The following is a 115,343-nucleotide window of genomic DNA, read 5'->3' on the forward strand; positions in this document are numbered from 1 at the left end:
AGCGGATCCTTCTTAAACCCGCGCGAAGCCGTAAAAAGCTCCTAAAACCCACCAACAAACCGCACCCACCACACCCCAGCCACCCACACCCACACCCACACCCCCACCTCAAGCAAGGCCGCCCAAAAAACCACCCCCGAACATGTATCCAACCCCCGCGCCGCCGCACTGAACCCATGCAGGAAGACGGACCGCGGGCGGACTCATCCGTCCGGCTCGGCCGTAGCAACAGGGGGGTGTGGCCTCATGCCGGGGCATTTCACGCACGTCTACACAGCGCGCAGGCTCGCTGACTGGCTGGAGGGCCAGGAGAGCTTCAACCCGAACGACCAGGCCGGAGTGACCGACGGGCCCGGCGGGGGCATCGCGGCTCTGACGGGCGCCGACGGACTGACGCCGAAGCACTGCGGCGAGCTCATGAAGAAGTGGCCGAAGTACACGAACGTCGGCGCGATCGGGCCCGACCTGTTCTTCTTCTGCCAGGACTACTCCAGTGGGCCCCTGGCCGAGTTCCCGTTCCAGGACGACCTGATCATGCTCGCGATGTCGGTCTACTACTGGATCGACCACGCCAAGGACGAGGATTGGGAGCCGCTGGTCGTCATCTTGGCCGAGGTGGACCAGACCTTCGCGAAGGTCGTCAGGTTCCTGATCAAGCTCCGGAAGATCTGGGCCGACTTCATCGCGGTCTGGGACGCCACGGTGGGCCCGATCGTCGACACCGCCGCGAATCTGCTCGACGACCTGTCCGGCGGCGTCATCAGCGCGGCGGCGACGGCGTGCAGCGAGCTCGTGACCGCCCTGGTGAAGGTCGCCGAGGAGGAACTGGTCACGTTCACGGACGTGTTCTCCTGGTTCTCCCTGAAGATGCGCGTGGGCTGGGACGAGCAGGCGTTCGTGTGGAGCGACATGCTCCACTACCGCAAGACCAATCAGATGGCGCAGAACCTGCTGGCCGAGGCCAAGCGGCAGTTCGCCCAGGACGGCGACCAGGACAAGCTGGAGCAGTTCCAGGCGTTCGCCCTGGGCTGGATCGCCCACATCGGCACCGACGTCATCGGCCACTCCTTCGTCAACGAGCAGGCCGGCGGCCCCTTCCGCACGCACTGGCAGCGCCACCACGTGGTCGAGAACCACATCGACGCCTGGAACTACCGGCAGGCCCGGAGGGACGGCACGGGCACTCTGCCCGCCGACGACCTCGCGGCCGACGACGTGTACCCGGACCTCGGCCGTTCGGCCTTCGTCTACGCCGTCGCGCTGGACGAGGACCACCCCAACGGATGGGAACGCCCTGCGACGCTCCCGGCCGACGCCGCGGCCGCGAAGGCCGCCGTCGACCAGGACGGCTTCATGCCCCAGTGGCTCGCCGACGGCATCGTCCGCGCGCTCATCGCCACCTACCACGACGACGGGTTCCCCGAGCCGGCCAACCTCGGTGGCAGCACGTTCCAGAACGGCATGGGCACGGTCCGGACGAAGCTCGAACAACTCCTCAACGACGCGGGCATCACCCTGAACCAGCCGCTGGACGACGTGCTCGCGGCGGTCGCCCCGACGCCGTCCTTCGACGTCCCGCCCGGCTTCCCGCTGCCGTGGGAGGTGCAGACCTCCTACCGCTTCATGATCTCCTACTACCGCCTCGCGTTCTGGTCCGGCTTCGACCTCGACAAGCCCCGCAAGCCCGACGTCATCGAGTGGCCGCCGGCCTCGGCCTTCACGGACCTGGCCAGCCCGCCGGACTTCTCCGGCGTCGACAGCAGCGACCCGATCGAGGACGTCTGCGCGATCCTGCTCGCCCTGCTGACGTGGCTCTTCAAGGAGGGCGAGGCGATCGTCAACCTCGGCGGCGACCTCGTCAAGACGATCCTGAGCCCCGGCACGTACCCGGTGCGGTGGGCGCTCTACCAGCTGGCCATGTACGCCTGGGACATCGTCAACAACACGCACGAGGTCCTGGCCCACATCGGCTTCGAGATCCCGCACGGCGAGCTGCGGTACCCGGACAACGACGAGCTGCGGCAGCCGAACGAGATCGACGAGAACCTGATCAAGCTGGGCAGCACGGTCGACAACGCGTTCCTGCAGGCCCTCGCCGACGCCACCGATCCGTTCGGCCATCTGGACCGGGACCCGTCGCTGATCGTCGAGCCGACCAACCCGCGCAACGACCGCTACCCGCTGTTCCCGGTGCGCCCCAAGCAGGACAGCGGCGACGCCCCCAACGAGTTCCGCCGCCCCTGGGCGTACCCGGTCATCTCGCGCCGCGACGACAACAGCGTTTACGCGACGCCGACCGAGACCTCGGACGTCGTCGCCGAACTCGACCACGCCGGAGTCAACGCCCGGCTGAGCGCCGAGATCCTGGCGATCCTCGGCAAGCGCGCCGGGACGACGGTCAGCGGTCCGTACCCGGCCGGCGTCACCCCGGACCAGGTGCTGTTCCGCACCGACCGGCCGATCACGCCGGCCCAGCGGACGGCGTATGAGAACGCTGTCACGCCTGCGCACACCGACGCGATCAACGAGTCGGTGATCGGTCGCGACCCCGGCACCGACCACAGCCCGCTCGGCGACCCGATCCCGTTCGCCGCCTACCTCATGGGCCGCATCGTGGACCCCGCCGGCGGACCGGTGGCCGACTTCAACCTCGACGCCGACCGCGGCTACGGCTACCGCTGCTGGGACTGGATCCGCGGCTCGGAGATCGGCCACGACCACCGCGGCGACGCGTTCCAGCAACCGGTCGCGCAGCCGGAAGGCAGCCCGACCTGGCAGGGCGCTCCTCCGGACGCACCAGGGCAGATACCGGTGCAGCTGCACTACTTCGACGGCCTGCCGATCCCGGGAGGACACCTCCCGATTCCGGGGCCGGTCCCGGGCATGGCCGCTCCGCAACCCGCCGGAGCGGCAGCGGGTGGCGCGACGGCTCCTGCGCGGCCCGCGGGGGCGGCACCGGCCGCAGGCGCGGCACCGGCGGCCACGGCTGCTACGGCTGGCCCGAATCCGAACCAGCCGCTGTGGAAGCCGGCTGAGGACACGAACGCACAGACGCTCTTGACGAGGAGGCCGCCGAAGTGACCACGAACGATCTGCCGAAGATCGCCGCGGCCGCGGTCGCGGCCCAGCGCGACACCGGACCCTGCGACACCGAACCCTGTGCCATCGAACCCCGCGCCATTGAACCCTGCGAAGCCGGAGGCGACGTGCGCAGCGACGCGATGAGCCTGGTGCGCCAGGCCTTCGATCTGGCGGCCGACGTCATCGAGGGCACCGCAGGAGGATGTAGCTGCGGATGCGGCCGATCAGTGCCCTGCCGGCCCGCCCGCGCGCACTGCTCTCACTGCAACCGCCGTGGTTGCGCAGGGACCTGCGGCGGAGCCTCGGGCGGCGGTACCCCCGGCGACTGTACCGGTGACGTCCCGGGACGGCCGGGTCGCGTACCGGGAACCGTCAGCGGAGGCCCGTACGGCCACCCGATCACTCCGGGCGACCTCGGCTCGCTCCAACCGGGGAGCCTCAGCCCCCTGCCACCGACGGTCTGGCCGGGGGTGCGCAAGAACCTCTACCTGCCGTACCTGTTCATGCGCGGCAACCCCGGCGACACGGGAACCCGGCCGCTGGACGTGTTCTGGGAGAGCCCTGACGTCTACATCCTCGCCGGAGTCGCCCCGGACCTGGCCCCGCCGATCCCGCCGCAGCTGGGGCAGGTCGCCCTGGCCGGCCAGGACAACACCGTCTACGCGCACGTGTGGAACCTGGGCCGGGCGCCGGCCAACGAGGTGATCGTCGAGTTCTACTGGTGCAACCCGTCGCTGGGCTTCAACCCGGTCGGGGCGCACCTGATCGACACGGCCGTGACCAACCTCGGCGCACGCGGCGCCGGCGACTGCCACAAGGTCGTGAAGTGCCCGACGAGCTGGCGCGCGACCTACGCGAACGGCGGCCACGAGTGCCTGCTGGTCCGGATCTGGGACGTCACGGCCGACCCGATGACCACCCCGGAGTGGGACGCGCGGGTCAACCGCCACCTCGGACAGCGCAACATCCACGTCGTCCCCGCCGTCGGCGGCGACGGCGCGCTGCCGCTGAAACTGTCGGTCGGCCAGCTGTTCGGCCAGAACGCCGACATCGCGGTCGCGCGCCACGCGCCCACGACGATGCCCTGGCTGCAGCTGCACGGCGGGGTCCGTGGAGCCTTCCCGACCCAGGCCATCGGCACCGGCGCGATCACCCTCGCGGCCCCCGGGCAGATCGGCACCGGCGCGGCGGTCCAGGCCGCCGGCGACGACGCGCAGGTCGTCTTCGCCACCGGCGACCAGACGCCGCCGCCGGGCCACGCCCAGGTCTACCGGGTGACCGCGAGCCAGGGCGGCCAGGTCATCGGCGGCTACACAGTCGTCCACACGGGCTGACGGCCCGGCGCGCCCTGACCGGGGCGCGCCCCAGTAACGGCGCGGCTCGTCCGCTGGTCCCCGTCCGGCAGGCGGGCCGCGCTGCTCGAACCTGTTCCGAACATGCTTCTCACAGAATCGGCATGCCATGGCCATCGACGTCCGCCAGACCACTTACACGACGATCCGCGACGCCCGGTACTTCCAGCTGGTGCCGGACCTCTCGCATCCCGACACGGTCCTCCTCCAGCAGATCAGCGACGCCCTCACCGCAGCCGGCTCGGACTTCGTGGCCCGGCGCTACCAGGACGCGATCGCGGACTACAAGAAGGCGCAGACGCTGATCTGGTCCCAGCTCGACCCGGGTCTCAAGGCGGGATCGAGCTTCGTCGGGCGCGTGCCCTTCGACACCGCCAGGCTGAGCATGCTTCTGGAGACGTCGCTGAACTGGCTCAGTGTCCTGCCAGTCCCCGGCCCCCTGAGCCCCGTCAACCCGCTGGGCCGGGACAGCGCCAAGGAGTTCCCGGCCTTCGACCAGGTCGGCCTGCTCGCCCCGGCGGTCTTAACGCCCGCGAGCGCGGAGGCGGCCAGTGCCGCGCGGCTGTCGGCCATCTTCACCGCGCAGGGCAGCAAGGAAGCCGGCACGAAGTTCGAGCGGCACGCGGTCTCCCTGGACCGGAGCGTGGCGGACGCCGTCCTCGCCCTTCCGGCGGACGGCGGCATCACGCATCGGGTCGCGTCGCTGTTCACCAGGGCCCTGACCCGCACGGCGAGCCAGCCGAGCGCCCTGGCGGCCGAGCAGCTCTCCTCGGGTTCGGCGGCGGCGTCGGCCACCTCGGCAGCGGCCGGCGACGCAGGCCAGAGCGCCGCGGTGGCGCCGATCATCACGACCATGAGCGAGGACGTCACGGTCCTGCCGACGTCCCTCACGCAGCAGCGGCAGATCGGCGTGGCGACGGGCTCGCTCGGCTCGACACAGCAGATGAGCGTCTCGTCGTTCGACTTCGCCGTCGGAACGATCCCCGACTCGGCGTCGATCGAGAAGTACGTCTACGCCTCGCGCGTCGGCCTCAGCATCCTGCCGGACGTCCTCGCGCAGCCGATCAGCGGCAGCGACTTCGTCCTCTCCCTGGCCCACACGTTCTACTTCATCATCCCGATGGGGCTCGGCGACTGCTACACGGCGCTCGGCGACTGGCCGAACGCCGAGACCTGCTACCTGCGGGCGGCGGCCTACCAGTACATCAACACCCAGGTCGAGGCGCCGCAGTTGTGGGCGAAGATCGCGGCCCTGTATGTCGCGTGGGGCGACAGCCTCTACCGGAACGACGACCCGCCCAGCGCGCTGCCGATCTACGAGCGCATCGTCACCCAGGCCGGCGCCGTCCCGAACAGCGTCCTGTACACCACCACCGGGATCGGCGCCGGGGCACAGGTCGCGCGGGCCGTGATCCCGACGCTCGCGCAGCTGATCGGCAACCCGGCAGCCGTCGCGGCGGTCACCAGTCCGGCGATCGTCGGGCCGATCATCGACGCCTTCGTCAAGCTCGGGCAGATCAAGGCCGGCCTGGACTTCCACGGCCACTGGGCGCCGTCGGTGCCGATCTGGACGTTCGAGTACCTCCAGGAGGTGGCCGGCCAGTTCTGCCAGCTCGCCGTGACGGTCGAGCAGAACGTCGTCAACTACTGGGACCGCGCCGACCAGGCGCAGCTCACCCGCCTCCAGCTGACCCAGCACGTCGCCGACTGCCAGGCCGAGGCGGCCGCCGCGACCCTCCAGGTCCAGGCGGCGAGCGCCGAGGCCGCCGCCTACCAGGCCGGCCTCGCCCTGGCCGACCTGCGTGCGCAGGACGCGACGCAGAACGCCGCCGACTATCAGAGCTCGCACAGCCAGTCGATCCTCTACGCGGCTGAGAGCAGCGAGGTCAGCGGCGGCGACGACGGCGACCCCGACTACCTCAACTCCCTGGCGGACCAGTTCCAGAGCGGCCAGACGATCTCCGGCGACAAGGGCGACATCGGCGCGGCGGTGCAGTTGGTCTCCAGTCGGCTGAGCCTGCAGTACGAGGTCGCGTCCATGCAGCGGACCGCGACCGAGATGCAGGGAGCCGCGGCTCAGGCCGCCGCGGAGGTCACCGCGGCCAACGCGAGGGTCGTGGCCGCGCAGGGGCAGGTCGCGCTCGCGCAGCTGCACACCTCCGAGGCCCAGGCCGTCGTCGGCGCGTTCGACGACATGACGTTCACCGCGGGCGTGTGGAAGGCGATGGGCGACCGGATGTACCAGGTCTACCGCCGCTACCTCGACATGGCGCTGCGGGCGGCGAAGATGATGCAGAGCGCGTACAACTTCGAGAACGACACGTCGATGACCGTCATCCGGGCGGACTATTCCACCGACGAGATCCGGGGCCTGCTGGCCGCCGACATGCTGATGGCGGACGTCCAGTCGTTCACGGACACGCTCCTGGGCACCCGGCGCACCAAGGCCCAGCCGGTCACGCACGTCCTGAGCCTGGCCACCCGGCACAGCTACCTCTTCGAGACGCAGTTCCGCAAGACCGGGCAGATCGCCTTCGACACCACGCCGGACGACTTCGACCTGGCGTATCCGGGCACGTACGGCGGCCGGCTCCGGCACGTGGAGGTGACGCTCGTCGGCCTGACCCAGCCCACCGGCATCTTCGCCACGCTGACGTGCGGCGGCCTGTCGTTCTACCGGACGCCGACCGACACCTGGACCGACCAGGACACCGACCACATGCGCCGCCGCGTCCAGACCGCCGAGACCCTGGTCGTCAGCGACTTCGACCGGCGGACCGACCCGGCCGCGGCCCTCGGAGACCCGCACGAGACCGGCATCCTCGCCGGCGCCGGCGTCATCGGCAGCTGGGTGCTCGACGTCCCGATGGAGGTGAACGATCTCGACTACAACCTCGTCACCGACGTGCTCGTCACCTTCACCTACGACACGCGCTACGACCCCCAGCTGGCCACACAGGTGCGCCAGATGCTCGACACCCAGCCGGGCGCCCACACCACGCAGATCGGCCTGCCGCTGCGCTGGCTGTACCCGGACACGTTCTTCAACCTGGTGAACAACCACACCGCGACGCTGACGGTCGCGCCGTCGGACCTGCCGCTCAACCACACCGCGACGCAGCTGACGCAGGTCGGTCTGCTGGTCACCACCTCGGGCGGCCACTCGCCGTCCGCGCTGACGCTCGACCTGACGGCGCCGGGCGCGGGCAGCCCCTCCGCGGCGGTCACCGACACCGGCGGACTGGCGACCAGCACGACCACGGGCAGTCCGCTCACGACCCAGCTGGGAAGGCCGGTGGTCGGCGACTGGACCGTCACCGTGCCGGACACGGGCAATCCCGCGTGGACGACCTCCGGCGCCCTGGACCTCACGTCCCTGGCCAACCTGACGCTGATGCTCGAATACAGCTACACCCCGCGGAGCGCGGCATGACCGCCGCCGACCCGACCAGCGAGGAGATCCTGAAGCTCCCGCCGGGCGGAGGAGCGGTCACGTCATCGGGCACCGACTTCGACATCGACCTCAACACCGGCACGGCCGGCACGTCCCTGCCGCTGCACCTGCCGGCCGGGCCGAACGGCGTCACCCCGGAGCTCTCCCTGCGCTACCACTCCGGCTCCGGCTCCGACTGGCTGGGCCTGGGCTGGTCGCTGAACCTCCCCCGGATCACCCTGCGCCGGGGCAGGTCGGCAGACGGCAGCGCCGCACAGCCGGCACTCGACGGCGTCGGCGCACTGTATCCGCGGATCGACTCCGGCTGGGCCCCCGAGGTCGACAGCCTCGGACAGCGGATCCTCGGCGGCCCGGACGCCGGATGGCAGCTCCTTGATCCGGCCGACACCGTGCACGCACTGGGAAGCACGGCGGCGAGCCGGCTGACCGACGGCGCCGGCACCACCGTCGCGTGGCTGCTCGACTCGGTCACCGACAGCACGGGCAACGCCGTGCGGTACGGCTGGGAGACGTCCGAGGCGACGCAGCCCAGCGGGGGGAACCTGAGGCTGTCCACGGTCACGTGGGGCCGCTACCTGGTCCGGATCGTCTACGAACAGCGCCCCGACATCCTCACCGACGGAACCCTCGGCGTACTGCTGGCCATCGGCGCCCGCGTCGCCGTGATCGAACTGCACCGTCCGGACCTCGGGGCGATGAGCCTGCTCCGCTCCTGGCACGTGGGCTACGACGACGCCGGCGGCACGGGACGCAGCCTGCTGACATCGGTCGCGCAGGCCGCGCACGCCGCGGACGGCACGGTGTTGAACGGCAGCACCGTCACCTTCCGCTACACCGAGCCCGGCAAGGCCTCGCTCCGAGTCCTGCCCCGGCTCCCCGTGTCGGTGCGCCAGCCGGGCACCCAGTTCGTCGACCTCGACGGAGACGGACTCCCCGACCTCCTCGACCTGAGCAGCGCGCGTCCGCAGTGGTGGCAGAACACCGGCGGCGGCGTGTTCTCGGGGCCGCATCGCCCCCGTGCGCTGCCCAGCCCGGTCCGCATGGACCCGGGCAGCGTCACGTTCGCCGACGTCGACGGGGACGGCGCCGCCGACCTGATGGTCATGACCGAGCGCTTCAGCGGCTTCTATCCGCTCGACGCAGTCGGCTTCAACGCCGCCAGCGTGCGCGGCACGGATCCGCTCGCCGCGCCGTTCGGCCGGCCCGTCAGTTGGCGGCGGGCGCCTTCCTACCGCCTCGACGACCACCTGCTCCGGATCCTCGACCTCGACGGCGACGGCCGCAGCGACATCCTCGTCCAGAGCGGCGCGCGATGGCTCGGCTGGCTCCAGGACGCGCACGCCGGCTGGGCGGCGCTTCCGGTCGAGATCGCCGCGAGCGATCGGCCGGCCGTGGACCTCAGCGATCCGCGCGTCAGCTTCGCCGACATCAACGGTGACGGCGGCCTGGACATCGTCCGGGTGGCCGGCGCGACGCTCACCTACTGGCCGTGCCTGGGGCCCCGCCGGTGGGGCGCGCCGATCACCGTGACCATTCCATCGGCGCCGCCCAGGTTCGATCCCCGCCGTCTGCTGCTCGTCGACGTCGACGGGGACGGCTGCGCGGACGTCGTGTACCTGGACAGTGCCAGAGTCCTGCTCTGGCGGTGGTGCGGCACCAGGGCCCTGAGCGGTCCGACCGTCGTGGCGGGCATCCCGCCGACGGGCCCCGGCCACTGCCGCCTGCTGGACCTGGAGGGCACCGGCACGCCGGGCCTGCTGCTCGACCTGCCCGACGGGAAGCAGGGATTCATCGATCTGCTGGGCGGCAAGCCCTACCTGCTCGCCGAGATCAGCGACGTGGGCGCCACCACCGTGATGGAGTGGCGCACGTCCACGCAGTTCGCCGCTGACGACGCCGCGACGGGCCGTCCCTGGAGGATGTTCCATCCCTTCCCCGTGCACTGCGTCGCCGGGGTGTCCACGACGAACGCGGCCACCGGTGTGGCGACGACGACCCGCTACCGCTATCACGAGGCGCGTTACGACCCGGATGCCCGCGCGTTCCTCGGCTTCGCGCGGGTCGACCGTGACGACGTCGGCGACGCGAGCGCACCGACCACGCGCAGCACCACGGCGTTCCACCTCGGCCTGGATCCCACCGATCCGAACCGGGTCCTCACCGACACCGAGCGGCTGCGTCTGGGGGCCCTGCGACGCCGTCCGCTGTCGGTGCTCGTCCACGACCCGGTCGCCGATCCCGGCGCCACGCGTCCGGAAAGCGTCGTGCGCCACACGTACGACCTCGTCGACCGCCTGCTGGCCGACGGCCGCCACTGCTTCCTGCCGTACACCGCGAGCACGGTCGAGCAGCGGTGGGAGGGCAACAGCGCCCCGGTCAGCACGCACACCGTCACCTTCCTGAAGGTCGACGGCACCGGCATGGTGGTCGAGCAGCGGAGCGTGGTCCAGCGTCCGGGGCTCCCCGCGGACCGCGACGTCACCCTCACCCGCCAGATGGCGACCGGCGGGACGAACCTGCGGCTGCCCTGCCGGACCCTGGAGACCGACGCCGACGGCGTCGTGCTCGCCCACAGCCTCACCTTCTACGACGGCCCGCCGGAGGTCGGGCTGCCGCTCGGCTCGGCGACCGAGGGGCTGGTCACGAGAGTCGAAGACCTCGTGCTCACCGACGCGATCGTCGCGGCCGTCTGGGGTTCCAGCCCGCCGGACTTCTCGTTGCACGGCTATCACCGCCTGCCCCGCGAGGACGGCTGGTGGGTGGCGCGCTCCCGGTTGAACCGCGACCCGGCTCAGCCGACCACCCTGAAGTCCGTCAGCCCGATGGGCGCGGTCGGCACGACGGAGCTCGATCCGACGCGCCACGACGTCATCGCCGTGACCGACTCGCTGGGGCATCGCAGGACCGCTCAATACGACCCTCGCACCGGCAACGTCACCACGGTGGTGGAGTTCGACGGGAACGCCCGGCACGAATCCTTCGACGCGCTCGGGCGGGTCACCGGCTACTGGCCTTCCACGAACCCCGACGGCGACCCGATCGCGATCTGGCAGTACGACACGAGTGCCATGCCGGTGCGCGTCACCGCCATCGGCGCGGCCACGGCGGACGATCCGAGCCGGGCCGTCAGCTTCCTGGACGGTTCGGGCGCCACCATCCTTCGGCTGACGCCGACCGGGGACACCGCGCGGCCGTGGCTGGCTGCCGGCGGCAAGACCGTCAACGCTCGCGGCTGGGTCTCCGAGGCGTACCTGCCGTACACCGTCGCCGGCGACACCTACGCCGCCCCGGCGGCATCGCTGCCGCACAGCAGCTTCACGTACGATCTCGCCGGCCGTCTGCTCAGCGAGTCGCGCGCCGACGGGTCGACGGTGACGTGGACGCGGGCGCCGGGATCGGCGACCGTGAGCGTCCGGCCCGACGGCGCCGCGACGGACCGTCCGAAGGAACGGCATCTGGTCGACGCCTGCGGGCAGGTGCTGAGTGTCGGCCGCTGGGACGGGGCCCGCTGGGTCGAGCAGACGTACACCTGGGACCACCGCGGCATGCCAGTGACGATCACGACGCCCGACGGGATCGTGAACACGCTCGTGCACGATCTCCTGGGACGGATGATCAGCCACGCCAGCCCGGACAGCGGCCTGACCCGGCGGCTGATGGACGCGCTCGGGCACGAGGTGCGGACCGAGATCGCGACCGGCGCCGTCGTGACGCGCGAGTTCGACGAGATCGGGCGGCCGACCCGCTTGTGGCGCGGCGGATCCTCCGGGTCTGCCGACGTGACCTGGGAGTACCTGCTGCCGGGGGCGCCGACTCCGTCGGACGGGGAGCGCCACCGGGTCGGGCGGCTGTGGCGGGTGACCGATCCGCTCGGCACGCTGACGTTCGGCTACGACGCGGCCGGCCGGATCGTCAGCAAGGTGCGGAGCGGCTCGCACCTGGCCTGGGACCTGGTGTCCGAGGGCGAGTACGACGTGGACGGCCGCCTCACCGCGGTCACGCTGCCCGCGGCGACGTCGGGCGGGGCGCGGCGGCGGGTCGAGTACACGCACGACGGCCTCGGCCGTCTGGTCGCCGCCACAGGTGTCGTCGATCAGGTCACCTTCGACGTCTACGGTCGCACCACTGACATCCGGCACAGCAACGGGACGGTGACATCGCTTCGGTACGACGCCGTCACGGGGCAGGTCACGGGTCAGAAAGTCACGGGACCGCATGGGGAGACGCTGCGGGATCAGGCCTATGACTACGACGACGAGCACCGGCTCGTCGGGATCGGGATCGGCGGCGCGGGGACGGAGGAGACCGGCTGGTCCTACGGGTTCGACGGCCTCGGCCGACTCGCCTCGGCCACACCTACTGGCGGAGGCGGAGGAGGCGGAGGCGGAGCAGCGGCGCGGGCCTTCACGTTCTCCGACGGCGGGAATGTGCTCACCGGTCCGCTCGGCGACGCGCAGACCTACGTCGCCGGGACCAGTCGCCTGGCCACCGTCGCGGGGAACGCCTATACCTACGACGCGGCCGGCCGGATCACCAGCGCGCCGTGGGGAGACCTGACCTGGGACGCCGACGACAACCTGGTCGAGGCCGTCTCCGGCCAGACCCGCGTCCGGCACATGTACGACCACGCCGGAATGCGGGTCCTGAGCATGAGCGACGACGTCGTCTATCATTTCCAGCCCATCGACGAGCTCGTGGTCAGCAGGGACGCGACCTCGGTCCTCATCCGGTTCGCCGGCGTGGTCATCGCCTCCGCCGACGCCACCGGGCAGCTGACGTGGCACCATCCGGACGTCCTCGGCGACGTCACGCTGCTGACGGACGCGACCGGGGCGGCGTCGGCCCGAGTCCGGCTCGATCCGTGGGGCAACAAGATCGCCGGAACGGCCGCCCCCGGAACGGGATTCCTGGGGCAGCCCGCCGACCCCACCGGCCTGGTCTGCCTCGGCCACCGCTGGTACGACCCCCGGACCGGCCGCTTCATCTCGCCCGACCCGCTCGCCGGAGGGCTCTACACGCTCGGCGCGTGGAACCCGTACAGCTACGGGATGAACAACCCCGTGCTGATGTGCGACCCGAGCGGACTCACGTCGATCTGGGCGATCATCGCGATCGCCGTCGTCGTGGCGATCATCGTCGTGCTCTGCGTCGCCACGTGCGGGGCGGCGCTCGCGGGCGTCACGATCCTCGGCTGCACGATCGCCGCCGACGGCGTGGCCACCGGGACGCTGGTCGCCGTCGGCATCGGCGCGTTCGGCGGCGCCCTGGCCGGGGGGATGAGCGCCGACAAGGCCGGCGGCGACGTAATGCTCGGCGCGCTGCTGGGCGGCATCATCGGCGGCGCCTGCGCGCTGATCGGCGGCGCGATCGGCGGCGCGATCACCGCCGGCCTGAAGGGCACCGCGACCTGGGCCGTGTACGCGATCAGCGGCGGCGTGCAGGGTGCGATCGGCGGCTTCGGCAGCGGGTTCGCGTCCGGCTGGGCAGGCGGCAAGGGCAGCCTCGGCGACATGATGCTCAGCGGGGTCCGCGGCATGATCTGGGGCGCGACGATCGGCATGGTGGTCGGCGGCTTCCTCGGCGGCTCGTTCGCCACCAGCGGAGAGGACCACAGCTACCTGGAGGTCGGGACGTTCCACAAGTACGGCCTGGGCTTCGCGGAGGGAAGCAAGGACCTGACGAGCGACTTCAGCATCTGGGACAACAGCGTCGGCACCGCCTTCGACGCCGGCCAGGCCGGCGCGCACGCCGCCGCCGGCAGCTTCAGCCTGGGCAACGACGTCGCCGCCAACGTCATCGACGTCACGAACATCCGCAACGTCGGCGCCGACCTGGGATTCATCACCACCAAGATCCCCGGCACGCTGTTCGCGGTGGACGTGTCCGTCATCGCCAACGCCGTCGGGCAGAACGGCCTCGGCGCCGGTCTGGCATCGCTCAGCGTCGGCGCCGACGTCGCCGGGTTCAGCTACGCGCAGCAGGTGCTCATGCTGCTCAAGGGCGTGCCCATCCTCGGGAACCTGCTGCCCATCTTCGACGACTACGGGTCCCTCGACGGGATCAAGAAGGGGTTCAACACGTTCTACGGGAGTAGCACCGTCAACAGTTGACGCCTCGCAGGGCCCGGTGCCGAAGTGGGTTCTCGGCACCGGGATCGCATGATCCGGGACCAGCATGCGCAGTTCACCGCCGCCTTCGACACCGCGCAGTCGTTCGGGGTTCGGCTCGGCGCAGGTTGTGCGCGCGGAGTTGCGACAGGCACGATTGACATTGTGTGGGTGCTTGTTTCGATCGCCGATACCGCGGAGGGCAGGGCCTTCGCGCGTCTACGCGAAGGCGAGATCGGTATCGGTCACGAGAGCGCGCTCATCGTGGCCCTGTCGCAATCTGCGATCATCGCGGACCTGCGGGATGTCGTTGGCTTGCTCCAGCAGTATCACGGTCCCGAAGGGGCAGCGTGGTTGTCGCGCGAGCCGACCACCGGTGACGAGGATGTCATCGCCCACTATCACCGTCCCGGGTCGACCAGCGGTGCGGCGTACGGACTCAACTGGGTGGTCCCCGATGGTCCGGCCGAGAAGATCGCGGCCTATTCGTGGTTCGACCAGGATGAACGCAGCATCTACCTCGCCGATGCGATCGCGACCGGGGCACTGCCCGACGTGTCCGCGCAGGAGTATGAGGTTGCCGCGTTGTGGCAGGCGTACGCCGCGGGAACGGTGTCAAGGCGCCCGCCGCTAGGTCTGCGCGAAGATACGGTGCGCACTGCTGAACGCGCCTACGTCGACGAGCTTCGCGCAGAGGTCGCCGTCGTTGGTGAGGACCGGGACCGCTGGCACCGCCTGGGGGAGATCCGGCCACTGCCGGACGGCTCGGCGCTAGTTGTCGAGCGGGAGGAGAGCGACGGCGGTTGGTATGCCGGTTGCTACGTCGTGTCCCGTTATCCATCGGCGGATCGCCGGTCCGACGCCTACCTGATCGAACGAACGTACTTGCGGGGCCCAGGTCCTGACTAGCGCGTGGTCAAGCAACCAGGGGGTATTGGATTGGCCGGGACGTCGAGGTCGAGTTGGAGCAGGGTTTTGCGACCTGGACGATCTGGTCACGTTCGGGCGTGTCGGCGAACGAGGTGCCCGGACCTGGGCTTGGTTGTCCGCTCGGATGTCCATGACTTCCAGCGTAGGCGTGGATCGAGGCAGGGCGGCGGTATGAAGGAGGTACTGCCATTACCCGGAAGAACAGTGACTCCCCCGGCCCGGCCAAGGTGCGTTGACTGGGGGACGTGACCACACCGACCAGCATCACCGCCAGCCGGCCGACGCCGACCGCGCCACCCGCGTCGACCGCTCGCCACACCCGGGCGATCCTGGCGATCGTCCTGGTCAGCTACTTCATGATCCTGCTGGACAACTCGATCATCTTCACCGCTCTGCCGAAGATCCACACGGCGATGCGATACTCGCCGACCGGTCTGGCCTGGGTGCAGGACGCCTACACGCTGGTGTTCGGCGGGCTGCTGCTCCTGGGCGCACGGGCCGGCGACCTGCTGGGACGCCGCCGGGTGTTCGTGGCCGGGCTGGCGGTGTTCGCGACCGCGTCCCTGTTGATCGGCCTCGCCCCGACCGGCTGGTGGCTGGTCGCGGCCCGGGCGCTGCAGGGTGTGGGAGCGGCGATCGTGGCGCCGTCGTCGTTGTCACTGCTGACCGCGAGTTTCCCGGCGGGGAAGCAGCGGGCGAAGGCGGTCGCGCTGTACGGGGCGACCGCGGGCATCGGGTCGCGCCTCGGGCTGGTGCTCGGCGGCGCGCTGGCCGACTGGGTGTCCTGGCGAGCCGGGTTCTTCCTCAACGTGCCGATCGGCGCGGCGATGATCCTGCTCGCACCGCGCTACCTGCCCGAGACCGTGCGCCGCCCCGGCCGCTTCGACCTCGCCGGAGCGATCAGCGCGACCTTCGGCGTCGGCGCCATCGTCTACGCGGTCATCCACTCCGCGCAGGCCGCGGGTGGACATCCCCGGCCACCGTCACGCCGCTGGCGCTCGGAGTGGCTCTGCTGGTCGTGCTGGTGGCCGTCGAACGGCGCGCCGCGCAGCCGATCATGGCGCTGCGGCTGTTCGCCAGCCGGGAGCGCGTCGGGGCGTATCTGGCCCGGTTCTTCTACCTCGGGGCGATGATCGGGTTCTTCTTCTTCACCACCCAGTACCTGCAGGGAGCGCTCGGATTCAGCGCCTTCGCCGCCGGTGTGGCGTTCTTCCCGATGACGGTCGTCAACTTCGCCGTCGCGATGGCGATCCCGCCGATCGTCGCCCGAACGGGGCAGGCGGCGCCGCTGGCCGCGGGCGTCGTGCTGACTCTGGCCGGGATGGCGTGGCTGAGCCGGATCCATCCGGGCAGCTCCTACTGGACGGCGGTCGCCGCGCCGATGCTGCTGATCGGCGCCGGGCAGGGGCTGGCGTTCGCGCCGATGACCTCGGCCGGGATCGCCGGCGTCGCAGGTGAGGACGCCGGGGCGGCCTCCGGCCTGGTGAACACCTTCCACCAGCTGGGCATGGCCCTGGGCCTGGGCGTGTTGGTCACCGCCTCCGCGCACGCGGGCCGCAACCTGGCGTCCCCGGCCGCGGCGATCACCGCGCAGGTGCACTCCGCGCTGATCGCCGGCAGCGTGCTACTGGCGCTGTGCCTGGTCGTCACGCTCGTGCTGATCGTGCCGGCCGAAGTCGCCGCCCGGCGTGCCCCGGGCGATCCTGCAACCACCGGCGTCGGACGCTGACCACTCATAACCGAACACAACGATGAAAGAAGCCACGTCATGCAGAAGCTGACCGCACCGGCCACGGCGAAGGGGCCGTCCGAGATGTTCACCGGCGAGGTCTGGTTCGACCAGATCTACCGCGGCGAAGAACCCTCGCGGGCCCGGGTGAACGCCGTGCGCTTCGCGCCGTGCGCGCGTACGAATTGGCACGTCCACGCCGTCGGGCAGACCCTGCACGTCACCGAGGGCGTCGGCGTCGTCGCGACCGGGGACGGTCAGGTGATCGTGATGCGGCCCGGTGACACCGTCCACACCCCGCCCGGCCAGTGGCACTGGCACGGCGCGGTCGCCGACCGGTTCATGACCCACCTGGCCATCTGGGACGGCACCGGCGACCCGGACGTCGAGGAGACCACGTGGGGCGAGCCGGTCACCGACGACGAGTATCGCAGCGCCCAGACCCAGTGACTGCGCAGATCGCTGCTGAGGCCGGTATGACACGTGGGGCGGTCCAGCACCAGTTCGGCACGCCGGAAGAGCTGTACCTGGCCACTGGTCGAGGCCTACGCCGGTCCCGCAGCCCTGGCCGGCTACGAGATGCTGGTCTACTACCATGGTTCCCGAGACCGGCGCCCACCTGCGCCGCGAAGTCGCCGATGTCCTCCGCGCCTTCCTTCCGGCTCAGGGCTAGACCGTCCAGGTGCGCCGTCCCGGCATCGCGCGGCCGGCACGATCCGCAGGAAGGACCTAGCTGTCGATGTACTGGCGGGCCCAGGCGCTGATGATGTGCGCGGCGCGCTGCGCGTGACCCCGGACCGTCAGCAGGTGGTCAGCGCCCTCCAGCGAGATGAAGCTGCGCGGGTGCTGCGCCTCGCGGAAGATCGCCCCGGCATCGGCGATGTCGACAGTGTCGTCGGTGGGCGAGTGCATGACCAGCAGCGGCCGCTTCAACTCCCTGATGCACTCACGCAGGCGGGCTCGACGGACGTCGTCGACGAACGCACGCTTCAGCACCAGGGTCCGCCCGCCGACGAACCACTCATGCTGCCCCTCACTGAGCACGCGATCCACGACCGCGTCGTACATCCGCTCCACATGGCTGGGATCGGAGGGCGCACCGATCGTGGCGACCGCGCGCACACCCATCGCCCCGGCCGCCGCGATCGCGGCAGCGCCACCCCACGAATGCCCCACCAGCAGATCCGCCGGAGTCCCCCGCTCAGCCATGAACTCCGCCGCACGGACCGTGTCCTGGACCTTGACAGTGAAGGAACCATCACCCCAGTCACCATCGGAGTCCCCGATACCGAGATTGTCGTAGCGGAGCATGCCGATCCCCTCCCGGGCCAGCTGCTTGCTGACGCGCGAGGCAGCCGGCGAGTTCCTACCGAGGGTGAAGCCATGGACGAAGATCCCCCACCCCCGAACCGGGCCCTCGGGCAGGTCGATCGACCCGGCCAGTTCAGGGCCGACGACGCTGGTGAATCTCACTTCTTCGGACAACGGTGCTCACTCCGGCGGGACATTGTGCAGTTCGAGGGCTGGTTACAACCATAGACACCGGCAAGGCCATTCATGATCTCGAAATCCTCGGCCGTGATCAACCCCGGATGCGCGACGCCGCCTGCCGGGTCAACGAGGGGCTACGTCAGAACAGCAGCGTCTCGCAGGCTCCCAGAAGCCCCTGCCCACAGGGGCGTTCGCGCCGGTGCGGTGGTGAAGCGTCAGACGTGGGCGCCCAGCAGATGGCCGATGAGATAGGTCGCCCCCACTGCCAGGGCGCCCAGGAGCAGCTGGCGCAGGCCGCTTTGGATCGGCGAGCGGCCGGTCAGGAGCGCGGCCAGCGCTCCGGCGGCCATGAGGGCGATCGCGCTGACGGCCAGAGCCACGGGCAGAGAGCTCAGGCCGAGCAGATACGGCAACAGAGGCAGGAGCGCCCCCAGAGAGAAGCTGAGGAAGCTGCTGATCGCCGCGGTCCAGGCTCCGGGCAACTTCTGGGCGTCAACACCGAGTTCCTCCTGGACGTGGACATGCAGGGCGTCCTTGGGGGACGCGGCCAGTTCGGTGGCGAAGGCCTTCGCGGTGGCCGGGCTGACGCCTCGGGCGATGTAGGTGTCCGCGAGTTCGGCGATCTCGCCCACCGGGTCCTGTGCGAGGGCGGCTTTCTCGTTGGCGACCTCGGCGTGGATCGCCTCGTTCTGAGTGGTGACGGAGATGTACTCGCCGGTGGCCATGGAGAATGCGCCTGCGACCAGCCCGGCCATACCGGTCAGGACGATGGTGTGGTGGGCTCCGCCACCACCGCCCACACCCGCGATGAGGCTGGAGTTGGTGACCAGTCCATCGGTGGCGCCGAAAACCGCGGCCCGCAGCCAACCACCGGAGACGTCCCGGTGCTCGTGTTCGCCTGCCACCCCCGGTGCGCCTGAAGACAGCGCGGCCGTGTCTGCTTCGGCACCGGAATCCACTTCGGCCTCCTCAGAATCACGACGAGCCCCGTAACGGGACGGTAGTCGCTGTTTCCCAACCCGGCGAATCGAAGGCCTTATAACCGCCCGCCATGGTCGTTCGGCCGGGACGCGGCGGGTCCTTCGGCCCTGTTCGACGTCGGCGGCCAATGGTCGGATGTTGAGAAGCGACCAGTTGCAGAACCAGCCCCGAGCCTGCTGCGGCATGACGATACTGAGATCCGACCCGAGCGCGTTGTCGGGCGCGGGCTCCGAAGGCGCCGACGACCACCGCCACCCGGCCGGCCCACCCGGCTCCCGCAACGCTCGATGAGAGGGCTCACAAGATGACCGTGTCAATTCGGCAGAATCGCGAGGACCATGCCATCACACAGGTCTGCGAAAGGCTCCGGACGGTGTTCGGCGACCGCAGCCGGTCCGAGGTCGACGGCGTCGTCACCCGAGTGACGGCGAGCTTCACGACCGCGCGGATCCGTGACTTCGTCCCCTTGCTCGTCGAGCGGATCTCCCGGGACGAGCTCAGCCACCGCTTCGGTCCGGTCCGGGGTTTGCGCTGCTGAGACCCCCGCCTCGGCCTTCCCGGCCTGTTCACAGGTCGGCCAACTCCTGGTTCGCCACGGCTCTCAGGCCTTGCTCCCTGGCGGTGAACGCCGTTCGCTCAGCCCGCCAGGCGGCGCGGCGCCGCAGCTGCCACGGCCTGGGCCGCCGCGAACGCCAGGCGTCCATCTCAAGCCGCCAGCACAGGTCCTCCACGGCGACGGCCAGCAGTGTCGGCGACTTGGCCGCCAAGCCCACCGGGACTTGGAGGCCGCACGATTCCAGGCCGAGGTTTCCCGACCGGCGGAAGGTCCGCGCTGATGGCCGGCGTCGCCGGACAAGGCGCTTCCGGACGACGGCCGCGCCGCCGTTGAGGATGGTCATGATCCTCTCCCGCCCTTTGAAAGCACTCCCCATGATGTGACGACGCTCATTCCTCGTCCGGCGCGACAGACATCAGTCGAGCGGTACCACTGCGACGGGGCACTCGGCGTGGTGCAGCGCGGTGTGCGCGACCGGCCCGATCCGCATGCCGTGCAGGTTGCCGCCGTGGCGCTGGGCTCCGACCACGAGCAGATCGAAGCCCTTGGAGGCCTCGACGAGCTCGGCACCGGCCGGGCCGGCGCCGATGAGCTCGGTGACGGCCACGTCGGAGTACTTGGACCGCCACGGCTGGACCACGGCTTCCAGGCGGATGGCCCACTCGTCCTTGACCTTCGCGGTGTTCTCGAAGGCGCTGTCGCCTTCGTTGTAGGGCAGAAACCACGGCTCGTCCCAGACATGCGCCACGGTCAGCGCGGCCCCGCGCCGTGCGGCCAGGGTGAAGGCGAAGTCGAAGATCCGGTCGCAGGGCCCGGCGAGGTCGACGGCGGCCAGCACCGCGCTGCGGGCCGGGCGTTCGTCGCCGCGGACCATGATGACCGGACAGACGACCCCGGCCAGCGCCCGCAGCGACACCGAGCCGACCATCAGTCCGTCGAACCCGCCGGTGCCGCGGTTGCCGACGACCAGCAGTTCGGCGTCACGACAGGCCTCGACCAGCGCCGCGGCCGCGTATCCGGCGACGGCGCGGGTCTGGACGTCGATCTCCGGATGGGCGGCGCGGACGCCGTTCGCGGCCGCTTCCAGCAGAACCTCGGCGGCCTCGTGGCACGCCTCTTGGGACATCTCGGGCTGCGAGAACAGCCGGCCCGCGACCGGCCACTGGTAGGCGTGGACGATTCGCAGCACGCTGTCTCGTGTCGCAGCCTCGCGGGTGGCCTCTGCCAGTGCACGCTCGCTGGGCGCGGTGTGGTCGTAGCCGACGACGACGGTGCGGTTCATGGCGGTCTCCTTCATGGGCGGTGCGTGTGCGGACTGCTTCGACGGGCCTACACAGTGAGGCCTTGCTGCATCCTTTCCAGGACAGAGATGCGCTCGGCGATCGGCGGGTGGGTGTCGAACAGACGGTGCACCCGGCCGGTGCGGTGTTGGAGCGGGCCGTCGATGCACATCGCGGCGGTGGCGTGGTTGGTGTGTGCCAGCGGGATGTCGTTGGCTTGGAGTTTGCGCAGGGCGCTGAGCAGTCCGGCGGGGTTGCGGGACAGTTCCACGCCGCTGGCGTCTGCCAGGGACTCCCGGCGCCGGGACAGCGCCAGGCGGATCAGCGGGCCGAGCAGGAATCCGACGACGGACAGCAGCGCACCGGCGGCGAAGACCAGCAGCATCAGCTGGGCACCGTCGCGGCCGCGGGACCGCATGAAGAACGCACTGCGCCAGACGAGCCCGGCGAGCAGCGCCGCCAGGCCGATCAGGGTACCGACAACGAGCAGCAGCCGGGTGTCGTAGTGCTTGATGTGGCTCATCTCGTGGGCCAGGACACCTTCGAGCTCCTCGCGGTCCATAGCTTGCACTCCTTGAGTTGTCCGGCCTGGCGGCGTCTGCCGGCCTGGTCGTCTCTCCGGGCCCGGTGCCCGGCCGAGGCGAGAAGCTGATGCCTCGTGGACGACACCGGGCAGCTGCCCGGGCCGGTCTCCTCCGCCCATGCATGCCCAGTCCGCACAGACCAAACGTACGAATCGGAGCCGGCTACCCTCTGTCTCCGGGATCGGCGGACCGGTCAGGTCTGCCGCGGGCGGATCCCTGCTGATCAGCCCAGCCGATCAGGGGCGTTCGGCCCTGCTGCCGGCAGCGGTGCGGCGGACACGATGGGTTCATGACCCAGGCACAGCCGAAGACGGACAGCGCGCTCATTCGTCCAGAACGAGCGTAGGCTCGACATGTCGCTCTGGTCCCCGGTGGCTGTCCACCCGCCGCCGATGACGTGCCGCCCACGAGACTCGCGGGCTCCGACCGAGCAGATCACCCACCGTCAGCTTTTCGCCGCCTCCTGTCGCGGCTCCCTGTGGTCGGCGTCCGGGCCGTCGACAAACGCTCCACCAAGCAACCCGGCCCATCAGCGCAGCGGTCACCAGGCGACCGCGACACCCCATCACGGAGGTTGCCATGCCAGACCAGACCACAGACCAGACCACAGACCAGACCACAGACCGAGAACACCGCATCGTCGTCGGAGTCGACGGATCGCCGTGCTCGAAGACAGCCCTGCTGCGGGCCATGAACCAGGCACGGCAGACCGGAGCCGAGGTCGTCGAGACCGCCGCAGCGCACATCCCGAACACCGATGACGCCTGGAGCCAGTCCTGATGAACACCGCGACATCGGCAAGCATGCGGATCACCATCGCGGCGGCATCGGGCGACCAGGTGTCGCTGGGTTCGTACCCGACCTACGCGCAGGCGCAGAGCGTGATCGAGCGTCTCGCCGACCAGCAGTTCGAGGTCGAGACGACCGAGATCATCGGCAACGACCTGCGCATGGTGGAACACGTCACCGGCCGGTTGACCTGGCCGCGCGCGCTGATCGGCGGCATCGGCTCCGGGGCGTGGTTCGGGCTGTTCGTCGGGCTGCTCATCGACATCCTGACCACGGTGTCCTTCGGCCGCGCACTGCTCTTCGGTCTGGTCTGGGGCGTGATCTTCGGCGGCTGCTACGCGGCCGTCAGCTACGGCCTGATCGCCGGCCGCCGCGACTTCACCTCCCGCAGCGCCATCGTTCCGAGCCGCTTCGAGGTCCTGGTGGCCGCGACGCACAGCGACCGCGCCCACGCCCTACTGGCCGCCTCGCCGCGATAAGCGCGCGGCCGATGGCTCCGCGAAGTCGGCGGGGCTGAGGAGAGACGACGATGACCGCCACCGACACAGCACCCGTCGAAAGTCCCGGGTCGCCGAACGACGCCGACACCGCCGAAACCGTCGACGAACGTCAACCGCTGGCAGAGCTGTACCGGGATCTGCACACCTCGCCGAAGGGACTGTCGGAACGGGAGACCGCCCGGCGGCGCCTGGTGTACGGCGCGAACGAGCTCACCCGGCGCGGCGGTCGGCGGTGGCCCCGGGAGCTGCTCGATCAGTTCACCCAGCCGTTGGCGATCCTGTTGGCGGTCGCGGCGGTGCTGGCGTGGGCCGGTGGCACGCCGGCGCTGTCCGTCGCCGTCGTGGCCGTGATCCTGCTCAACGCCGGATTCGCGTTCGTTCAGGAGATGCAGGCCGAGCGCGCGGTGGAGGCCCTGGCCGCGTTCCTGCCCGCGACGACGAAAGTCGTGCGCGACGGAGTACGCGGCGAGATCCAGGCCCGGGACCTGGTCCCCGGCGACGTGCTGGTCGTCGCCGAAGGGGACCGGGTCAGCGCGGACGCGCGAATCATCGACGGGGACGTCCTGCTGGACCTGTCGTCGCTGACCGGCGAATCGGAGCCGGTGAGCCGTTCCAGGCAGCCGACGGAAGTGCCCGGTTCTCTGCTGGAGGCACACGACCTGGTCTTCAGCGGCTCCACCTGTACCGGCGGCGAGGCGACCGCCGTGGTGACCCGAACCGGCATGCACACCGAGCTCGGGCGGATCGCCGCCCTGTCCCAGCGCGGGACCACCGAGCGGAGCCCTTTGGAGACCCAGGTGCGCCGTGCGACCTGGATCATCGCGCTCGTCGCGGTCGTGATGGGAGCCGCCTTCCTGCCCGCCGGGCTCGCCGCCGGCCTGGGCTGGAGCGCGGCGATCAGCTTCTCGATCGGGCTGATCGTCGCCAACGTGCCCGAGGGGCTGCTCCCGACCATCACCCTGGCGCTGGCCGCCGGAGTACGCGAACTCGCGCGAAAGGGTGCCGTCGTCAAGCGGCTGTCCTCGGTGGAGACGCTCGGATCGACCACCGTGATCTGCACCGACAAGACCGGAACCCTGACCGAGAACCGGATGCGCGTCACCAAGCTCTGGCTGACCGGTGCCGAACTCGACGCCACGACTCCGGTCGACGATCCGCGGGCCCTGGCACTCACCCGGGCCGCGGCGGCGTGCACAACCGCCGAGGCTCCCAGCGACACCCAGCCGAAAGGCACCGGCGATCCGACCGAACTCGCCCTCCTGAGGCTGGCCGACGAACTCGGCGTCGCCGTCGATCCCGCCGAACGAAAGGCCTCCCGGCGCGCGATATTCCACTTCGACGCACGCTTGAAGCGGATGTCGACCATCGATGGGGACGGTGCGACGGCCGCCGTCCACACGAAAGGTGCGCTGGAGACGATCCTGCCGTGCTGCACGCGACTGCTCGACCCGCAGGGCACAGAGCGTCCGCTGGACGATCCGGCGAGAGCCGAATTGCAGCAGGCCATGGATCGCTACGCGGCCGGCGGCCTCAGAGTCTTGGCGGTCGCCAGTCGCACGGTCGACGCCGGCCGGACCGTCCCGGTCAAGCGCGAGGACGCCGAGTCCGGGCTCACCCTGATCGGACTGGTCGCGATGGCCGACCCGCCGCGCGCCGGGGTCGCCGAAGCGGTGGTCCAGGCCCATGGGGCCGGGATGCGGATCCATGTCATCACCGGCGACTACGGCCCGACGGCGGCTGCGATCGCCCGGCAGGTCGGTATCGGCGGCCGGGACGGCCGGATCGTGGCCGGGCCGGAGCTGGACCGGCTGACCGATGCCGAGCTGGACGCGGTGCTCGCCGAGGCCGGCGAGATCGTGTTCGCGCGCGCGTCCCCGGAGGCCAAGCTCCGGATCTGTGCGGCGCTGCGAGCCCGTGGCGAGGTCGTGGCGATGACCGGCGACGGCGTCAACGACGCCCCGGCGCTGCGGCACGCGGACATCGGCGTGGCGATGGGCAGGTCCGGGACCGACGTCGCCCGGGAGGCCGCGACGATGGTCCTGACCGACGACCACTTCGCCACCATCGTCGTCGCGGTCGACGCCGGGCGGCGGGTGTTCGACAACGTCCGCAAATTCGTGCTCTACATCTTCGCCCACGCGGTCCCGGAAGTGGTGCCGTTCCTGGTGTTCGCTCTGTCCGGCGGCGCGATCCCGCTGCCGTTGAGCGTGCTGCAGATCCTCGCGGTCGACCTGGGCACCGAGACGCTCCCGGCTCTGGCCCTGGGCCGCGAGCCGGCCGAACCCGGACTGATGAGCCGGCCGCCCAGGCCGCGCACCGCGGGCGTCATCGACCGGGTACTGCTCCTGCGCGCCTGGGCCCTGCTCGGATCGATCTCGGCGGCGCTGGTGATGGGGGCGTTCTTCTTCACGCTGTGGCGGGCCGGCTGGCATTCCGGCGACCCGACCGGAGGCGGCACCCCGCTGCACCACGCCTACCTCCAGGCCACGACGATCACCTTCGCGGGCATCGTCTCCTGCCAGATAGGCACCGCCTTCGCCTCCCGGACAGACCGGGCCTCCCTGTTCACCATCGGCCTGTGGTCCAACCCACTGCTGCTGTGGGGCATCGCTTTCGAGCTGGTCTTCACCGCGGCCGTCGTCTACACGCCGCCGCTGCAACACATCTTCGGAACCGCGGCCCTGAGCCCGGCACAGCTGGCCGTCATCGCCCCGTTCCCCTTCATCGTCTGGGGCGTGGACGAACTCGTCCGCCGGGCCCGTCGCGGCAGGAGCGAACCCGCCGCCTCCGCGACTCCCGGTCCGGCGCTTTCCCTCGCGCAGTAAGGAATCCCATCATGGTGTTCGCATGGATCGTCGTCATCATCGTCGTCGTGGCAGTGCTCTACCTCTGGCTGGCCGTCAAGGTCGTCAAGCAGTACGAGCAGGGAGTCATGTTCCGACTCGGCCGGGTCAAAGGCGTCAAGGAGGCCGGGCTGATCCTCATCGTCCCGTTCATCGACATCCTGCACCGGGTGTCGCTGCGGATCGTCACCATGCCGATCCAGTCCCAGGGCATCATCACCCGCGACAACGTCAGCGTCGACGTGTCCGCCGTGGCCTACTTCCGCGTCGTCGACGCTGTGAAGTCGGTCGTGGCGATCGAGAACGTCCACGCCGCGATCGACCAGATCGCCCAGACGACGCTGCGCAAGGTCGTCGGCCAGCACACGCTGGACGAGACCCTGTCCGAGACCGACCGGATCAACGTGAACATCCGCGAGATCCTGGACGTCGCCACCATCGAATGGGGCGTCGTGGTCACCCTCGTCGAACTCAAGGACATCCAACTCCCCGACAGCATGAAGCGGGCGATGGCCAAGCAGGCCGAGGCCGAGCGGGAGAAGAGGGCGAAGATCATCAACGCCGAGGGTGAGGCGCTGGCCGCCGACGCCCTGGGCGCCGCAGCCGACATCATGATGAACCACCCGCTGGCGCTTCAGCTGCGCAACCTGCAGAGTCTCGTGGAGATCGGCGTCGACAAGAACACCACCGTCGTCTTCCCCGCACCTTTGATGAGCACCATCGGCGAACTCGGATCGTTCCTGGCCCACGAGACGGCGGCGGCTCGTGGTGCCCAGGCTCCGCCTGCCACGACAGCGAAGCTAGATCAGTGAGCTGTCACAACCTCGGCGATCGCTTCCGCGCCTGGCCGCGCTCCGCCGCGCGCAACGCACAGACGGGCGTCAGCAGATGACGGCCGCCGCCCTGTCGCAGCCGACCGCTTCCGTCCACGAAGCAGCCTCCGCTGCCGCCATGCCCACGGCGGACGTTCTGCGCGGGCTCGGCGTGACCGCCGAGCAAGGCCTGCCGAGCGAAGAGGCCGGTCGGCGGCAGGCCGAGTACGGCCCCAACGCGGTCACCTCGCACAAGGCCCGCATGCTGTCAGTGCTCTGGCACCAGCTGCGCTCACCGCTGCTCGGGTTGCTGACGGCCGCCGCCGCTGTGTCCTTCCTGGTCGGCGAGCGCAGCGACGCCGTCATCATCGGCGTGATCGTCGCCGTGTCGGTCGGGCTGGGGTTCGTCAACGAATACCGGGCCGAGAAGGCCGCCGAGGCACTGCACTCCCAGATCCACCACGACACCGTGGTCGTGCGCGACGGGAAGCCGACCGCGGTGGACGTCACCACCCTGGTGCCCGGTGACGTCGTCGAGCTGCGGCTCGGCGACGTCGTCCCGGCCGATCTGCGGCTGCTGGCCGTCACCGGCCTGGAGTGCGACGAGTCGGTCCTGACCGGTGAATCGCTGCCCACCGACAAGCACACCGACCCGGTTCCCGCGGGCACCACGTTGGCAGAGCTGTCCGGGTGCGCGTTGATGGGCACCGTGGTCCACGCCGGGAGCGCCACCGGGCTCGTGGTGGCCACCGGGCCGCACACCGAGTTCGGCAAGATCGCCGCAGGCCTGGACACGCATCCCCTGGACACCGAGTTCCAGGTCGGGCTGCGGAAGTTCTCGATGCTGCTGGTGTACGTCGCCGGCGCGCTGACCACGACGATCTTCGTGATGAACGTGGTGCTGCACAAGCCGATCATCGACGCGCTGCTGTTCTCCCTGGCGATCGCGGTCGGCATCACCCCGCAACTGCTGCCCGCGGTCGTATCCACCTCCCTGGCCGCCGGATCGCACCGGATGAGCCGACGCAAGGTCCTGGTCAAGCGCCTGGTGTGCATCGAGGACCTCGGCGACATAGACGTCCTGTTCACCGACAAGACCGGCACCCTCACCGCCGGGAAGATCGATTACGAGCACGCCATTTCCGCCGACCCCGGCGACGACGCGGCAGCAGACCGAGAGGCCGTGCTTCGCTGGGGGCTGCTGTGCACGGAGAACTCGGGGACCGACGGACTCGCCGTCGGCGGGAATCCACTCGACCAGGCCCTTTGGCAGTCTCCGGCCTCGCAGGCCCTGCACCCCGCGCTGGCCGACTACACGCGCCTGGCGATGCTGCCCTTCGACCACGAGCGCCGGATGGCCTCGACCCTGGTCCGGGACGGCGCGGGACAGACGACCATCGTGACCAAGGGAGCCCCGGAAAGCGTCCTGGACCGGTGCGTCGACGTTCCGGAGGCGGCGCGGAAGGCCCTGGACGCGGAGTTCGCCGCCGGCAACCGGGTCGTCGCGGTGGCCACCCGGCCCGTCAGCGGAATGAGCCAGGTGACGCCCGAGGACGAACGCGGGCTGGCCCTCGTCGGGCTCCTCGTTTTCCTGGACCCGCCCAAACAGGACGCGGCCCAGGCCCTGCGCCGTCTGGCCGACCTCGGCATCGCGGTGAAGGTCGTCACCGGCGACAACGCCGCCGTCGCCCTGAAGGTCTGCCGCGACCTGGGGCTGGGCCGCGGCGACGCGCTGACCGGTGCCGACCTCGACAAGCTCGACGACACCGAGCTCGCCGCGGCGATCGCCACCACCACCGTGTTCGCCCGCGTCAGTCCCGAGGACAAGGCCCGCATCGTGCACGTCCGACGGCTGGCCGGCGGCGGTGTCGCGTTCCTCGGCGACGGCGTGAACGACGCGCTGGCGCTGCACGCCGCCGACGTCGGCATCTCGGTCGACTCGGCGACCGACGTCGCCAAGGACGCCGCCGACGTGATCCTGCTGGAGAAGGACCTCGACGTGCTCGCCGACGGCGTGGCCGAAGGCCGGCGGATCTTCGCCAACACCATCAAGTACGTCCTGATGGGCACGTCCAGCAACTTCGGCAACATGGCCTCGGCCGCGGGCGCGTCGCTGTTCCTGTCCTTCCTGCCGATGCTGCCCTCGCAGATCCTGCTCAACAACCTGCTGTACGACACCAGCCAGCTGGCCATCCCCACCGACAACGTCGACGAGGAGCAACTGCGACGCCCTTCTCACTGGGACATCGGCTTCATCCGCCGCTTCATGATCTACTTCGGGCCGCTGAGCTCCGTCTTCGACTTCCTCACCTTCGGCGTCATGCTCTGGGTCTTCCACTCCGGCCCGGCCCAGTTCCGCTCCGGTTGGTTCGTGGAGTCCCTGGCCACCCAGACCCTGGTGATCTTCGCCATCCGCACCCGGCGCATCCCCTTCTTCCGCAGCCACCCCAGCCTGCCGCTGACCCTCGCCGCGCTGGCCGTGGTCGCCGTCGGCGCGGTGCTCCCCGCCACCCCACTGGCCCACACACTCGGCTTCCAGCCGCTGCCGGCTGCGTACTTCGCAGCCCTGGCCGGCATGGTCGTCGGGTACCTGATCCTGATCGAGATCGGCAAGAAGATCTTCTACCGCACCGTGTCCGCCGGCGCACCCAGGACGCGCGCCGACAAGTCGCATCGCAACCTTCGCGACCTTCGCAACCTGCGACGCCGCGCCGCACGCTTCAGCACCGCCGAACGCTGACCTCGCAGACGCGTCAGCGGGGTACCAGCGTTCGGCGGCACAGCGAACCGCCCCGCGCGTGATGAGCGCGGGGCGGTCCGCTGTCCCACGCATCACGAGGATCCGTGAGACAGATGCCCAGTCCTACTTGGCGGACGCGACCTTGATCTTGTGGCTGGCGGCCTTCACCGGCTTGTCCAGGGGAACCCGGACGGTCAGGATGCCGTCGTCGTAGCTCGCGGTGACCTTCTCCGGCTTCGCACTGTCCGGGAGGCGCACGGTGCGGTTGTACGCGCCGTAGCGGAACTCCGAGTGCTGGCGGTCCTGCTGCTGCTCGTTGCGCTCAGCATGCAGAGTGAGCATGCCGTCGGTCACGGCGACGTCGAAGTCCTCGGCCGAGTCGAGGCCGGGCATCTCGCCCCGGACGACGTAGGCGTCGGTCTCGTAGTGGGTCTCGACCCGGATGCCGTACGGCGACTGCGGGCGGATGCCGAACAGCTGCTGCAGCGGATCGGTCAGGTCGCTCAAGTCCGGCATGGCCGGGAACTGCGCACGGCGAGTGGACTCACTCATGGGAACTCCTATCCAGAAGACGTATCCGCCTTCTGCTCACCTTCAACACAACACCCAGAGCAGATATCAGAGCAGTGCCATAGGTCCTGGCATACCCGGGACCTCCGGCGCGGCGTCGACGCCGGCCGATCCGGCACCTCAAGTGATCGCCCATCGGGAGTGCGCTGTGCGGGACGGCTAAGGTCCGTCATGCAGTCGGGGCAACGACCGCCCCCCGCGCGCCGTCGCGGCTTGTAGCGCGCATACAGTGCGCCTAGGATCAAATCAGACGCTCCAAAGAAGGGCAGCCCCGCCAAGTCCCGGTCAGGCCCGGACCCCGTCGGTCCCGGTTCCGCCGCGCTGCCTGCCTCAACGGCAAGGTGGCTCAAACATGACTTTCCGCGTTCCGGCCGAGAAATCGTCGGCGCCCGGTGCGATGGCAGCCGATCGAGATCTGGACGCCGAGCGGGAACGTATCGCCGCCGGCCTGACCGACAAAGTGATCCACTCCATGTTCGCTGCCAGCCTGGACCTGCACGGCGCGCTGGCCCTGGAGGCCAGCGAACAGATCCACGATCGGGTACGGGCCGCGATCGGCGAGCTGGACGAGGCCATCGCCCTTGTCCGAACCACGGTGTTCGACTTGGGGTATCCGGCCGCCGCAGCCCCGGACACGCTCGCCTGAGCCGAAGCGTCACGGCGTACGAGGACGAAAGCTGCGATACGGCCTGGCCACCCGGGCTCGATCATGTGGCTGAAGCTCCTCACTTCAACGACATGATCCGAACCCCGAACAACTCCTCGTGCAGCGGGAATCGGGACTTGCCCGTAGCGGCGCCCTGCGCTCATGGCGGGGCTACCAGCCGGGCGCGTTAGCAGGTCAGTCCGGGTCGACGCTGATAGTGGTGCCCGCAGTGCCGGCCAAAACCGCTGCCGCCTCGGCCAGCGATCCGATGGCCGCCGACCGGCCGGTGGCTTCAACGAAGCCGCGGCAGGCGGCGATCTTGGGGCCCATGGATCCGGCGGGGAACTCCAGCCGGTCCAGGTCCCGAGGACTCAAGTGCCTCAACGGGGCTGCCTGCGGTGTGCCGAAGTTCTTGATCACGGCGGCGACGTCCGTGAGCACGAGCAGCCGGTCGGCCTCGACGGCGATCGCCAGCAGGGCCGAGGTGAGGTCCTTGTCGACCACGGCTTCGACGCCGTGGAGCTGTCCGGAGCCGTCGCCGGACACCGGGGCTCCCCCTCCCCCTCCACAGATGACCACTGCCTGATCCCGGAGAAGCCCGGTGATCGAGTCCTGCTCGACGATCCGCTTCGGCGCCGGCGAGGGCACGACGCGCCGCCACTCGTCCCCGTCGGCGGCGATGGCCCAACCATGCCGATCAGCCAAGTGTTTGGCCTGCTCAAGGGTGTAGACCGGTCCGACGAACTTGGTGGGGTCGGCGAAGGCCGGATCAGCCGGGTCGACGACCGTCTGGGTGACCAGGCTCAGAACGGGCTTGGCCACCCCGGCGTTGCGCAGGCACTGGGCCAGCCAGTACCCGATCATTCCCTGTGTCTGGGCGACCAGGACGTCCAGCGGGTAGGGCCGGGTCAGCGACGAGTCGTTCTCGCTCTCCATGGACAGCATCCCGACCTGCGGGCCGTTGCCATGGCAGATGAGCAACTCGTGCTCCACGGCCAACGGAGCCAGGGCCAGCGCGGCCGCCCGGATGTGGTCGATCTGGACCGCGGCGTCGAGCTTCTCACCACGGCGCAGCAGCGCGTTTCCACCGAGCGCGGCCACGACGCGCATGTCAGTCCCGCCCGAGGGCGGCGACCATGACCGCCTTGATGGTGTGCAGCCGGTTCTCCGCCTGGTCGAAGACCACCGAGCGGGCGGACTCGAAGACCTCGTCGGTGACCTCGGCGCCGTCCAGGCCGTACTGGTCGAACAGGCGCTGACCGAGCCTGGTGGTGGTGTCGTGGACGCAGGGCAGGCAGTGCAGGAACTTCGTGTCCTGTCTGCCCGACGACTGCATGACCTTCTCGGTGACCCGGTAGGGCAGCAGCGTCGGGATCCGGGTGCTCCACTGCTCATAAGGCTCGCCCATGCTGACCCACACGTCGGTGTAGACGAAGTCGACGCCGGCCACACCCTGCTCGACGTCCTCGGTGACCAGGACGCGCGCGCCACTGTCCGCGGCGAGGCGTTGAGCGGTGGCGATGACCTCGCCGGGCGGCCAGAGCGAGCGCGGGGCGGCGATGCGCACGTCCATGCCGAGCAGCGCACCGGTGATCAACAAGGAGCGGGCGACGTTGTTGTGGCCGTCGCCCAGGAAACAGAAGGCGATCTCCTCGATCGGGCCGGGGTGGTGCTCGGTCATGGTGAGGATGTCGGCGAGCATCTGGGTGGGGTGCCAGGAGTCGGTCAGGCCGTTCCACACCGGCACTCCGGCGTGGTCCGCCAGCTGCTCGGCGGTGTCCTGGGCGTAGCCGCGGAACTCGATGCCGTCGAACATCCGGCCCAGCACCCGCGCGGTGTCGGGAATCGACTCGTCGCGGCCGATGTGGGAACCGGTCGGGTCGAGGTAGGTGACGTGGGCGCCCTGCTCGTGGGCGGCGACCTCGAACGCGCAGCGGGTGCGGGTGGAGCTCTTCTCGAAGACCAGCGCGATGGTGCGGCCGGTCAGCCGGGGGTGTTCGGTGCCGGCGGCCCTGGCCTGCTTCAGTTGCGCGGCGTGGGCGATCAGAGCCAGGAACCGCGCCTTGCTCAGGTCGAGTTCCTTGAGCAGGCTGCCGGGGTGGCGGGTCGTCATGGTGATGGTCACGGGAGGGTCCTCTCGGTGTGACGCACGATTGTCAGATGCCGTCGCGTTGGATGGGGCACGTCATGCAGCGCGCGCCGCCTCGGCCTCGTCCCAGTTCGCTGCCGGGGATGCTGAGGACCTCGATGCCGTTGTCCCGCAGCATGTCGTTGGTGACGGTGTTGCGTTCGTAGCCGACGACTGTGCCGGGTGCGACGGTGAGGAAGTTGTTGGCGTCGTCCCACTGTTCGCGCTGGGCGGCGCGGTTGTCGTCGTCGGCGGACAGGACCCTGATCTTCTCGATGCCCAGGGCCTCGGCGATGGCGGCCAGCAGGTCGTCGCGGTGTTCGATGTGCAGGCTGCCGGTGTCGTGCTCGAAGGTCTCCAACGAGTCGGCGGGGACGATCACCCAGCTCTTCATGGCCGGCATGTCGAGGTTGGGATAGCGCACGAAGGTGTCGACGTCGATCATGGTCAGGATGGTGTCCAGGTGCATGAAGGCGTGTGACTTGGGGAGCTGCACGGCGATGACGGTGGTGGCCTGGCGCGTGCCGAACAGCTCTCGGGCCAGGATCTCCACCCCCATCGGGGTGGTGCGCTCGCCCATCCCGATGAGGACGACGCCCCGGCCCAGGACGTGGATGTCGCCGCCTTCCAGCGTGCCGGGCTGGTGGCTCACGTCGTCGTCGCCGTAGTAGGCCGGGAGCGCGCCGGCGTCGGCGAACAGCGGGTGGTGCCGGTAGACGACCCGGCTGTGGAGGGATTCGCGCTGCCGCGCGGCCTTGGCCATCGGGTTGATCGTGACGCCGCCGTAGACCCAGGCCCAGTTGTCGCGCTGGAACAGCGTGTTGGGCAGCGGCGCCAGGACGAAGTCGTCCAGTTCGAGTGTCTGCCAGCGCAGGCTGCGCGCCCGCATCGGCGAGAGGTCGGCCCGGGTCACCCCGCCGATCAACAGCTCGGCCAGGGTGGGGGCGTCGGCTTCCTCGGCCAGCCGGCGCAGCGGTTCCACGAGCGTGGGTCCGACTTGTTCCGGGGTGCAGACGCGGTTGAGGACGAAGTCCCGGGCCTCCGGGATCTCAAGCGTTTCGGCGAGCAAGGTGTCGAAGTGGTGGACTGTGACGCCGTGGCCACGCAACACCTGGACGAACGTGTCGTGCTCCTCGCGTGCCTTGGCGGCCCACAGCACGTCGTCGAACAGCAGGGATTCGCAGTTGTCCGGGGTCAGGCGGCTCAGTTCCAGTCCCGGCCGGTGGACGACGGCCTGGTGCAGCCGGCCGACTTCGGAGTGGACTCCGAGGGTGTGGGGCATGGCGGTCTCCTCAAGATTTGTCAGGTCCGTGCTCTGATACGACGGTCGCGAGCTGCGCCGGTCCTTCGCCCGGGATCGTGAGGTGCGGTGACGCGCCGCTGGACGCCGGCAGCAGCTCGACGGTGCCGACGGGGATGACCGTGCTTTCGCCGTACTCGTCACGTCCGACCTTGAGCCAGATGTAGACCGGCAGCCCGAGCAGCAGGCAGAACAGGCCGTAGTAGACGGCTTGATAGCCGCTGCCGGCCAGGGACCAGAACGTGAAGACCAGCGCGAGCCCGGACACCCCGCAGTCGCGGATCAGATGGGCCCAGTGTGCGTCGCGGCCGCGGGTGAGCAGCCAGTACAGCTGAGCGGCAGCACTGAACAGGTACGGGATGACCGCGGTGAGCACCGACAGGAGCACCAGTGTGGTGAAGACCTTGTCGAACTGGGTGTAGCTGACGACCGTCAGCACCGTGGCCAGGACAGTCGAGCTGATGATGCCGAACGCCGGCACACCGCGGCGGGTCCGGGCGAACGCCGCCGGGAACAGCCGGTCGCGTGCGGCGGCCATCGGCATCTCGGCCACGATCAACGTCCAGCCGATCAGGGCACCGAGGCCGGAGATGATCGCAGCGATCGCGACGGTCTTGCCGGCCCACTGGCCGCCGAAGATGGCGTTCGCCGAGTCGGTGAACGGTGCGGTGGACTTGCGCAGGGCGGCGTTGGACACGGTACCGAAGACGGTCACGGTGCCCAGAATGTAGACCAGCGCGCAGGCGATCGTGCCGAGCACGGTGGCCCGGGCGACGTTGCGCCCCGGGCTGCGTACGCGGCCGGCGGCCACGGACGCGGTCTCGATGCCCAGATAGCTGAACAGGGCGATCGCGGCGGCAGCGGAGATCGCACCGCCGGCCGAGGTCCCGCCGGCGTTGAACGGGCCGAAGTTGTGCGACTTGATGAACAGCAAACCGATGGTGGCCATGAACAGCAGCGGAATGAACTTCAGGACCGTCGTGACCACCTGGAAGACACCCGAGTTCCGAACACCGGACAGGTTGACGACCGCCGGGATCCACAGGCCGAGCATCGCTATCGCGATCGACCATGCTTTGGCGTGTCCGCTGTTCCAGAACACTTCGACGTAGCCGACCCAGGCCACGACGATCGCGGCGTTTCCCGCCCACGCGGTGATCCAGTACGACCAGGCGTTGAGGAAGCCTGCGAAGTCGCCGAAAGCGTCGCGGGCGTAGACGTACGGCCCACCGGAGCCGGGAACGCGCTTGGACAGCGCCCCGAAGGTCAGCGCCAGCGCGAGCGCCCCGATGGTGATCAGCACGAACGCGACCAGGCTGATCGGGCCGTAGGCCGCCAGCGCGCTGGGCAGAGCGAACACGCCTGTGCCGATCACCGTTCCGACGACGAGCGCGGTGGCGGTCGGCAGACCGAACTCACGCTTGTCAGGAGCCTCGCCTCCGGTATCGGGACCGGGCGGCGTTCCGGTTGCGGGGAGATCCGCTGAGCGCGGACTCGGGGAGCCGTTCTGACGATCGTCAACGATGTCGACCAACACACTCACGTTCCTCAAAGTGCGTAGGGTCCGGTGCCTTCGACGCGCGAGCGCCGGCAGACCAGGTTTCGGGCGACCACGAGACCCGCAGCGCCCGCGTCGGAGAATCAGATCATTGACCGAACCGATGGTGCCGTGCCCGCACAGGGCAGCAAGGCACTCGTCGAGGAGATGGACAGGGGAGGCTTCGTCACGATGCCTTCTGATCCGGGACACGGTCACGGCGGCGGGCGGACAGCCACCGGGGTCCCGAGCGACGACCCAACCCTACGCCGTTATCTGACCGCCGAGCATCACGCACGGTGGCGCACCAGCCGGACGCCGCCTGGCTCCCAGTCCTCCGGCACACGGGCCGGGGACTTTCGGCCCTGGTCGATGGAATGACGATTCCGCACTATGAAGAGATGAGCCACGATGAACGCGCGTTGGGCGAACTGTCAGAGCGAGAGTGCCTGGACCGGCTGGGGTCGACATCGGTCGGCCGCATCGCCTTCAGCCAGAATGCCCTCCCCGCCGTGGTTCCCGTGAACTTCGTCCTCGACGGCGGCCACATCATGTTCCGCACCGCGCCGGGATCCAAACTGGACGCCGCCGTCCGCGGCGCGGTCGTGGCCTTCGAGACCGACCACATCGACCCGAGCACCCGCACCGGGTGGTCGGTCCTGGTGGTCGGACGGTGCAGCCACGAAACCGACCCGGCCGTCATCGAGCGCCTCGACCGGTTGCCCCTGGATCCTTGGCTGCCTGATCCCACCAACAACTTCGTGCGCATCTGCTGCGACCAAACCACCGGCCGTATCCTCGGCGCCGACCGCGTCAACCGCGAGTCGGGGCACTCGACCGGTTAAATGCCGCGGTGCCAGCGGGCCTCACACAGCGAGTACCCGCCGAACAGCACGAACCCGACGGCGACCGCTACCAGCAGCCACGGACCGAGCGGTGTGTGGGCGAAGGAGCGCAGCGTGGCGTCGATCCCCTTGGCCTTGCTCGCGTCGTACCTCACCGCGGCGTCCACGAGGAAGACGCCGATCATGCCGAACACCAGTCCTCGGGCGACGTTGCCGACGACCCCGAGCATCTCCACGGTTTCGCGAGTCCGTTTGCCGGCTCCCGAGAGGTTGAGATCCTTGACGAAGCTCCGGGTGGCCCCGGTCTTGATCAGGTACAGCCCAGCCAGGACGATCACGGCCCCGACGACGCCCACCAGCACTCGCCCTCCGGTGTGCGTCATCGCCTGGACGGTGAAATCGTGGGACTGCTGATTGGTCGACGCCGGCAGCTGCCGGTCCCGGACGAACTTCAGCGTCCCGACGAAGAACACCGCGTACAGGACGCCACGGCCGAATGCCAACGCCCGCTCGGTCCCGCTGTGGGCTTTCCGGCCGCGCACGCCGTACAACGCCTGGGCGAAACGCCACAGCGCCATCGCGGCGAACCCGATGACCAGCAGCCACAAGACCAGCCGGCCGTAGGACTCACCGGCGATCGCCTGCAGCGCACCCGTGCGGTCGGCCTCGGGAGCGGCCTTGCCGCGGGCGATCGCGATCGCGAGTACCCCGATGAGGATGTAGACGACGCCACGAGCCGTGAAGCCCAGCCGAGCGAGCATCTCAAGACCATGCGACGACGTCGCCGAGCGGCCCGGACCGCGTTTCGGTCGGCTGACACGGTGATGGCGGACTGCGGTGCGAGTATTCATGGCTTCCACCTCTTCCGGCCCTCACTCGTGCCCTCGCCGCGGATCCCGAAACGGCACGAAGCGCTGCGGACGGACGAAGGGCTGCGCGGCGTGGTCGGCGCCGATCATGACGGTGGCCGGGGGCGCGGGCCCAGTGATTGAGAGTCCTGCCGACATTCGCGGTGAGACCTTCCGCACGGCCCTCAAGGTACTGGTCAGTTTGCATCCCGGCGCGAAGGGCAGCAGGAGCCGGGCGGCTCGCCGACGACCAGTCATATGACGGCCGGCAGGTGACCACCGCCTTGGAGACCAGGAAGTAGATTATGAGCATTCATATGGATTTCACCATCGGCAGCGAGGTCGAGTGCGGCGACGGGGTGTGCGGGGAGCTTCAGCGCGTCGTCGTCGACCCCGTCACCCAGACGCTCACCCACCTTGTCGTCGACGCGAAGCACGAGCCGGGGACCGGCCGGCTCGTGCCGATCAGTCTGGCGCGCTCGACCGACGGAGGCATAGTCCTGGGCTGCACGAGCGCCGAGTTCGACAGGCTTGAGCCCGCGGAGGAGACCCACTTCCTGAACGGGGCGCGCGGCGAGTGGGGCTACCAGCAGGAACAGCTCCTGGCCTGGCCGTTCTATGGTCTGGGCATGGGCGCCGGCGGCACGGGTTCCATGGCGGGCCTGCCGTCCAAGCCGCGGCCCGTCGCCTACGACCGCGTGCCCGTCGGCGAGGTGCAGGTGCGGCGCGGCGAAGCGGTCCACGCCACCGACGGCGACATCGGCCGCGTCCAGGGACTGGTCGTCGACCCCGCCGACCACGCGGTGACCCACATCCTCCTGGACGAGGGCCACCTGTGCGGCAAGAAGCGGGTCGCCATCCCGATCGGTGCCATGGCGGCGGTCGACGCCGGCGGGGTCCAGCTCCGGTGCACGAAGGACGAGGTGCGCGACCTTCCCCCGGTCGACCTCGACGAACAGGACTGACCGGCAGCCACCGGTTTGCCGGTCGACACACCCTGCCCGACTCGGCGGCATGCTCGCTGCGCCGGGCACGAGGGGCTCCGCGGCTCGACGCCGCATCCCCGGTTCTTCTCCAGGAGCGGCCATGTCCGACCTCGACGTCACCCCGCTCAAACACCCGATCTCCCAGCAGCTCCACGACGATCGCACGCGCGGTGAACGCCTCGCCGACGGGATCGCTCACAAGATCGGCTCTTGGCGATTCCTCATCATCCAGTCCGTCGCGGTGGGCCTGTGGGTGGTCCTCAATGTCGTCGGCCTGGCCATGCGCTGGGATCCGTACCCGTTCGTCCTGCTGAATCTGCTCTTCAGTGTGCAGGCCGCCTATACGGGCCCGATCTTGCTTCTGGCGCAGAACCGATCCGCCCAGCGCGACCGGATCATGGTCGAGCACGATTCCGCCACCAACCACAGGTCCGAACAGCTCATCGAAGCGCTACTCAGCGAGGTGCTCCGGAACAGCCAGGCCACGCTGGCCATCGCGAGCTTCCACGGCATCCGGCTGGAGTCCCTGACCCGTCACGAAGACGAGCTCAACGGGAAGGTCGACGCCATGCAAGAACAACTGGCCGAGGTCGAGGACGTCCTCACCGTTCATCGCATCGTCCCCGAAGCTGTATGAGTACCGGCACGACGGCCGAAACGGTGTCGGGTCTTGTCACCGGACAGTAGATCCAATGCAGCCCTGAGCAATCAAAAAACAAAAACGGAGGAACCATGGCCACCGACTACGACGTCCCGCGCAAAACCGACGAGGACCTGGCCGAGAACGGCACCGAGGACGGGAGGGCTCGTCGCGCCGAGGCGGCCGGCGGCTTGGCCGACCTGGAGGAAATCGACAATGAACCACTCGATCTGCCGCGAGCCGATCTGTCCGGCGAGGAACTGACGGTCCTGGTACTCCCCCGCCAGGCCGACGAGTTCACCTGCACGAACTGCTTTCTGGTCCACCACCGCAACCTGCTGGCAAGGCGGAAGCGTGGCGTGATGCTGTGTTGCGACTGCGCTTGAGAATTCTTCGCACGGCGGAGTAAGCATCCTGTGACGGCCTCGGCCTCGGCCTCGGCCTCGGCAACGCGGCCTGCCTCTGAGTGGCGGTCACCGGACAGCTCGGCAATCCTGAGCCGGGTCGGGTTGACGGCGCGCGCGTGGCTCGCGGCGACCGATCTGCCTTCCTGTTCTCCTCAGTTCGGCCCGGACACGCCGCCAACAGTTCGCCGGCACGCACAGCGGTCGGCCGCCCGCCGGGAATCCGTGGTGGCCCGGTAAGCCTGCCGGCAGCGCGTTCCATGTGCTTGACGCGCAAGGCAGGCGCGTTCCGCACGTCCGACGGACTGTGGCGAGGCTGTGGATGGCGCTGATGACCGAGGTAGTCGCCGTCCGCGTTATTCGGTCCCCGCAACGCCAAGAATCGCCCGCAACACCTCGGCCAGCCGTTCCGTCGCGTGATCCGAGGACTGCGTACGCCAGGCGACGAAGCGGTCTGGGCGCACGAGGATGGCGCCCTGCCCGGGATGCCCGCGGTGGCGGGTCCACGTGGAGCGGGGGTCGAGATAGTCCCCGTCCAGGTGGCCGATACGGACGGCGTCCAGCGGCCAGGTGTCGGCGAGTTTCGTCGCCGCGGTGCACCAGTCGTGGGCGTCCTCGGCGGCGATGAGGAGGAAGCGGCCCGGGTGGACGAGGTCGTGGACGGACAAGCGACGGCCGAGCCGGTCTTCGAGCCAGGCGTGCGGCAGGGGGTGGCCGGGGCGGGCGACGGGCTGATAGATGCGGACGGGATCGGGGTTGGCCGGCTCAGGCGTACCGTCCGGGACGATGGCGGCGGATTCGTAGGTGTATCCGTATTCGATGTTGTGCTCGTCGAACTCCATCGACTGGCTGGCGATCGCACGCCGGATCGTGGCGGCGAACTCGGCGTCCTCGTCCAGGCCGCTCCACAGCCGGCGTAGGGACTGCCAGTTGGCTTGCGGGGAGTTTTCTGGCGAGATGCCGGTCATCTCTGCCGTGACGAGGTGGTTGAGGGCGTTCTCGATCGAGCGCTGGACGTTGCGGGTGGTGACCGGCTTGCGTTCGGGCTCGTAAGTGTCCAGGAGCCGGGGATCGGCGTCGCCGCGCAACACCGCAGCGAGCTTCCACGCCAGATTGGCCGCGTCCTGGATCGCGGAGTTCAGGCCGAGGCCGCCGGTGGGCGGGTGGCGGTGGGCGGCGTCTCCGAGCAGGAAGACCCGGCCGTCGCGGAAGCGGTCGGCGACGACGCCCTCGATGGACCAGCGGGTGACGAGGTGGACGTCGATCGGGTGGTCGGGCAGGCCCAGGGCCGTGCGCAGGTCGGCGATGACCTGGCCGTCGTCGAGGCCTCGATGGTCGTCGGCGGCGTAGTTGAGGTGGACGACCCATTCTTCGGAGTCCGGTCCCCAGCGGTCGGGGCCCATGGGCACCATGGTGGCACCGGCGCCGGTGTGCGGCAGGACCAACCAGCGGATCAGCACCTCCGGGTCCTGGGCCCGGGCCGACAGGTCCGCCGAGAAGTGGACGGTGGCGACGCGGGCGAGGTCGCGCAGGCCCTCCATCTCGACGCCGAGCAGTTTGCCCACGGTTCGGCCGCCGTCGCAGGCCAAGAGGTATCTGGAACGGATCTCAGAGGCTTGACCCGTCCCGCGATCCACGATCGTCGCGGTGACGCCTTCGGAGTCCTGGACGAGGGCGGTGAGTTCGTGGTTGAACCGGATCCCGCGGGGCGCCAGTTCCTCGGCACGTGCCTTGAGGATGGGCTCCAGCCGGATCTGCGGCAGGTTGGTCGACAGGTGGGGGCTGGCCGAGGCCCACTCGGGCGATCGGCCTCCGCACCCCCAGGATTCGACGAGACCGAGGCGCCGGCCGTGGTCGTCGTCGGGGCTGTCGTCGGAGCCGTCGTCAGGGCCGGCCAGTCCGGCGTACCAACCCGAGTAGCGCATCTGCTCCGGTGGCGTGCCGCGTTCGTAGACGGCGTCGGCGATGCCGAGGCCGGCGAAGATCTCCATGGTGTGCTGGTTGAGCACGTGCGCCTTCGGTAGCGCCGACGTCGTCGGCAGCGAACTGACCAACATAGAGTCGACGCCCAGTTGCGAGAGCAGCATGGACGCGGTCAGGCCGGCGCCGCCACCGCCCACGATGAGAACGTCATACATCGGGCGTCGTCTCCTTCAGGCGGGAGAAGAGTGCACGGGCGCTGCGATGGTCGATGTGCGCATCGTCGGCCCAGGTGTTGAAGTAGCCGACGGCCAACTCCGGCGCGAACGGCCAGTCGCTGCCATAGAGCACGTGGCCAGGCTTGGCGAACGCCAGCAACGACGGCAGTGCGGCCGGGCTGGAGGTGAGCGCGGTGTCGAAGTAGAAGCCGCGCAAGTCGTCCAGGATCTGGTTCAGGTCGCGCCCGGTCTCGCCGAAGATCGTCACGGCGAGCCGGTGCGCGGCATAAGGAACGAAGCCGCCGCCGTGGGCGAGAATGAAGCGGATGCTCGGGAAGCGTCGTGGCACGTCAAGCTTGACGAGGTTGTAAGCAGCGCGCGTGGTGTCCAACAGGAAGTCGGCCGCGAAGGGCGGGATTCCGTCGGCTGCCGCGCCCGGCAGCTCGTTCGGGTGGACGAACACGACGGCCGCCCGCTCGTTCAGTTCGGCCAGCAACGGATCGAAGGCCGGGTCTCCCAGATAGACACCGGCATTGTTGGCCAACAACACCACACCGTCGGCCGACAAAACGTCGAGCGCGTGCGTGGCCTCGGCCACCGCGGCCGGCACGTCGGGCAACGGCAGCGTGGCGAAGAAGCCGAAGCGTTCGGGATGAGCGGTGACGAGCTCGGCGGCGTATTCGTTGACCTGCCTGGCCATACGTGCCGCGTCGGTGCCGTCGCCCAGAAACACCCCCGGAGTGCTCACCGAGAGGATTGCTGTTTCAATACCCTGACGGTCCATGAGGTCCAAGGCGGCGTCCGAGCTCCACTCCGGCAGTTGCCGGCCGCCCGGGTCCTTGACGCCTTGGGCGTGCAGCCAGCGCGCATAGATCTCAGGGATCATGTGCTGATGGACATCGATGCGTCCGGTCATGATGAAGTTCCTTCGTGCTCTGATGACGGATCAAGGTAGGAAGCGCCGTAGATCCGCTGAACGGCGATCTCCAGTACGACGCGGTTCATCGCGGCCAGGTCCGCGTCACCGATCGGGTCGACCGGTTCGGCGCTGATGCGAGACCAGACCAAGGCGGTGTCGGCGCCGATGTCCGTCGTCCGGAGGCGCGCGGCGCCTTCGACCGTCACCGACGGATACGGGGCGCCGGCGCCGACGACACACAGCGAGGCGTGGCCGGTACGTTCCACGTCGCGCGCCTTGGCTCGGTCGGCTTCGGTCGATATCAGCAGGCGGTCACCGTCCAGCACGAAGTAGACAGTCGACTGGCGCGCTCCCCCATCGGGCCGGACGGTGCCCAGCACACCGACTGTCTGCCGGGCCAGGAACCGGCGGGCACGGCGCTCGGTGCCCAACCGGGCGTAGTAGGCGATGAGCTCCGGATCGTCGACGGTGGCCGGGTTCACGACTTCATCGGCGGGCGCGCCCTGCAGCAGCCGCTTGACGGGGACTTCCAGCTTCTTGCCGGTGCGGGTATGCGGGATCGCGGAGACCTCGACGATCTCGTCGGGGACGTGGCGAGGTGAGGCACCGGAGCGGATCGTGTCGCGGATCTTCTCGCGCAGTTCTCCATCGAGAACGACGCCCGGGGCCGGAACCACGAACAGCGGCATCCAATAGCCGCCGTCGGGCTCTTCGGCCCCGATGACCAAGGCCTCGGCGATCTCCGGTAGTCGCTCGACCGCGGCGTGGATGTCGGCGCTGCCCAGACGCACGCCGTTGCGGTTGAGGGTGGAGTCCGAGCGCCCGTGGACCACGACCGAGCCGTGGGAGGTCAGGGTGATCCAGTCCCCGTGCCGCCACAGGCCCGGGTAGGTGGCGAAGTACGCCTCGCGGTAGCGGCTGCCGTCAGGATCGTTCCAGAACGCCAGCGGCATCGACGGCATCGGCCGGGTGACGACGAGTTCGCCGACCTGGTCGACCCCCGGCCGGCCGTCGGCGTCGAACGCCGCCAGGGCGACGCCCAGGTTCGGGGCCGAGATCTCGCCGGCCCACACCGGGGTGGTGGGGGCGCTGCCTGCGAAGCCGGCCGCGATGTCGGTACCGCCGCTGGTCGAGGCCAGCTGGACGCGCGCGCCGACGTGCTCGCGGACCCAGGGATGCGCCGACGCCGGCAGCGCGGAGCCGGTGCTGCCGACGGCACGGATCGAGGACAGGTCGTGCACGGCCGGGTCGATGCCGTACTTGGCGCAGGCCGTCAGGTACTGCGGGCTGGTGCCGAAGACGGTGACGCGGTGCCGGGCGGCCAGCTCCCACAGCAGGTCCGGTCGGGAGACGGGGACCGGGCTTCCGTCGTAGGTACACGTGGTCGCCCCGAGCAGGAGGGCGGACACCACCATGTTCCACATCATCCAGTGGGTGGTGGTGTACCACAGCAGTCGATCACCCGGGCCGAGGTCGGAGTGCAGTCCCAGGGTTTTGAGATGTTCGAGCAGGATGCCGCCGTGGCCGTGGACGATGCCTTTGGGCAGACCGGTGGTACCGGAGGAGAACAGGATCCACAGTGGGTGGTCGAAGGGCACCGGCGTGAAGGCCGGCGGTTCTTCGCGCCCGGCGGCCTCGGCCCAGGCGATCGCCGCGCCGGTGTTGTCGGCGTTATCGGCGTTATCGGCATCGTCGGCGTTGTCGGCCGGCCAGGGCAGCCCCACGTGGTCGACGAGGACGGCGGCCTTCAGGCTCGGCAGCGCCCGACGCAGTTCGTCGGTGGCTTCGCGCCGGTCGTGGACGGTGCCGTTGAACAGGTAGCCGTCGGCGGCGAACAAGACCGCGGGATCGAGCTGGGCGAAGCGGTCGGCGGCGGCAGCCGGGGCGTAGTCCTGGCCGCACACCGACCAGACGGCGCCCAGGCTCGCGGCGGCGAGGAAGGCGATGATGGCGTGCGGTGTGTTCGGCAGGTATCCGACGACGCGGTCGCCCACGCCCACGCCGGCCTCGCGCAGGGTGGCCGCGACCGAGGCGACCTGTGCGCGCAGTTCGTCCCCGGTGATCTCCCGGCCGGCGCCGTTCTCGTCGAGCGCGATGATCGCGGCCTGGTCGGGTGCCAGGTGGCGCAGCGCGTGTTCGGCGTAGTTGAGAGTCGCGCCGGTGAACCATTCGGCGCCGGGCATCCGCTCCGAGGCGAGGACCCGCCGATAGCCGGTGGCGGCCTTGACGTCGAAGTACTCCCAGATCGCGCTCCAGAAGCCTTCGAGATCTGTCACAGACCATTGATGCAGGGCGGCATAGTCGGGGACGGCGACCCCGCGGTGCTGCGCCAGCCATCGGCCGAAGTCTGCGATACGGCTGCCGGACGCGACGGCGGCGTCGGGAGTCCAGAACGGCTCGGGGGTCATCAGGCGCTTCTCCTCGATGGCGGGGGAACGGGTGTGCTGAGCAGCGGTGCCCAGTCAGTGATGCCGGGCAGGGAACCATCGCGTCCTGCGACGTCCAGCACGACCCGGTCGGGACGCAGCACGGCAGCGCGGGCGCCGCCACGGCGCAACCAGTCGGCGACCGGGCTGCCGGCGACGTCGACGACCTGTGCGTCCAAAGCCCGAGCCGCGGCGAGCAGACCGGGCGTCGGCGTACCGACGGTCACCACCGCGAAGGAATCGCCGAGGACGTCGTCGAGCCGGGTACGCCGGCCGCCGACGGTGATCCAGGGCTGCGGGCACAGGTGCCCGACGAGCTGCCGGAACCGCCGTCGGCGATCCACGAGCGGCCCGCGGGTCAGAGCGGGGCTGAGGTTGTCGGCCAACGCCGCGCTCAGGCCGGGTATGCGGCAGGCGATGCCGAGCAGGGTGCGGCGCAGTGCGGCGACCCGATCCTGACCGCCGGTCATGGTCCAGCCGGTCGCGATCGCGAGCCGGATCATGTGCCGGGCGTGCGGTCTGCGTTCGCTTTCGTAGCTGTCGAGCAGCGCCTCGCCCGCGTCGCCGGTCAGGACACGCGCCACCTTCCAGGCCAGGTTGTGGGCGTCGCGAAGCCCCGCGCACAGCCCCTGGCCGATGAACGGCGGCGTGAGGTGCGCGGCGTCGCCGAGCAGAAAGATCCGGCCCCGGCGCCACCGGTCTGCGAGCCTGGCCCGGAAGGTGTACTCGGTGTGCCTGATGACCTCGAAATCGTCGCCGTCGGCGGGAGCGACCCATGGCCGTACCAAGGCTCTGATTCGGTCGGGGGCTGACAGCAGGTCCGCGTCTTCGCCGTCGGCCAGGCGGAACTCCCACCGGTAGCGGTCTTCGCCGACCCGCATGAACGTGCCGGCTCGGACCGGGTCACAGACCTGGTCTACGCCCTCCCAGCAGCGAACCGGCAGGCTGGTGCGCACATCCAGGACCAGCCAGCGCTCCTCGAAACGCAGATCCTCCCAGGCCGCACCGATGGCCTGGCGCACGATGCTGTTCGCGCCGTCGCAGCCCAGCACGACGTCGGCCCACAGCTCCTCAGGCTCCTCAGGCTCCTCTGGCTGCCGGGACTGCCCGGGCGGCCCACCCTCAGCCGAGCGCAGCGTCACCCGCACCGGCGCCGGTCCGCCGCCGGGCAGTTCCCGCACGTCGACGACTTCCACACCGCCACGGACTTCGGACTCTTCGTACTGTGACAAAGCTTTGCGAAGCAGGCGCTCAAGATCAGGCTGGTCGAACAGACTGGTCTGCGGGAAGCCGTGGCGGCCGTTCGGAGCGTCGCGCCGGAACTCGGCCAGCACCCGGTGCCGGGCGTCGAGCAGCCTCAGCCCGTTGGCCGGGCGCGCGACGGCAGCGAACTCCTCGTGGATTCCGGCGGCCTGCAGGATGCGGAGGACCTCGTCGTCCATGGCCACCGCACGCGGTAAGGGGTAGACGTCATGGTGTCGCTCCAGCACGACGGTGCGAATGCCGCGGCGCGCCAGCAGCAGCGCCGCCGTGATACCGACCGGCCCGCCGCCCACGATGACCACCGGCGCCCGGACAACCGTCCGTCCGGTGCTCATCGCGGCGCCTCGCCGGTGACGATGGTGTGCTGCTCGCCGAGGTCCAGCGGCCCGCCGGGGGTGGCGGCGGTCGCCGTGACCGTCTGGCCGGGCTGCAAGTAACGGGGGTTCTTGCCCTGGCCGGAGAAGAACAGCTTCCATTTCAGCGCCGGAGGCAGCAGGGCTCCGATCTTCTCCACCGCCTTGGGCGGGGCCTGCAACGCCGTACCGCCCGGAGTACCGGTGAGCAACAGGTCGCCCGGATCGAGGCGCTGGAAACGGGCGAGCGTGGTGAGCGCCTGCGCGGGACGGACGATCATGTCGGCCACCGTGCGGTCCTGACGGAGCTCGCCGTCTACCGACAACCGCAGGCGCAGATCCTCCAGATGCTCGAAATCCGCGTCGTCCAGCAGGACGAGGTGTGGTCCGACAGGTGTGAACGTCGGGTAGGACTTGCTCTCGTAGAACTGCCCCTTGGTCAGCTGGACGTCGCGAGCACTGACGTCGTTGCACAGCACCAAGCCGGCGACCAGACGCGGCAGGTCCGCCTCGCCGACGGTCGTTCCCACCGGCAGCGGCGCGCCGAGGACGAGGCCGAGTTCGACCTCGTAGTCGAGAAGCCGCACGTGAGCCGGACGGAGGACGGCATCATGAGGTCCGCTGATCGAGCCGGAGGCCTTCCGGAAGAAGGTCGGCGGAATCTCGCCGCGGAACCCGGATTCGCGGGCGTGGCTGCGATAGTTCACCATCTGGGCGACCACCCGGCACGGAACCGTGACCGGCGAGAGCGGTTCCAGCTCCGCCAACGGCACCCCGGGCTCGTCGCCGGCAGTCTCGGCCGCCCGTACGGCATTCCGGTCGGCCAGCAACTCGGCGGTGGTGACCGCCTTGGTCGCAACGGGGACGGCACGCTCGCCGCGGACCACCCACCAGCCGTCGGCGGTCCGCAAGACGTTGACGCTCATGGTTTCATCGCTTTCATCAGGCCCAGCAGGCGGGCGGTGTCGATCTCGTTGTCCGCGCGGAGGGCCCTGACGACCTGGCGGACCAGCTCCGGCGAGGGATTCGTGCCGAGGAAGTCGCGGGTGACCGCCGGCCCCCACTGGGACAGCCCCGAGGCCGACATCGGCGCCCAGCCGGGTTCGAGGTCGCAGGAGAACAGATCGCCGTCGGCGAAGTGCTCCACCATCAGGCGGTCCGGATCGCGCCAGTAGTCGAAGAGCTGGCTGCCCTGGACGTGCCGGCCCACACCCCAGCTGCGCCGGTAGCCGCGCTCGGCCAGGTACTCGCCGCCGGCGGCCAGCGCGTCCAGGTCGGCGACCTGGTAGGCCGAATGGACATACCCCGTGCGTGGCGACAGGTGCATCGCCAGGGTGTGGTGGTCGACTGCCACGCTGCCCCGGTCGCAGCGGACGAACGCCATGGTCGGGCCGCGGTCGCGCTGCCCGGGCAGGAACAGGAAGTCGCTGACGATCATCCCGAGGAGGTCCAGGTACCAGTCCAGAGCGCGGCCGAAGACCTGCGTCTCCAGCACGACGTGGCCCAGGCGCCGGATGCGGGCCGGTTCACGCGGTGGCCGCTGGGTGGCGTTGACGCGCGGATGTGCACTGCCGACGTTGAGCACAAGGGGCCGCTGCTCGGGTAACGCCGGCAGCGGTTCACCGCCGTGAACGACGCGCACCGGGAAACCGGAGGGATCAAGCAGATCGACGACGGCGCCGCCGCCGGCCTCACCGAGAGCCCGCACCGGCCTGCCGGTGGCACGCTCCAGACGGTCCAGGTCTGCCCGCTCGGCGGCCCTGAACGCCGGCCCGACGAAGCGCGAGGTCCGACCATGCCGGACCACGACACATGCCGAACCGGGCAACGTGCCACGCAGGTACAGGGCTTCCGGCGTGCGCGCGGCCACCGCGAAACCGAAGTCCGCGGCGAAGACCGCCGCGCGGTCCAGGTCGGGCTTCTCGAACTCAAGCCAGGCGAGGTCGGCCACCTTGACCACCGGGTTGCGGGAACGGCCGGGATGCTCGCCGCGCACTGCTCCCTGCTCGTGGTGCAAGTCCTGATGCGCGGTCTTCACCTGGGCCGGACTGCTGGCCGAACTGCCGACCGGATTGCTGGCCGGGCTGCTGGCCGGGCTGCTGGAGGTGTCGGGCATGGAAGGTCCTGTCGTCTGTTCGGGCGGCGTCGGGCGCGCCCCGGCCACCGCACCCGGCAGCCACTTGATGAAATCATCAGTATTGATGAGTCAATCTGTCAAGGGTTCGAAATGATGAAGTCATCAGTTCTGAGATCGTTGGTAACCTGGCCGGTATGCCGACCTCAGCCCCGACCGCGAACCGGTTCGAGAAGCGCCGTGCCGAGACCCGGCAGGCGCTCATCCGTGCCGCGCGGCAGATCCTGGCCGAGTCCGGGGACACCAGCGCCAGCATCCAGGCGATCGCCGAGCGCGCGGACGTGGGCTTCGGCTCCTTCTACAACCACTTCGAGTCCAAGGCGGACTTGTTCGACGCCGCGGTGGCCGACGCGCTCGACGAATACGGCTCAGTCGTGGACGAACTGCTGCACGGCGTCGAGGACCCGGCCGAGCGGGTCGCCGGCGGCGTACGGATCAGCGTCCGGCTGGCCGGTTCGCACCCGGAGATCGTGCAGATCCTGCGCCACCGAGGACTCGCGCACATCTACACCGACCGCGGTCTGGCCGAGCGCGCGCTCAAAGACGTGGAACTGGGCATCGCGACAGGCCGGTTCACCGTGACCGACCCGATCGTCGCCTTATCCGCCCTGGGCGGAAGCCTGCTGGCCCTGCTGGAACTGGGCTACGCCAGGCCCGACGCCGACTTCGAGCAGACCGCGCAGACCATGGCCGAGCTGATGCTGCGGATGCTGGGGGTGCCGGCCGACGAAGCCCACGACGTCGCCAGGCACCCCTACCCCGGTAGCGCGAATTAGCCTTCGCGATGTGGATGGGCTCCCAGCCCTGCAGCCCGAGGGGCTGTCGAACTACGACGAGAGCTTGAGCCCGATCTGCGCCGCCAGTCCCAAGTAGTCCTCCAGGTGCCGAAACCGCAGGATCACCTGATCGCGGCGCACAAATCCTCGATCCCCTTCGCCCAGTCCGAGACCAGATCGGCGTGCTTCAGGTCCCGGAGGATGGCCGGTGCGACGTCGCCCGTCAGGCGGACCGGCAGGATCTTGACCGGCTCCCCGTAGAGCTGGCGGGCCAGGGTGGACATCCACTCGCTGCTGATCCAGGGGCTGGTCACGCCTGCGTCCGAGTAGCAGAGCACCAGGTACGCCATGCCGGTGAGTCCCTCGTTCATGCGCTCCACGATCGAGTCGCCGACTCGGACCGTCCAGATGTCCAGCCAGACCTCGTGTCCGCGGTCTTTGAGCTCGGTGGCCAGGCGCTCGGCTTCCGCCGCGTCGGAGCTCCGGTGGCTGATGAACACGTTCGCCACGGTCAACCCTCCTGTTTCCGCTCTTTCAGCTGGGCGATGAGCTTCTCGAAGCCGTCGGTGCCGAAGGTCACCGGTTTCATGTTCGCGAGCAGCAGCGGGATGTCCTTGGCCGTGCCGTCGCCGACGAGCAGGGGGATCACCTTCGGGCCCAGATGGTCGCTCAGCGACGCGTGCAGATGGGGTGCGAACGTGGCGTCGGCCCAGCCGGTGTCGCGCAGCCGCGGGGTCACGCAGACCACCACGTACTCGCTGGTCCGCAGGCCCTCCTCGTAGCTCGTGGTGAGTGAGGCGCCGACCGGTATCGTCCAGCTGGTCCAGGTGGGGATACGGTGCGTGTCGAAGGCCCTGGCGACTTCCTTGGCGAGTAACTCGTCGGCGTCGGCGTGGCACATGAAGACGGTGAATTTGTGGGCTCCGCTCCGCTCGTGCCACGGGATGTGATCCGCGGACCGCGGCGCGGGGATCGTGCGCCCGGCGGACGACTCCGCGGTCGCGTGAACCGGTACCCCCAGCGGGCGCCCCGTCGGGGGCTCCAGCTTTCGGGTGCTACGGCGCAGATCCAAACGGCGTACACGGAATCTCTGGTGCCCCGAGCGGACGACGGCCGGACCTCTCCAGGATCGCGCGAGTTCTTTGCGCGCGCTGTACTCGCCGCGATCGTCGCCGCAGCTCATGAAGAGGTCAACGGCCTTCTTGAACTCCGCTCGCGCCTTTCGCTTGTCCTTTGCCTGGGTGTTGATATGGCCGAGAATCACGTGGGCGCGGGCCAGCGCCTGCGTGTTCTTGTTGTATTCGAAGCCCTGCATCGTGGTCTCAAGCAACTGCCGGGCCAGATCGGGCCGTTGGCTGGTGCGGTGTGCCTCCGCCAGCAGTAACACGGTGTTGGTGTACAACCACCTGTCGTTCTGGTCGGCCCTGAGTCTGTTGTAGAGCTCGATCAGCGCGTTCCTGCAATCCTGGGATTTGAGATGCTCTCCCTCTTCGAACTTCAGCCTGGCGCACAGGAAGGCGTACCGATCACGCCACAGCGGGTCTCGGCTCGCCTCGTAGACCGGCTTGATGATCTGCACCAGTTCCCGCGACGTTCTCCTCGCCCCCGGCACGTCCTTCCAGTCCAGCAGCAGCATCGCCGTGCTGTACGAGGCGCGCGCGGCCATGAAGGCGTCGCCCGCGCTCTCGGCCGACTCCCACGTCTTGTGGTACTCGTCCTCGGCGCCCAGGCCCTGCCCGACCTCCCGCATCGCATCGGCTATGTACAAGCTCATCCGTGACATCCGGGTCGGATCCCGGACGCCCTTCAGCAGGATCCTGGCTTGTTCGAGCAGGTCGACCTGGTACCACGTGTCCTCTTGCAGGTTCCGGTTCACGACCGCGGAGACGAAGCCGGCCCAGTCCTGGTCCGCGTCGTAGGGCCGCGGGTCGCGGATGGGTGTCGCACTCTCGATGTGCTCGCGGGCTTTGGTGTACAGGCCCCGCTCCATCTCGGACTCTGCCAGATGGACGTAGGACCTGATCTGGACGTCCGCGTCATAGGTCTGCCGTTCCGTGGCCCTTCTGAGACTGTCGCGCAACAACGGCTCTGCGTCGCTCAGTCCTCCGGCGAGCAGGTACGCCAATCCTTGCGCCTGCACGGTGGACACCGAGGCCTCGATCTCACCATCACGCTTCGCGGCCCGCTGCGCGGCCTCGAAGAACTCCTCCCACATCCGCCAATCGCAGCTCACGATCGGGAACAGGCCGGTGATCATATGGCCGAGCTGCCAGCAGGTCTTGCCACGGCCGCTCAGGTAAGCGTCGAGCGTGGCCGTGAGGGCGTCACGATAGTCGTGCCGCAGAAGCGCCAGCAGCTTCTCGCTCGCGCCGGGCGAAGAGCCTTGTTCGTGGCTCCACTCGTCGAAGATCTCAGCGATCTGCGTCTCGTAGTATCGATCCAGCGGCTGCCGGGTGAGTCCGAAAGCCTGGCAGGCGTCGGCATTGAGCTCACGCAGTGCCAGCCCCACCAGCCGATGCTGCACATACCGGGGCTCAGGACTGGCGAAGCCGGGTGTCTCGGCGCTGAGCAGCCGTACGTCCTCCAGCTCGGCGAGCAGCTCCTCCGCGGCCCGGACGCCGATGCCCGTGATGGTCGACACCGCCTGCGCGCCGACGGCCCGAGATCGCAGCAGGCTCACGGCACCGAGGACACGACGGTGGTTCTCGGACAGCGCGTTGTACTCCGATGCGAGTTCGGCACCGAGGTCGTGGTCGTCCGTCTTCAGGAACGGCAGGCACGTTTCCGGGTCTTTCAGAGCCTCGCTCACGTCGGCGAGGGTGGTGAGCTTCCGCACCCGCGTGCACGCCGTGTGCAGCGCACGGGGAAGACCGTCGCACGACTGGATCACCTCCGCGAACTCGGCAGGATGATCGAGCTCCGTCTTCTTGCCGAGCATCGACCGAACCAGCGCCTTGCTGGAGGCGGGACCCAGCGGCCGGACTTCGAAAAGCTGGTCGGCACCATAGCCGGTCGGCTTGGTGCGGCTGACCACGATGAACGTCGAGTGCGTGGTCTTGATCCGGCTCAAAAGGTCGTCGAGCTCGCTCTGCGGGATCCCCCTGCAGAGCCCGTCGATCACGATGAGATGGCCGGGCTTATCTTGGAGGTTGTGCCGCAGTTGGCGCTCGCAGAGGTCGTCCCCGGCTCCGATCAGTTCGCGCTCGGGGACCTTCAGCTCCACCAGAAGCCTCCGCACGACGGCAGCCCTGGTCGGTTCGCCCCACTCCGGCTCCCACCGGACGAACGCGTGCTCCCCGGGGTGCTGCGAGTGGAGTCTTCCCCACAGCTCTGTGGCGAACGCCGACTTCCCGACTCCGGGCATGCCGTGCATCGCCAGGATCGCCCACCCGTTGCCCGTCATTTCGAGTCCGCGTTCCGCTGGACGACCAGACGCCGCGCGACGCCCTTGAGCTCCTGTTCACGGCCCACGACCGAGGTCCTGCTATCCGGCGAGGACTGCAGGAGCGTGTAGAGGACGTCGGTCGGCGGCTTCGCCTCCGTCGCATCGCCCCCGCCCCCGCCTCGGCGGCGGCGCGGCGCCGGCGTCTCGGGCCTGGCTCTGTTGTCGAGGTCGCCGGTTCTGATCCCGGAGCCGGAGTCGCGGGTCCTGATCCCGGAGTCACCGGTCGCACCCGGCCTGTCCGTCCGGGGCGGGATCGGACCGTTGGCGATCCGGTTCTCGACCATCGGCGCGGCGACAGCCGCGGTCAGCGAGCCGAAGGTGATCAACGCGATCTTGTCCGCGGTCACTGGCGGGCTGATGCTGACGATCGCCAACGCGGCGACACTCGCTCCGGACAGTATGAACAGAACGGCGTCGTGAAAATCGAAACGAAACCGCATCAGACTTCTGGTCCCCTCCGAGCGTCCGTCTCCATGTCGAGACGAACGGCCAGTCTCTGTTGGTGTGCCGACGACGGCTCTCACCGCGAGCCGGCCCCGGCCCTAGGCCGAGCGTTTGAGCGCCATCCCCAATCTCTTGGTGACCGGGGCGACGACGGGCCGCGAAAGCATGGTCAGGTGGTCGACGACTTCACGACGCCGGTTGTCGTCGATCTTCCCGAACCCGCTCACCGCCTCGTACAGCAGTGGAATCGCCTTGCCCTTGTCTTTGTGGAGCTCCGAATACGCCAGCGCGAGCTTCCACGCCGCCTCCGCCGCATACCAGGGGTTCCACACCTGGTCGTAGGTCTCCTTCGCCTCGGTCAGCAGGCGCTCGGTCTCTTCCAGATCGCCTTCGGCCATCGACACCTCGGCGAGTGTGCGCTTGGCGTGTGCCATCCAGATCTGGAGTTCGAGGTTCTCGCAGAGCTCGTAGGCGGTCTGCGCGTGCTGTCGCGCCTCGTCCAACCGCCCCTCGGCCAGCGAGACATGAGCGAGCTGGCGGTGGATGCGCGCCCGCCACAGACGGGATCCCGATTGGCCCTCGAAGGCGGCGAGCGCCGTGTCGAGCATCTCCGCCGCCTCCTGCGGACGGTCCTGATCCAGTCGGAGTTTCCCCAGGGAATAGCGGGTACAGGCCGCCCAGTAGGAGTTCCCTTTGTAGGCTTCGAAAGACTCGAAGATCCCCAGTGCCTCGACCAGGTACTCTTCGCTCTTCTCGGTATTGAGGCTTTGCTGCTCAAGGATGCCGAGCGCACGGAGGGCCCGAGCTTCCTCGAAGCGCTCTCCCCTATCCCTGAAAATGGCCAGCGCCTTCTTGAGCTCCTTCAACGCACGGGCGTCCAGGTGTGCGACGCGGTGGCAGTTGCCCAGGTCGAGCAATGCCCTCGCCTCCCCGAGAACGTCGCCTGTTCTGGTGCTGCACTCGCGCGCCTCCTGGAGCCATATCGTGGCGTCGGTGTAGTGGCCGCGTACCCGCTGAGCCTCGCCGCGACGACGGACCGTCTCCGCGTAGCGGGCCTCGTCACCCGCCTTCCGGAACAGGTCCTGCGCGTGCTGGAAGTGCTCGTCGGCGACGTCGTAGTGGTCGACGGCAGTCGCGTGCGTCCCCCGGACCAGGTGCATCATGGCCTGCTCCCACACCTCGTCCTCGGCCGAGGCGTCGGCGGACGACGCCGGCGCCGGGATCTCCGCGGGCGGCGTCCACGAGCCCCAGGCGCCGCGCATCACCTCGAAGAAGGGGAGCGCGGCCACGGCGGCCTGCCAGCACAGCTCGGTCAGACCGAACTGGGTGGCCAGTTTGACCGTCGCCACCATCGCGCGGGATTCGGCGACCAGGAACCTGAGCGGTGTCGTGCCGGTGATGTGCTCAAGGTCTTCCAGGGTCAGGGCCGAGGACGACACGACGGCGAAACCCCCGCGCCTGGCCGGCCCCACGGTGTCCAGCTGGTCGGCGACGTGATGTGCGAGGGTCGTGTAGGCAGAGGTCAGGCGTTCGACTGCCGCCTTCCGGTCGGCGTCGGAGTCGTCGATCAGAACCTCTTGGGCATAGCACTTGACCAGCTCGTGCATCCCGTAACGCCGATCGCGGCGATCGGAGGACCAGACTTCCTGGAGCAGATTCGCCTCCGCCAGCCGTTTGGCGATCTGGTCGGCGTCGATGTAGCTGACGTCGAGCAGCGGGGCCACGACCCAGGACGCCACGACCTGATCCAGCATCCCGAGTCTGCGGAACGCCCGTTTCTCCACCGCCGTCAGGTCCTTGTAGCTCACGCTGAGGTTCTTCCGGACCCCGACTTCGCCGAGCTGCAACTCGTCGAGCCGCGTCTGCTCGTCGAGCAGCCGCGCCGCGAACGTCCCCAGCGACCAGTACGGGCGCAGGGCGAGCCGGGCGCCGGCGATGCTCAGCGCCAGCGGCATGTTGCCGCACAGCCGGATGATCAGCTCCGCCGCGCCGATCTCCCGTTTGACCCTGTCGAAGTCAGCTGCCTGGCCAAGCAGTGTGAGAGCGTCGCCGTCGTCGAGATTCCCGACTTCATAAGACTGGGTGACAGTGGAATCGCTGAGCTTGTTACGGGTCACGAGGACCGCGCAGCTGGCCGCGTTCTGCGGGAGCAGTTCACGGACCTGGTCCATGACCGAGACGTCGTCCAGCACCAACAGATAGGTGCCGGAACGCAGCCGCTGGCGGTACTGGGTAAGGCTTTTGTCGGCGCCGTTCGTATTCGTGCCCTGCAGGGCATCCGTCGGCGCGTCCATCTGCTCCAGCAGTTCGGCGAGGATCCGCGAGGTACCGGACTTGGCTTTGTCCGTCTTCTCGTCGGGCTCCAGGCGAGCCAGCAATACCTGCCGCGCGGTCCGACGCGCCAGGATCTTCGTGATCGTCGTCTTGCCGATTCCCGGCGGCCCGTAGATGTTGACGACGGGTGCTCGGCCCGGGCCCGCTCCGCTCTCAAGTGCTTGCTCGATCTCCGAAACGAGCTTCGCGCGTCCGGAAAGAGCGACGGCCGCGTCGAAAGAGTTGGGCAACTCCGGAGTCGCCGTATCAGGACTTTGTGAAAAGGGTTCCGCCGTTCGGCCGCCTCGGGCACGTGGCCTCATAGTGGTGAGTCCCAGATATCCGAATGCCAGTAGCGGAAGAAGCGCCGCACCGATCACGGAGAATCCGATGCTGAGGCCGTCCCTGGTGCCGATCCGGGCGATCACCGCGACCGCCACGGCGCCGAACACGGCGAAGGCCAGAGCTCCGAAGAATCCCAGCAGCGCACGGTGTGAATCTTGCAGTCTCTGACTCCCCATACGAAGTCCCTCCCCCAAATGAGCGCGTCAACCCGTACCGATAGGTCCTGTCGTCACACCCCAAAACGGGTTTTTACATTATCGGTGCCCTATCCGCTTCATGAGCATGCATGCCACTGGCGAATCTGGCGAATGTCGGGTCAGTGGTGTGACGTAGAGGAAATCCCATGACTGCTCATTCACTGACGATCCGCAGTCGGGGCACGGCGCCCGGCTCCTGCTCGGCGGCGGGCCGCCGGGCCGCGCGGACCCGCAGGGCGGCGTCGCGTTCGGCGGTGAGCCGGGCGACCTGCTCCAGTAGCAGTTCCTCGCGGGCCTGGATCCCGGCGTGCCAGATCGTGTGCATCATGGAGTCCGGCGCGATCACCCCGCACAGGTGACAGGGGGTCGTGGCGATGGCAACCACGTGGCCGGCCTCGGTCCCGGCCTGATCGTCCAGCGGCCGCACCGCGTCGGCCAGCCGGGTCCACGCCGGAAGCCAGACGGTCTGCACTTCGTGCTCGGAGACCCCGATGCTCAGCAGGAACGTCCGCACCGTGTCCCAGCCGGGCATCGACATGGCGTTCAGGAGCCGGGAAAGGGTTGCGATCGAAAGGGCGCGGCCGCTGCTCACCTGGATCGAGCGGCGCGCGATGTCGCGAAGCGGCATGTCTCCGGCTGCCCGTCGACGCCTGCGCAGCGCGCAGGAGAAGTCACGCAGGACTGTCGGCTGCCCGTGAACCTGTTCGTTCAATGGGACTCCCAAATCGGAGGGCCGGGGAACACGGTGGTGTTCCCCGGCAGGCCGGCCTAGCGGAGCGGTCGAGCGCGGTCGTAGTCCGGCCGCGCGGTGTGGTTGGGGATGTGCACCGATCCGATGCGGGACCGCTGCCGTTCATCGGCCTCGGAGTCGGAGTCGGCCCCGGACTCGGCCCCGGTCGTGGCCCCGACCTCGGCTTCGACCGGCGCGATGGCCTTGAGAATCCAAAGGATGGTCAGGGCGGAGACGAGGCCGGACAGCGAGGCGGCCAGGATGGATCGGGCGATGGCGATTCCATGCACGAATATCAGGGCTGTGAGCATGAAGACCGAGACGTCGATCGCGCATGCGACGATGATCCGAATTCGGGTAGCGTCGTTCACCGTGTGCACCGCCTTTCGCGGATTGGTCGCAGACGGGACTTTCTTGAATCCGAGCGGAATTCAGGGCGATCCGTCGAGCCGGGCCGGTCGCCTCGGGGTTCGCGTGCCGTTGGCGCGGCACACTGGGCTATCGCCAGTATTACAACAGGGCCCTGGGTTACACAATGCCACGACAAAGGGCAGGGAGGTCGCCGTAAGGGGTGAAATGCCCGGCGATCTTACTTTGCCCGCGCCGACATCCTTCGCTTTGTCAATACCCTTAAACGAGTCGCCCCGACAAGGTATTCGACGGCCGGAAACCCATGAGCTGTTTTCCCCGAGGTGGGAACCCTGGAAAAGGTGAGGACCTTCCGCGCCAACGGAAGGTCCTCTGCATCCCCATGCCCGTCTGCGACCAAACAGCGAAAGCAAAGGGAAGTCGAAGCCGGTACGACCCGGCGATGAGATTTTCACGTCCGCTGCGCTGCTCGGACGCCACCGGAATGAAACGCAACAGCGGGATTTCGCGGATGGCCTTCCAAGATGCCCACGCCCTCATCGTGACCCGCACTCGGTGTCACGACGGGCTCCGCGCGCAAGTGGTTCTTCTTGCCTCCCGGGGCCGCGAGGTGCGCTGAGTTGTCTGTGCTTAGTTTCCGCACGCCTGGAGATCGACCACAACGGTCTGATACGTTCTGGAACAGAATGGAACGCGATGCGGACACGATGGAACGCGACCGGGGAACTTCGATAACTGACGCGGCGTTGCGTTTTTTGTCGCCGTTTGCCGTTGCGGCGCGAATCGTGTCCACCACAGAACCCCTCGGCGCGCAGGCGGGTTGGGTGGTCACCGCGTTGGGACTCACGACGCACGCCCGGCGTACCCGTGGGGATGTGAGTACCGGGCGCGGGACATTGAGTATCAGCACTCAGGCGGTGTGATCACTCCGGTTTCTACGATGGCTGATATCCGAACAGGCCGAGTAGGCGGGGCGTCATGGTCTCTGGTGCGTATGGAGTGAATGCGGTGGGTCCGCAGCGGTTGCCGACGGCCTACCTGGTGGTGGTCGGTGTGCTCGCCGGGCTGGGGGCACTGCTGAACTGCCTGGCCATGTTTCTGTCGATCTTCGCGACGGATGACTGCTCGAAGGACAACCCGGCGTTCGTGTGCACGGGGGCGGGGGTGCTGACGATGTGGGGTGCCCCGTGGGTGGGGCTGGTCGCGGCGGCCGGTGTGTCGATCGGGTTGGGTCTGTGGTGGCGGGGCGGTTGGATGTGGGGCGGCCTGCCGGCTGGTATCGCGGTGTACGCGGGCGGGCTGTTCGTCATGTGGCGGGTGATGACCTCATGAGAGGTTGAAGCGTTGGCGCCGACCGCGCTCCATCCAACTCAGATCGTCCGTCGCAAAGCGGTCTCCACGGCGTCGACCAGCAGATCGCCTTCGCTGCGTGGATGCCGCGTGAGACCGAGTTCGAGGTCCGGCAAGAGCGGCAGGGCCTCCGGGTCGTGGCCGGCCATCGCCGGTTCGAGGTTCGACGGCATGAGCGCCGCGACGCCCAGCCCGGCCCGCAGCGCTGCGAGCACACCGGCCAGGCTGTTGCTCTCGAACGCCACCCGCCAGCGACGGTCGGCACGCTCCAGCGACTCCAACAACGACGTGCGCCAGAAGCACGGGTTCGAGAAAAGCACCACCGGCAGCGGATCCGCCGTTACGTCGACGCCTTGGCCGATCGCCCACACCAGGGGGCGACGCACCGTCCAGCGCGGCGGGCCGGGAAGATCCCCCACCGCGTCGAGCACGAGTTGGACGCGGCGCGCATCGTAGGCCTGCCGCATCTCGGCGGTGGAGAGGCTGAGCACCTCCAGCGTCGCGTCGGGGTGCAGCCGGGCCAGGTCGGCGAACGCCTGCGGAAGCTGGTAGGCGGCGAGATCTTCGAGCAGCCCGATGCCGCAGTGGCCGGTGAGCGCGCGTCCGGCTTCGCTGAGTGCTTGTTCGGACAGCGACAGGATGCGTTCGGCGTATGGCAGGAGTTCCTCACCGGCCCTGGTCGGCAGGACTCCGGAGGACGATCGGTGCAGCAGTGGGCGCCCGACAGTGTTTTCGAGCTTGCGCAGCTGCTGGCTGAGTGCGGGTTGGGTATGTCCGAGGGCTGTCGCGGCCCGGCTGATGCTGCCGACCCGCACGGCGGTGACGAACGACCGTAGGAGCGCGGTCTCAAGATCTCTGGCCATAAGCAGCCATTATGCCAGGCCCAACAAAATCGCCACTTCCTATGGCGGCACGAGCGTTCTAACGTCTCGAAGGTGCTCAGATATCGACAAGTACTCGCTGTGCCGGGGTTGGCGGCGTTGCTCAGCGTTTCGCTGCTCGCCCGCGCCGCGCTCGCGGCCGACATGATGACGCTGACGTTGTATGTCGTGCTCGGCCTGCACAGGAGCTACGCGGCAGCCGGTGGTGTCGCAGCGGCTCTCACCGCGGGGTTGGCGCTGGGCGGGCCGCTGCTCGGCCGCATGATTGACCGGCGAGGCGCGCGCGTCGTGCTGCTGTCCACCGCTGCGGTACAGGTCGTGTTCTGGCTGAGTGTGCCTGTCCTGCCGTATCCGATTCTCTCGGGCGCCGCCTTCGCAGCGGGTCTGCTGATGGTGCCGGCCCAACTGGTGACCAGGCAGGCGATCTCGGCGACGACGACCGCGGGGCAGCGCCGGGCCGCGTTCGCGCTGGAATCGGTACAAGGCGAGCTGTCGTACGTGCTCGGCCCGCCGATCGTGATCATCTGCGCGGCGGCGACGTCCCCCGGTGCGGTGGCGTGGGGCGCCGGCGCCGCGATCGCGCTGGGCGGAGCGGGCATCGCCCTGCTCAACCCACCGCTGCGGGCCGAGGACGAGGCAGATGCCGGCCCGACCGTCCGCCCCCGCCGCCGGGAGTGGCTGGGCCCGAACATGATCGCCGTCCTGGTGATGGCGTTCGGCACCACGGTGCTGCTCAGCGGCACCGAGCTGGCCATCGTGGCCACCCTCAAAGCAGCCGGCCAGGTATCCTGGGCCGGCCTGGTCGTGGCGGTCTACGGCGTGTCCTCGATTGTCGGCGGGCTCGTATACGGCACGCTGTCCCGTCCGCTGCCCACGCCGCTGCTGCTCGCAGGACTCGGACTGGCGACCGTTCCCGCCGCACTCGCCCACAGCTGGCCCGCGCTGTGCGTGGCCGGCATCGGCGCCGGACTGCTCACCGCGCCGACACTGTCCACCGTGGCCGACGCGGTGAGCCGGCTCGCGCCCGCCGGCGTCCGGGGCGAGGCCACCGGCCTGCAATCCTCGGCACTGAGCGCGGGCTTCGCCATCGGATCCCCGATGGTCGGGGGAGCAATCGACTTGTCCACGCCGACCAGCGGCTTCGCGGCGGCCGGGTTGGCGGGTCTGGCCACCGCGCTGACGGGATGCCTGCTTTCGCGCCGCTCGAACGCCGCAACTGGATCCCCGCCCGAACCGCCGGCTCTCTTACAGCCCGCAGAGCTCGTAGGACAGAGCTCGTAGGCGGGCACGCGCTGCGACCGTCCAGATCGAAGCCATCAATCTCTGGCAGCCAGCCACTGCTCATCGCCGGCGCAATCAGGGCGCAACGGCAAGGGCTGGGTCGGCCAGACCCCCACCTCGGTGTCGAGATATCTCGGCACCGAGGTCACCCAGACTGCCCGACCATGTCCGGCCCGGTCGCGGTCGGCGTACAAGGCCGCCAGCTCAGCGTCGGCCATAGTGACGTTCGAGTCCTGCTTGCGCACCTGACGTCGAACCGGCCGTCCGGCGCCACCCCGACCGGGCCGAAGGTCCCTTCTCGACCGGGCCTTGCGCCGCTGCCGGGCGGTGCCGGACCGGACGATGCTGGCGATGTGGCCGCAGACGCCACGTCGGCAGGCGAGGAGAAGCCATGAGCGCACCACAACCGGCCGCCCGCTTTTCGGGAGGTACAACGCTGACCTTCCTGGGCGGTGCCGGCACGGTGACCGGGAGCAAGTACCTCGTGCGCACCCCGCAGGCCTCGGTGCTGGTGGACTGTGGCCTGTTCCAGGGCCTGGGCGAGCTGCGGCGGCGCAACTGGCAGCCGCTGCCCGTCGCGGCCGACGGCATCGACGCCGTGGTCGTCACGCATGCGCACCTGGACCACTGCGGCTACCTGCCGCGGCTGGTCAAGGAGGGTTTCGCCGGCGCCGTCCACGCCACGCCGGAGACCATCGCGCTGGCCGAGATCGTGCTGCGCGACTCCGCGCATCTGCTGGAGGAGGAAGCCGAGCACGCCAACCAGCACGGCTGGAGCAAGCACACCCCGGCCCTGCCGTTGTACGACACCAAGGACGTCGAACGCTGCCTGGACCACTTCGTCGCCCTCGACTTCGACGCTCCGGCCCGGATCGCCGACGGAATCGGCTGCCGGCTGTACAACGCCGGCCACATCCTCGGCTCGGCGTGGGCCAAGCTGACCCTCGACGGGGTGGAAGGGGCGTCGCAGACCTCGACGATCGCCTTCTCCGGAGACCTGGGCCGCCCGCGCCACCCGCTGCTGCGGCCGCCGGACCCTTTCGATGGCGCCGACACCTTGGTGCTCGAATCGACCTACGGCAACCGCCGCCACGACGACGCCACCTCTGCGTCGAGCTTCGAAGACGCCATCGGCTCCACGCTCCGGCACGGCGGAACGGTGCTCATCCCCGCCTTCGCCGTGGACCGCACCGAGATGATCCTGCACGAGCTGGCCGGCCTGGCCCAGCGCGGCGTGCTGCGCGACGCCCCGATCTACGTCGACAGCCCCATGGCGCTGGCCGCGCTCGACGTCTATTCCCAGGCCCTGAAGGACCACCGTCCGCAGTTCCTGCCCACCATCACCGAAAACGGCCTCGCCGAGCTGAACCCGCCGCGGCTGCGCCTGGCCCGGACCCAGGAGGAGTCCCGCCGCATCGACACCCACAACGGCCCGCAGATCGTGATCTCGGCCTCGGGCATGGCCACCGGCGGCCGCGTCCTGCACCACCTGGAGGCCGCGCTCCCGGACCCGCGCAACACGGTGCTCATCGTCGGCTTCGCCGCCGTCGGCACCCGGGCCCGCGATCTGGCCGAGGGCGCCAAGGCACTGAAGATACACGGCCGCTACGTCCCCGTCCGCGCCCGGATCGTGCAGCTGTCCGGCCTGTCGGCGCACGCCGACTACCCCGAGATCCTCCACTGGCTCGGCACCGCGCCGGCCCCGACCGCCACCTACCTCGTCCACGGCGAGCCGAAGGCCGCCGAGTTCCTGCGTGAGCGCATCACCGAACGTCTGCGGTGGACGGCCGTCGTCCCCTGCCCGGGAGAAAAGGTCCTGTTGCCATGACCATCCATGACCACGCCGTCCACCTCGACTCCGTGCGCCTCGACACCGTGCGCCTCAACACCGTGGACCGCTACTGGCGCGCGGCGAACTACCTGGCCGCCGGCCAGATCTACCTGCGCGACAACGCCCTGCTGCACCGCGGCCTGGAGCCGTCGGACATCAAGCCGCGGCTGCTCGGCCACTGGGGCACCAGCCCCGGCCTGAACTTCGTCCACGCCCATCTCAACCGCCTGATCACCGAGCACGACCTGGACCTGATCACGGTCCTGGGCCCGGGCCACGGCGGTCCGGCGGCGCTGGCCTGCTCCTGGCTGGACGGCACCTACACCGACCACTACCCGGACGTCACCCGCGACGAGGCCGGCATGACCAAGCTGTTCGCCGCGTTCTCCGCGCCCGGCGGCGTCCCCAGCCACATCGCCGCGAACGTGCCCGGCTCCATCCACGAGGGCGGCGAGCTCGGCTACAGCCTGGCGCACGCCTTCGGCGCCGCCTTCGACAACCCCGATTTGATCGTGGCCTGCGTCGTCGGCGACGGCGAGGCCGAGACCGGGCCGCTGGCCACCTCCTGGCAGTCCGTCAGGTTCCTGAATCCCGCCCGCGACGGCGCGGTCCTGCCGATCCTGCACCTGAACGGCTACAAGATCGCCAACCCGACCGTCCTGGACCGCATCCCCCGCGAACAGCTCGACGGCCTGCTCGCCGCCCAAGGCTGGGACCCGCGTTGGGTGTTCGGCGACGACCCGCACGCGATGCACAACAAAATGGCCGAGGCCCTGGACGGCGCCCTGGCCACCATCCGGCTCATCCAGGACGTCAAGCGGAACCCGAAGGCCGCCCAGAACGGCGTCCCGCCGTGGCCGGTGATCATCCTGCGCACGCCGAAGGGCTGGACCGGCCCGCAGACCGTGGACGGCGTGCAGATCGAGGGCACGTTCCACTCCCACCAGGTCCCGCTGGCCGGCGTCCGCGAAAACCCGCAGCACCGGCACATGCTGGTCGACTGGATGAAGTCCTACCGCCCCGACGACCTCTTCGACCACTTCGGCCGCCCCAAGCCCGACGTCCTGACCTGCGTCCCCGACGGCGAGGCGCGCATCGGCGCCAACCGGCACGCCAACGGCGGTGTCCTCACCCGCTCCCTGGACCTGCCGCCGATCGACGGCTACGCCGTCCCGGTCGCCAAACCCGGCGAGACGCTCCACGAGCCGACACGGGTCCTGGGCACCTGGCTGCGCGACATCATCGCCGCCGACGCACCCCACAACACCTTCCGGCTGTTCGGCCCCGACGAGACCGCCTCCAACCATCTGGACGACGTCTTCGAGGTCACCAACCGGGTCTGGACCCTGCCCACCAAGCCGACCGACGACCACCTGGCCCCCGACGGCCGGGTCATGGAAGTGCTCTCCGAGCACCTGTGCCAGGGCTGGCTGGAGGGCTACCTGCTCACCGGCCGGCACGGAATGTTCTCCTGCTACGAGGCCTTCATCCACATCATCGACTCGATGCTCAACCAGCACGTGAAGTGGCTCAAGACCGCACGCGCGCTGCCCTGGCGCGCGCCGGTGCCGTCGCTGAACTACCTGCTCACCTCGCACGTGTGGCGCCAGGACCACAACGGCTTCTCCCACCAGGACCCCGGATTCCTGGACCACGTCGCCAACAAGACCGCCGACGTGGTGCGCCTGTACCTGCCGCCGGACGCCAACACCCTGCTATCCGTCGCAGAACACTGCCTGAACAGCCGCGACCTGGTCAACGTCATCGTCGCCGGGAAGAACCCCAGCCCGGACTGGCTCACCCCGGAAGAAGCGCTGCTGCACTGCGAGCGCGGCCTGGGCATCTGGGACTGGGCCGGCACCGAGGACGACTTCGCCACCGAACCGGACGTGGTGCTGGCCTGCGCCGGCGACGTCCCCACCCTGGAGGTCCTGGCCGCCTCCCAGCTGCTGCGCCAACACCTGCCCAGACTGCGCGTGCGCGTGGTCAACGTCGTGGACCTGATGCGCCTGCAACCCGAGGCCGAACACCCCCACGGACTGCCGGACGCGCAATTCGACGCGATCTTCACCGTCGACACGCCGGTCATCTTCGCCTTCCACGGCTACCCGTCGCTGATCCACCGCCTGGCCTACCGCCGGCACGGCCACGCCAACCTGCACGTGCGAGGCTACAAGGAGCAGGGCACCACCACGACGCCGTTCGACATGCTGGTCCGCAACGACATGGACCGGTTCAAGCTGGTCTGCGACGTCATCGACCGGGTACCGGGCCTGGCGCCGAAGGCCGCCGCGGTGCGGCAGGCGATGACCGACGCCCGCGCCCGGCACCGCGACTGGATCATCGAGCACGGCGAGGACCTGCCGGAGATCCGCGAATGGAAGTGGACGGCATGACCGGCGCGGCACCCGTCACCAGGCCCGCCGCCCCGGCCGGCGAGCCCGTCCACGCGCTGCTCGCCGACGGCACCACAGTGTCCATCCGGCCGACCACGCCGCAGGACCTCGACGGCTTGAACGCGATGTTCGCCGCGCTGTCCCCGGAAAGCGTGCGCATGCGGTTCTTCGCCTCCGGCGCCGCCGCCGGCCGCAGCGCCGCCGAGCGGTTGTGCGAGCCGCACCCGGATCGCATCGCCCTGGTGGTGTCGGTCCGACGCGGCGAGGCCGAGGAGATCGTCGGCGAGGGCGAGGCCTGGCGGCTCCGCGCCGACGCCGACGCCGCCGAAGTCGGCTTCACCGTCGCCGACCGGCTGCGCGGCCGCGGCATCGGCACCCTGCTGCTGGAACACCTCGCCGACGCCGCCCGCGCGCTCGGGATCCGGACGTTCGTCGCCGAGACCCTGTCGGAGAACCTGGCGATGAAACGAGTCATCGCCTCGGCCGGACTGCACCACAGCGCCACCTTCGAACACGGCAGCACCGTCTTCCACGAGATCGACCTCACCGAGGACGACGCCTACCTGGAGGTCGTCGCCGACCGCGAGTTCACCGGCAGCGCCGCGTCGCTGGAGCCGCTGTTCCGGCCGCGCGGCGTCGCGGTGGTCGGTGTCGGGCGCCGGCCCGGCGGCGTCGGCCGGGCGATCCTGGACCACCTCCTCGCCGCCGAATTCGACCGGCCGCTGTTCGCGGTGAACCCGCACGCGGACGAGATCGCCGGGGTGCCGTGCGCGCGCTCGATCGAGCTGCTGCCGGACCGGATCGAGCTGGCGGTCCTGGCGGTGCCGCCGGAGGCGCTGGTCGAGGCCGCGATCGCCTGCGGCCGACACGGAATCAGAGCCCTGACCGCGGTCACCTCCTCGGTGCCGAAGTCGGTGGGCACGACGCTGAAGGCGGTGTGCCGCCGGTACGGCATGCGCCTGGTCGGCCCCAACGGCCTGGGCGTCGCCTCCTTCGGAACCGACATCTCCATGGACGCCACGTTCGGCCCGCACACCCCGCTGGGCGGTACGGCCGGCGTGGGCGTGCAATCCGGCGGCGTGGGCATCGCGATCCTGGACCACCTGTCGCGGCTGGGCATCGGCGCCGGCTCCTTCGCCTCCCTCGGCGACAAGGCCGACGTCTCCGGCAACGACCTGCTCGCCTGGTGGGCCCGCGATCCCGCGACCGAACTGGTACTGCTGCACCTGGAATCCTTCGGCAACCCCCGCAAGTTCGCCCGCTACGCCCGCCGCGTCGCCCGCACCAAACCGGTACTGGCCGTCATGGCCGGACGATCCGCGGCCGGATCCCGCGCCGCCGCCTCCCACACCAGCGCGGCCATCACCCCCGGCATCACCCGGGAGGCGCTGTATCGGCAGGCCGGCGTCATCGCTACCCGCTCGGTCGCAGAGCTCGTCGAGGCCGCGGCGCTGCTGCGGACCGGCCTGCTGCCGACCGGACGCCGCGTCGCGGTGGTGTCCAACGCCGGCGGCACCGGGGTGCTGGCCGCGGATGCGTGCGCCGAGGCCGGCCTCACCGTCCCCGAGTTCAGCGACGCGCTGCGCGAGCGCCTCAGTGCCCTGCTGCGCCCGGCCGCCGCCTGCGGCAATCCCGTCGACGCCGGAGCCGGAGCCAACGGAGCGGCGCTGCGGGACGCGGTGGAGACGGTCGCCTCCTCCGGCGAGGCGGACGCCGTGCTCCTGCTACTGGTCCCGACGGCGCTGGCCGAACTGTCGCCGACGCTCGCCGTCGACGCCCGGACCGGTGCGATGCCGGTGGTCGCGGTGCTGGTGGACCAGGCCGCCGGGGTCGAGACGGTGATGGGTGCCGACGGGCGGTTCCTGCCGTGCTACGGCGACGCCGAGACCGCGGTCAGGGCCCTGAGTCACGCCTGCGACTACGCCGAATGGCTGCGCCGCCCCGGCGGCGAGGTCCCGCAGCTGCCGGGCGTCCGCTCGCGCGACGCCGCACGCCTGGTCTCACTGTTCCTCGCCGCGCATCCCGAGGGCGGCTGGCTGCCCCCGGACCGTGCCGCCGATCTGCTGGCCTGCTACGGCATCCGCTGCGCGCGCCTGGTGCTGGCTGCCGACGAGCAGACCGCCGTCACCGCGGCGGCGGTCTGGGACGGCCCGGTCGCGATGAAGGCGTACTGGCCCGAGCTGGTCCACAAGAGCGACGTCGGCGGCGTGCTGCTCGGCCTGTCCGGGCCCGAGGAGGTCCGCGCCGGCTGGCGGCGGCTGCACGAGCGGTTCGGCGGGCAACTGGCCGGCGTGGTGGTGCAGGAGATGGCGCCCGACGGGATCGAACTGCTGGCCGGCGTCGACGACGACGCGGTCTTCGGGCCGCTGGTCGCCTTCGGCACCGGCGGCACCGCCACCGACCTGGCCGCCGACCGCGCTTACCGGCTTGCCCCGCTGACCGGCGCGGACGCCGACGAACTCGTGCACTCCACGCGGGCGGCCCGGATGCTGGCCGGCTTCCGCGGCCGTCCCGGCGGAGACGTGGCCGCAGTGCGCGACGCACTGTCGCGACTGGCGTTGCTGGCCGCCGAGCAGACCTGCGTCACCGAGGCCGAGATCAATCCTCTGATAGCGACGCCGAACGGTGTCACAGCCGCCGATTTCCGGATCCGGGTGGAACCCCGGACGCAGACCGATCCCTACTTGCGCCGCCTGCGCTGACCGAAGGACTCATCATGAAACGCACCGTCATCGTCGCCTACGACCAGAGCCCGTCGGGCGACCGCGCGCTGGCCCAGGCCGGGCGCGAAGCTGCCTGGCGCGACACGGCCGTCACCGTGGTCACCGGGTACCACACGGTCGCCGTCGCCTCGCCGATGGGCTACATGCCGACCGACTTCCAAACCGGCGTAAAGGAGGCCGCCGACAAGATCGCCGACGACGGCGTGCAGTGGCTGCGGAACCGCTACCCGGGGATGCCTGTGGAGGCGAAGGTCATCGCCGGCGCGACCGCCGACGCCATCGCCGAAGCCGCGCGCGATGCCGACCTGCTGGTCCTCGGCAACCGCGGCCGCGGCGGCTTCACCGGGCTGCTGCTGGGCTCGGTGTCGATGCGGACACTGACACTGGCCTCATGCCCCACGATGGTCGTGCGCGGCACGCCACGGGAGCCCGCCGGCACCGTCGTCCTCGCGCTGGACGTCGAGGACCCCGGCGAGGAGCTGATGGGCTTCGCGTTCGCCGAGGCCGCGCTCCGCAACGCGCGGCTGACGGTGGTCAACGTCTGGGACCTGGACTGGGCCAGGGATGACAACCTCGACGCGGTCCGGGAGCACGCCATCGCCGACATCCGCTCCGCCCTGGACCGACGGCTGAACCCCTGGCACGCCAAGCACCCCGACGTCCACCTCGCCGTGGAAGTCATGGACGGCGCACCGAGCGCGGTACTGACCGGCCTGACCCAGGACGCGGACCTGATCGTCGCCGGCGCACACCGCCGCGGCGACGGCCACCTCGGCATGCGACCCGGGCCGATCACCCACACGCTGCTGCACCACGCGGACTGCCCGGTCGCAGTCGTTCCGCGCGCCTAGGCCAGACCGCGCAAGTGATGTCGCTCTCGACGATGCGGTCGGTCGGTCAGTCGGTCGCCGACCGTATCCGGGTCCTGAATTTCTCCGCAGCGCCACTCAGAACGGCATCAGCCGCCCGGACGGTGTCCGGAGGTCCAGCTCGGGCAGATCGCGCAGTTTGCGACTCGCGGACTTCCGAATCCGCACCCGCCCGCGTCCGGAGGCCACGATCCGCGCGCTGCCGTGCGACTCCCGGCGCAGGTCGCGGGTAGTGTCGGCAGATCTGTTCATGACCGCCTCTTGATCTCGATCGACATGTCCGTCCCCACCGCCGCGTCTCACATCCGGCGAGGGCCTTCTGTCATCCGCCACCGGGTCCTTCGGCGGTGGTACCCGCCGGGATCAGATATGAACATGACATCGACCAGAACACCGGTCACGAGTCGTGGGCGGCGAGCGACTTCCCCCACGCGACGGCGCGGTCGATCTCGCCGTCCAACAGCTGGTCCTCGCTGTCCACCAGGAAGCTGGCCGGCGTCGCGGCACTGGCGTAACCACGCTGCCGCAGGTGCTTGGCGATGGCGCGGCCGGCACGGCCGGTGAGCAGGGCCGGACCGGATCGGCGGGTGTCGAACGCGGCAGCGGCCACCTGATGCTTCACCGCAATGCCCTGCGGCTCGACGTGGCTGCCCACGGGCAAGGTTTCCAGCACGCTCCTGAGGCCATACGCCTCGGACGCGCCGGGTTCCGCGTGGAGCCGGCCCTGAGCGGACTCCGCCGCGCGAAGCGCTGACTTACGGGTGTACAGCGCCGGCAGACCGTGCAGGTGTGTCGGGGCTCCGATGATGAGGAGATCGACGTTCGTGAGGTCGGCCCCCTCGGCGTCCGCGGCCGAGACGACGGTCGCTTCGCCCGAGGTGCGCAAGCCTTCGGCGATCGCGTCGGCGACGGTGTGGGTGGTGCCGAACACGGACTCGTAGATGATCAGGGCTCGCATTTCCGTTCCTCCTCAGACCAGCCGCCCCAGCTGCTCGGAGATCCGGGCGAGCTGGTCCAGACGGCGCTCCAACTTCGGGTGGGTCTAGAACAGGCCGGCCAGACCGCCGCCGCCGACCGGGCAGATGAAGAAGGCGTTGAACGCCTGCACGCTGCGCAGGTCGCGGGGGGTCCGGGCAGAGGAGTCGCGTTCCCCCGTTCCCCGCTTTCAGCATGGACTTCGACCAGGGCCTCAGGGCAGGGCCATACGGCCCTGATCCGGAGCCCCCGGACGCCCCGGCCGCCTCACGGCTCCGGGTACAGCCCGTGCCAAGGAAACACCGCGCGCCGGGTCAGCATGACGGCCCGGTCGACGGGGTCGGCCGGGTCGTACCCGGCGCTCCACGGCCGCGGGGCCGGGTGGTGTCCGTCGGTCATCACCGAGACCACGTCGGTGCGACCCGTCACCTCCCGGGCGAAGGCGAGCCACTCGGCGGGAATCGCCGACGCCGGCGCGATCGGGTGCCCCGCGGCCTCGGCCAGCAGGTGCGTCCAGGCCCGCGGCACGACGTCGACCGTCTCGTAGCCTCCTCCGCCGAGCGCGACCCACCGCCCCGACGCCGTCTCGTGGGCCAGCCGGTGCAGCCGTTCGGCCGCCGCACGCTGCCCGTCGACCGTGAGCAGCAGGTGGGCCAGCGGGTCCAGGGCGTGGGTGTCGCAGCCGTGCTGCGTGACCAGCGCATCCGGGTCGAAGGCCCGGATCAGCGGCGGCACCACCGCGTCGAACGCCCGCAGCCATGCCTCGTCCCCGGTCCCGGCAGGAAGCGCGACATTCACCGCGTTGCCCTCCGCGCCCGGCCCGCCGACGTCCTCCGGCAGGCCGGTCCCGGGAAACAGGGTGCTGGGATGCTCGTGCAGGCTGATCGTCAGGACTCTGGGATCGTCCCAGAACGCGGCCTGGACCCCGTCGCCGTGATGCACGTCCACATCGACGTAGGCGACCCGCTCCGCACCGGCGCGCAGTAGCCACGCGATGGCAATCGCCGGATCGTTGTACACGCAGAACCCCGAGGCGTGGGAGCGCATCGCGTGATGGAGGCCGCCGGCGACGTTCACGGCGTGCTCGCTCACCCCGTTCCACACCTGGCGCGCGGCGGCGACCGAGGCACCGGCGATACGCGCGGAGGCCTCGTGCATGCCCGGGAAGTACGGGTTGTCGTCGGTCCCGAAGCCGAACCGCCCGCGCTCGGCATGCGTCACTGACGCGGAATGCCGGACGGCCCTGACGTACTCGGCGGAGTGAACCAGTTCCAAGAGGTCGTCGTCGGCAGGTGGAAAGGCGACCACGTCCACGCCGGCGAGGTCCATGAGACCGAACGACCGGGCCAGCGCCATCGTGAGTTCCACCCGCACCGGCGCCAGCGGATGGTCGTGGCCGAAGTCGTACTCCAGCAGCCGGTCGTCCCACGGCACACTCAGCGACCCGGTCACGGGATCCTCCCTCCTGGGGATGCTGTGTCCCGTCCTCATAGTTGTGCGGCACGGCCACTCTTCCAGGCCGACAGGGACCTTCGCCTCTGCCGGGGGGCCGTGCGGGTGGCCGAGGCCGAGGCTCGCACGCCGACGCGGTCACCGATCCAGCGGCACGCGCCACACCAGCACCGTCCCGCCGCTCTCCCTCGGCCCGACCGTGCAGTCGCCACCGAGCCCGGCGGCCCGTTCGGCGATGTTGGCCAAACCGCTGCGGCGCCCACCGTCCGGGATCCCGACCCCGTCGTCGGCGACGCGCAGTTCCAGGAACCCGTCGGCGGTCTCCAGGTCCACCTCGACGCGAGCGGCCCGCGCGTGCCGCGCGACGTTGGACAGCGCCTCGCGGGTCACCGCGAGCACGTGCTCGACGGCCGCCTCCGGGGCCTCGAAGTCGACCGGTCCGGTGAAGCGGACCGCCGGGGAGAAGCCCAGGACTTCGGCGGCGTCATGGCACACCTGCAGCACCTGGGACCGCAGCCCGGGCGCCGCCTCCGGGGCGGCGTGCTCGGACAGGGCGAAGATCGTCGAGCGGATCACCTTGATGGTGTCGTCCAGGCCCTCCACCGCCTTGGTGACGCGCTCGCGCACCGACGCCTTCTCAGTGATCTTCAACACCGACTGCAGCGTCATACCGGCGGCGAACAGCCGCTGGATGGCCAGATCGTGCAGATCGCGCCCGATCCGGTCCCGGTCGGCGTACAGGGCCAACACGTCGGCGTCGGCACGGCGGGCGGCCAGCTCCAGCGCCACCGCCGCCTGCCCCCCGACCTCGGTCAGCATGCGCACCGCGGCGGCGTCGAACGGCAGCGCCCCGAACCGCTTGCCCGCGACCAGGACACCGCGCACCTTGCCGACCACACCCAGCGGGGCGATGTAAGCCGGCCCCAACCCGATCCCCTTCCACAGCGGCCGGTCATCCCACTCACCGTCCACGACGGCCCGCCCGACACCCTCGGTGAACGCCGCGCCGGTCTCGGTCCCCTCGACCGGCCGGGACACCCCCGAAACCTGCTCGGCGCCGACCCCACTGGCGACCTCGACGACCAGCTGCCCCGTGGCGGCGTCCGGAAGCGACACCATCACCAGATCGGCCCCGGACAGGTTCCGGACCCGCTCGACCAACACGGCCAGCACGTCACGGGAGTCGACACCGGACAGCAGACCCCGAGTCAACTCGGCGGTGGCCTCCATCCGGCGCTGGCGCCGCTGGGCGTCGTCATACAGGCGGGCGTTGTCGATCGCCACGCCCGCCGCCGCGGCCAGCGTCGTGAGCAGGGTCTCGTCGTCGGCGTCGAAGACGGCGCCGCCGTGCTTCTCCGTCAGGTACAGGTTGCCGTAGACCGTGTCGCGAACCCGGATCGGGACGCCGAGGAAGGTCCGCATCGGCGGATGGTTGTCGGGGAAACCGAAGGACGCCTCATGCCCCGCGATGTCCTCCAACCGCAGCGGCTCGGGGTGCCGGATCAGCTGTCCGAGCAGCCCCATTCCAGTGGGGTAGGGCCCGATCGCGTCGATCTCCTGCTGGGCCAGACCCACGGTGACGAACCGTTCCAGGCGCTCCCCGCCGCCGTCGATGACGCCGAGGGCCCCGTACCGGGCGTCCACCAGCTCGGTCGCGGTCTCGATGATGGTGCGGAGCACCTGGTCCAGCTCCAGGCCGCCGGACACCGCCAGCACTCCCTGCAGCAACTGCTGGACACGGTCGCGGGTGGCCCGGATCTGAGTCACCCTGGAGATCAGCTCGTCGAGCAGGTCGTCGATCCGCATCTGCGGAAGCAGCGCGTTCCTGGATTCCCCGAAACTCTGGTCGGCCATCCCCGAGCCGCCTCTCTCACGGTTTGCGGGCATGTGCCCGACACCGCTTCGTTAGGTACACCGTAGCCCGTCCGCGTCCCATCGGGATCGCAGAGTCCGAAGACCCCTGACCGGACGTGCTTCGCGGCCGGGCCGCAGGTTCGAGGGCAGGACATGCCGAGCCGGGCCGGGGCCGTCGTGGCCCCGGCCCGGCTCGGCGATCGGTCTTGCCCGGCATGGCGGGTATCAGACCAGCGAGCGATGGTTCCGGACGACGGGCAGCTTCGCCCACGCGGCACCCAGGCCCAGCCGGCTGCGGGTACCGAAGACCGCGAGGGCGATCAGGGCGAGGGCTTCCAGGACGTGGTCGTCGATCAGGGGGTTGACCGACGAGGTCGCAGCGCCGGACGCGGTGTGCTGGGCCGGCGGGTAGACCGCGAACCACATCATCGCGACCAGGACCACGCCACAGGCAGCGGCGATCCGCAGTCCGACGCCCAGAACCAGGGCGGTGCCGATGCCCAGCAGGCCGAGCATGAACGCCCAGTCGACGAAGCCGTTGCCGGCCATGGAGTGGAACGCCGACTGGAACGGGCCGACAGCCACGTGGCCCAGGAAGCCCTTGGTCGGGGAGCCCCCGTGGATCCAGGCACTCTTGGAGGCGGTGGAGTAGTGCAGGCCGAAGGTCTTGTCCAGGAACGCCCACAGGAAGATGAACCCGGTGCCGATGCGCAGCGCCGCGATCGAGACCTCCCGGACATCGACCGCGGTGGTCGCGTCCTGGGCCGCGACCGAAGCGCGCGCCGCACGCGGTGAGAAGTGGAACCGGCCGCTCAAGTGGGCTCCGCCGTGCTGTGTGCTCATGGTCCGTCCAATCGCCGAGGGGAAGATGTCTGCGTCACTACGAAGTGTGGCCAGCGAACGAACCGGTGCCCGGTGCCGAAGGTCCCGACTATCAGGGCCGATAGTCACCTGGCGGCGAGCGCGTCGTCGCCACCGCGCACCTGGCCGATGTGGCGTCGCGCACTGCCTCCTGGCGAAGAGGTGGCGTGTGAAAATTCGAGGCATCGCCCTGTACCCGTCGGTTCTACCCTGGCAGCGAGCCCGGCAGTCCGGGCCGGTCCCCCAGACCCCGGAGACGCGAACCGCCCGACTCGCCTCCGGAGCCTGACATGCATGACACCACCGACAGAGTCCACTTACCGCAGGGCGAGCCTCCGCGCCGGTCCGCGCAGCGCCACATATCGGCCGAGCCGCTGCGAGTCAGCAGCTACGGCCGGGCCCCGGGCGCGGTCATCGTGCTCGTCGGGGAGCTGGACATCGCATCAGTCCCGGTGCTGACCGACCACATGGAAGAGTTGGAACAGTCGGAGGCGACACATCGGGCCCACTTGGTCGCCGACGTTTCTGGTTTGGGCTTCTGCGACTGCACGGGACTCACGGCGCTGCTGCGGATCCACCGCCAGGCCACCGCCGCCGGAGGCTGGCTGCGGCTGTCGGCGGCCACGGCCAGGATGCACAAGCTGCTCCGGGTCACCAAGCTGTCACAGGTGCTGCAGTGCCATCCCGGAATCGCCGAAGCCTTCGCCGGCGTCCCCGTGGACGTACGACCGGTGACGCCGAGCCATGACCGGAGTCGGGCCACGCTGCCGTCTGGGCCCTGATCCACGCCCCGGCGAGGAGGGGGCCGGGGCGGGCCGGCGCTGGCCACGGAGGCCCGCTTCCCGGCCACGCGACCGGTGGCGGCCTCTGGCGTGCGTGTCGGCTCCGGACGGCGGGCGGGCCGGGCGCGCCGGGCGGCCGGGGCGGCGGGCCGGACGTCGCGGCCGGTGAGGCCAGGAGTGAGCCGTTGAAGGCGGCGGCGTTGTCGGGGTGGCAGGGCAAGACGGTGACGAGTCCGGCGATCTGGATGATCCGCGCGACGCGGGGTTGCACGGCGGCGAGCCGGACCCAGCCGTCGCGCTCCATCGCCAGGCGTCGGGCTCGCAGGAGCGCGGTCAAGCCGGCGCAGTCGCAGAAGGTGAGGTCGCGGAGGTTCACGACCAGGCGGATGTGGCCCTGGGCGAGTGCGGCGTCAACCCGCGTGCCGAGCGCGGCGGCCACGGCGATGTCCAGTTCCCCGGACACCGTCAGGACCACGCCGTCACGGGCGGCCCGGGCCGCCACGGCGAGTTGGCCGCCGGGGCCGTAATAATGTATGAGAGTCGGGGCGTGGGCATGTGGTTCAGGCAATTCCGGTGCCGGGCGGGCGTCATGAGCGGCCACCACCGAACCTCCAGTCAACACAGCAAAGGCCATGTGTCGCCGGGGTCTGGGGCACACAAGATACACGCGCAGGTTACGAGCCTTTTCTTCCGGCGAACGGCCGCGCTGCCAGATGGTCACTCTTTCGGGTGAAGGTCACCCGGCCGAGGCGCCGGCACGGCGAACGCGCCCTTGGCCCGGCCGGTGCGACCGGGTCGGGCGCGGCGGCTCGCGCGATCTACAATGCCCGTCCGCTAGTGTCGAAGCGTGTCAACGACTTCGCCTGTCCTCCTCCGGAGTCCGCACGCGGCGTGCGGACGTCTGGCGGGACCGCGATGTGAACCGCCGTCGCCAGGGGCCTGCGGATGGGCGCGGACGTGACGCGGGAAGTGTCCCGGCCCGAGGGGTCGGACGAGCGGTACGCGGTGGTCGCGGTGGCGGCTTCGGCCGGCGGCATCACCGCGCTGGGAGTGCTGCTGGGCGCGCTGCCGGTCGGGTTCCCGGTCCCGGTGCTGGTGGTACAGCACCTGGACCCCCGGCATGAGACCGTGATCGCCCACGTGCTGGGGCGCGGCACGCGGCTGCCGGTCAAACTCGCCGAAGCGGGCGAGCTCGCCCGGCCCGGCACCATCTACGTCGCCCCGCCCAACCGGCATCTGCTGGTCGGCGCGGCGGGTCTGCTGGCGCTGTCGGACAGCGAGCTGGTGCATTTCGTGCGTCCGTCCGCGGACCTGCTGTTCGAGTCGGCGGCCGGGGCCTACGGCCCGCGGGCGATCGCCTGCGTGCTCTCCGGCACCGGCAAGGACGGTTCGACGGGGGTGACCGCGGTCAAGTCCCGCGGCGGCACCGTGATCGCCCAGGATCCGGCGTCGGCGGAGTTCAACGGCATGCCGCAGGCGGCTGTCGGCACCGGCGTGGTCGATTTCGTACTCCCCTTGGAAGAGATCCCCGCGGTCATCCGCGGCCTGGTCGAGCCGGCGGACCGGTGACCGGGAACGGCCTGGCGTCCGGCCCGGAGCCCAGCGGCGACCTGGAGCAGTTGCTGCTCTTCATCCGCGACGCGCGCGGCTTCGACTTCACCGGCTACAAACGCTCCACCCTGGCCCGCCGGATCCGCAAGCGGATGGACGACGCCCGCATCGCCGACTACGCCGACTACCAGGACCGGCTCGAAGCCGACGCCGAAGAGTTCCGGGCGCTGTTCAACACGATCCTGATCAACGTCACCAGCTTCTTCCGGGACGCCGACGCCTGGACCCACCTGCAGCGCGAGATCCTGCCCGAGCTGATCGCGGCGCGCGGGGCGGACGAGGACATCCGGGTGTGGAGCGCCGGGTGCTCCAGCGGCCAGGAACCCTACTCCCTGGCGATCCTGTTCGCCGAGGTGCTCGGCGTCGAGGAGTGCGTCAGGCGGGTCAAGCTCTACGGCACCGACGTCGACGAGGAGGCCCTGCGCGAGGCCCGCAGCGGCCTGTACACGGCCAAGTCCCTGGAGTTGCTGGCCCCGGATCTGCGCGACAAGTACTTCGAGCCCAACGGCGCCCAGTTCGCCTTCCGCGCCGATCTGCGCCGCCGGGTCATCTTCGGACGCCACGACATCACCCGGGACGCGCCGATCTCCCGCCTGGACCTGCTGGTCTGCCGCAACACCCTGATGTACTTCAACGCCGAGGCCCAGTCGCAGATCGTCGACAGGTTCCACTTCGCCCTGCGCGAGGGCGGCTACCTGTTCCTGGGCAAGGCCGAGATGCTGCTGTCCGACGGCGAGCGTTTCGGGGTCGCCAACATGCGCCAGCGGATCTTCCGGCGCCGCCCCGGGGACGCCGCGACCCCCTACCACCCGGCTCCGCTGAAGATCGACGGCGCCATCGGAGCCGAGGTCCGGGAGGCCAGCCGCAAGCGGCAGCTGCGCGACCTCACGTTGGAGACGTCCCCGAACGCGACCGTCGCCGTGGACCCGGACGGCGCGATCGTCCTGATCAACGCCGCCGCCCGGGCCCAGTTCGGCCTCACCACCTACGACCTGAACCGGCCGTTCCGGGACCTGGAGATCTCCTACCGGCCGATCGAGCTGCGCTCCCTGATCGAACAGGCCGAAACCGAGCGCCACCCGGTCCGGGTCTCCGCGGCCGAGCGGCTGCTGCACGACGGCGACATCCAGTTCCTGGACATCGTCATCCAGCCGATGTCCGCCACCGACGGCCAGCCGCTCGGCGTCGCGCTGACGTTCCTGGACACCACGGTCACCACCAGGCTGCACAACGAGCTCACCCGCACCCGCGGCGAGTTGGAGGCGGCCTACGACGCGCTGCAGTCCACGAACGAGGAACTGGAGACCACCAACGAGGAACTCCAGTCCAGCATCGAGGAACTGGAGACCACCAACGAGGAGCTCCAGTCAACGAACGAGGAGTTGGAGACCACCAACGAGGAACTCCAGTCCGGCAACGAGGAACTGGAGACCATGAACGAGGAGATGCGGATCCGCTCCGGCGAGCTGGACGAGGCCCGCACCTTCCTGGAAGGCGTGCTGGCCAGCATCGCCGCCGGCGTCGTGGTACTGGACGCGGACCTGCGGGTGCACAGCTGGAACCGCGGCGCCGAGGACCTGTGGGGCCTGCGCAGCCGCGAAGTGCACCTGCGGCCGTTCTTCACGCTGGACTTCGGCCTGCCGACCGAGCAGGTCCGCAAAGTCGTCGCGGCCTGCCAGACGACCAGGGCCCGATCCGGACCGGTCGACATCGCGGCCGTGAACCGCATCGGCCGCACCATCCTGTGCTCGATCGCCTGCTCGCCGATGGACGGCGGCGGGGTCGTCCTGCTGATGGAGGACACCGGCCGGGGCTGACGCGGCGGATACGGCTCTTGTCGCTTTCGCCTTGGGCCACCCCCTGCGTCGGCGTATCCTGCGAACATGCCCCTGCCGCCAGAATCCGGCCGGGAACTCGACCAGGCGCTGGAGCACGCGGCAGTCGAGCACCGGCGAGCAGCCCGCGCCGCCGAGATCGCGAGCCGGCACGAGACTCAGCTGCTGACCGCTGCGGAGAGTATGAAGGCGTTCCACACTCGGATGGCGGCCACGCACCGAAAGGCGGAGCAACAACACCGGACCGCGGCCCGGATCCACACCGCCCATGCCGACCGGCTGCGCCGCTGGGCCCAGGGGCCCCAGGACCGGCAGGCCCCCAGTGACCTCATGGCGGCGGCCTGCGAGACCCTCGGCGCGTCCGGCACCGCGCTGACCCTGTTCGGCACGGACCAGACCGAAGTCCTCACGGCGGCCTCGAACCGGGCGAGCAGAACCGCCCAGCACCTGGAGTTCACCTTCGGCCAAGGGCCGGCCCGGGAAACGGTGCGGCTGCACAGGCCGGTCACTGCGGCCGGGAGCGAGATCGCGGCCACGTGGCCGATATACGGGCCCGCCGTGGAGCAGTTGGGCATCCGCGCGGTCGCGACCGTCCCGGTCGCCATGGCCGGCAGCACACTCGGAGCGCTGACCGTCTTCGACCCGCCCATGACCCACGGCCCGGACCTGGAGACCTTCCAGGCAGCGGCCGACACGCTGATCGCCTCGCTGGAGCCGGCCCCGCTCACCGACGCCTACGGAGACATCAAGCGCTGGCCCGCGCTGGTGAGCCAGGCCGACCTGTGGACCGTGGTGAACCAGGCCGCCGGCATGGTGTCCGTCCAGTGCCACTGCGCCACCGCCGACGCCCTCGCCCTGATCAGAGCGCACGCCTTCGCCGAGGACCGGCCGGTCGACGATGTCGCGATCGACATCGTCAACCGCACACTGCGTCTGGGCTGAAGGCTGTCTTCGGCGTTTGCAGGCCGCCGCGCGCCCGGAACAGGGGTGGCGAATCGGCGCTCCGGTGCCGTTCCGCCACCCGGCCGCACTACCCTGGCAGTGAGCCCGGCCGTGGCCGCGCACGGCGCCGGACCCCGCCAATCAGTATGCTGCTACGCTGGTCCGCTACCGGTGAGCTGCCGCGAGTCGCTGATCGGGCAGGCCGCTGGGGGACCGGGCGTGGGGGTGGGTTGGGTGCCATCGGTCGGCAGCTCCGCCGATGAGCGCCTCGGCGTATGCGCACTCGCCGGTTCTGGACTCGATTTCCCCTTGCGCCGGAACGGCGAGTTGGAGTTGAAGCGATGCCCCGCGAACCACTCGAAGTGACGACGACCGGCGGAGGGCGCCTGGCCCCGGTGTTCGTCGAGCTGGCCGACACCTCGCTCACCGGCTTCGACGTCACCGAATTCCTGCACACCCTCACCCTGCGCTGCGTCGAGGTCCTGGCCGTCGACGCCGCCGGGATCCTGCTCACCGACCAGACGGATCGCCTGCAGCTGGTCGCGGCCTCCGCCGAGCACGCCCGGCGGTTGGAGCTGTTCCAACTGCGGATCGGGCAAGGACCCTGCCTGGACGCCTTCGCCACCGGGCAACCGGTGCTCAGCCGCGATCTGACCGCGGACGCCGGCCGCTGGCCGGATTTCGCCTCAGCCGCCGCCGAGCACGGCTTCACAGCGGTGCTCGCGCTGCCGATGCGGCTGCGCGACACCACGATCGGCGCGCTGAACCTGTTCACCGCCGGCCGCACCCTCGACGAGGCCGGGCAGGCCACCGGGCAGGCGATGGCCGACATCGCCACCATCGGCATCCTGTCCGCCCGCGCCGCCGCCCGGCGCGACCTGCTGGCCGGGCAGCTGCAGACCGCGCTGGACACCCGGGTCCTGATCGAGCAGGCCAAGGGCGTGCTCGCCGAGCGCCACCAGATCAGCATGGAACAGGCCTTCACGGCGTTGCGCGGTCGCGCGCGCAGCACCAACACCAAACTCACCGAGGTCGCCACCGGCGTGGTCACCGGGCACCTCGACTTGTCCGGACTGGTGCCGTCCGAGACTGGCGGCACTTGACCGGATCTCCCACCGCACCTCGATCGGCCCGCGCACCGCATACCTGAGCGCGCCGACCGCCGCCGCACCCGCCCCCCGGCGGGCCGGAAGCCGATCCCCGGTATCGCCCACGACGTGTTCTCGGGGGCCTGGCTGAGCGGGGTTCCGATGTCGTGAGCGACGCATCGAGGTCCGGTGACAGGTCACGCCCCGATTCACTGTCCGGCAGCGCTGGAACCTGGTCTCCCCACCACTCGACGGCCAGGTACCCGGGCCTGTCATACCGGCCCGTCGGTCCGCCGGACGCTCATCGGCGTCAGCCCTGCCACCGCCCCGCCCTCGACGTACGCGACCACTGATCGAACGTCACCGGGGTCCGGGGCGACAAGGAGGCCGCACTGTCCGCAACCAGGTTCCGGAACCGCCAGCCTCCGCTACCCGGGGATTATCCGCCCTCGTAGACCACCGTGACTAGTGCGAATTCCGCCAAATCCAAGCAGAGTCGGCACGAAGCCGGCGATCGGCCCGCCCGAGACGCCATGGCGCTGGTGCGGTCCCGCGTCTTCCTGCGGGAACGCAGTGTTTCCTGCGCCGCGACGGATGCCGTAGAAGAGGTCATCGACATCGAATGAGGCGGAATAATGCGAATGCCTGACACGCTCGACCCGCCGCGAGACAATGACCGGCGCCAGGAATTGGCGAGGACCGCGACGGAATGCGGGAGCACCGATGACAGCGGCAGGGGCGGGCGCGAGCTCGCGAATCCACGAGATCCTGGTCGAGCTGACTGACACGCTCGGCCCCGACTTCGAAGTCAGCGGATATCTGGACCGTTTCTGCTCCCTGTGCGCCGAATTACTGGACGTACCCGCGACCGCGGTGTTCCTCACCGGCGGTCCGCGCGGCATCGGCCTCGCCGCCCTGCACGGCGAACAAGCCAGAACACTGATACGCCACGAACTCGACCTGGTCTCGGGACCGGCCTTCGACTGCCACCGCACCGGCCGCCCGGCCGGCTGCGACGATTTCGCAGCGCCCGCACTGCCCTGGCCGGCCCTGGGCCCGGCTGCCGCGGCCTGCGGGATCGCCGCGGAACACGCCGTGCCGATGCGCTTGCGGGGGGAGACCGTGGGCGTGCTGACGCTGCTGTCCGCGAGCCCGGGGGCGATCGCCGGCGACCGGGGTGCGCTGGCCGTGTCCCTGGCGTCGGCGGCGGCCTCCGGCCTGCTCCACCACCGAGACCGGGCCCGGCGGACCGAGATCGCCATGGACCTGCGCACGGCGCTCGACGACGCGGTGCCGGTCGAGCAGGCCAAGGGGATCCTCGCCGAACGGCTGTCGATCGACGTCGCGGAATCGCTGGTCCTGCTCAGCGAATACGCCTGGGCCCAGTTCCGGAGAGTGCCGGACGTGGCCGCCGACGTGGTGGCCGGCCGTCTGGACATCGTCAAGGAACCGCTGCCCACCCGCTTGGGCGTCCCGGAGGCCGGCCGGGGCGCGCATCAGGCCTCGGTGGTCCTGGAAGCGGACGCGACAGCGCCACGAGCAGCCCGGGGCTTCGTCGCGGCCATGCTGCGCTCGTGGGGGCTGACCGAGTACGCCGACACCGCGTGCCTGCTCACCTCCGAACTGGTGACCAACGCGGTCCGGCACGGCCGCGGCCCGGTCGGGCTGCGGATCAGTCTCGGCCGCCCCGAGACGGTGGTCGAGGTCAGGGACCACGGCGCGGGCGAGGTGCGCCGGTCACGGGCGCCGGTCGCCGACACGGAGAGCGGCCGCGGACTGGCGATCGTGGAGTTGCTGGCCGACCGCTGGGGCGTGGTGCCCGGCGACGAGGGCAAGACGGTGTGGTTCGTCCTGTCGAACGCTGCCGCGCAGGCGCTGTGAGCGATGCCGGAGTGCCGAACCCGGCGTCAGCCCACGCGAGAGGGACCGTCGCCGCCCCGCGCCAACTCGCGCAGCACCGGCCCGTATGCGGGGTCCGCGAGCGCGGAGGCGAACTGTGCGACGAGGTAGTCCGTGGGGTTGCCCGTGTCGTACCAATGCCCATCGATGACCTGGCCGTAGACGGCTCTGGTGGCGGCGTAGGCGTTGATCGCGTCGGTGAGGTAGACCTCGCCGGACCGGTGCTGCTCCCAGCGGTCGGTGATCGCCTGGATCTCCTCGATGATCCCCGGCGTGACGATGTATCCGCCGATCGCTGCGAACTCGGACGGAGCGGCTTCGGGCTCGGGCTTTTCCAGCAGTGTGCTGATCCGCAGCAAGCCGTCGCCGAGGTCCTCCTTCACCTCGGGCACTCCGTACCGCCGGGCATCCGCGCGATCCATCGGCATCAGTGCCAGTACCGGACAGCCGGTCTTCTCATACGCGGAGATCAGCTGCTGGGCCCTGGGAACCTTGGCCACGAACACGTCGTCGGGCCACAGCACGAGCATCGGCTCGTCGCCGGAGCCGCGAGCGGCGTTCAGGACGGGAGTGCCGTTGCCGTAGGGACCGTGCTGTTCGAGGTAGGTGATGTGCCCTTTGTGCGCCAGCTCCGCGACCTCTTCCACGGCCTTGGCGTACGCGTGCTTGTTCTGTGCGTGAAGTTGGTCGACCAGAGCGGGGTTCGGCCGGAAGTGCTGCTGGATGAGGTCCTTGCCCCCGGAGACCACGATCGTGATGTCGGTGATGCCGGAGGCGACCAGCTCGCGCACCGTGTGCTCGATCACCGGCCGGTCACCGACCGGCAGCATCTCCTTGGGGATCGCCTTGGTGAGCGGCAACAGGCGTGAACCGATGCCCGCGGCGGGAATCACAGCTCTGCGGATCGCGGTTGTCACGACTACTACCTCCGGAAGCATGATGGGTACGGTATGGGTCCGCCGCATGTCCCGGCATGATGCGGTTCAAACAGGCCGTTGGACGATCGGACGCGGAACTAGGGCAGTCGGTGTCCTCTTCGGGCCGCCGTCCGACGATTGAGGGCCAAGAGGCGCCGGATCAGGGTGCTCATGAGCTCCTCGCGGCGTCGACGCTCGTACTCGGCCCGGATGGAGACCCAGAAACAGAAGACGCCCAAGGGCACCTCAACGCACAGCGCCAACGCGAGGGCGATAGCGAATTCCCTCGTTGTGGGCGCAGACAACACGTCGAACCAGGCGTCCATGAACAGCATCACCGCCGTCATCGCCGCCGTGACCTCCACGTAGGCCCGTCGGCGCAGCAAGGACCAGCCGGTGCGTATCAGCAGTGCGCACAGCAGGAGGTCGAAGCCGACCCATGAGGCGTTGTAGTGCGCGGCCTCGGCTTTGTCCGGCAGATCGACAGCCAGGTTCGCCGTCCAGGGCAGCGTGAAGACACCCAAGGCGAGAAGAAGCCACCCGGTCCAATGCGAAACGTTCCGTGGCGGAGAGACTTCCGTGTCCCCATCGGCTGTGGGACGGTTCTCGCCCTGCTCCTCGTGCAACGAATCAGCACTCACAACCCCTCCGAAACCTGCTGTCAGTGAACGGATCGCCGCGCTGCGCGGCTGGCGTCGAGCACCAACGCCGCACTGGCCGCGCCGAGTACCGCGCCGCCGGCCACATCGCCGGGATAGTGCACACCGGTGTGGACCCGGGAGTATCCGATGATCGCGGCGAGTGCTCCGAGCGGCGCCGCCATGGTCGGCACGACCTTCCCGACGGCGACCGCGAACGCCACCGCCGATGCCGTGTGCCCCGACGGGAACGACGCCGAGTGCGGCATCACGACGTAGCGCCCCGGGAACAGTCCCGGCTCGGCACGCACGGGCCGAGGCCGGCGCGCCAGCCGCTTCGCGAGCAGGTTGGCGGTCAGCGAGGCGACACCGACAGCGCCGAGGCCGGTGCCGGCGGCCAGTCGCGGCGGTCCGGGCCGGACGGCGAGCGCCGCGGCGATCGTGAACGAGATCTTCGAGTGGTTCGCGGCGCGCGACAGCGTACGCACAGCCACGTCGATGCCCTCAGTCGCGGGCATGCGGGCCACTGCGGCGTAGGCGCGCGCGTCGAGGTCCCCGAGCCTGCGCGTCCAGGAATGGCTGGTCATCGGTCGCCTCCCCGGTGCGGTTCGGTGCCGAGACGGCCGATTGCCAGGCCCAGGATGGTGCGCCATTCAGTCCGCAAAGGCCGTGGCGGTGAAGTGTCGGGCCGGCGGCGTGGCACCTGGACGCGCAGTACGCCGGGGCGGATCGTGCAGACCACCGGCGTCTCCAGGCTCAGAGCCTCACCGTCCACGGCGACCGGGATCCTCGCTTCAGCCGCGTCCACTCGCACCTCGCGGGCATCGCGCACGGTGACGGCTCCGGAGCCGGCGCCCAGCAGCGCCATCTGGGCCGCGCTGAGCGCACCGTCCACCCGGACGGCCACCACGCCCAGGACCCCGCGGTCCAGACGCGGACGGCGTCCGCCGCCGAGCGTGCCGGACTCCAGATACGGGTTGTTGCTCACCAGCAGCATCTGAGGCGTGGGCAGCTGGTCGCCGTCCACATTCACGGTGAGCGCCGCGTCGTCGCCGGGCAGCAGATCGGGCAGACTGTCCAGCGCCGTTCCGGCCTTGGAGTCCCGGTACCGCTCGTCCTGGACGATCGCGGCATAGGCCCCGAAGGACGCCGTGTTGACGAACGGCCGGCCCGCCACCGTGCCGAGGTCCACCCGCAGCTCCACACCATCGCGCAGCGCCTCCAGACCCGAAGCCGGGTCAGCGCGGTCCAGGCCCAAGTCCATCGCGAAATGATTGCGAGTGCCAGCGGACAGTACGACGAACGGTAGATCGTGCTCCACGGCGACCGCCGCCACCAGTGCCTGCGTGCCGTCGCCGCCGGCGACCCCGAGGAGGTCGGCGCCGTCGGCCACGGCCTGGTGCGCCAGTTGTGCGACGTCCTGGCCGGCTCCGGGGTCCAGGAGGATCACCCGGGCGCCGAGGGATTCGGCCTTGGCCACCAGGGCGAACTCACCGACCTTGCCGCCGCCGGACTCCGGGTTCATGATCAGCACCGGCTTGCGGGAGCGGGCCGAGCGCCGGTAGCGGGGCGGCGCGAACTCCGGCGGGTGGTCCAGGCCGCGCACCGCGGCGCGTGCGCAGACCAGCCCGGCCGCCGCCGGGACCGCGACGGCGATACCGTCGCGCCAGAAGCCGACCGCGACGGACAGCACCACCAGCGTCACCGGCGCGGCCATCGCCAGCACCGCACCGAACCACCTCAGAGCCCTACGGCGCGCTATGAACCACCAGGCGCCGACCCCGGTCAGCAGCAGCGTCGCGAGCACCGCGACCACCATGGTCAGACCGTCGAAGAAGACGACGGCGATCACCAACGCGACGAGCGCGACGAACAGGCAGCCCACCGCGATCCGGGCAAGGGCGCGACACCGGCGGTCGACGGTCACTCGGCACCTCCAGGCGGACGTCACGCGGGCATGGAACGAAAGACGGCACGCCTCCTACAACCGCCGCCACCGCGCCTCGCAGAACGAGAACAAACCGAACGCGGCCAGGCCCACGGCCATCGCGATCAGCATGGCCTTGCCGAACGGGGCAGCGGCCAGGGCTCGCAGAGTGCCGTCCACGCCGCGGGCCCGCGACGCGTCGAACCTGACGGCCGCGTCGATCAGGAAACCGCCCGCGCCCACGACGATCGCCCCGCGTGCCGCTTTGCCGACCGCCCCGAGCAGCAACACCCGACGGCGCGCCGGAGCGGACAGCGATCCGGTCCGCAGGTCCTTCGCGAAGCGCTTCTCCAGCGCCCGCTTGATCATGACCACACCGCCGACCACCAGCCCGACACCGATCGCGCCGACGAGCCACCGGCCGCCGGCGTGCCGCATCAGATCGGTGGTGAAATCCGCCGACTGCTGGTTCGACGAGGCGCTCGCGTGCCCGGTGACGGTGAACCGGGCCGTCGTATAGGCCGCGACGATGTAAAGCACTGCCTTGCCCGCCGACGTGAGCCGGGAGGCGGCTCCGCTCTTGTCGGGCCGCTGCGGCCGCAAGGCCAGCATCAGACGCCACAACGCCATCCCGGCGAAGCCGACAACCAGGAACCACAGCACGGCGAAGCCGTACGACCTGGCGGCGATGAGCTCCAGGGCGCCGGAGCGATCGGCCTCCCCGGCCCGGCGGTCGAGCGCGATCAACAGCGCGATCCAGCCGATCAGCAGGTAGACCACGCCCCGGGCGACGAACCCGGCGCGGCCCAAAGCGTCCAGGACCTGCTCGCGCGACCTGACGGCCGTCGAGCCGCGTCGCCGGGTCCATGACCTCGTTCGACGCGCCCGCGGCGCGGCTCTTGTACTCATCCCGGGCTTCCTTCCCTACGGCCTGCTCGGATTCGACGCGGCTCTGCACCGCCGCCACCGGGTGCCCCTGCCCCGCGGAGGCAAACGACATCGGGCACACGGATGTGCGAAGCCACACCCGGGGTACCGAGGCGACGGCGGCGGCGTGGCCGATGTCCTCGGCACCGAGGGCCGCGACCCGTCCCCGTCCTGCCGCCCCGGCTCCACCGACTTGTTTGAAGCGCCTCAGTTCGGAAACCCGGAGCCCGACCCAGGGAGGCACCATGGCCATCGGAGCGATAGCAGCGATCGCCGTCATCGTGGGCGTCATCATCTGAATGTGCACGACGAAGGTCGAGGAGGCGAGGCCATGAGAAGACTGGCGTACGCGGCAGGGCTGATCACGGGATACGTTCTGGGCTCCCGGGCCGGCCGGGACAGATACAAGCAGCTCGCCAAGAGCGCCCGCAGGGTCATCGGCCATCCTGCCGCCGTCCGGGCACGGACCAAAATCAAGGGCACGATCCGCTCAGGCATCGGCACCGCCGCCGCGAAGGTCGGCTTCAGACAGGGCACCGAGGACGGTGCGGTCATCGAGGACAGCGCGGTCGTCGACGGCACGGCCTGACAGCCGGCAGGGATGTCGGCAGGGATGTCGGCGTCAGCGAATCAGTGGGCGAATCCGCTCAGCTCACCCGAAAGGAATCACCATGAAGAACCTGATACACAACGCCCCCGATCACGGTCGACTCGGCGCGATCGGGCACACGGTGTCCGAGCACACCGCCGAAGCCGGACAGAAGATCCGCGACGAGTTCGACGACGTGGCGCCCAAGGTCGCCGCAGCAGCGTCGCAGGCGGTGCACACCGCGGCGCACGCCGCGATGGAGCGTAGCCGTCCCATCCGGACAGAGGCGGCGTCACGCGGTTCGGCGGCCCTCTCCGGGCTGCTGGGCGAGGTTTCCCCGGCCCAGATCGACCGGCTGTCGCGACGCGCGCCGCGCCGCGGCAGGATCGCTCTGCTGCTCGCCGCAGCCGGCGGGGTCGTGATCTGGGCCCTGTGGTGGAAGCGTTCGGATTCGAGCCTCGACCCCTGGCAGGAAGAGCTCGCCAAGCCGGACACCGAACCGGCCGAGGACCTCGCCGGCCCGCAGTCGCCCTGATCGCTGGACCACGAGCTCAGGGCGAAAAACCCGTCCCAACCCGTCCCGACCCCAGGAGCCGCCGCATGACCACGATCGCCGATCAACTCGTTACCACCCTGGCCGATCTGGGGGTGCGAACTCTGTGGGGCGTGGTCGGCGACGCACTGAACCCGGTCACCGACGCCGTGCGCCGCGAGGAACGCCTGGAGTGGATCGGCACCCGCCACGAGGAGGCTGCGGCATTCGCCGCCGGGGCCCAGGCGCAGCTGACCGGGACGCTCGGGGTGTGCCTGGGCACCGTCGGGCCCGGATCGATCCACTTGCTCAACGGCCTGTACGACGCCAAGAAGTCCGGCGTGCCGGTCCTGGCGATCTGCGGCCAGGTGCCGCTGGCCGAGATCGGCAGCGACTACTTCCAGGAGGTCGACAACGACGCCCTGTTCCGTGACGTCGCAGAGTTCTGCCAGACCGTCACCTCCCCGGCCCAGTGGCCGCGACTGCTTCAGCAAGCGGTGCAGGCCGCCTACGCCGGACCAGGCGTGGCCGTGCTGACGTTGCCCGGCGACGTCGGGGGGCAGGACGCCCCGGACGGCGCGCGACCCCACATCACCGTCCAGCAGTCGGTCCTGATGCCCGCCGACGCCGACCTGGCGCGCGCCGCCACCCTGATCAACGGGGCCGACTCGGTGACGATGCTGGTCGGCGCCGGCGCCCGCGGCGCCCGCGAGGAAGTGCTGGCACTCGCCGAGCACTTGGCCGCCCCGATGGTGCTGACGTTGAAGGCCAAGGAAGGCCTTGAGCGCGACAACCCCTATCAGATCGGCCAGAGCGGGCTGATCGGCAACCCCGCGACGCGCAAGGCCTTCGACGACGCCGGCGTGTTGCTGATGGTCGGCACCGACTTCCCGTACCCGCAATGGCTGCCGGCGGGCACGCCGACCGTGCAGATAGACCGCCGGCCGGGGAACATCGGACGGCGCACTCCCGTCCAGGCCGGCGTCGTCGGCGACGCGGGCCCGAGCCTGGCCGCGCTGCTGCCGCGCCTGGACGCCAAGAAGGACCGAGACCACCTCGACGGGGCGCGTTCGGCCTACACCGGCTGGCAGGAGCGGCAACGGCGGCTGGTCGACCCGGCACACGACAAGACCCTGGTCGGCAAGATCCGCTCCCGTCTGGACAACACCGACAAGCGAATCCGGCCCGAAGCCCTCGCCGCGGTCGTCGACGAGCTCGCCGCCGACGACGCCGTCTTCCTCTCCGACACCGGCATGTCGACCGTCTGGCTGTCCCGCTTCGTCCAGATGCGGGGGACCAGGCGGCTCATCGGGTCCTACAACCTGGGGTCGATGGCGAACGCCATGCCGCAGGCGCTGGGCGTCTCGGCGGTCGACCGGGGCCGGCAGACCATCGCGTTCTGCGGCGACGGCGGGCTCACGATGCTGCTGGGCGACCTGCTGACCGCCGTCGCCCACGAACTGCCGGTCAAGCTGATCGTGTTCGACAACGGCCGCCTCGGCATGGTCAAGCTGGAGCAGGAACAAGGCGGCCTGCCGGAGTTCGGCACGCTGCTCGCCAACCCCGACCTCGCGGCGGTCGCGCGCGCGATGGGCCTGACCGGACTGCGCGTCACCGAACCCGAACAGCTCTCCGCGGCGGTCGCCGAGGCGCTGGCCGCTCCCGGACCGGTTCTGCTGGACGTGCTGACCAATCCCGAGGAGATCTCGCTGCCGCCCAAGGTCGGCGTCCACGACGCCTGGGGCTTCGCCATCGCCAAGATGAAGGAGACCCTCACGAGCACCGACGACGAAGGCTGAGCGCACTGGCGTGGCCAAACCCCTGTTTGCATCGCGCATCCGGGGTACCCGGCGGGAGACTCCGGACTGCCGGAGGCATGCGAAGGGATGGGACATGGACGCCTCACAACTGGCCGACCGGGTTTTCCAGGTCGTGGGACCCGCGATCGGCGCCTACGGGACGGCGGCTCTGACCCGGGACGAGGAAGAGGGCGCGGCCAAGAAGGTCGAGCTCGGCCGCGCGATTCTGCAGGAGATCTACTGGCGGGACAAGAACGTGCCGCCGCTGGAGACCGCCGTGAACGACTTCGCCGCCGGCCCGAAGGACGAGGACGCCGCCGCCGGGTTGCGGTTGCAGATGAAGAAGGTGATCGAGTCCGACCAGACCCTGGCCGACGAGGTGGAGAAGATGCTTCGCGGGCAGTCGCCCGGGAACAACGCGGAAGCCGACGCGGAGACGGCCGCGCACGACAAGTCCTGACCCGGACGCTGCGGCACGCTACCGGGACCGGCCGTGCCGCAGCGTTTGCGCGTCCTTGGCATCACTCGCCAACCGGTGCGCGCCGCTCCCACCGCGCGAGGCGAAAGTCAGCGGTTCGGCGCGGCGCCGACATCCTCCGGCAACGACGCCCGGATTCGCGCCGCGGCCAGATCACCGAGCGAAACGATGCCCACAGCGGCCCCTCGCTCGATCACCGGGACTTGCGAGACCGCGTTCGCCCGCATCAGCTCCGCGGCCGCGTCCGCCTCGTCGGACGGCCCCACGCACAGCGGCGGCTCCGCCGCGCCGCCTCCGATCTGCGTGTCCGGGCCGTGGTCGTTCCCGAGGACCCGCACCATCAGGTCGCGGTAGGTGAGCAGCCCCACGACCCCGGTTCCGTCGACGACCAGCGCCGATCCGACGCCCCGCTCGCGCATCAGCCTCGCCACGTCCCCCACGCTGGTCGCGGGCGGTACCTGGATCGGCATCGGTGTCATGACCTCGCGCACCTTCTTGCCGCTCACAGTCAGCTCAGCCTCCTGGCTTGATTCGGCTACCTTGATTCGGCTACAGAGGCTGACGTTTACCCGGCTGCTCAAAGAACATTCGCGCGTGATCGCGACACCGAGCCGGGCGAGGGCGTTCGGATGACGGGTGGAGCGCGATCCGATCCGAGCCCGGCCCGGCCCGGCCTTCAGCCTTTCGAAGAAAACGTGTCCGGGTCCGCGGCGGCCCAGTCCGCAGCCCAGTCCTGCGGCGCGTCGGCCAGCAGCTCCCCCGGTTCGAGCCAGTCGAACAGATCGGCGTAGGTCCGCACGGTGTTCTGGTCGATGCGGCGAAGCAGGTGCGCCGGGCGGAGCTCGCGCGGCTCCCGCAGCCCCATGGCGGCGATGATCTGCTGTGCCTCGGCCACGGTGTTCTGCTGGTAGCGGCGGACCCGCTCGGTCTTGTCGGCGACGTCGAGCGCCCGCGCGCGCCTCGGATCCTGGGTGGCCACGCCGACGGGGCAGCGGTTGGTGTGGCACAGGCGCGACTGGATGCAGCCGGTCGCCATCATCATCGCCCGGGCCGAGTTGGTGTAGTCCGCGCCCTGGGCGACGCGTTTGACGATGTCCATGCCGGTGGCCACCTTGCCGCTGGCGCCGATCCGGATCCGGTCCCGCAGCCCCGTGCCGACGAGGGCGTTGTGCACGGTCATGAGCCCGTCGGTCAGGGGCTTGCCGACACTGTCCTGGAACTCCAGCGGTGCCGCGCCGGTTCCGCCCTCGGAGCCGTCGACGGTGATGAAGTCCGGGGTGACGCCCTCGGCGAGCATCGCCTTGCAGATCGCCAGGAACTCGCTGCGGCGGCCGAGGCACAGCTTGAAGCCGATCGGTTTGCCGTCGGCCAGCTCGCGCATCCCGGCCAGGAACAACACCAGTTCGCGCGGGGTGTGGAACACCTTGTGCGCCGGCGGGCTGATGCACTTCTCGCCCTGCGGCACCTCGCGGAAGCGAGCGATCTCGGCGCTCACCTTGCCGGCCGGCAGCACACCGCCGAGCCCCGGCTTCGCACCCTGACTCAGCTTCAGCTCGGCACACTTGACGTGCGGATGGGCGACCTTGTCGCGGAACTGCGCGGGATCGAAGTCGCCGTCGGGTGTACGGACGCTGAAATAGCCGCTGCCGATCTCCCAGATCAGATCGCCGCCGCCTTCCAGGTGGTACGGCGTCAGACCGCCCTCGCCGGTGTCCTGCGCGAAGCCGCCGCCTTTCGCGCCGGCGTTCATGGCCCGGATGGCGTTCGCGCTCAGCGAGCCGAAGCTCATCGCCGACACGTTCAGCAGCGCCATCTCATACGGCTGAGTGCAGTCCGGGCCGCCTATGCGGACCCGCGGCGGGTCGTCCTCAGGGGTAAGAGGCGCGGTGGCGTGTTCGACGAACTCGTAACCGGGCTGCATCACATCCAGCTCGGTGCCGAACGACGTTTCCTCGTGGATGCCCTTGGCCTGCTCGTACACGACGGTGCGGGTATCGCGGTCGAAAGGCCGGCCGTCGTAGTCCCGCTCGATGAAGTACTGCTGCATCTCAGGCCGGATCGCCTCCAGCAGATAGCGCAGGTGTCCCAGCAGCGGATAGTTCCGCAGCACCGCGTGGCGCCGCTGGAAGAAGTCGTACACAGCCACCGAGGCGAGCGCGCCGGACAGCACCACCGCGAACAACCACCACAGCGAAACCGCGACAGTGGCCCAGACGCTCGCCGCCGTGGCGAGGATGAAGACAACAGGGACACTGCCGACCAAGGGCATGGCCGGTCTGGGCATCGGACGGTGTTGGCTGCTCATGGTTGTCCCCTCTGATAAGGGGGTCCGTGTGCCCGCAGACCGCGGGACCAAACCAGGATCGACTACGGCCCGGCCTCGGCTTGGTCTCGCAACTGTCCGATCCGGCGGTCGCGATCACCGCCTCACCGCTCGGCCGCACGGCGCTTCAGGATCTCCACCTGCACCGTCGAGCCCTCGGTGCGCCAGATGATGTCGTCCACCAGCGCCGACAGGATCGCCCATCCGAACTCATCGCTCTGCGGCGGCGCCGAGTTCCGGGCCCGGCGGCCGAGCACGACCCGAAGCGTCGAGGCATCGAGGACGAAGCGGCACTCCAGATCCCCGACCCCCGCGCCGTCGACGGCCGGACCGTCCCGGACCGTGTGACGCAGCAGCAGACCGCACGCCTCGTCGACCGCCAGGCGCAGGTCGGCAACCTCCGGAAGCGGGAGGCCGAACCTCGTCGCGACATGCGCGGCAGCCGACCGGATGACAGCCAGGTAGTCGGGATCGGCAGGCACCCGGATCAAGACGGTCTCCACCACATCCTCGACCGCGGAAGATGTTCGCTCCGATTGTGCTTCAGGACCCATGTGTCTGCTCTCCGGCGGTGTCGCGTTCACAGGCGGCCGTCGATCACCAGTCCGGCGGCCACCTGCCGCTGTGTCCGAATACGAGCCGTGTAAACCCCGGCTGCGGGGGCGGCCCACTACGCGTCGGGCTGTGACCGCGACCGGTCCCGGTGACTGGCGTCGCACCAGGGATAGATGCGGCTGCGACGGCACGTGCACAACGCGACGACCACCCGCCCCGAGGACACCGTCTGCCCGTCGGGCAGCTCGACGTCCACCGGGCCGTCGATCAGGACCGGGCCTTCCCCGCTCACGGTGACCCGGGTAGCCGGATCGGGCGATGCTTCCGCCATCGCGATCACCTCCCCAGCCCGGATGGCCCCGATCCGGAACCGCAAACACACCGGCTGAACGACCGGGGTCGACGCCGCGGCGCCTGTCGCACCGACTCGCCGAGTGGAAAACCGCAGCGTGCCGGTGCCAGCCCCTTGCCGGTGACGCCGGCCGCATGGCGTGGCCGGCGGGCGGACCGGTGGTTGTTTGGGCTGTCAGCAGCCGGGCACGCGGCACGGGCAGCGCGGCGTCACGCCGTGCACCGGCCGGTACGCCCGTGTCAGTGGCGGGGCCGGCCAGGTGAACCTGCCCGGCCCTAGACCCCGGCCGGGAGCGGGTTCGCGAAGCCGAGAACCGCGATGGAGGCTCCATGAGTGACGTGACTAAATCGGTCGATGTGAACGTGCCGGTCAGCACCGCCTACAACCAGTGGACCCAGTTCGAGTCGTTCCCGCAGTTCATGGAAGGCGTCGAATCGGTCACCCAGACCGACAAAGTCCACACCCACTGGGTCACCTCCGTCGGCGGAGCGCGCCGGGAGTTCGACGCCGAGATCACCGAGCAGCACCCCGATGAGCGGATCGCCTGGAAGAGCATCGGCGGGGACACCAGCCACGCCGGCGTGGTGACCTTCCACCGGCTGTCCGCCGACCAGACCCGGGTCACCGTCCAGCTGGTCTGGAAGCCGCAGGGGCTGGTGGAGAAGGTCGGCAGCCTGCTGAATGTGGACGACCACCAGGTCAAGGCCGACACCGAGCGGTTCAAGAAGTTCATCGAGGAGCAGGGCACCGCCACCGGACAGTACCGCGGCGAGCAGCAGGCACCGGCCGAGGACACCACCGCCCGAGGCGGTGACATCGTGGAGGTCCTGCTGGGCCAGCACGAGGAAGTCAAACGCCGGTTCGCCCAGCTCCAGAGCGCCTCCGGCGAGGCGCGGGCACAGCTGTTCGCCGAGCTGGCCGACCTGCTGCACACCCACGAGACCGGCGAACAGCAGGTCGTCCACCCGGTGATCCGCCAGGACGCCACCGGCGGCCGGCAGATCGCCGCCGACCGGCTCGAAGAAGAACAGAAGGCCGACCGAGTCCTGGCCGAACTCAAGGCCCTCGGCGTCGGCCACCGGCACTTCGACGCCAAACTCGACGCGTTCCACCGGGCCGTACTGGCCCACGCCGCCGCCGAGGAGGAGCAGGAGTTCCCGCGGCTGAGCCAGCTGCCCCCGCACCGCCGACAGGAGATGGCCGAGGAACTGCGCGCCGTGCAGAACACCTCGATCCCGCAGTAGAGCCCGTACCGCGGACCCACACGTCCGTCGTCCGACCGGCCCGGCGGCAGCGCCCGGCTCGTCGGACGAGCCCGGGGGCCGGGGCGGGCGAGACCGATTCTCGCGACAGACGTTCTGGAGGCTGTGATGGCTGTGCCGCTTCGCATCGAGCAGGTTCTGACGTTCGGCGTGGAGGAGGAGTTCGTTCTTGCGGACGCCTCCTCGCGCATCACTGTCCCCCGAGCCCCGGAAGTGCTGGAGAAGATGACCCGCCAGCTGGGGCCGCGAGCGCAGCAGGAGTTCTACGCCACGCAGGTGGAGATCTGCAGCGAACCGCACCTGTCGGCGGCGAAGCTGCGAGCCGACCTCGCCGGGGCGCGCAGGGTCGCGGCCGACGCCGCCGCCGATGCCAGCTGCCTGCTGGTGGCCTCGGGCGCCGCGGTTCTCACGCCCGGTTCACTGGCCGTTATGGACGAGCCGCGGTACCACCGGATGGCGACGCGGTTCGCCTCGCTGGTGGAGAGCTCGGACAGCGAGCTCAGCGGCTGCCACGTCCACGTGGGAACGGTGGATCCGAGCGAGGCGCTGGCGGTGTCGGCGGGACTGCGTCCGTGGCTGCCGGTGGTCCAGGCGCTGGCGGCGAACTCGCCGTTCTCCGCGGGGCGCGACCGGGGCTGCGCCAGCTGGCGCGGCGTGGACTACCGGCGGTGGCCGACCGTGGGGCCGGCACCGGCGCTGGACCAGGCCGGATACGAGGCGACCGTGGCCGGGTTGGTCGCCTCCGGGACGATCCTGGATCGCAAGATGCTGCTGTGGTACGCGCGGCCGTCCGATCGGTGGCCGACACTGGAGATGCGGGTCACCGACGTCAACGCCGACCTGGACGTCACCATGCTGATCGCGGTCCTGTTGCGGGCCCTGGCCACCACGGTGCTCGCCGAAGTCCGCGCGGGCCTGAAGCAGGAGCGGATCGCCGACGCGCAGCTCGCCGACGCCCACGACCAGGCCGCACGGCACGGGATGGACGCGTTCGCCGCGAACCCGGCCGGCGAACGCGTCCCGATGACCACGCGACTGGCCGAGCTGATCGAACGCGCCCTGCCGGGCCTCCGGGCCGCTGGAGACGTCGAACTCGCCTACGAGCTCATGGACGCCGTGTACGCGCACCGAACAGGTGCGGAACGACAGCGAGCCTGGTTCGCCGCGCGGTCGTCGCTGGCCGACGTCGTGGACAACCTGGCCCGCACCGCGGTGACGCCCTGATCGACGGCGCGGACGACGTGTTTGCGCAATCACGCGGCGGGATTCCGGTTTGGAACCCGGTGGCGTGGTCACCCGGTGATCAACAATCGATCCTCGGGGCTTGTTCACCGGGAGACGGACGAGACTGGTGATCAACGTGCTTCTGACTTCGACGAAACCCCGGCTTCCCGCGCATCGCGGTGACCTGTCGGCCGGCGTGGTGCGGGCTTACCGGGGAGGCGGGAGGCTCCCGGACCCGGCGGTGGCCGAGCGGGCCGATCCTTATGGCGAGGATCTCCAGCTCGCTCTCTACCTGTGTTACGAGCTGCACTATCGCGGCTTCGAGGACGTCGATGACGGATGGGAGTGGGATCCCGGCCTGCTTCGGCTGCGAGCGGCTTTGGAGCAGCGGTTCCTGGCCGCCCTGCGCGCCGACGCGCCGCGGGCCGACGATCTGGAATCGGCGCTGGCCGGGATGCTGGTCGACCCGGTCGACGGCTACGGGGTCTCCTACTTCCTCAAGGACCACGGAGAGCTGTGGCATCTGCGCGAATACGCGGCGCAGCGTTCCCTCTACCACCTGAAGGAGGCCGATCCGCACCTGTGGGTGATCCCCCGGCTGACCGGCCGCGCCAAGGCATCGATGATGGCCGTGGAGTTCGACGAGTTCGGGGGCGGGCGTCCCGAACGGATGCACGCGACCCTGTTCGCGAACCTCATGAGCGATCTGGGGCTGGATCCGCACTACGGCCGCTACCTCGACGCCGGCTCGGCCGAGGTCCTGGCGACCGCGAACGTCATGTCGCTGTTCGCCCTGCACCGCAGCCTGCGTGGCGCTCTGGTGGGCCATTTCGCGGCGCTGGAGGTCACCTCCTCACCGGCGTCCAGACGCATCGTCCAGGCGATGGAGCGTCTCGGCGCCGGACCGGCCGCGGTGCTGTTCTACGCCGAGCACATCGAGGCTGACGCGGTACACGAGCAGATCGCGCGCCACGGCATCGCCGGCGGCCTGCTCGCCGACGAGCCCGGACTCGCGGCCGACGTGGCGTTCGGGGCCGCGGCCACCGGATACCTGGAGGAGCGCCTCACCGATCAGCTGATCGGCGCGTGGCAGGCCGGCCGGAGCTCACTGCGGGCCCCGCTCTGACAGAAAGAGTTCGCCGGCTCCCGGTTCAGAATCTTTTCGCAGCATGCGCGCCACGCTCCGGCACGAGTGTCGCCGTGATAGAAGTTCTCTGATGCCCCAGCCCCCGGCTCCGCTTCTCCCGAAATGCGGGGCACGCCCATGGACATCCCTTCCCACCGTGATCGCCGCAACCACATGGCCGGCCTGCCCGAGGAAACCACCCGACCGCCGACACCCCCGGGTGATCAGATCGTGGCGGACGCCGAGGACGTCCTCGCGGACGCCTGGGTCCAAGTACTGATCGAGGTCCGGGATCGGAGTCAGACCAAAGCCCGGGGCGCCGACGTGCGGTGCCAGAGAGCCCAGCGGGCGCTGGACGCCGCGCTCGCGCTGCGGCAGCCGGGTCCGATCGCCGCCGCGCACGCCGATCTGGAGCAGACGCTGCTGGCCGCCGACGTGGCCCACGACCTGTACGCGCGAGCAGACCACAGACTCGCCGCCGAGGTGGAGCGGGCGAAATCGCGATGCGCCGGTTCCGCCCGTCTGCGAAACTCGTGCGCTGTGAACAGCGATGGTTTGGTCCTCCGTCGTGCCACCGACTCGGATGCCACAGGAGTCGCGGATGTGTGGCTCCGGTCCTTCGCGGCCGCGCTGCCGACCGTACGCCGCGCGCATGACGACGCGGACGTGCGCGGATTTTTCGCCGATGTCGTTGTGCCGCACCACGAGACCTGGGTCGCGGACGATGGGGGCACCGTCGTCGGACTTCTGGTCCTGGACGACGGCCAGGAACTGGAGCAGCTCTACCTGGATCCGTCCTGGCGCGGCCGTGGACTGGGCGATCGGTTCGTGGACCTGGCCAAGCGGCGGCGGCCGGACGGGCTGGGGCTGTGGACGTTCCAGGTGAACCTCGCGGCGCAACGGTTCTACCGGCGGCACGGCTTCGTCGAAGTGGAGCGCACCGACGGCGCGGGCAACGAGGAGCGGGAACCGGACGTCCGGTTCATCTGGCTGCCGGAAGCACGTTAGACGGTCTCAAGACGCTGTGGAGCCGGCTTCGGCAGCTGCTGGTAGGCGACGTGAACCAACATGGCCAGTGCGGCCGCCGAGGCGGTACCGGGGGCAGCGGTGCAGGTGACCAGGGTCTGGTCGGGCCGGTCGATGGATCTGAGGGTCTGCTGGGTCACGGTCAGGTCTCCGACCTGCGGGTGACGCAGCTCGTAAGCGGCGCTGGCGCAGGCGCGGACGCGCTGGTCGGCCCACATGGCCTGGAACTCGGGGCTGGCCATGGTGAGCTTGCCGATCAGGGATGCCAGGGCCGGATCGTCCGGGTGCGCGCCGGCCACCAGCCGCAGGTTGCCGACCACCGCCCTGGCCTTGGACGGCCAGTCGGCGTAGAGGGCGCGGGTCTCGGGGTCGGTGAAGACGGCCTCAGTCATGTTGGGCCGGCGACCCGGCACCGCTGTACTGGCGCGGTTCAAGTGCCCGGCCAGCAAGGCATGGCCCATCGGGTTCCAGGCCAGGACGTCGCTGCGCCGTCCCAGGACGAGCGCCGGGACGTCGCCGATCGCGTCGAGCAGTTCCAGCAGGGCCGGGTCGGCGTGCTCGGGAGCCGGCGGGCGGTGCGCGCGGGTGCGGCCGGAGGCGGCGGCCACGGCGTGCAGGTGCTCACGTTCAGCGGTGGAGAGCTCCAGCGCGGTGGCGATCGCGTCGATCACCTGGGGTGAGGCGTGCCGGGACTGGCCCTGTTCGAGCCGGGCGTAGTAGGACGGGCTCACCCCCGCCAGCTGCGCCAATTCCTCGCGGCGCAGTCCCGGAACCCTGCGGCTGGTGCCATAGGGCGTGAGCCCCGCCTGCTCCGGACTGACCCGGGCCCGGCAGGCTTTGAGAAACGCGCCGAGCTCACCGGCGCCGCGCTGATCGGCCATGACTTCATCTTCCCTGTTGCCGGGCACGGCTGCCGCACCCTGTCGGGGTGACCCACGCGCGGGGGACCCCCGGTGGAGATCTGGTTGCTCGGACCGACGGCGCCGAGGCTGGAGCCACACCGGCGGGCCGCCAGACCGGCGCGCCGCCGGAGCACAGGCGTCGCAGCCGGCGCCACATCCGAAGAGGACGAGGAACTTCCGATGAACGAGATCACCCTGGGCGACGTCACGGTCGCCCGGATCGAGGAGATGCACGGCCCGGTGGGCATGACCCCCGAGCAGTTCTTTCCCGGCTCCCCGGCTCAGTTGTGGCAGGAGAACCACGACTGGCTCATCCCCCACCACTTGAGCGGCGAGGACAACGTCGTACAGGTCGCGATGCAGACCTGGGCGCTGCGCAGCGCCGGGCGCACCATCCTGATCGACACCGGAGTCGGCAACGGCAAATCCCGCCCGGCCGTGCCCGGCTGGGACCACCTCGAAACGGGCTACCTGGACAACCTCGCCGCGGCCGGGATCAAACCCGCGGACGTGGACCTGGTGGTCAACACCCATCTGCACGTCGACCACGTCGGGTGGAACACGCGCCTGGTGGACGGCGCGTGGGTCCCGACCTTCCCGAACGCCACCTACCTGATGCCGCGTGCGGACTTCGAGCACTGGAACCCGGCGAACAACCCGAACATCGCCGGCGGAGTGAACGAGAACGTCTTCGAAGACAGTGTCGCCCCCGTCTACGCAGCCGGACAGGTCCAGCTGTGGGAGGACGATCACGTGATCGACGAGAACCTGCGTCTGCTGGCCGCCCCCGGGCACACCCCCGGGTCCAGTGTGGTGACGCTGGGATCCCGCGGCGAGCACGCGTTGTTCGCCGCGGACCTGATGCACACCCCGCTGCAGGTCGCCCACCCTCGGATCCACAGCTGCTTCTGCGAGGATCCGATCGGCGCGCACGCCACCCGCACCAACCTGCTCGGCTGGGCTGTCGACCACACGGCTTTGGTCCTTCCCGCGCACTTCTCCGGTCACAGCGCCCTGACCGTCGCCCGCGACGGCGCCGGCTTCAGGATCGCCGGCTGGGCGTCGCTGCCCGCCTACGGGGCCTGATTCACAGACGCCCCCGGCCGGGCGCCGCGCCGCCACACGGCGCGGCGCCCGCGCTGATCACCCTGACGAGAACACGCGGCGGCCGTCATGACGGCCGCCACCCGCCCCGGCGAAGATCACGGCGAGGTACCGCGCCAGGGTAAGAACCGGCGGCGCAGCCGCGACAGCACCGGCGCGGGTCGATCCCGGTCGGGCTCCGGTTGCTCGATCTGGGCGGTCTGTGGCGTCGGCTCGCCGTCGCGCGCGACGCACGCCTCCATCCGGCGCTGAATGTTGCGCCATATCACCAGGTCGAGCTCCAGCGCCAGTCCCTCCTGGGCCTGCTGGAAGGACCGCGCTGCCCGACGCCCGGCGGCCAGTGCCTCCTCCAGCGCGGCGTGCGCCGTGGCGATCGAGTCCGGTTTCCGCTCCACCAGGGCCCGGGCCAGGCTGCGCCGGACCTCGTCGCAGTGTGCTGCTGCTTCGAACATCGCCGCGTGCGCCTGATCCCGGTGCGTTACCAGCGCCTGGACCCAGGCGTCGCACACGATCTGCTCAGCGTCGCGCACGGCTTGCTCGGCGGGCTCGGGCGGGGGTCGGCTGGGATCGGTGGCGCTGGATGCCAGGCAACGACCGACTGCAGGGTCCCGGTCTTCACCGGGTGGGGTGGTGTCCATGGATGCGCCCTGCGCTTTCGCGAATGAGGGTGCTGACTGCCTCGGTGACAGGGCGGCGGCTGGATTCTTGACCGGGCCTTGCTCCCGCTACAGATCGCGCCGGAAAAACCACGGCGCCGGGGACTCGGGCGTCACAGAACTGTCGCCAGACTAGCGTGGTTCGCCTTGTACCGTAACGGCCCGAGCGTGCGGCCAGCCCAGCCCGCAGGCAACGGCTACCGCGCCGGCGGCCGACGCGGAGCAGTGCCGCCGTGACGCTAGGAGCCGCTAGGAGCTAGGAGAGGCGGTCCCCGGTTCCGTGCAGCAGCTCCGCGGCGGTCGCCGAGCCGTTGGCGACGTCCCGGGCCACGTCCGACAGCCGCAGGTTGTGGCCGCGGGCATAGCCGCGCAGCAGCGTGAACGCCTCGTCGACACTGATCTGGCGGCGCTCGGCCAGCACGCCCTTGGCCTGTTCGATCGTGACGCGGCTGTTCAGGGCGTTCTGGAGCTGGGCGGCCAGCAGCTCGGCCTGATGGATGCTGCGCTGGGAAAGGATGCCCATGGTCGCCACATCCGCCAGCGCCTGGCCGACGCGCACGTCTTCTTCGGTCAGTGTCCGGCTGTCGGCGGCGAACAGGTTCAACGCGCCGATGACGGACTCGCGCAGGCGCAGCGGCAGGGCGTGGACGGCGACGAAGCCGGATTCCTGGGCGGCTTCGGCGAAGCGGGGCCAGCGCGCGGCGTTGGCGGTGAGGTCGGCGTTGACCACGGGCGCGCCGGTGCGGCAGCAGTCGACGCAGGGCCCGGCGTCGGTTTGCAGCTCGAACAGCTCCAACAGCCGGGCGTTCTCGGCGGAGGCCGCCGCGGCGTGCAGGTTGCCGCGCCGGTCGATGAGCATGATGCCGGCGGCGTCGACGTCCAACAGCCGCACGCACCGCTCGGCGAGCAGGTGCAGGAAGTCGATGACGTCGAAGTCGTCGACCAGGGTGTCGGCCACCTCGACGAACGTCTCGACGAGCTGTCGTTCACGAGTCACGGGCATGCCTCCACGGTAGACCTGTTTCCAGGCCCGCCGAACCCTACCGCGCCGGTGGCCGTCACCGGTCCTCCTCGTCGAAGCGCAGGCGGCGGGCCACCACGTCGGCGGCGACGTCGGCCAGCAGCAGATCCCGCCCGAAGGCGAAGGCCCGCAGCCGGGCCAGAGCCTCGGCCAAGCCGACTCCGAGCTGGACGCTGACCATGCCGGTGGCCTGGTGGACTTCGGCGCGATAGGTCGCTGGCGCCGCCCACCCCGAACCCGGATGGTCGTCCGGACCCACGCCGGGGTCGGTACCGGCCGGGAACTGGCGGTGCAGCACGGTGAGCGTGACGGCGTCGGCCAGGGCCAGCGCGTCGGTGACCTGGCCGGGCCGCAACGGGCCGGCCGTGGCGCGGTGGGCGGTGAGCGTGCCGAGGTCGATCGCGCCGATCCGCAGCGGGAACGCGAAGACCGCGTTCACGCCCAAGTCCAGGGCCGGGCCGGCGAACGCCGGCCAGCGGTACGCGGCCGCGGCCACGTCGGCCACCAGCACCGGAGTCCCCGTGGCCACGGCCTCCAGGGAAGGGCCTTCTCCGAGGGTGAACTGCAGGTCCTCCAGCGCGGCGCTGATTGCTTGGGCGCCGAAGGCCAGCACCGTCCCGCCGGCGCCGGTGCCCATCGCGGCGCACAGGCCGTCGACTCCCAGCGCGGTCGAGGCCGCCGCGCAGGCCGTCGTCGACAGCCCGCCATCGGTACCGTTCGGTGTCGAAGTGCGGTCCAGCGACGCCAGGACCATCGCCATCCGATCGCTGACCACGCCGCCACCGCCTTCCCTGTGAGCCGCCAGAATTGCCGTCGCCGACCACTGCCCACGGTAGTCCCCGCCCACCGGGCCGCGCCGGATCCCGCGCGCGGTGATCCAGGTGGAGACGGTGAAGAAGCCCTGGATGGGATCGACGTGGAAGCGGCTGCCCCGGACGTGGCAAACCCCGAACCGTTGCAGCCGATCCGCGATTGCCGTGGATGCTGACGCCGCCGGGTCCGGGGTGACGCCGTCAGCCTACTGCTCCCCCGACGGCCCCGCCACGCTCGGGCGCTCGGGCGCTCCGGCAGCGAGGAGAGCGTGGTGACAGAGGGGGTCGTTTGTCCTCAAGCACGCCGGGCACTGTGAGGCCCGCGAACCACCGCGTTCGCACGATGCCCCGATCGAACGACACCAGGAGCGACGATGACAACCCGGCAACCGATGCGGCTCGGCATGGTGGGGCTCGGCAGGATGGGGGCGAACATCGCCCGCCGCCTGATGCGCGACGGCCACTCCTGCGTGGTGTTCGACCGCGACCCGGACGCGGTCACGGCACTGGAGAAGGAAGGCGCGACCGCCGCCTCGTCGCTGGCTGACCTGGCCGGCAAGCTGTCCCCGCCGCGGGCGGTCCGGGTGATGCTGCCCGCCGGCGAGATCACCGGCACCGCCATCGACGAGTTGGCCTCGTACCTGACCGCGCAGGACACGGTCATCGACGGCGGCAACTCCTACTACCGCGACGACATCGCGCGCGCCGCCGAGCTGGCGAAGCGCGGCGTCCACCTGATCGACTGCGGCACCAGCGGCGGCGTGTGGGGACTGGACCGCGGCTACAGCCTCATGATCGGCGGGGCCGCGGACGCCGTGGACCGGCTGCGCCCGATCTTCCTGTCGATCTCCCCCGGCATCGACAGCAGGCCCCGTACCGAAGGACGCACCGGGCAGCCCGATCCGGCCGAGCACGGGTTCCTGCACTGCGGCCCCTCCGGCGCGGGGCACTTCGTGAAGATGGTCCACAACGGCATCGAGTACGGGATGATGGCCTCCCTGGCCGAGGGTCTCAACATCCTGCGTCACGCCGACGCCGGCAGGGACAGCGCCGGGGGCGACGCCGAGACCGCGCCGATGGAGCAGCCCGAGTTCTACCGGTACGACCTGGACATCGCCGCCATCGCCGAGGTGTGGCGCCGGGGCAGCGTCGTCGAATCCTGGCTCCTGGACCTGACCGCGGCGGCCCTGGCCCAGTCCGCGGACCTGGAGGAGTTCACCGGGCGCGTGTCCGATTCCGGCGAGGGCCGGTGGACGTCGATCGCGGCCATCGACGAAGGTGTTCCCGCACCGGTGCTCACCACCGCGCTGTACTCGCGGTTCGCCTCCCGCGGCCTGGACGACTTCGCCGACAAGGCCCTGTCCGCGATGCGCAAGGGCTTCGGCGGCCACGACGAGAAGAAGCAGTGACGGGGGCCGGGATTGGCTACAACGGCCGGAACCCGCACAGCGGGACTTCTGGCGTCGGCGCCGGACGCGATCGCCGCGACGCCGACCATCGCGAGGACGGCCACACCGCCACCAGGGCCGCGAGGGCCGCCAGCACCACCGAAAGCCGTCTGCCGAACGGCTGGGCGCTGGAGGCCGAGCGCGTGACCGCGGGCTGGATCCAGGCAGTCCGCTCGTCCGAGCCGAACACAGCCACCGCCTGCTCTTGCGACGGCTCCCCCGACGGCTCCGGCGCGAGACGCACGGGGCCGGGTCGGCCGAAGACCACCGCACACGCCCGGGCGTCGGGGCGCTCGGCCGGATCCCACGCCGTCATCTGTTCCAGCAGCTGCGACACCCCGCGCGGCAGGCCTTGAGGCACGCCCGGAAGCCGGTGCAGCCGTGCGACGGCCGACTCGGCCGGCGATCCCGGGTATTCGCGGTGGCCGGTGAGGCACTCGATGAGCACCAGCCCCAGCGCGAAGACGTCGGCCGCCGAGCCCGCACGGGCCCCGAGGACCTGCTCGGGGGCCAGGTAGGCGGCCGTACCCACGATGTCCCCGACCCCGGTGGTCCCGGCCGCGTCCGCCGCGAGGGACACCCCGAAGTCGGTCAGGCGCGCCAAGCCGTGCTCGTCGAGCAGGATGTTCGAGGGCTTCACATCGCGGTGGACCACGCCGGCGGCGTGGATGTAGGCCAAGGCGGCGGCCACGGACCGGCCGATGCGCATCGTGTCGGCGAACGGCACCGGTCCGGCGGCGATCAGGCCATGGAGCGTGGGGCCGGAGATGAGCTCCAGCGCCAGGTAAGGGCCCTGCGGAAGCTGCCCGAAGTCGAAGATCTCCACCAGGCCCGGGTGGTGCAGGCGGGCCAGCAGCCGCGCCTCGGTCACAAATCGCTGCTCCAGATCGGCGCTGGTACTGGCATCGGCGTCCCCATCCGCGTCGAGGCGGAACACCTTGAGCGCCACCGGCCGCCGCAGCCGCTCGTCCACCGCCCGGTAAACGAGCGCGGTCGCGCCGCGGCCCAGAACAGACCCCAGCCGGTAGCGTTGTGCGAACAGCTCCGCGGCCGGCGCGTCCGTATCACCGCCACCATGGCCGTCATGGATCGCCGACCCCGGATTGCCCAACCGTCGCACCAGAACCCCTGCCCGGGGCCGGTTCTCGGCCAGTTCTCCTTCAGACGTTCTCGCCATCCGGCTCCACCTCGGTTCGCCTGCTGACTGTCAGGCGCCACCGGGGTCCAGAGCGGCGTGAGCCCCGTCGGAGAGCGACGAGGTGGTGAGTTCGTATCTTCAAGCGTATTTCACCAGGCGCATCGCGAGGACGCTCTGGTGGTGCCGGGCCGAGCGGAGTATTCGATCGTCCGCACGCAGTCCGGCACCACCGGTCTCACGTCGTCAAGGAGCCTGGTGTGGCCGGCACCGTCGGCGGTCGCCCGGCCGACGGTCGCCCGGCCCACGGTTGCCCGCCCGACCTCACTTCGCCGCGGGCTTCGCCTTCTTCTTCGTACCGGCGGCGGCGCGCTTGGCAACACCCTGTGTCGCCACGCCGGCCTTGCCGGCGGTCTTCTTGGCCTTGCCGATGACCTGGCCTGCCGTGCCTTCCGCCGGCAGGTGCGGATCGCCCGCGGCCGCGCCGTCGCTCGTCTTGAACCGGCCCTTGGCGTCCCGGCCGGCACCCCCGGCCTTGCCCTTGACCTTCTTGGCAACGTCCTTGACCTTGCTGGCTGCACTCATGGCGGCCGTCCTTCCTATCGAGTCCCGCACAGCGGGATGCCCTCATCGCTGCCCACAACCGCCAGGAACATGCGCCCGCCGAGCGCCTTATCCCCGCGGCCTGTTCCCGGCACGGCGACGGGCTTGTTTGTGGTTGTGCGGCACGGGCAGCAGGAGGCTTCGCACGAACGAGGCAAGGGGCTCGGAAATGAGTGACGTGACCGAATCGGTCGACGTGAACGTGCCGATCAGCACCGCTTACAACCAGTGGACGCGGTTCGAGTCGTTCCCGGAGTTCATGAACGGCGTCGAGTCCATCAGCCGGATCGACGACCGGCACAGCCACTGGGTGACGAACGTCGGCGGGGCACGGCGCGAGTTCGACGCCGAGATCACCGAACAGCACCCCGACGAGCGCATCGCCTGGAAGAGCACCGACGGGGACACCAGCCATGCCGGAGTCGTGACGTTCCACCGGCTCGGCGACACCGAGACCAGGGTCACCGTGCGCCTCGCCTGGCAACCCCGGGGCCTGGTGGAGAAGGTCGGCAGCGCCGACGGGACGGACGGCCGCCAGATCAAGGCCGACACAGCACGGTTCAAGGAGTTCATCGAGCAGCGCGACACCGAGACCGACACCGGGACCGGTCGGCCGGGCGGTGACGACATCGACGACATCGTCGACGTCCTCCTCGCCCAGCACGAGCACGTCAAGGAGACCTTCGCCCGGGTCCAGGCGGCCTCCGGCGATGCCAAGGAGCAGCTGTTCGGCGAACTCATCACCCTGCTTCACACCCACGAGAGCGGCGAGCAGCAGGTCGTGCACCCCGTGACGCGCGCCGGCAAGCATGACGGCGGCGACCTGGTCGCCATGGCCTGCATCGCGGAGGAGAGACAAGCCGATCAGCGGATCGCCGAACTCAAGAAGCTCGGCACCGGCCACCCGCAGTTCGACGCCAAAATCGAGGCGTTCCACCAAGCCGTCCTCGCTCACGCCACTCACGAGGAGCAGGACGAGTTCCCGCGCCTCAGTCAGCTCCCCGCCGAACGCCGACAGGCGATGGCCGACGAACTCCGGACCGTGCAATCCGGGTAGCGCAGTATCCGGATACGCCGCGCCACCCTGAATCAGCTCCCGCACAAAGAGCTTTGTGCGGGAGCTGATTCAGGGTGAAGATCGAACTCCCGACCGCCGTCGCGCGGGACGGCCGGTCTCAGAAGTCTGCCAGGCCCCTCGGTGTTCCCCATCCGGTCGGACCGTCGTAGCCGACCACCGCGTTGCACTGGTAGTCGCCGCCGCAGTCCATGCCGCTCACCGAGTTGTTCCCGCCGACCACGTCGTTGAGGCCAGATGCGTGCGCGTACAGGTACGACGCGTCGGGGAACCGCCCCGGGTGTCCGCCGAGGGCGACGACACCGGCGAGGAACGGTGAGGAGGCGCTGGTGCCGCCGATGATGGCCCAGCCTCGGCAGCCCTGCGTGCAGTAGACGGCGGGGCCGGTGTTCGGGTCGGCGTCGGCTGCGACGTCGGCGACCATGCGTCCGGGGCAGTTCGGATCGGTCTGCCACGCCGGTTTGGCGAACCAGGCCGAGCATCCGCTGCCGGCCCCCGACCACGCCGTCTCGGACCAGCCGCGGGCGTTGGTCACGCGGGTCAGTGTGGTGCCGCCCGCGGCGATCACGCTGCTGTAGACGGCCGGGGCGCTGGCCGGCTGGAAGCCGTTGTCGCCGCTCGACGCCAGGATCGCGACCCCGGGATGGGAGTAGTGCGGGGCGAGCCGTGCCGAGTCGGAGCTTTCGGGACCGCCGTAGCTGTTGGAGACCTCGTTCGCTCCCAACGCCACCGCTTCGTCGACGGAAGCGGCGAGGTTGTCGGTGGTGGCGTCGTCCGCCTCGACGAGCAGGATGTGGCACTGCGAGCAGGCCGCCGAGACCATGTCCAGGTCGAGCGCGATCTCCACGCTCCAGCCCTGGTCGGGCGGGAGCGGCGTGGCGGCTCCGCGCTGGTTCGCCTTGGTGAAGCAGCCGTTGGCGGTGGTGCACGCGGGCAGACCGTAGGTGGTGCGGTAGACCGCGAGGTCGGCCTCGGCTGTCGCGTCGTCGCCCGCGTCGACGATCGCGACGGTCTGGTGCGCGCCGCCGGTGGCCGGGAGGCTGTAGGCGGCGCGCAGGTCGGTGGGGCTCAGGCCGGCCGGCAGCGTCGCGGCCGCCGCGGTGGCGCGACCGGCGGCCGGGCCCCGGACTCCGGTGCCGCCGTGGACGTCGGTCCGGATTCGGGCGAAGCAGCTCGCGTGGCCGGGGAGGGCCGTGGCGCACACGGGTACCGAGCGAGCCGCACCGGGCTGGGTTCCGTCGCTGTGCGCGGTTGTCGCTGTCGTCGTGGTCACCGCGCTCGCCGTCGGCGCGACTGATGTCGCCAAGCCGAGAACCGCGGTGACGCCGGCGGCCAGGAATGCCAGGACTCTTATTCGTGACTTCATGTCTGCGGGAATCTCCTTGCCGGCGCGCCGGTCAGCCGACGGTGTAGGGGTTGGTGACGGTCTGCGTGATCGAGCCGCCGATCGCGTCGGTCGCGGTGACGCGCACCGTGACCGAGGTCCCGGGCGCGGGGTTGCACCACTGCGCGACGTAGTGACCGACGGCGCCGAGGGTCGGCACGTCCTGCCAGCTGGTGCCGCCGTCGAAGGACACTGATACCTGCGCCGAGACCACCGGGGCGAGCGAGCCGTGCCCGCCGAAGGAGTGGTGGCCGACATCCAGGACCAGCACCTGGTTCCGGCCGGTCGAGACGTTGGTCTTCGACAGCGCGCCGTACTTGTAGCCGATGGTCAGGATCGGCATGATCTGGCACGGCGCCGACGGCTGGCCCGCGGCCCGGGCCGCCGGGCAGTAGTTCCCGTCCGGGAGCGTGGACCACGCGTCGGTCTTGCCGGTGTACTGGAACGTCACGTCGGTGTGCGTCTTCGTGGACTGCGTCGCTCCGGCCGGGCGGGAGGCGTCCAGGACCGCGCGGACGGTCGCCGGGCCGGCGCCGATGTTCGGCAGAATGATCTGCGGGGCCTGGAAGGGGCCGGACGGCTGGGAGACCTGCTGGCCGTTCCAGTAGAAGGCAGCGGTGGTCGTGTCGCCGATGCCCGCACCGATGGTGTCCGGGTTGCTGTCGCCGGTGTCGTCGAACTCAAGGTCCATGTTTCCGGCGCCGACACACGCCTGGCAGTCCTGGTCGGCCGCGGCCTCGGGGTAGCGGCCGAAGACCGGGGCGGACGGCGCCTTGGCCCAGGTGCGCTCCGAAACCTGACCGGCGTAGTACGTCTTCGCGCCGGACTGGAGGCCCAGTCCCTGCAGGCCGCCGGGCGCGCTCGCCCAGGGACCGCTGACGCCGGTCACCCAGCGCCCCGGGGTGAAGTACGACGTCGACTTCAGCGGCATGCCGGTTCCGAACATGAAGGCGTCTCCGGCGGTCGGCACCACCGGTGCGGCGTCGACGCCGCGTGTGGTGCCGGCGAGCGCCGGATCGGAGTCGATGTCCTCGGTCTCGGCCGCCAGGTCGCGGTCGACGAGGTGATGGGACTGGTCGGCGTCGATGTGGTCCGAGGGGAAGTCCATGAAGTACTGGTACTGGCTCTGGTTCGAGACGCCGCCGGCCGGGCCGGCCGCGGCCTCGAACGTGTCCATCAGGAACTTCCCGACCTTCGCCGCCGGCTGGGGCGACACCGTGATCGGCGTCGCGCCGGTGTAGATGAAGAACGATCCGAGCACGACGGCAGGGCCCTGTGTCGGCGTCCGCGTGATGCGCTGCATCTTGTCCTGCGGCGTCGAGGGCTGCTGCGTGGTGATGGAGACCGGCACGGTGGCGGTCCGCGCGTCCAGGGTCAGCGCCGGCACGTCGCCCGACGCGGGCACCGCGAAGTCGTTGACCGCGACCTGCGCGTCCGCGGTGATGTCGCCGATGGAGTCGTAGGAGTAGTCGCTCATGTAGGCGGCGTAGTTCCCGGCGGGCAGCGCGATCCGGGCGACGCCGTTCTCGACCGGCTCGCTCAGCGTCATGATCCGCGAGTCGTCGGTGTTGATCACCGTGACGTAGCCGTTGAGCGCGGCCCCGTCGGTCCCGACGGCGTTCACCTGCAGGATCCGCATCGGGTAGGCCGGGGTGACCGGCGTTCCGACACCGGCCAGCCGCATCGAGGCCAGACCGAGGAGGTCGCCGCTGCCCACGGTCCGGCCCGCGGCCTTGTCGGCGGCGATCTGCTGCCGCAGCGCGGCGGCGAACGCCGCCCCGGACGCCGGGGTCAGGTAGCCGGTGGCCGTCTGCCCGGCGACCGAGGTCAGGGTGACGCCGGCCGGCGCGCTCGGCGTCACCCCGGCCCGGAACGCGAGCGACACCGGAACCTGCCCGTTCGGCGCGGTGGCGGCGAGCCGGGTGACGTCGAACAGCGACAGGTCGAGCAGCCGGCCGGCGAACGGCACCGCCTCGGCCGGGATCAGATAGTTGTCGCCGTTCGCGCCGGTGAAGGTGCTGAAGGCGTTGCTCGGCCCGCCGGGCTGCACCCGCATGCCCGCCGGGGACACGGTGACGCTGTCACCGGTGGGCAGCACGACCTGGCCGGTCAGGCCCGATGCGGCCGGGGTCGCCGAAGGCGTGGCCCTGGCGACGTCAGCGGAGGCTCCCTCAGGCAGGACGGTGAGCGCCGCGAAAGCCGTCGCGGCGACACCCAAGGCCGCCACGCGGGCGATTCGAGTTCTATGGTTTCGCACCCTGATTCCCTCTGGTGAAGATCGGTGGGACGCACCCAATCAACCAGACAGGCACAGTCTCGGTCAGGGGCCTGATTTGGCGAGAACCCGACAGGGCCGGGAGCCAACCCGGCCGCTGGGCCAGCGCGTTCTCCTGCTGAGCGAAGCTTTCCACGCCCGGGCAGCACGCACGGCAGACAGTGTGAAGCCCCCCGGCTACCGCACCGGACCGCTGTCCCCGACCCGCCCCACGACGTCGCCCTCGACCCGCACCTCGTCTCCCGGCTCGGCCGGCACCAGGTACGTGCCGTCGGCGGCGACCGTCGTCGCGCCGTGGTCGGTGGACACCGGGGTGCCCGCCGGGTGCTCGCTGCGGCCGGCGACGTAGGTGCGGGCGTCCGTGCCGCCGCCGTCGGCCGGAGCGGCTGTGGCAGCCGGGGCAGCCGTCGTCGTCGTGGTGATCGTCAGTCGCTCGACCGGCGGGCCGGCCGGGGTCAGCAGCGCCGCGTCCACGGTGGCCGTGACCGTCAGGTCCAGGCCGGGCTTGAACTGGCCGCCGAGCGCTGACCAGAAATCAGAGTTGTCGCGGCCGTCGCCGGCGCCGATCTCGATCGCGGGCACCGGCTCGATGTCCTGATACGCGCCCTTCAGGTACGGCCGCTCCAGTTCGGAGTACTTCAGCAGCGCCACCAGTGCGGCGCCGAGGAGGGAGTGCTCGTCGCGGACGTCGGCCGTCCAGGCGGTGACCAGGTAGCGGCAGTCGACGCGCGGCAGCGGTGCGCGGCGGCTGAGGCGGCCGGCGGAGTCGCGGACCTCGACCATGCCGAGTTCGCCGTCCTTCAGGTTCCGGCGGACGTCCCACAGGTAGAGGTTGATCGTCGGGCGCGACACCTTCGCGGCCCAGTCCTTGTCCGGCGCGGCGAAGGAGATGTCGATCTCGCGTGCCGGGAGCGGCACCGCCGTGCGCAGGAATTCCTCCAGTGACTCATCGAGCAGATGGAACATCGTGATCCCCGTCCACGAGCGAGAAGTAGGGCCCGAAATCGACCTCGGTGCGCAGCCGCCCGAGTTTCTGGAACTCGCGCTTGAGCGCGAGGACGACCGTCTCCATGGTGATCCCGGCGCCGCCGGCCTCGGCGGCCAGGAACGCAGCGCCCAGGGCCGCGTTGCGGATGACGCCGCCGGTGATCTTGAACTGCCGGGCCAGATAGCCGAAGTCCAGGACGTCCACCGGCGCCGTGTCCGGGAACGCCTGCTCCCAGATGCGGCGGCGGTGGTCCTCGTCCGGGGCGGCGAAGTCGATGGACACCGAGATGCGGCGCAGGAACGCCTCGTCGATGTTGCGCTGCAGGTTGGTGGCCAGGACCACCAGGCCGTCGTAGGTCTCCAGGCGCTGCAACAGGTACGCGACCTCGATGTTGGCGTACCGGTCGTGCGCGTCGCCGACGTCCGAGCGCTTGCCGAACAACGCGTCGGCCTCGTCGAAGAACAGCACCAGGTCGCCGGCCGCGGCGGCCTGGAAGATCCGCTCCAGGTTCTGCTCGGTCTCGCCGATGTACTTGCTCACCACCGACGACAGGTCGACCTTGTACAGGTCCAGCCCGAGCTCGCCGGCGACCACCTCGGCCGCCAGCGTCTTGCCGGTCCCCGAGGGCCCGGAGAACAGCGCGACCACTCCCCTGGACGGCAGCGGCAGGAACCCCCACTCCCGGTAGACCACCCCGCGCCCGCGGCAGCGCGCCGTCAGCTCCCGCAGCCGGGCGGTCTCGTCGGCGGGCAGCACCAGGTCGGCCATCGTCCGCCGGGGGCGGACCCGCACCGCGAGCCCGTCGAGGTGCCCGCCGGCCAGGCGCCGCACGGCGTCCCCGATCCGGGCCGGGTCGCCGCCGCAGGCCGCGGCGACCAGCCGCAGCTGCTCGCGGGACAGCGGGTACGCCGGGTCCGGCGGCACGCCGAGCACCCGCCGCCAGTCCGCGGCGTCGGCGGCCTCGGACTCCAGCCGGACCTCGGACCACGGCCGCGCCGGCAGAGTGTCCAGCGCCAGCTCGCGCGGGGAGCTGAAGGCCCAGCTCAGCTCGGTCAGGGTCGCGACCCGGTCGGCGGCGGCCGGGTCCAGGGTCCCGGCAAGGCGCAGGAGCACGGCCCGGCCCCCCACCGCCGCCTCGCGCGCCACCGCGGACCACTCCTGCTCGGTGGCCGGCGGCCGGGTCACCAGCAGCCGGCGCCCGGGCCAGGCGCGGCGGACGGCGGCCAGCCGGCTGTCCGCGTCCGAACCGGACACCAGCAGCAGCTCGGGCTCCGCCGCCGGATCAGCGGCGCGCGGATCCGCGGCGTCCAGCCGGACGGCCCCCGCCGGCAGCCCGGGGTCGGGCGAGTCGTCGCCGGCCAGCGCCCAGGCGACGCGCTCGGCCGGCCAGCACATCCGGGTGGCCCACGGCCCGTCCGGCGCCGTCTGCACCAGCCCGGACCGCCGCAGCGGAGCGCCGGGCGCCAAGCGCCGGGCCGCGCCAGGCACCATCCGGTCCATGCTCGCCACGGTCAAGCGGGGCAGCTGGACGTTGTCCTGGATGTACGTGACCAGACGCATGCGATGCGGGGACATCTCCACGGCCGCCAGCACCGCGAGCACGCGAGCATCAACGCCGTTGAGGCGCGCGACGGCCACCAGGCGGGCGAAGTCGGATCCGGGCTCGTCGGATACGGCGGTCGCATCGGAGGCATCGGATGCGGTGAGTACGGCGGCTGACTCGGAAACCCGGAATGCGGCCGAGCCGTCGGCCAACGAGGTCTCGAACCACGCTTCCGCCTTGTCCATCACCGGCCGCAGCCTGGCTCGCACGGTGCCGACCTGCTCGGGCGAGGGACCCGTCAGACCTGGCAGCGTGGCCAGGATTTGCTCCGCCTCAATATCGTCCACATACATTCCGGCGAAATCCCTAGGGGATCTCCCCATAGCCACGCGACAAATCAACGCTTCGCGTTGCAGCAGCGTGTCGGCGAATGCCTCCCAAGGCGCAGTCCGGACCCGCCGCGACACGTCGTCGTCAGGCATTTCTCCCCCTCCCCCGCGCATCAGTGATCACCCTGATACGCAAGGAAAAGATACAACCAGACAACACCCGCGCATTACCCTTACATCTGTGCCCAGGATATCCGCTGAGATGATCTACGCCGTGGCGCGGCAGGCCGGTTTCTCCCCGGACCAGTCCGCGACCATGACCGCGGTCGCGCTCGCCGAATCCGGCGGGAATACCGGCTCGCACAACCCGGTCAACGAGGACAGCCGCGGATTGTGGCAGATCAACGCCCTGGCGCATCCCGATCTGCTGGCGCGATTCCCGAACTTGTACGACCCGGTGCAGAACGCCAAGGCCGCGTTCCTGGTCTCCAACGGCGGCAAGGACATGTCGCCGTGGACCACGACGCACGGCGGCGCGGCCGCGCGGTACCTGCGCTACCGGACCGACGCCGAGCAGGCGGCGATCGCGTACGGCGACGGCCCGGGCCACGGCGTCTGGACCGGCACCGCCGCGTACGGCGACCACGAGAGCGCGGGTTCGGCGACCGGTGGCGGCGCCGGGATCCACGCCGTCGCCGACCCGACCGGGAGCGTGTCCGCCGGCGGGCAGGTGACGATGACCGGCGCCCCGACCACCGAGGACCAGGCGATCGCGCCTCCGCCGACCACCACGGCCAACACGGCCAACACCGCCGCGCCGAACGCCGCCGCGAACCCCGATGCCGCGAACAGCACGAGCGCCGCGGACGGCTCCAACGCGGTGACTGTCGCCAACGCCGCCGCCACGCCGGACTCCAGCCTCGGCGCCGCGTCGGGGCACGACACCCGGCCGGGCGCGGACTACGGGATCCCGCTCGCCGCTCCGGCCACCGCGAGCGGGACCACGACCGGGACGGGGACCGGAACCGGACCGCAGACCCTTGACGCCCCCGGCCACACCGCGACCGCCGGCGGCGACGTCCGGCTCGGCGCGGACTACGGCATTCCGTTGGCGGGCAGCACGCCGGCCGCGGCGGCCACGCCGACGGCGCCCGCCACCCCGACCACGCCCACTACTCCGACGCAGCCGACGACACCAGTGACACCGACCGCGCCGGACTCCTCGACCACGCACGCGTCCGACCACACCGTGGCCCCGCCGGTTCCGACTATTCCGTCGCCGGCGACGCAGAGCGCTGACTCCGAACGCCTCCAGGAGTTCCTGCACGCGGCCGTGGCGCAGACGGGAGACCAGTACATATACGGCGCCAACGCGGATTTCAACAACCCGCACCCAAGCGCCTTCGACTGCTCGGACCTGGTCCAGTGGGCCACGCACCGGGTCGGCATCAGCATGCCGCGCACCGCCTCGGAGCAGTACGAGTTCCTCAAGCACGGCGGCCACGTGATCCCGGTGGACCAGGCCGTGCACACGCCGGGTGCGCTGCTGTTCAACTTCAGCTCGAATCCGGACGACGGGCAGCCCGCGCACGGCCACGTCGCGATCAGCCTCGGCGACGGCAAGACCATGGAAGCCCTCGGCCCCGCCTACGGAGTCGGCTCCTGGAACGCGAACACCACGCGGTTCAACTACGCCGCGGTGATCCCGGGGCTCTCCCCCGGCACCCCGACGGCCGCGGCGCCTGCGACCGCCGCTTCGGGCACGCCGGCCGCCGCGGCCCCGGCCGACACTCATCAAGCCGACGCTCATCAGCAGACCACTGGCAGCCTGGTGGACGACTTCGAAGCCCGACTCGCGGCCGATCCGCATGCGATGGACACGCACGCGTCGGTGCTCGACGCCAGTCAGCAAATGACCGCCGCGCCGAACGTCTCCACACCGGCCGCCCCGGCAGCGGATCATGCCACGGACATCGCGGCGGACCACAGCGCGGATCACGGCTCGGCAGACCATCATCTCGACACCGACCACCACGGCGGCGCGGACGGCACCGACCACCACGACACCACGGACCACGACAGCACCGACCACACCGCCGCGGACGCCGTCGACCACACCGACCCCGCGCTGGCGAGCGCCATGCTCTGGTATCCGGAGCCCGACCAGCACGCCGATCACCACGTCGACCACGGCGACGTGCACGACGCGGGCATCCACTGAAGTCCCATGGACCAGGTGAGCGACCAGGTGAGCGACGCCGCCCGCACCGTCGAGCTGGTGCGCCTGCTCGACGAGTCCGCCGCGCGCGCCCGCGCCGCCGAGCGTCCGGACCTGGCCGAGAAACTGGCGCTGAGCAAGCGGCGGCTGGCCTCCGGGGCGTGGAACGTGCTGGTGGCTGGGGAGTTCAAGCGGGGCAAGAGCACGGTGCTCAACGCGCTGCTCGGGGTGCCGGTGTGCGGGAGCGATCCGGTGGCGCACACGGCGGTGCCGACCGTGGTGCGGTACGGGGCGACCGCCGAGGCCTGCGTCCGTGCCGAGGGCCCCTGGGAGACCGTGCCATCCGAACACGCGCCGTCCGAAGGCGCGCCGGTCCCGATCGACGTCCGCGCCGCCGCCGACCACGCCCTGCGCGGCACCGACGACAGCGGGAACCCGCTGCGGACCGTCGAGATCACGCTCCCCAGGGAACTGCTCCGCGACGGCCTGGTGCTGCTGGACACCCCGGGCATCGGCGGCGGGTTCGCCGCGGCCGGCGCGGCGGCCGCGATGCGCGCGCT

At 70.2% G+C, this 115,343-nt stretch carries 90 protein-coding genes and 3 pseudogenes (1 of these 93 running past the window's edge); 44 read left to right on the forward strand and 49 right to left on the reverse strand.

Annotated features, from left to right (window positions below; genetic code table 11):
* Positions 1-246: 246 nt before the first annotated feature.
* From ABH935_RS16695 to ABH935_RS16725, 7 genes and pseudogenes are all read left to right on the forward strand, one after another.
* Entirely contained in the window at positions 247-3,081 is a 2,835-nt protein-coding gene (locus tag ABH935_RS16695) for a zinc dependent phospholipase C family protein (protein ID WP_370378799.1), read from the forward strand.
* Complete coding sequence (locus ABH935_RS16700; protein ID WP_370378800.1) at positions 3,078-4,415, forward strand: hypothetical protein; 1,338 nt, start codon at positions 3,078-3,080, stop codon at positions 4,413-4,415. The genes ABH935_RS16695 and ABH935_RS16700 overlap by 4 nt, the downstream gene beginning before the upstream one ends.
* A gap of 127 nt (positions 4,416-4,542) precedes the next feature.
* A complete protein-coding gene (locus ABH935_RS16705) occupies positions 4,543-7,866 on the forward strand; it encodes a hypothetical protein (RefSeq protein WP_370378801.1) in 3,324 nt (1,107 codons plus the stop codon).
* Positions 7,863-13,997 (forward strand): toxin TcdB middle/N-terminal domain-containing protein, encoded by a 6,135-nt coding sequence (locus ABH935_RS16710; RefSeq protein ID WP_370378802.1) that lies wholly within the window; start codon positions 7,863-7,865, stop codon positions 13,995-13,997. The genes ABH935_RS16705 and ABH935_RS16710 overlap by 4 nt, the downstream gene beginning before the upstream one ends.
* Before the next feature lie 48 nt (positions 13,998-14,045).
* Entirely contained in the window at positions 14,046-14,903 is an 858-nt protein-coding gene (locus tag ABH935_RS16715; protein ID WP_370378803.1) for a hypothetical protein, read from the forward strand.
* Positions 14,904-15,187: 284 nt separating this feature from the next.
* Positions 15,188-16,653: pseudogene (locus tag ABH935_RS16720) on the forward strand (MFS transporter).
* A gap of 39 nt (positions 16,654-16,692) precedes the next feature.
* Positions 16,693-17,103 carry a cupin domain-containing protein gene (locus tag ABH935_RS16725; protein WP_370378804.1) on the forward strand — a complete coding sequence of 137 codons (411 nt, stop codon included), beginning with the start codon at positions 16,693-16,695 and terminating at the stop codon, positions 17,101-17,103.
* Between the two features lie 279 nt (positions 17,104-17,382).
* Here ABH935_RS16725 and ABH935_RS16730 read toward each other — a convergent pair whose 3' ends face one another.
* Complete coding sequence (locus ABH935_RS16730) at positions 17,383-18,138, reverse strand: alpha/beta hydrolase family protein (protein WP_370378805.1); 756 nt, start codon at positions 18,136-18,138, stop codon at positions 17,383-17,385.
* 221 nt (positions 18,139-18,359) lie between these two features.
* Positions 18,360-19,049 (reverse strand): VIT1/CCC1 transporter family protein, encoded by a 690-nt coding sequence (locus tag ABH935_RS16735; protein ID WP_370378806.1) that lies wholly within the window; start codon positions 19,047-19,049, stop codon positions 18,360-18,362.
* Between the two features lie 380 nt (positions 19,050-19,429).
* Between ABH935_RS16735 and ABH935_RS16740 the strand changes: the two genes are divergently transcribed.
* Positions 19,430-19,663, forward strand: coding sequence for a three-helix bundle dimerization domain-containing protein (locus ABH935_RS16740; protein WP_370378807.1), 234 nt, complete (start codon positions 19,430-19,432; stop codon positions 19,661-19,663).
* A 28-nt stretch (positions 19,664-19,691) separates the two neighbouring features.
* Here the strand turns inward: ABH935_RS16740 and ABH935_RS16745 are convergent, their stop codons facing one another.
* The 3 genes and pseudogenes from ABH935_RS16745 to ABH935_RS16755 all read right to left on the reverse strand — a co-directional run.
* Complete coding sequence (locus ABH935_RS16745) at positions 19,692-20,024, reverse strand: hypothetical protein (protein ID WP_370378808.1); 333 nt, start codon at positions 20,022-20,024, stop codon at positions 19,692-19,694.
* 72 nt (positions 20,025-20,096) lie between these two features.
* Positions 20,097-20,963 carry a universal stress protein gene (locus ABH935_RS16750; protein ID WP_370378809.1) on the reverse strand — a complete coding sequence of 289 codons (867 nt, stop codon included), beginning with the start codon at positions 20,961-20,963 and terminating at the stop codon, positions 20,097-20,099.
* A gap of 47 nt (positions 20,964-21,010) precedes the next feature.
* A pseudogene (locus tag ABH935_RS16755) lies at positions 21,011-21,541 on the reverse strand (M48 family metalloprotease); the annotation flags it as partial.
* A 583-nt stretch (positions 21,542-22,124) separates the two neighbouring features.
* Between ABH935_RS16755 and ABH935_RS16760 the strand changes: the two are divergent.
* The 5 genes from ABH935_RS16760 (at position 22,125) to mgtA (ending at position 29,229) form a co-directional block, all read left to right on the forward strand.
* A complete protein-coding gene (locus ABH935_RS16760) occupies positions 22,125-22,325 on the forward strand; it encodes a universal stress protein (protein WP_370378810.1) in 201 nt (66 codons plus the stop codon).
* A complete protein-coding gene (locus tag ABH935_RS16765) occupies positions 22,325-22,813 on the forward strand; it encodes a general stress protein (protein WP_370378811.1) in 489 nt (162 codons plus the stop codon). Before ABH935_RS16760 ends, ABH935_RS16765 begins: the two co-directional genes overlap by 1 nt.
* 50 nt (positions 22,814-22,863) lie before the next feature.
* Positions 22,864-25,659, forward strand: coding sequence for a cation-translocating P-type ATPase (locus tag ABH935_RS16770; RefSeq protein ID WP_370378812.1), 2,796 nt, complete (start codon positions 22,864-22,866; stop codon positions 25,657-25,659).
* An 11-nt stretch (positions 25,660-25,670) separates the two neighbouring features.
* Positions 25,671-26,489 carry a slipin family protein gene (locus tag ABH935_RS16775; RefSeq protein ID WP_370378813.1) on the forward strand — a complete coding sequence of 273 codons (819 nt, stop codon included), beginning with the start codon at positions 25,671-25,673 and terminating at the stop codon, positions 26,487-26,489.
* A gap of 76 nt (positions 26,490-26,565) precedes the next feature.
* Positions 26,566-29,229, forward strand: a complete 2,664-nt coding sequence (mgtA, locus tag ABH935_RS16780; protein ID WP_370378814.1) for a magnesium-translocating P-type ATPase — start codon at positions 26,566-26,568, stop codon at positions 29,227-29,229.
* A 123-nt stretch (positions 29,230-29,352) separates the two neighbouring features.
* On the opposite strand, the gene ABH935_RS16785 is transcribed toward mgtA, so the two are convergent.
* Positions 29,353-29,781, reverse strand: coding sequence for an Hsp20/alpha crystallin family protein (locus ABH935_RS16785; protein ID WP_370378815.1), 429 nt, complete (start codon positions 29,779-29,781; stop codon positions 29,353-29,355).
* A 370-nt stretch (positions 29,782-30,151) separates the two neighbouring features.
* Between ABH935_RS16785 and ABH935_RS16790 the strand changes: the two genes are divergently transcribed.
* Positions 30,152-30,445 carry a histidine kinase gene (locus tag ABH935_RS16790; protein ID WP_370378816.1) on the forward strand — a complete coding sequence of 98 codons (294 nt, stop codon included), beginning with the start codon at positions 30,152-30,154 and terminating at the stop codon, positions 30,443-30,445.
* A gap of 195 nt (positions 30,446-30,640) precedes the next feature.
* Here the strand turns inward: ABH935_RS16790 and ABH935_RS16795 are convergent, their stop codons facing one another.
* From ABH935_RS16795 to ABH935_RS16810, 4 genes are read right to left on the reverse strand one after another with little or no spacing between them, the layout of a single operon-like run.
* Positions 30,641-31,555: a carbamate kinase gene (locus tag ABH935_RS16795; RefSeq protein ID WP_370378817.1), complete on the reverse strand. Its 915-nt coding sequence runs from the start codon at positions 31,553-31,555 to the stop codon at positions 30,641-30,643.
* A 1-nt stretch (position 31,556) separates the two neighbouring features.
* Positions 31,557-32,570, reverse strand: coding sequence for an ornithine carbamoyltransferase (gene argF, locus ABH935_RS16800; protein ID WP_370378818.1), 1,014 nt, complete (start codon positions 32,568-32,570; stop codon positions 31,557-31,559).
* Positions 32,571-32,601: 31 nt separating this feature from the next.
* Positions 32,602-33,855 carry an arginine deiminase gene (locus ABH935_RS16805; RefSeq protein ID WP_370378819.1) on the reverse strand — a complete coding sequence of 418 codons (1,254 nt, stop codon included), beginning with the start codon at positions 33,853-33,855 and terminating at the stop codon, positions 32,602-32,604.
* 10 nt (positions 33,856-33,865) lie between these two features.
* The gene (locus tag ABH935_RS16810) at positions 33,866-35,281 is read right to left on the reverse strand and encodes an amino acid permease (RefSeq protein WP_370379004.1); all 1,416 of its coding nucleotides are present in this window, start codon (positions 35,279-35,281) and stop codon (positions 33,866-33,868) included.
* Between the two features lie 530 nt (positions 35,282-35,811).
* Here ABH935_RS16810 and ABH935_RS16815 point away from each other — a divergent pair.
* Positions 35,812-36,255, forward strand: a complete 444-nt coding sequence (locus tag ABH935_RS16815; protein WP_370378820.1) for a pyridoxamine 5'-phosphate oxidase family protein — start codon at positions 35,812-35,814, stop codon at positions 36,253-36,255.
* Here the strand turns inward: ABH935_RS16815 and ABH935_RS16820 are convergent.
* A complete protein-coding gene (locus ABH935_RS16820) occupies positions 36,252-37,016 on the reverse strand; it encodes a DUF1206 domain-containing protein (protein WP_370378821.1) in 765 nt (254 codons plus the stop codon). The genes ABH935_RS16815 and ABH935_RS16820 overlap by 4 nt on opposite strands.
* 392 nt (positions 37,017-37,408) lie before the next feature.
* Here ABH935_RS16820 and ABH935_RS16825 point away from each other — a divergent pair, with 392 nt between their 5' ends.
* The 3 genes from ABH935_RS16825 to ABH935_RS16835 all read left to right on the forward strand — a co-directional run bounded on the left by ABH935_RS16825 (position 37,409) and on the right by ABH935_RS16835 (position 39,115).
* On the forward strand, positions 37,409-38,068 hold the full coding sequence (locus ABH935_RS16825; RefSeq protein WP_370378822.1) for a PRC-barrel domain-containing protein: 660 nt from the start codon (positions 37,409-37,411) through the stop codon (positions 38,066-38,068).
* A gap of 121 nt (positions 38,069-38,189) precedes the next feature.
* Positions 38,190-38,726, forward strand: a complete 537-nt coding sequence (locus ABH935_RS16830; RefSeq protein ID WP_370378823.1) for a DUF1003 domain-containing protein — start codon at positions 38,190-38,192, stop codon at positions 38,724-38,726.
* A gap of 95 nt (positions 38,727-38,821) precedes the next feature.
* Entirely contained in the window at positions 38,822-39,115 is a 294-nt protein-coding gene (locus tag ABH935_RS16835) for a DUF4193 domain-containing protein (RefSeq protein ID WP_370378824.1), read from the forward strand.
* 374 nt (positions 39,116-39,489) lie between these two features.
* On the opposite strand, the gene ABH935_RS16840 is transcribed toward ABH935_RS16835, so the two are convergent.
* Genes ABH935_RS16840 through ABH935_RS16865 form a run of 6 tightly spaced genes read right to left on the reverse strand, consistent with a single transcriptional unit; the run spans position 39,490 to position 48,348 of the window.
* Entirely contained in the window at positions 39,490-41,271 is a 1,782-nt protein-coding gene (locus ABH935_RS16840; RefSeq protein ID WP_370378825.1) for an FAD-dependent monooxygenase, read from the reverse strand.
* Positions 41,264-42,187 (reverse strand): amidohydrolase family protein, encoded by a 924-nt coding sequence (locus ABH935_RS16845; protein ID WP_370378826.1) that lies wholly within the window; start codon positions 42,185-42,187, stop codon positions 41,264-41,266. The genes ABH935_RS16840 and ABH935_RS16845 overlap by 8 nt, the downstream gene beginning before the upstream one ends.
* Complete coding sequence (locus tag ABH935_RS16850; RefSeq protein ID WP_370378827.1) at positions 42,184-44,598, reverse strand: acetoacetate--CoA ligase; 2,415 nt, start codon at positions 44,596-44,598, stop codon at positions 42,184-42,186. The genes ABH935_RS16845 and ABH935_RS16850 overlap by 4 nt, the downstream gene beginning before the upstream one ends.
* Entirely contained in the window at positions 44,598-46,214 is a 1,617-nt protein-coding gene (locus ABH935_RS16855) for a bifunctional 3-(3-hydroxy-phenyl)propionate/3-hydroxycinnamic acid hydroxylase (protein WP_370378828.1), read from the reverse strand. Before ABH935_RS16855 ends, ABH935_RS16850 begins: the two co-directional genes overlap by 1 nt.
* On the reverse strand, positions 46,211-47,158 hold the full coding sequence (locus ABH935_RS16860; protein ID WP_370378829.1) for a fumarylacetoacetate hydrolase family protein: 948 nt from the start codon (positions 47,156-47,158) through the stop codon (positions 46,211-46,213). Before ABH935_RS16860 ends, ABH935_RS16855 begins: the two co-directional genes overlap by 4 nt.
* Positions 47,155-48,348, reverse strand: coding sequence for a VOC family protein (locus ABH935_RS16865; RefSeq protein WP_370378830.1), 1,194 nt, complete (start codon positions 48,346-48,348; stop codon positions 47,155-47,157). The genes ABH935_RS16860 and ABH935_RS16865 overlap by 4 nt, the downstream gene beginning before the upstream one ends.
* Positions 48,349-48,503: 155 nt before the next feature.
* Here ABH935_RS16865 and ABH935_RS16870 point away from each other — a divergent pair, with 155 nt between their 5' ends.
* The gene (locus ABH935_RS16870; protein ID WP_370378831.1) at positions 48,504-49,142 is read left to right on the forward strand and encodes a TetR/AcrR family transcriptional regulator; all 639 of its coding nucleotides are present in this window, start codon (positions 48,504-48,506) and stop codon (positions 49,140-49,142) included.
* 122 nt (positions 49,143-49,264) lie between these two features.
* Here the strand turns inward: ABH935_RS16870 and ABH935_RS16875 are convergent, their stop codons facing one another.
* The 6 genes from ABH935_RS16875 to ABH935_RS16900 form a co-directional block, all read right to left on the reverse strand.
* Complete coding sequence (locus tag ABH935_RS16875; RefSeq protein ID WP_370378832.1) at positions 49,265-49,651, reverse strand: toll/interleukin-1 receptor domain-containing protein; 387 nt, start codon at positions 49,649-49,651, stop codon at positions 49,265-49,267.
* Between the two features lie 2 nt (positions 49,652-49,653).
* Positions 49,654-52,545: a TIR domain-containing protein gene (locus ABH935_RS16880; protein ID WP_370378833.1), complete on the reverse strand. Its 2,892-nt coding sequence runs from the start codon at positions 52,543-52,545 to the stop codon at positions 49,654-49,656.
* Positions 52,542-52,961: a hypothetical protein gene (locus tag ABH935_RS16885; RefSeq protein WP_370378834.1), complete on the reverse strand. Its 420-nt coding sequence runs from the start codon at positions 52,959-52,961 to the stop codon at positions 52,542-52,544. The genes ABH935_RS16880 and ABH935_RS16885 overlap by 4 nt, the downstream gene beginning before the upstream one ends.
* 168 nt (positions 52,962-53,129) lie before the next feature.
* Positions 53,130-55,595, reverse strand: coding sequence for a tetratricopeptide repeat protein (locus ABH935_RS16890; protein ID WP_370378835.1), 2,466 nt, complete (start codon positions 55,593-55,595; stop codon positions 53,130-53,132).
* Positions 55,596-56,040: 445 nt separating this feature from the next.
* Positions 56,041-56,514 carry a hypothetical protein gene (locus ABH935_RS16895; RefSeq protein ID WP_370378836.1) on the reverse strand — a complete coding sequence of 158 codons (474 nt, stop codon included), beginning with the start codon at positions 56,512-56,514 and terminating at the stop codon, positions 56,041-56,043.
* Positions 56,515-56,654: 140 nt separating this feature from the next.
* On the reverse strand, positions 56,655-56,987 hold the full coding sequence (locus ABH935_RS16900; RefSeq protein ID WP_370378837.1) for a hypothetical protein: 333 nt from the start codon (positions 56,985-56,987) through the stop codon (positions 56,655-56,657).
* Positions 56,988-57,993: 1,006 nt separating this feature from the next.
* Here ABH935_RS16900 and ABH935_RS16905 point away from each other — a divergent pair.
* Positions 57,994-58,317 carry a hypothetical protein gene (locus ABH935_RS16905; RefSeq protein ID WP_370378838.1) on the forward strand — a complete coding sequence of 108 codons (324 nt, stop codon included), beginning with the start codon at positions 57,994-57,996 and terminating at the stop codon, positions 58,315-58,317.
* A gap of 38 nt (positions 58,318-58,355) precedes the next feature.
* On the opposite strand, the gene ABH935_RS16910 is transcribed toward ABH935_RS16905, so the two are convergent.
* Entirely contained in the window at positions 58,356-59,198 is an 843-nt protein-coding gene (locus ABH935_RS16910) for a LysR family transcriptional regulator (RefSeq protein WP_370378839.1), read from the reverse strand.
* A gap of 72 nt (positions 59,199-59,270) precedes the next feature.
* On the opposite strand from ABH935_RS16910, the gene ABH935_RS16915 reads away from it, so the two are divergent.
* The 5 genes from ABH935_RS16915 (at position 59,271) to ABH935_RS16935 (ending at position 68,298) form a co-directional block, all read left to right on the forward strand.
* The gene (locus ABH935_RS16915) at positions 59,271-60,497 is read left to right on the forward strand and encodes an MFS transporter (protein WP_370378840.1); all 1,227 of its coding nucleotides are present in this window, start codon (positions 59,271-59,273) and stop codon (positions 60,495-60,497) included.
* A 391-nt stretch (positions 60,498-60,888) separates the two neighbouring features.
* Complete coding sequence (locus tag ABH935_RS16920; protein WP_370378841.1) at positions 60,889-62,325, forward strand: MBL fold metallo-hydrolase RNA specificity domain-containing protein; 1,437 nt, start codon at positions 60,889-60,891, stop codon at positions 62,323-62,325.
* Positions 62,322-64,724, forward strand: a complete 2,403-nt coding sequence (locus tag ABH935_RS16925) for a phosphoketolase (RefSeq protein ID WP_370378842.1) — start codon at positions 62,322-62,324, stop codon at positions 64,722-64,724. The genes ABH935_RS16920 and ABH935_RS16925 overlap by 4 nt, the downstream gene beginning before the upstream one ends.
* A complete protein-coding gene (locus ABH935_RS16930; protein WP_370378843.1) occupies positions 64,706-67,426 on the forward strand; it encodes a GNAT family N-acetyltransferase in 2,721 nt (906 codons plus the stop codon). Before ABH935_RS16925 ends, ABH935_RS16930 begins: the two co-directional genes overlap by 19 nt.
* A 14-nt stretch (positions 67,427-67,440) precedes the next feature.
* Positions 67,441-68,298 carry a universal stress protein gene (locus tag ABH935_RS16935; RefSeq protein WP_370378844.1) on the forward strand — a complete coding sequence of 286 codons (858 nt, stop codon included), beginning with the start codon at positions 67,441-67,443 and terminating at the stop codon, positions 68,296-68,298.
* A 96-nt stretch (positions 68,299-68,394) separates the two neighbouring features.
* On the opposite strand, the gene ABH935_RS16940 is transcribed toward ABH935_RS16935, so the two are convergent.
* The 5 genes from ABH935_RS16940 to ABH935_RS16960 form a co-directional block, all read right to left on the reverse strand.
* Entirely contained in the window at positions 68,395-68,568 is a 174-nt protein-coding gene (locus ABH935_RS16940; protein ID WP_370378845.1) for a hypothetical protein, read from the reverse strand.
* A gap of 145 nt (positions 68,569-68,713) precedes the next feature.
* Positions 68,714-69,274, reverse strand: a complete 561-nt coding sequence (locus ABH935_RS16945) for a flavodoxin family protein (protein WP_370378846.1) — start codon at positions 69,272-69,274, stop codon at positions 68,714-68,716.
* Positions 69,275-69,558: 284 nt separating this feature from the next.
* Positions 69,559-70,743, reverse strand: a complete 1,185-nt coding sequence (locus ABH935_RS16950) for an acetoin utilization protein AcuC (protein ID WP_370378847.1) — start codon at positions 70,741-70,743, stop codon at positions 69,559-69,561.
* Positions 70,744-70,881: 138 nt separating this feature from the next.
* Positions 70,882-72,597 (reverse strand): GAF domain-containing protein, encoded by a 1,716-nt coding sequence (locus ABH935_RS16955; protein WP_370378848.1) that lies wholly within the window; start codon positions 72,595-72,597, stop codon positions 70,882-70,884.
* A 225-nt stretch (positions 72,598-72,822) separates the two neighbouring features.
* Entirely contained in the window at positions 72,823-73,440 is a 618-nt protein-coding gene (locus ABH935_RS16960; protein ID WP_370378849.1) for a hypothetical protein, read from the reverse strand.
* Positions 73,441-73,748: 308 nt separating this feature from the next.
* On the opposite strand from ABH935_RS16960, the gene ABH935_RS16965 reads away from it, so the two are divergent.
* On the forward strand, positions 73,749-74,240 hold the full coding sequence (locus ABH935_RS16965; RefSeq protein WP_370378850.1) for an STAS domain-containing protein: 492 nt from the start codon (positions 73,749-73,751) through the stop codon (positions 74,238-74,240).
* Positions 74,241-74,451: 211 nt separating this feature from the next.
* On the opposite strand, the pseudogene ABH935_RS16970 reads toward ABH935_RS16965, so the two are convergent.
* A pseudogene (locus tag ABH935_RS16970) lies at positions 74,452-74,874 on the reverse strand (STAS domain-containing protein); the annotation flags it as partial.
* A 311-nt stretch (positions 74,875-75,185) separates the two neighbouring features.
* Here ABH935_RS16970 and ABH935_RS16975 point away from each other — a divergent pair.
* The 5 genes from ABH935_RS16975 to ABH935_RS16995 all read left to right on the forward strand — a co-directional run bounded on the left by ABH935_RS16975 (position 75,186) and on the right by ABH935_RS16995 (position 81,597).
* Complete coding sequence (locus tag ABH935_RS16975; protein WP_370378851.1) at positions 75,186-75,809, forward strand: chemotaxis protein CheB; 624 nt, start codon at positions 75,186-75,188, stop codon at positions 75,807-75,809.
* A complete protein-coding gene (locus ABH935_RS16980) occupies positions 75,806-77,668 on the forward strand; it encodes a CheR family methyltransferase (protein WP_370378852.1) in 1,863 nt (620 codons plus the stop codon). Before ABH935_RS16975 ends, ABH935_RS16980 begins: the two co-directional genes overlap by 4 nt.
* A 66-nt stretch (positions 77,669-77,734) precedes the next feature.
* Positions 77,735-78,628 carry a GAF domain-containing protein gene (locus ABH935_RS16985; protein ID WP_370378853.1) on the forward strand — a complete coding sequence of 298 codons (894 nt, stop codon included), beginning with the start codon at positions 77,735-77,737 and terminating at the stop codon, positions 78,626-78,628.
* 341 nt (positions 78,629-78,969) lie between these two features.
* Positions 78,970-79,731 (forward strand): ANTAR domain-containing protein, encoded by a 762-nt coding sequence (locus ABH935_RS16990; protein ID WP_370378854.1) that lies wholly within the window; start codon positions 78,970-78,972, stop codon positions 79,729-79,731.
* 708 nt (positions 79,732-80,439) lie between these two features.
* A complete protein-coding gene (locus tag ABH935_RS16995; RefSeq protein WP_370378855.1) occupies positions 80,440-81,597 on the forward strand; it encodes an ATP-binding protein in 1,158 nt (385 codons plus the stop codon).
* 26 nt (positions 81,598-81,623) lie between these two features.
* Here the strand turns inward: ABH935_RS16995 and ABH935_RS17000 are convergent, their stop codons facing one another.
* From ABH935_RS17000 to ABH935_RS17020, 5 genes are all read right to left on the reverse strand, one after another.
* Entirely contained in the window at positions 81,624-82,532 is a 909-nt protein-coding gene (locus ABH935_RS17000; RefSeq protein ID WP_370378856.1) for a UTP--glucose-1-phosphate uridylyltransferase, read from the reverse strand.
* Between the two features lie 98 nt (positions 82,533-82,630).
* Complete coding sequence (locus ABH935_RS17005) at positions 82,631-83,056, reverse strand: hypothetical protein (protein WP_370378857.1); 426 nt, start codon at positions 83,054-83,056, stop codon at positions 82,631-82,633.
* A 137-nt stretch (positions 83,057-83,193) separates the two neighbouring features.
* Positions 83,194-83,757, reverse strand: a complete 564-nt coding sequence (locus ABH935_RS17010) for a phosphatase PAP2 family protein (RefSeq protein WP_370378858.1) — start codon at positions 83,755-83,757, stop codon at positions 83,194-83,196.
* Positions 83,754-85,097, reverse strand: a complete 1,344-nt coding sequence (locus tag ABH935_RS17015) for a diacylglycerol kinase family protein (RefSeq protein WP_370378859.1) — start codon at positions 85,095-85,097, stop codon at positions 83,754-83,756. Before ABH935_RS17015 ends, ABH935_RS17010 begins: the two co-directional genes overlap by 4 nt.
* 54 nt (positions 85,098-85,151) lie before the next feature.
* Positions 85,152-86,006 carry a DUF1206 domain-containing protein gene (locus tag ABH935_RS17020; protein WP_370378860.1) on the reverse strand — a complete coding sequence of 285 codons (855 nt, stop codon included), beginning with the start codon at positions 86,004-86,006 and terminating at the stop codon, positions 85,152-85,154.
* 349 nt (positions 86,007-86,355) lie between these two features.
* Between ABH935_RS17020 and ABH935_RS17025 the strand changes: the two genes are divergently transcribed.
* From ABH935_RS17025 to ABH935_RS17040, 4 genes are all read left to right on the forward strand, one after another.
* On the forward strand, positions 86,356-86,613 hold the full coding sequence (locus tag ABH935_RS17025; RefSeq protein ID WP_370378861.1) for a hypothetical protein: 258 nt from the start codon (positions 86,356-86,358) through the stop codon (positions 86,611-86,613).
* Positions 86,614-86,695: 82 nt separating this feature from the next.
* A complete protein-coding gene (locus ABH935_RS17030) occupies positions 86,696-87,148 on the forward strand; it encodes a DUF5324 family protein (RefSeq protein ID WP_370378862.1) in 453 nt (150 codons plus the stop codon).
* A 65-nt stretch (positions 87,149-87,213) separates the two neighbouring features.
* Complete coding sequence (locus ABH935_RS17035) at positions 87,214-88,944, forward strand: thiamine pyrophosphate-dependent enzyme (RefSeq protein WP_370378863.1); 1,731 nt, start codon at positions 87,214-87,216, stop codon at positions 88,942-88,944.
* Between the two features lie 94 nt (positions 88,945-89,038).
* Positions 89,039-89,404 carry a hypothetical protein gene (locus ABH935_RS17040; protein ID WP_370378864.1) on the forward strand — a complete coding sequence of 122 codons (366 nt, stop codon included), beginning with the start codon at positions 89,039-89,041 and terminating at the stop codon, positions 89,402-89,404.
* 107 nt (positions 89,405-89,511) lie between these two features.
* Here ABH935_RS17040 and ABH935_RS17045 read toward each other — a convergent pair whose 3' ends face one another.
* From ABH935_RS17045 to ABH935_RS17060, 4 genes are all read right to left on the reverse strand, one after another.
* Positions 89,512-89,928, reverse strand: coding sequence for a cyclic nucleotide-binding/CBS domain-containing protein (locus ABH935_RS17045; RefSeq protein WP_370378865.1), 417 nt, complete (start codon positions 89,926-89,928; stop codon positions 89,512-89,514).
* 170 nt (positions 89,929-90,098) lie between these two features.
* Entirely contained in the window at positions 90,099-91,727 is a 1,629-nt protein-coding gene (locus ABH935_RS17050) for an FMN-binding glutamate synthase family protein (protein ID WP_370378866.1), read from the reverse strand.
* Between the two features lie 122 nt (positions 91,728-91,849).
* The gene (locus ABH935_RS17055) at positions 91,850-92,248 is read right to left on the reverse strand and encodes an ATP-binding protein (protein WP_370378867.1); all 399 of its coding nucleotides are present in this window, start codon (positions 92,246-92,248) and stop codon (positions 91,850-91,852) included.
* Positions 92,249-92,415: 167 nt separating this feature from the next.
* Entirely contained in the window at positions 92,416-92,631 is a 216-nt protein-coding gene (locus ABH935_RS17060) for a CDGSH iron-sulfur domain-containing protein (RefSeq protein ID WP_370378868.1), read from the reverse strand.
* Between the two features lie 350 nt (positions 92,632-92,981).
* Between ABH935_RS17060 and ABH935_RS17065 the strand changes: the two genes are divergently transcribed.
* The 4 genes from ABH935_RS17065 to ABH935_RS17080 all read left to right on the forward strand — a co-directional run bounded on the left by ABH935_RS17065 (position 92,982) and on the right by ABH935_RS17080 (position 97,272).
* Entirely contained in the window at positions 92,982-93,896 is a 915-nt protein-coding gene (locus tag ABH935_RS17065; RefSeq protein WP_370378869.1) for an SRPBCC family protein, read from the forward strand.
* 126 nt (positions 93,897-94,022) lie between these two features.
* Entirely contained in the window at positions 94,023-95,138 is a 1,116-nt protein-coding gene (locus tag ABH935_RS17070; protein ID WP_370378870.1) for a YbdK family carboxylate-amine ligase, read from the forward strand.
* 127 nt (positions 95,139-95,265) lie between these two features.
* The gene (locus tag ABH935_RS17075; RefSeq protein WP_370378871.1) at positions 95,266-96,264 is read left to right on the forward strand and encodes an iron-containing redox enzyme family protein; all 999 of its coding nucleotides are present in this window, start codon (positions 95,266-95,268) and stop codon (positions 96,262-96,264) included.
* 540 nt (positions 96,265-96,804) lie between these two features.
* The gene (locus tag ABH935_RS17080; protein ID WP_370379005.1) at positions 96,805-97,272 is read left to right on the forward strand and encodes an N-acetyltransferase family protein; all 468 of its coding nucleotides are present in this window, start codon (positions 96,805-96,807) and stop codon (positions 97,270-97,272) included.
* Here ABH935_RS17080 and ABH935_RS17085 read toward each other — a convergent pair.
* Positions 97,269-98,171 (reverse strand): helix-turn-helix transcriptional regulator, encoded by a 903-nt coding sequence (locus tag ABH935_RS17085; RefSeq protein ID WP_370378872.1) that lies wholly within the window; start codon positions 98,169-98,171, stop codon positions 97,269-97,271. The two genes, ABH935_RS17080 and ABH935_RS17085, sit on opposite strands and share 4 nt — an antisense overlap.
* A gap of 201 nt (positions 98,172-98,372) precedes the next feature.
* Here ABH935_RS17085 and ABH935_RS17090 point away from each other — a divergent pair, with 201 nt between their 5' ends.
* Entirely contained in the window at positions 98,373-99,278 is a 906-nt protein-coding gene (locus ABH935_RS17090) for an MBL fold metallo-hydrolase (protein ID WP_370378873.1), read from the forward strand.
* A 116-nt stretch (positions 99,279-99,394) separates the two neighbouring features.
* On the opposite strand, the gene ABH935_RS17095 is transcribed toward ABH935_RS17090, so the two are convergent.
* The 3 genes from ABH935_RS17095 to ABH935_RS17105 form a co-directional block, all read right to left on the reverse strand.
* Positions 99,395-99,826 carry a hypothetical protein gene (locus ABH935_RS17095; protein ID WP_370378874.1) on the reverse strand — a complete coding sequence of 144 codons (432 nt, stop codon included), beginning with the start codon at positions 99,824-99,826 and terminating at the stop codon, positions 99,395-99,397.
* A 382-nt stretch (positions 99,827-100,208) separates the two neighbouring features.
* Positions 100,209-100,955 (reverse strand): GAF and ANTAR domain-containing protein, encoded by a 747-nt coding sequence (locus ABH935_RS17100; RefSeq protein ID WP_370378875.1) that lies wholly within the window; start codon positions 100,953-100,955, stop codon positions 100,209-100,211.
* Between the two features lie 55 nt (positions 100,956-101,010).
* Positions 101,011-101,748, reverse strand: a complete 738-nt coding sequence (locus tag ABH935_RS17105; RefSeq protein ID WP_370378876.1) for an ANTAR domain-containing protein — start codon at positions 101,746-101,748, stop codon at positions 101,011-101,013.
* A gap of 429 nt (positions 101,749-102,177) precedes the next feature.
* Here ABH935_RS17105 and gnd point away from each other — a divergent pair, with 429 nt between their 5' ends.
* Positions 102,178-103,194 (forward strand): phosphogluconate dehydrogenase (NAD(+)-dependent, decarboxylating), encoded by a 1,017-nt coding sequence (gene gnd / locus ABH935_RS17110; protein WP_370379006.1) that lies wholly within the window; start codon positions 102,178-102,180, stop codon positions 103,192-103,194.
* A gap of 16 nt (positions 103,195-103,210) precedes the next feature.
* Here the strand turns inward: gnd and ABH935_RS17115 are convergent, their stop codons facing one another.
* The gene (locus ABH935_RS17115; RefSeq protein WP_370378877.1) at positions 103,211-104,410 is read right to left on the reverse strand and encodes a serine/threonine-protein kinase; all 1,200 of its coding nucleotides are present in this window, start codon (positions 104,408-104,410) and stop codon (positions 103,211-103,213) included.
* 282 nt (positions 104,411-104,692) lie between these two features.
* Positions 104,693-104,953 (reverse strand): hypothetical protein, encoded by a 261-nt coding sequence (locus ABH935_RS17120; RefSeq protein ID WP_370378878.1) that lies wholly within the window; start codon positions 104,951-104,953, stop codon positions 104,693-104,695.
* 187 nt (positions 104,954-105,140) lie between these two features.
* Between ABH935_RS17120 and ABH935_RS17125 the strand changes: the two genes are divergently transcribed.
* Positions 105,141-106,028, forward strand: a complete 888-nt coding sequence (locus ABH935_RS17125) for an SRPBCC family protein (protein WP_370378879.1) — start codon at positions 105,141-105,143, stop codon at positions 106,026-106,028.
* Positions 106,029-106,146: 118 nt separating this feature from the next.
* Here ABH935_RS17125 and ABH935_RS17130 read toward each other — a convergent pair whose 3' ends face one another.
* From ABH935_RS17130 to ABH935_RS17145, 4 genes are all read right to left on the reverse strand, one after another.
* Positions 106,147-107,412 carry a S8 family serine peptidase gene (locus ABH935_RS17130; RefSeq protein ID WP_370378880.1) on the reverse strand — a complete coding sequence of 422 codons (1,266 nt, stop codon included), beginning with the start codon at positions 107,410-107,412 and terminating at the stop codon, positions 106,147-106,149.
* A 31-nt stretch (positions 107,413-107,443) separates the two neighbouring features.
* Positions 107,444-109,657 (reverse strand): hypothetical protein, encoded by a 2,214-nt coding sequence (locus ABH935_RS17135; protein WP_370378881.1) that lies wholly within the window; start codon positions 109,655-109,657, stop codon positions 107,444-107,446.
* A gap of 225 nt (positions 109,658-109,882) precedes the next feature.
* Positions 109,883-110,671, reverse strand: coding sequence for a DUF4255 domain-containing protein (locus ABH935_RS17140; protein WP_370378882.1), 789 nt, complete (start codon positions 110,669-110,671; stop codon positions 109,883-109,885).
* Positions 110,652-112,589, reverse strand: coding sequence for an ATP-binding protein (locus ABH935_RS17145; protein WP_370378883.1), 1,938 nt, complete (start codon positions 112,587-112,589; stop codon positions 110,652-110,654). Before ABH935_RS17145 ends, ABH935_RS17140 begins: the two co-directional genes overlap by 20 nt.
* 217 nt (positions 112,590-112,806) lie before the next feature.
* Here ABH935_RS17145 and ABH935_RS17150 point away from each other — a divergent pair, with 217 nt between their 5' ends.
* Together ABH935_RS17150 and ABH935_RS17155 are read left to right on the forward strand one after the other, a co-directional pair.
* Positions 112,807-114,786 (forward strand): NlpC/P60 family protein, encoded by a 1,980-nt coding sequence (locus ABH935_RS17150; RefSeq protein WP_370378884.1) that lies wholly within the window; start codon positions 112,807-112,809, stop codon positions 114,784-114,786.
* Between the two features lie 6 nt (positions 114,787-114,792).
* Positions 114,793-115,343, forward strand: partial view of a dynamin family protein gene (locus ABH935_RS17155; RefSeq protein ID WP_370378885.1) — the 5' portion only. It continues 1,321 nt past the right edge of the window; only the first 551 of its 1,872 coding nucleotides appear in the window; the start codon lies at positions 114,793-114,795; the stop codon falls past the right edge of the window.

The organism is Catenulispora sp. GAS73, from assembly GCF_041262085.1.
GTDB lineage: Bacteria > Actinomycetota > Actinomycetes > Streptomycetales > Catenulisporaceae > Catenulispora.

Coding starts and splice junctions, on each gene's coding strand:
- ABH935_RS16695 (WP_370378799.1), top strand. CDS start 247: ATGCCGGGGCATTTCACGCACGTCTACACAGCGCGCAGGCTCGCTGAC.
- ABH935_RS16705 (WP_370378801.1), top strand. CDS start 4,543: ATGGCCATCGACGTCCGCCAGACCACTTACACGACGATCCGCGACGCC.
- ABH935_RS16710 (WP_370378802.1), top strand. CDS start 7,863: ATGACCGCCGCCGACCCGACCAGCGAGGAGATCCTGAAGCTCCCGCCG.
- ABH935_RS16715 (WP_370378803.1), top strand. CDS start 14,046: ATGATCCGGGACCAGCATGCGCAGTTCACCGCCGCCTTCGACACCGCG.
- ABH935_RS16725 (WP_370378804.1), top strand. CDS start 16,693: ATGCAGAAGCTGACCGCACCGGCCACGGCGAAGGGGCCGTCCGAGATG.
- ABH935_RS16740 (WP_370378807.1), top strand. CDS start 19,430: ATGACCGTGTCAATTCGGCAGAATCGCGAGGACCATGCCATCACACAG.
- ABH935_RS16745 (WP_370378808.1), bottom strand. CDS start 20,024: ATGACCATCCTCAACGGCGGCGCGGCCGTCGTCCGGAAGCGCCTTGTC.
- ABH935_RS16750 (WP_370378809.1), bottom strand. CDS start 20,963: ATGAACCGCACCGTCGTCGTCGGCTACGACCACACCGCGCCCAGCGAG.
- ABH935_RS16760 (WP_370378810.1), top strand. CDS start 22,125: ATGCCAGACCAGACCACAGACCAGACCACAGACCAGACCACAGACCGA.
- ABH935_RS16765 (WP_370378811.1), top strand. CDS start 22,325: ATGAACACCGCGACATCGGCAAGCATGCGGATCACCATCGCGGCGGCA.
- ABH935_RS16770 (WP_370378812.1), top strand. CDS start 22,864: ATGACCGCCACCGACACAGCACCCGTCGAAAGTCCCGGGTCGCCGAAC.
- ABH935_RS16775 (WP_370378813.1), top strand. CDS start 25,671: ATGGTGTTCGCATGGATCGTCGTCATCATCGTCGTCGTGGCAGTGCTC.
- mgtA (WP_370378814.1), top strand. CDS start 26,566: ATGACGGCCGCCGCCCTGTCGCAGCCGACCGCTTCCGTCCACGAAGCA.
- ABH935_RS16785 (WP_370378815.1), bottom strand. CDS start 29,781: ATGAGTGAGTCCACTCGCCGTGCGCAGTTCCCGGCCATGCCGGACTTG.
- ABH935_RS16790 (WP_370378816.1), top strand. CDS start 30,152: ATGACTTTCCGCGTTCCGGCCGAGAAATCGTCGGCGCCCGGTGCGATG.
- ABH935_RS16795 (WP_370378817.1), bottom strand. CDS start 31,555: ATGCGCGTCGTGGCCGCGCTCGGTGGAAACGCGCTGCTGCGCCGTGGT.
- ABH935_RS16805 (WP_370378819.1), bottom strand. CDS start 33,855: ATGCCCCACACCCTCGGAGTCCACTCCGAAGTCGGCCGGCTGCACCAG.
- ABH935_RS16815 (WP_370378820.1), top strand. CDS start 35,812: ATGAGCCACGATGAACGCGCGTTGGGCGAACTGTCAGAGCGAGAGTGC.
- ABH935_RS16820 (WP_370378821.1), bottom strand. CDS start 37,016: ATGCTCGCTCGGCTGGGCTTCACGGCTCGTGGCGTCGTCTACATCCTC.
- ABH935_RS16825 (WP_370378822.1), top strand. CDS start 37,409: ATGAGCATTCATATGGATTTCACCATCGGCAGCGAGGTCGAGTGCGGC.
- ABH935_RS16830 (WP_370378823.1), top strand. CDS start 38,190: ATGTCCGACCTCGACGTCACCCCGCTCAAACACCCGATCTCCCAGCAG.
- ABH935_RS16835 (WP_370378824.1), top strand. CDS start 38,822: ATGGCCACCGACTACGACGTCCCGCGCAAAACCGACGAGGACCTGGCC.
- ABH935_RS16840 (WP_370378825.1), bottom strand. CDS start 41,271: ATGTATGACGTTCTCATCGTGGGCGGTGGCGGCGCCGGCCTGACCGCG.
- ABH935_RS16845 (WP_370378826.1), bottom strand. CDS start 42,187: ATGACCGGACGCATCGATGTCCATCAGCACATGATCCCTGAGATCTAT.
- ABH935_RS16850 (WP_370378827.1), bottom strand. CDS start 44,598: ATGACCCCCGAGCCGTTCTGGACTCCCGACGCCGCCGTCGCGTCCGGC.
- ABH935_RS16855 (WP_370378828.1), bottom strand. CDS start 46,214: ATGAGCACCGGACGGACGGTTGTCCGGGCGCCGGTGGTCATCGTGGGC.
- ABH935_RS16860 (WP_370378829.1), bottom strand. CDS start 47,158: ATGAGCGTCAACGTCTTGCGGACCGCCGACGGCTGGTGGGTGGTCCGC.
- ABH935_RS16865 (WP_370378830.1), bottom strand. CDS start 48,348: ATGCCCGACACCTCCAGCAGCCCGGCCAGCAGCCCGGCCAGCAATCCG.
- ABH935_RS16870 (WP_370378831.1), top strand. CDS start 48,504: ATGCCGACCTCAGCCCCGACCGCGAACCGGTTCGAGAAGCGCCGTGCC.
- ABH935_RS16880 (WP_370378833.1), bottom strand. CDS start 52,545: ATGACGGGCAACGGGTGGGCGATCCTGGCGATGCACGGCATGCCCGGA.
- ABH935_RS16895 (WP_370378836.1), bottom strand. CDS start 56,514: ATGCCGCTTCGCGACATCGCGCGCCGCTCGATCCAGGTGAGCAGCGGC.
- ABH935_RS16910 (WP_370378839.1), bottom strand. CDS start 59,198: ATGGCCAGAGATCTTGAGACCGCGCTCCTACGGTCGTTCGTCACCGCC.
- ABH935_RS16920 (WP_370378841.1), top strand. CDS start 60,889: ATGAGCGCACCACAACCGGCCGCCCGCTTTTCGGGAGGTACAACGCTG.
- ABH935_RS16925 (WP_370378842.1), top strand. CDS start 62,322: ATGACCATCCATGACCACGCCGTCCACCTCGACTCCGTGCGCCTCGAC.
- ABH935_RS16930 (WP_370378843.1), top strand. CDS start 64,706: ATGGAAGTGGACGGCATGACCGGCGCGGCACCCGTCACCAGGCCCGCC.
- ABH935_RS16935 (WP_370378844.1), top strand. CDS start 67,441: ATGAAACGCACCGTCATCGTCGCCTACGACCAGAGCCCGTCGGGCGAC.
- ABH935_RS16940 (WP_370378845.1), bottom strand. CDS start 68,568: ATGAACAGATCTGCCGACACTACCCGCGACCTGCGCCGGGAGTCGCAC.
- ABH935_RS16945 (WP_370378846.1), bottom strand. CDS start 69,274: ATGCGAGCCCTGATCATCTACGAGTCCGTGTTCGGCACCACCCACACC.
- ABH935_RS16955 (WP_370378848.1), bottom strand. CDS start 72,597: ATGGCCGACCAGAGTTTCGGGGAATCCAGGAACGCGCTGCTTCCGCAG.
- ABH935_RS16960 (WP_370378849.1), bottom strand. CDS start 73,440: ATGAGCACACAGCACGGCGGAGCCCACTTGAGCGGCCGGTTCCACTTC.
- ABH935_RS16965 (WP_370378850.1), top strand. CDS start 73,749: ATGCATGACACCACCGACAGAGTCCACTTACCGCAGGGCGAGCCTCCG.
- ABH935_RS16975 (WP_370378851.1), top strand. CDS start 75,186: ATGGGCGCGGACGTGACGCGGGAAGTGTCCCGGCCCGAGGGGTCGGAC.
- ABH935_RS16985 (WP_370378853.1), top strand. CDS start 77,735: ATGCCCCTGCCGCCAGAATCCGGCCGGGAACTCGACCAGGCGCTGGAG.
- ABH935_RS16990 (WP_370378854.1), top strand. CDS start 78,970: ATGCCCCGCGAACCACTCGAAGTGACGACGACCGGCGGAGGGCGCCTG.
- ABH935_RS16995 (WP_370378855.1), top strand. CDS start 80,440: ATGACAGCGGCAGGGGCGGGCGCGAGCTCGCGAATCCACGAGATCCTG.
- ABH935_RS17010 (WP_370378858.1), bottom strand. CDS start 83,757: ATGACCAGCCATTCCTGGACGCGCAGGCTCGGGGACCTCGACGCGCGC.
- ABH935_RS17020 (WP_370378860.1), bottom strand. CDS start 86,006: ATGAGTACAAGAGCCGCGCCGCGGGCGCGTCGAACGAGGTCATGGACC.
- ABH935_RS17025 (WP_370378861.1), top strand. CDS start 86,356: ATGAGAAGACTGGCGTACGCGGCAGGGCTGATCACGGGATACGTTCTG.
- ABH935_RS17030 (WP_370378862.1), top strand. CDS start 86,696: ATGAAGAACCTGATACACAACGCCCCCGATCACGGTCGACTCGGCGCG.
- ABH935_RS17035 (WP_370378863.1), top strand. CDS start 87,214: ATGACCACGATCGCCGATCAACTCGTTACCACCCTGGCCGATCTGGGG.
- ABH935_RS17040 (WP_370378864.1), top strand. CDS start 89,039: ATGGACGCCTCACAACTGGCCGACCGGGTTTTCCAGGTCGTGGGACCC.
- ABH935_RS17050 (WP_370378866.1), bottom strand. CDS start 91,727: ATGAGCAGCCAACACCGTCCGATGCCCAGACCGGCCATGCCCTTGGTC.
- ABH935_RS17060 (WP_370378868.1), bottom strand. CDS start 92,631: ATGGCGGAAGCATCGCCCGATCCGGCTACCCGGGTCACCGTGAGCGGG.
- ABH935_RS17065 (WP_370378869.1), top strand. CDS start 92,982: ATGAGTGACGTGACTAAATCGGTCGATGTGAACGTGCCGGTCAGCACC.
- ABH935_RS17070 (WP_370378870.1), top strand. CDS start 94,023: ATGGCTGTGCCGCTTCGCATCGAGCAGGTTCTGACGTTCGGCGTGGAG.
- ABH935_RS17085 (WP_370378872.1), bottom strand. CDS start 98,171: ATGGCCGATCAGCGCGGCGCCGGTGAGCTCGGCGCGTTTCTCAAAGCC.
- ABH935_RS17090 (WP_370378873.1), top strand. CDS start 98,373: ATGAACGAGATCACCCTGGGCGACGTCACGGTCGCCCGGATCGAGGAG.
- ABH935_RS17100 (WP_370378875.1), bottom strand. CDS start 100,955: ATGCCCGTGACTCGTGAACGACAGCTCGTCGAGACGTTCGTCGAGGTG.
- gnd (WP_370379006.1), top strand. CDS start 102,178: ATGCGGCTCGGCATGGTGGGGCTCGGCAGGATGGGGGCGAACATCGCC.
- ABH935_RS17115 (WP_370378877.1), bottom strand. CDS start 104,410: ATGGCGAGAACGTCTGAAGGAGAACTGGCCGAGAACCGGCCCCGGGCA.
- ABH935_RS17120 (WP_370378878.1), bottom strand. CDS start 104,953: ATGAGTGCAGCCAGCAAGGTCAAGGACGTTGCCAAGAAGGTCAAGGGC.
- ABH935_RS17125 (WP_370378879.1), top strand. CDS start 105,141: ATGAGTGACGTGACCGAATCGGTCGACGTGAACGTGCCGATCAGCACC.
- ABH935_RS17130 (WP_370378880.1), bottom strand. CDS start 107,412: ATGAAGTCACGAATAAGAGTCCTGGCATTCCTGGCCGCCGGCGTCACC.
- ABH935_RS17140 (WP_370378882.1), bottom strand. CDS start 110,671: ATGTTCCATCTGCTCGATGAGTCACTGGAGGAATTCCTGCGCACGGCG.
- ABH935_RS17145 (WP_370378883.1), bottom strand. CDS start 112,589: ATGTATGTGGACGATATTGAGGCGGAGCAAATCCTGGCCACGCTGCCA.